Annotated in this window: 91 protein-coding genes, 2 tRNA genes and 1 pseudogene; 38 read left to right on the top strand and 56 right to left on the bottom strand. The window is 43.8% G+C overall.

What is annotated here, in order from left to right; translation table 11 throughout:
* Positions 1–435: 435 nt before the first annotated feature.
* The 3 genes from AB6F11_RS06190 to AB6F11_RS06180 all read left to right on the top strand — a co-directional run bounded on the left by AB6F11_RS06190 (position 436) and on the right by AB6F11_RS06180 (position 2,374).
* Positions 436–526: transfer RNA gene (locus AB6F11_RS06190), tRNA-Ser, on the top strand.
* 88 nt (positions 527–614) lie between these two features.
* On the top strand, positions 615–1,892 hold the full coding sequence (locus AB6F11_RS06185; RefSeq protein WP_102319790.1) for a site-specific integrase: 1,278 nt from the start codon (positions 615–617) through the stop codon (positions 1,890–1,892).
* A 362-nt stretch (positions 1,893–2,254) separates the two neighbouring features.
* Positions 2,255–2,374: a transposase family protein gene (locus AB6F11_RS06180; protein WP_102319791.1), complete on the top strand. Its 120-nt coding sequence runs from the start codon at positions 2,255–2,257 to the stop codon at positions 2,372–2,374.
* 5 nt (positions 2,375–2,379) lie between these two features.
* On the opposite strand, the gene AB6F11_RS06175 is transcribed toward AB6F11_RS06180, so the two are convergent.
* The 6 genes from AB6F11_RS06175 to AB6F11_RS06150 form a co-directional block, all read right to left on the bottom strand.
* Positions 2,380–2,820, bottom strand: coding sequence for a YiiD C-terminal domain-containing protein (locus AB6F11_RS06175; RefSeq protein ID WP_102319792.1), 441 nt, complete (start codon positions 2,818–2,820; stop codon positions 2,380–2,382).
* A 65-nt stretch (positions 2,821–2,885) separates the two neighbouring features.
* A complete protein-coding gene (locus tag AB6F11_RS06170; protein WP_102319793.1) occupies positions 2,886–3,530 on the bottom strand; it encodes a DsbA family oxidoreductase in 645 nt (214 codons plus the stop codon).
* Positions 3,531–3,648: 118 nt separating this feature from the next.
* Positions 3,649–3,960 carry an EthD family reductase gene (locus AB6F11_RS06165; protein ID WP_102319794.1) on the bottom strand — a complete coding sequence of 104 codons (312 nt, stop codon included), beginning with the start codon at positions 3,958–3,960 and terminating at the stop codon, positions 3,649–3,651.
* A gap of 45 nt (positions 3,961–4,005) precedes the next feature.
* Positions 4,006–4,806 (bottom strand): SDR family oxidoreductase, encoded by an 801-nt coding sequence (locus AB6F11_RS06160; RefSeq protein WP_102319795.1) that lies wholly within the window; start codon positions 4,804–4,806, stop codon positions 4,006–4,008.
* A gap of 141 nt (positions 4,807–4,947) precedes the next feature.
* The gene (locus AB6F11_RS06155; protein ID WP_198589006.1) at positions 4,948–5,769 is read right to left on the bottom strand and encodes an AraC family transcriptional regulator; all 822 of its coding nucleotides are present in this window, start codon (positions 5,767–5,769) and stop codon (positions 4,948–4,950) included.
* A 165-nt stretch (positions 5,770–5,934) separates the two neighbouring features.
* Positions 5,935–6,528 carry a TetR/AcrR family transcriptional regulator gene (locus AB6F11_RS06150; protein WP_102319796.1) on the bottom strand — a complete coding sequence of 198 codons (594 nt, stop codon included), beginning with the start codon at positions 6,526–6,528 and terminating at the stop codon, positions 5,935–5,937.
* A gap of 122 nt (positions 6,529–6,650) precedes the next feature.
* Between AB6F11_RS06150 and AB6F11_RS06145 the strand changes: the two genes are divergently transcribed.
* The 3 genes from AB6F11_RS06145 to AB6F11_RS06135 all read left to right on the top strand — a co-directional run bounded on the left by AB6F11_RS06145 (position 6,651) and on the right by AB6F11_RS06135 (position 9,769).
* The gene (locus tag AB6F11_RS06145) at positions 6,651–7,469 is read left to right on the top strand and encodes a peroxiredoxin family protein (protein ID WP_102319797.1); all 819 of its coding nucleotides are present in this window, start codon (positions 6,651–6,653) and stop codon (positions 7,467–7,469) included.
* Between the two features lie 18 nt (positions 7,470–7,487).
* The gene (locus AB6F11_RS06140; protein ID WP_055024802.1) at positions 7,488–8,045 is read left to right on the top strand and encodes a carboxymuconolactone decarboxylase family protein; all 558 of its coding nucleotides are present in this window, start codon (positions 7,488–7,490) and stop codon (positions 8,043–8,045) included.
* A 626-nt stretch (positions 8,046–8,671) separates the two neighbouring features.
* Positions 8,672–9,769, top strand: a complete 1,098-nt coding sequence (locus tag AB6F11_RS06135; protein ID WP_102319798.1) for a site-specific integrase — start codon at positions 8,672–8,674, stop codon at positions 9,767–9,769.
* A gap of 2 nt (positions 9,770–9,771) precedes the next feature.
* Here AB6F11_RS06135 and AB6F11_RS06130 read toward each other — a convergent pair whose 3' ends face one another.
* Positions 9,772–9,924: a hypothetical protein gene (locus tag AB6F11_RS06130; RefSeq protein WP_157936679.1), complete on the bottom strand. Its 153-nt coding sequence runs from the start codon at positions 9,922–9,924 to the stop codon at positions 9,772–9,774.
* A gap of 107 nt (positions 9,925–10,031) precedes the next feature.
* Here AB6F11_RS06130 and AB6F11_RS06125 point away from each other — a divergent pair, with 107 nt between their 5' ends.
* The 3 genes from AB6F11_RS06125 (at position 10,032) to AB6F11_RS06115 (ending at position 13,377) form a co-directional block, all read left to right on the top strand.
* Positions 10,032–11,537 carry a hypothetical protein gene (locus AB6F11_RS06125; protein ID WP_102319800.1) on the top strand — a complete coding sequence of 502 codons (1,506 nt, stop codon included), beginning with the start codon at positions 10,032–10,034 and terminating at the stop codon, positions 11,535–11,537.
* 64 nt (positions 11,538–11,601) lie between these two features.
* Positions 11,602–12,579, top strand: coding sequence for a hypothetical protein (locus tag AB6F11_RS06120; protein ID WP_102319801.1), 978 nt, complete (start codon positions 11,602–11,604; stop codon positions 12,577–12,579).
* Between the two features lie 309 nt (positions 12,580–12,888).
* Positions 12,889–13,377 (top strand): hypothetical protein, encoded by a 489-nt coding sequence (locus AB6F11_RS06115; RefSeq protein WP_102319802.1) that lies wholly within the window; start codon positions 12,889–12,891, stop codon positions 13,375–13,377.
* A 30-nt stretch (positions 13,378–13,407) separates the two neighbouring features.
* On the opposite strand, the gene AB6F11_RS06110 is transcribed toward AB6F11_RS06115, so the two are convergent.
* A complete protein-coding gene (locus AB6F11_RS06110) occupies positions 13,408–13,953 on the bottom strand; it encodes a hypothetical protein (protein ID WP_102319803.1) in 546 nt (181 codons plus the stop codon).
* Between the two features lie 325 nt (positions 13,954–14,278).
* Here AB6F11_RS06110 and AB6F11_RS06105 point away from each other — a divergent pair, with 325 nt between their 5' ends.
* Positions 14,279–14,956, top strand: coding sequence for a hypothetical protein (locus AB6F11_RS06105; RefSeq protein ID WP_102319804.1), 678 nt, complete (start codon positions 14,279–14,281; stop codon positions 14,954–14,956).
* Positions 14,957–15,183: 227 nt separating this feature from the next.
* Here AB6F11_RS06105 and AB6F11_RS06100 read toward each other — a convergent pair whose 3' ends face one another.
* Positions 15,184–17,310 (bottom strand): methyl-accepting chemotaxis protein, encoded by a 2,127-nt coding sequence (locus AB6F11_RS06100; protein WP_102393285.1) that lies wholly within the window; start codon positions 17,308–17,310, stop codon positions 15,184–15,186.
* A gap of 193 nt (positions 17,311–17,503) precedes the next feature.
* Complete coding sequence (locus tag AB6F11_RS06095) at positions 17,504–18,424, bottom strand: histone deacetylase (protein ID WP_017063448.1); 921 nt, start codon at positions 18,422–18,424, stop codon at positions 17,504–17,506.
* Between the two features lie 110 nt (positions 18,425–18,534).
* On the opposite strand from AB6F11_RS06095, the gene AB6F11_RS06090 reads away from it, so the two are divergent.
* The 3 genes from AB6F11_RS06090 to AB6F11_RS06080 are packed head-to-tail and all read left to right on the top strand — an operon-like array spanning position 18,535 to position 20,381.
* Positions 18,535–18,660: a hypothetical protein gene (locus tag AB6F11_RS06090; protein WP_017063447.1), complete on the top strand. Its 126-nt coding sequence runs from the start codon at positions 18,535–18,537 to the stop codon at positions 18,658–18,660.
* A gap of 25 nt (positions 18,661–18,685) precedes the next feature.
* Positions 18,686–19,372 carry an SDR family oxidoreductase gene (locus AB6F11_RS06085; protein WP_102420206.1) on the top strand — a complete coding sequence of 229 codons (687 nt, stop codon included), beginning with the start codon at positions 18,686–18,688 and terminating at the stop codon, positions 19,370–19,372.
* Positions 19,373–19,379: 7 nt separating this feature from the next.
* Complete coding sequence (locus AB6F11_RS06080; protein WP_102393283.1) at positions 19,380–20,381, top strand: DUF3080 domain-containing protein; 1,002 nt, start codon at positions 19,380–19,382, stop codon at positions 20,379–20,381.
* Between the two features lie 18 nt (positions 20,382–20,399).
* Here the strand turns inward: AB6F11_RS06080 and AB6F11_RS06075 are convergent, their stop codons facing one another.
* The 3 genes from AB6F11_RS06075 to AB6F11_RS06065 form a co-directional block, all read right to left on the bottom strand.
* Positions 20,400–22,394 (bottom strand): DNA topoisomerase III, encoded by a 1,995-nt coding sequence (locus AB6F11_RS06075; RefSeq protein ID WP_102393282.1) that lies wholly within the window; start codon positions 22,392–22,394, stop codon positions 20,400–20,402.
* Positions 22,395–23,322: 928 nt separating this feature from the next.
* Complete coding sequence (locus AB6F11_RS06070; protein ID WP_017059376.1) at positions 23,323–23,871, bottom strand: NAD(P)H nitroreductase; 549 nt, start codon at positions 23,869–23,871, stop codon at positions 23,323–23,325.
* Between the two features lie 207 nt (positions 23,872–24,078).
* Positions 24,079–26,088, bottom strand: coding sequence for an NADPH-dependent 2,4-dienoyl-CoA reductase (locus tag AB6F11_RS06065; RefSeq protein ID WP_017070327.1), 2,010 nt, complete (start codon positions 26,086–26,088; stop codon positions 24,079–24,081).
* Positions 26,089–26,367: 279 nt separating this feature from the next.
* Here AB6F11_RS06065 and sppA point away from each other — a divergent pair, with 279 nt between their 5' ends.
* Positions 26,368–28,218 (top strand): signal peptide peptidase SppA, encoded by a 1,851-nt coding sequence (gene sppA, locus AB6F11_RS06060; RefSeq protein WP_102320043.1) that lies wholly within the window; start codon positions 26,368–26,370, stop codon positions 28,216–28,218.
* A gap of 118 nt (positions 28,219–28,336) precedes the next feature.
* On the top strand, positions 28,337–29,353 hold the full coding sequence (gene ansA, locus AB6F11_RS06055) for an asparaginase (protein ID WP_019823767.1): 1,017 nt from the start codon (positions 28,337–28,339) through the stop codon (positions 29,351–29,353).
* Positions 29,354–29,496: 143 nt separating this feature from the next.
* On the opposite strand, the gene AB6F11_RS06050 is transcribed toward ansA, so the two are convergent.
* Positions 29,497–29,778 (bottom strand): YeaC family protein, encoded by a 282-nt coding sequence (locus tag AB6F11_RS06050; RefSeq protein WP_010437067.1) that lies wholly within the window; start codon positions 29,776–29,778, stop codon positions 29,497–29,499.
* Between the two features lie 113 nt (positions 29,779–29,891).
* On the opposite strand from AB6F11_RS06050, the gene AB6F11_RS06045 reads away from it, so the two are divergent.
* Positions 29,892–30,698 carry a DUF2989 domain-containing protein gene (locus AB6F11_RS06045; RefSeq protein WP_102393281.1) on the top strand — a complete coding sequence of 269 codons (807 nt, stop codon included), beginning with the start codon at positions 29,892–29,894 and terminating at the stop codon, positions 30,696–30,698.
* Between the two features lie 175 nt (positions 30,699–30,873).
* Here the strand turns inward: AB6F11_RS06045 and msrB are convergent, their stop codons facing one another.
* A complete protein-coding gene (gene msrB / locus AB6F11_RS06040) occupies positions 30,874–31,311 on the bottom strand; it encodes a peptide-methionine (R)-S-oxide reductase MsrB (RefSeq protein WP_080582205.1) in 438 nt (145 codons plus the stop codon).
* Positions 31,312–31,630: 319 nt separating this feature from the next.
* Here msrB and gap point away from each other — a divergent pair, with 319 nt between their 5' ends.
* The 6 genes from gap (at position 31,631) to AB6F11_RS06010 (ending at position 38,353) form a co-directional block, all read left to right on the top strand.
* Positions 31,631–32,626, top strand: coding sequence for a type I glyceraldehyde-3-phosphate dehydrogenase (gene gap, locus AB6F11_RS06035; protein WP_017059382.1), 996 nt, complete (start codon positions 31,631–31,633; stop codon positions 32,624–32,626).
* 242 nt (positions 32,627–32,868) lie between these two features.
* Positions 32,869–33,753 (top strand): D-hexose-6-phosphate mutarotase, encoded by an 885-nt coding sequence (locus tag AB6F11_RS06030; RefSeq protein ID WP_102393280.1) that lies wholly within the window; start codon positions 32,869–32,871, stop codon positions 33,751–33,753.
* 111 nt (positions 33,754–33,864) lie between these two features.
* Positions 33,865–34,680 carry a 23S rRNA (guanine(745)-N(1))-methyltransferase gene (gene rlmA / locus AB6F11_RS06025; RefSeq protein WP_048660809.1) on the top strand — a complete coding sequence of 272 codons (816 nt, stop codon included), beginning with the start codon at positions 33,865–33,867 and terminating at the stop codon, positions 34,678–34,680.
* Between the two features lie 75 nt (positions 34,681–34,755).
* Complete coding sequence (locus AB6F11_RS06020) at positions 34,756–35,709, top strand: ChaN family lipoprotein (protein WP_102393279.1); 954 nt, start codon at positions 34,756–34,758, stop codon at positions 35,707–35,709.
* 275 nt (positions 35,710–35,984) lie between these two features.
* Positions 35,985–36,338, top strand: a complete 354-nt coding sequence (locus AB6F11_RS06015) for a hypothetical protein (RefSeq protein ID WP_017070749.1) — start codon at positions 35,985–35,987, stop codon at positions 36,336–36,338.
* 128 nt (positions 36,339–36,466) lie between these two features.
* Complete coding sequence (locus AB6F11_RS06010) at positions 36,467–38,353, top strand: BCCT family transporter (protein ID WP_102393278.1); 1,887 nt, start codon at positions 36,467–36,469, stop codon at positions 38,351–38,353.
* 105 nt (positions 38,354–38,458) lie between these two features.
* On the opposite strand, the gene AB6F11_RS06005 is transcribed toward AB6F11_RS06010, so the two are convergent.
* Positions 38,459–38,896, bottom strand: coding sequence for a YcgN family cysteine cluster protein (locus tag AB6F11_RS06005; RefSeq protein ID WP_017059388.1), 438 nt, complete (start codon positions 38,894–38,896; stop codon positions 38,459–38,461).
* 159 nt (positions 38,897–39,055) lie between these two features.
* Between AB6F11_RS06005 and AB6F11_RS06000 the strand changes: the two genes are divergently transcribed.
* On the top strand, positions 39,056–39,304 hold the full coding sequence (locus AB6F11_RS06000) for a YkgJ family cysteine cluster protein (RefSeq protein WP_017059389.1): 249 nt from the start codon (positions 39,056–39,058) through the stop codon (positions 39,302–39,304).
* A 20-nt stretch (positions 39,305–39,324) separates the two neighbouring features.
* On the opposite strand, the pseudogene AB6F11_RS05995 reads toward AB6F11_RS06000, so the two are convergent.
* Positions 39,325–39,666, bottom strand: a pseudogene (locus AB6F11_RS05995) (DDE-type integrase/transposase/recombinase); the annotation flags it as partial.
* Between the two features lie 140 nt (positions 39,667–39,806).
* Here AB6F11_RS05995 and AB6F11_RS05990 point away from each other — a divergent pair.
* From AB6F11_RS05990 to aqpZ, 5 genes are all read left to right on the top strand, one after another.
* Entirely contained in the window at positions 39,807–40,772 is a 966-nt protein-coding gene (locus AB6F11_RS05990; RefSeq protein WP_017070321.1) for a LacI family DNA-binding transcriptional regulator, read from the top strand.
* A 68-nt stretch (positions 40,773–40,840) separates the two neighbouring features.
* Positions 40,841–42,574: an alpha-glucosidase gene (locus AB6F11_RS05985; RefSeq protein ID WP_102320046.1), complete on the top strand. Its 1,734-nt coding sequence runs from the start codon at positions 40,841–40,843 to the stop codon at positions 42,572–42,574.
* A 59-nt stretch (positions 42,575–42,633) separates the two neighbouring features.
* The gene (locus AB6F11_RS05980; protein WP_102393277.1) at positions 42,634–44,262 is read left to right on the top strand and encodes a PTS transporter subunit IIBC; all 1,629 of its coding nucleotides are present in this window, start codon (positions 42,634–42,636) and stop codon (positions 44,260–44,262) included.
* 79 nt (positions 44,263–44,341) lie between these two features.
* Positions 44,342–45,148 carry an endonuclease/exonuclease/phosphatase family protein gene (locus tag AB6F11_RS05975; protein ID WP_019823193.1) on the top strand — a complete coding sequence of 269 codons (807 nt, stop codon included), beginning with the start codon at positions 44,342–44,344 and terminating at the stop codon, positions 45,146–45,148.
* 242 nt (positions 45,149–45,390) lie between these two features.
* A complete protein-coding gene (gene aqpZ, locus AB6F11_RS05970) occupies positions 45,391–46,080 on the top strand; it encodes an aquaporin Z (RefSeq protein WP_017070317.1) in 690 nt (229 codons plus the stop codon).
* A 66-nt stretch (positions 46,081–46,146) separates the two neighbouring features.
* Here aqpZ and recR read toward each other — a convergent pair whose 3' ends face one another.
* The 7 genes from recR to AB6F11_RS05935 form a co-directional block, all read right to left on the bottom strand.
* Positions 46,147–46,746 (bottom strand): recombination mediator RecR, encoded by a 600-nt coding sequence (recR, locus tag AB6F11_RS05965; RefSeq protein ID WP_019823189.1) that lies wholly within the window; start codon positions 46,744–46,746, stop codon positions 46,147–46,149.
* 77 nt (positions 46,747–46,823) lie between these two features.
* Positions 46,824–47,153 carry a YbaB/EbfC family nucleoid-associated protein gene (locus AB6F11_RS05960; RefSeq protein ID WP_017062338.1) on the bottom strand — a complete coding sequence of 110 codons (330 nt, stop codon included), beginning with the start codon at positions 47,151–47,153 and terminating at the stop codon, positions 46,824–46,826.
* A gap of 153 nt (positions 47,154–47,306) precedes the next feature.
* Positions 47,307–49,523: a DNA polymerase III subunit gamma/tau gene (gene dnaX / locus AB6F11_RS05955; RefSeq protein ID WP_102393276.1), complete on the bottom strand. Its 2,217-nt coding sequence runs from the start codon at positions 49,521–49,523 to the stop codon at positions 47,307–47,309.
* 18 nt (positions 49,524–49,541) lie between these two features.
* A complete protein-coding gene (apt, locus tag AB6F11_RS05950; protein WP_102393275.1) occupies positions 49,542–50,087 on the bottom strand; it encodes an adenine phosphoribosyltransferase in 546 nt (181 codons plus the stop codon).
* Between the two features lie 161 nt (positions 50,088–50,248).
* The gene (locus tag AB6F11_RS05945) at positions 50,249–50,620 is read right to left on the bottom strand and encodes a YbaN family protein (protein ID WP_029225617.1); all 372 of its coding nucleotides are present in this window, start codon (positions 50,618–50,620) and stop codon (positions 50,249–50,251) included.
* A gap of 74 nt (positions 50,621–50,694) precedes the next feature.
* Positions 50,695–50,832, bottom strand: coding sequence for a hypothetical protein (locus AB6F11_RS05940; protein ID WP_017067606.1), 138 nt, complete (start codon positions 50,830–50,832; stop codon positions 50,695–50,697).
* A 148-nt stretch (positions 50,833–50,980) separates the two neighbouring features.
* A complete protein-coding gene (locus AB6F11_RS05935) occupies positions 50,981–52,084 on the bottom strand; it encodes a response regulator (RefSeq protein ID WP_102332530.1) in 1,104 nt (367 codons plus the stop codon).
* A 228-nt stretch (positions 52,085–52,312) separates the two neighbouring features.
* On the opposite strand from AB6F11_RS05935, the gene AB6F11_RS05930 reads away from it, so the two are divergent.
* Positions 52,313–53,188 carry a LysR family transcriptional regulator gene (locus tag AB6F11_RS05930; protein WP_048660822.1) on the top strand — a complete coding sequence of 292 codons (876 nt, stop codon included), beginning with the start codon at positions 52,313–52,315 and terminating at the stop codon, positions 53,186–53,188.
* A gap of 76 nt (positions 53,189–53,264) precedes the next feature.
* Here the strand turns inward: AB6F11_RS05930 and purF are convergent, their stop codons facing one another.
* The 10 genes from purF to fabB all read right to left on the bottom strand — a co-directional run bounded on the left by purF (position 53,265) and on the right by fabB (position 68,238).
* Complete coding sequence (purF, locus tag AB6F11_RS05925) at positions 53,265–54,779, bottom strand: amidophosphoribosyltransferase (RefSeq protein WP_048660823.1); 1,515 nt, start codon at positions 54,777–54,779, stop codon at positions 53,265–53,267.
* Between the two features lie 34 nt (positions 54,780–54,813).
* A complete protein-coding gene (locus tag AB6F11_RS05920; RefSeq protein WP_009848678.1) occupies positions 54,814–55,305 on the bottom strand; it encodes a CvpA family protein in 492 nt (163 codons plus the stop codon).
* A 61-nt stretch (positions 55,306–55,366) separates the two neighbouring features.
* Positions 55,367–55,942 carry an SPOR domain-containing protein gene (locus AB6F11_RS05915; RefSeq protein WP_048662025.1) on the bottom strand — a complete coding sequence of 192 codons (576 nt, stop codon included), beginning with the start codon at positions 55,940–55,942 and terminating at the stop codon, positions 55,367–55,369.
* A complete protein-coding gene (gene folC, locus AB6F11_RS05910; protein WP_102393274.1) occupies positions 55,943–57,205 on the bottom strand; it encodes a bifunctional tetrahydrofolate synthase/dihydrofolate synthase in 1,263 nt (420 codons plus the stop codon).
* 42 nt (positions 57,206–57,247) lie between these two features.
* Positions 57,248–58,174 carry an acetyl-CoA carboxylase, carboxyltransferase subunit beta gene (gene accD, locus AB6F11_RS05905; protein ID WP_010436898.1) on the bottom strand — a complete coding sequence of 309 codons (927 nt, stop codon included), beginning with the start codon at positions 58,172–58,174 and terminating at the stop codon, positions 57,248–57,250.
* A 176-nt stretch (positions 58,175–58,350) separates the two neighbouring features.
* Positions 58,351–59,145 carry a tRNA pseudouridine(38-40) synthase TruA gene (gene truA, locus AB6F11_RS05900; protein WP_004734161.1) on the bottom strand — a complete coding sequence of 265 codons (795 nt, stop codon included), beginning with the start codon at positions 59,143–59,145 and terminating at the stop codon, positions 58,351–58,353.
* 193 nt (positions 59,146–59,338) lie between these two features.
* Positions 59,339–64,174 carry a FimV/HubP family polar landmark protein gene (locus AB6F11_RS05895; protein ID WP_102420207.1) on the bottom strand — a complete coding sequence of 1,612 codons (4,836 nt, stop codon included), beginning with the start codon at positions 64,172–64,174 and terminating at the stop codon, positions 59,339–59,341.
* Positions 64,175–64,381: 207 nt separating this feature from the next.
* On the bottom strand, positions 64,382–65,395 hold the full coding sequence (locus AB6F11_RS05890; RefSeq protein WP_017062350.1) for an aspartate-semialdehyde dehydrogenase: 1,014 nt from the start codon (positions 65,393–65,395) through the stop codon (positions 64,382–64,384).
* Positions 65,396–65,407: 12 nt separating this feature from the next.
* Positions 65,408–66,541 carry a 4-phosphoerythronate dehydrogenase gene (locus AB6F11_RS05885; protein ID WP_017062351.1) on the bottom strand — a complete coding sequence of 378 codons (1,134 nt, stop codon included), beginning with the start codon at positions 66,539–66,541 and terminating at the stop codon, positions 65,408–65,410.
* 485 nt (positions 66,542–67,026) lie between these two features.
* Positions 67,027–68,238: a beta-ketoacyl-ACP synthase I gene (gene fabB / locus AB6F11_RS05880; protein ID WP_017062353.1), complete on the bottom strand. Its 1,212-nt coding sequence runs from the start codon at positions 68,236–68,238 to the stop codon at positions 67,027–67,029.
* Between the two features lie 56 nt (positions 68,239–68,294).
* Between fabB and mnmC the strand changes: the two genes are divergently transcribed.
* Complete coding sequence (mnmC, locus tag AB6F11_RS05875) at positions 68,295–70,445, top strand: bifunctional tRNA (5-methylaminomethyl-2-thiouridine)(34)-methyltransferase MnmD/FAD-dependent 5-carboxymethylaminomethyl-2-thiouridine(34) oxidoreductase MnmC (RefSeq protein WP_102393272.1); 2,151 nt, start codon at positions 68,295–68,297, stop codon at positions 70,443–70,445.
* A 145-nt stretch (positions 70,446–70,590) separates the two neighbouring features.
* On the opposite strand, the gene AB6F11_RS05870 is transcribed toward mnmC, so the two are convergent.
* From AB6F11_RS05870 to AB6F11_RS05860, 3 genes are all read right to left on the bottom strand, one after another.
* On the bottom strand, positions 70,591–71,112 hold the full coding sequence (locus tag AB6F11_RS05870) for an NADPH-dependent FMN reductase (protein ID WP_017062355.1): 522 nt from the start codon (positions 71,110–71,112) through the stop codon (positions 70,591–70,593).
* A 176-nt stretch (positions 71,113–71,288) separates the two neighbouring features.
* Positions 71,289–71,552: a YfcL family protein gene (locus AB6F11_RS05865; protein WP_004734185.1), complete on the bottom strand. Its 264-nt coding sequence runs from the start codon at positions 71,550–71,552 to the stop codon at positions 71,289–71,291.
* A gap of 9 nt (positions 71,553–71,561) precedes the next feature.
* Positions 71,562–72,092 (bottom strand): elongation factor P hydroxylase, encoded by a 531-nt coding sequence (locus AB6F11_RS05860; protein ID WP_102393271.1) that lies wholly within the window; start codon positions 72,090–72,092, stop codon positions 71,562–71,564.
* A 299-nt stretch (positions 72,093–72,391) separates the two neighbouring features.
* On the opposite strand from AB6F11_RS05860, the gene AB6F11_RS05855 reads away from it, so the two are divergent.
* Entirely contained in the window at positions 72,392–73,015 is a 624-nt protein-coding gene (locus AB6F11_RS05855) for a trimeric intracellular cation channel family protein (RefSeq protein WP_004734183.1), read from the top strand.
* A gap of 150 nt (positions 73,016–73,165) precedes the next feature.
* On the opposite strand, the gene aroC is transcribed toward AB6F11_RS05855, so the two are convergent.
* Complete coding sequence (gene aroC / locus AB6F11_RS05850; RefSeq protein ID WP_004734182.1) at positions 73,166–74,251, bottom strand: chorismate synthase; 1,086 nt, start codon at positions 74,249–74,251, stop codon at positions 73,166–73,168.
* 269 nt (positions 74,252–74,520) lie between these two features.
* A tRNA-Arg gene (locus AB6F11_RS05845) sits at positions 74,521–74,597 on the bottom strand.
* Between the two features lie 211 nt (positions 74,598–74,808).
* Here AB6F11_RS05845 and folD point away from each other — a divergent pair.
* Positions 74,809–75,666 carry a bifunctional methylenetetrahydrofolate dehydrogenase/methenyltetrahydrofolate cyclohydrolase FolD gene (gene folD, locus AB6F11_RS05840; RefSeq protein ID WP_102393270.1) on the top strand — a complete coding sequence of 286 codons (858 nt, stop codon included), beginning with the start codon at positions 74,809–74,811 and terminating at the stop codon, positions 75,664–75,666.
* 125 nt (positions 75,667–75,791) lie between these two features.
* Here folD and AB6F11_RS05835 read toward each other — a convergent pair whose 3' ends face one another.
* The 5 genes from AB6F11_RS05835 to AB6F11_RS05815 all read right to left on the bottom strand — a co-directional run bounded on the left by AB6F11_RS05835 (position 75,792) and on the right by AB6F11_RS05815 (position 81,551).
* The gene (locus AB6F11_RS05835; RefSeq protein WP_102393269.1) at positions 75,792–77,606 is read right to left on the bottom strand and encodes a sodium:proton antiporter; all 1,815 of its coding nucleotides are present in this window, start codon (positions 77,604–77,606) and stop codon (positions 75,792–75,794) included.
* Positions 77,607–77,770: 164 nt separating this feature from the next.
* Positions 77,771–78,970 carry a NupC/NupG family nucleoside CNT transporter gene (locus AB6F11_RS05830; RefSeq protein ID WP_017070302.1) on the bottom strand — a complete coding sequence of 400 codons (1,200 nt, stop codon included), beginning with the start codon at positions 78,968–78,970 and terminating at the stop codon, positions 77,771–77,773.
* Positions 78,971–79,175: 205 nt separating this feature from the next.
* On the bottom strand, positions 79,176–80,096 hold the full coding sequence (locus tag AB6F11_RS05825) for a LysR family transcriptional regulator (protein ID WP_017063421.1): 921 nt from the start codon (positions 80,094–80,096) through the stop codon (positions 79,176–79,178).
* 135 nt (positions 80,097–80,231) lie between these two features.
* Positions 80,232–81,230 carry a lytic transglycosylase domain-containing protein gene (locus AB6F11_RS05820; protein WP_102393268.1) on the bottom strand — a complete coding sequence of 333 codons (999 nt, stop codon included), beginning with the start codon at positions 81,228–81,230 and terminating at the stop codon, positions 80,232–80,234.
* A gap of 30 nt (positions 81,231–81,260) precedes the next feature.
* Positions 81,261–81,551: a YcgL domain-containing protein gene (locus AB6F11_RS05815; RefSeq protein ID WP_017062372.1), complete on the bottom strand. Its 291-nt coding sequence runs from the start codon at positions 81,549–81,551 to the stop codon at positions 81,261–81,263.
* Positions 81,552–81,770: 219 nt separating this feature from the next.
* Between AB6F11_RS05815 and minC the strand changes: the two genes are divergently transcribed.
* From minC to minE, 3 genes are read left to right on the top strand one after another with little or no spacing between them, the layout of a single operon-like run.
* Complete coding sequence (gene minC, locus AB6F11_RS05810; protein ID WP_017063419.1) at positions 81,771–82,433, top strand: septum site-determining protein MinC; 663 nt, start codon at positions 81,771–81,773, stop codon at positions 82,431–82,433.
* Positions 82,434–82,454: 21 nt separating this feature from the next.
* Positions 82,455–83,267 (top strand): septum site-determining protein MinD, encoded by an 813-nt coding sequence (gene minD, locus AB6F11_RS05805; RefSeq protein ID WP_009848498.1) that lies wholly within the window; start codon positions 82,455–82,457, stop codon positions 83,265–83,267.
* Positions 83,268–83,273: 6 nt separating this feature from the next.
* Entirely contained in the window at positions 83,274–83,537 is a 264-nt protein-coding gene (gene minE, locus AB6F11_RS05800) for a cell division topological specificity factor MinE (protein ID WP_010436847.1), read from the top strand.
* Positions 83,538–83,650: 113 nt separating this feature from the next.
* Here minE and rnd read toward each other — a convergent pair whose 3' ends face one another.
* The 8 genes from rnd to AB6F11_RS05760 all read right to left on the bottom strand — a co-directional run bounded on the left by rnd (position 83,651) and on the right by AB6F11_RS05760 (position 91,762).
* The gene (gene rnd, locus AB6F11_RS05795; protein ID WP_102393286.1) at positions 83,651–84,769 is read right to left on the bottom strand and encodes a ribonuclease D; all 1,119 of its coding nucleotides are present in this window, start codon (positions 84,767–84,769) and stop codon (positions 83,651–83,653) included.
* Positions 84,770–84,909: 140 nt separating this feature from the next.
* Positions 84,910–86,604 (bottom strand): long-chain-fatty-acid--CoA ligase FadD, encoded by a 1,695-nt coding sequence (fadD, locus tag AB6F11_RS05790; RefSeq protein ID WP_102420208.1) that lies wholly within the window; start codon positions 86,602–86,604, stop codon positions 84,910–84,912.
* A gap of 106 nt (positions 86,605–86,710) precedes the next feature.
* Entirely contained in the window at positions 86,711–87,667 is a 957-nt protein-coding gene (locus AB6F11_RS05785; protein ID WP_102393266.1) for an alpha/beta fold hydrolase, read from the bottom strand.
* A gap of 47 nt (positions 87,668–87,714) precedes the next feature.
* Entirely contained in the window at positions 87,715–88,275 is a 561-nt protein-coding gene (locus AB6F11_RS05780) for a Slp family lipoprotein (protein ID WP_017079484.1), read from the bottom strand.
* Between the two features lie 39 nt (positions 88,276–88,314).
* Positions 88,315–88,620 (bottom strand): chromosome partitioning protein ParA, encoded by a 306-nt coding sequence (locus tag AB6F11_RS05775; RefSeq protein WP_102393265.1) that lies wholly within the window; start codon positions 88,618–88,620, stop codon positions 88,315–88,317.
* A 91-nt stretch (positions 88,621–88,711) separates the two neighbouring features.
* A complete protein-coding gene (tsaB, locus tag AB6F11_RS05770; protein ID WP_102393264.1) occupies positions 88,712–89,413 on the bottom strand; it encodes a tRNA (adenosine(37)-N6)-threonylcarbamoyltransferase complex dimerization subunit type 1 TsaB in 702 nt (233 codons plus the stop codon).
* A 59-nt stretch (positions 89,414–89,472) separates the two neighbouring features.
* Entirely contained in the window at positions 89,473–91,401 is a 1,929-nt protein-coding gene (locus tag AB6F11_RS05765; RefSeq protein ID WP_102393263.1) for an ATP-dependent DNA helicase, read from the bottom strand.
* Between the two features lie 160 nt (positions 91,402–91,561).
* A complete protein-coding gene (locus AB6F11_RS05760) occupies positions 91,562–91,762 on the bottom strand; it encodes a hypothetical protein (protein ID WP_017062381.1) in 201 nt (66 codons plus the stop codon).
* 301 nt (positions 91,763–92,063) lie between these two features.
* Between AB6F11_RS05760 and purU the strand changes: the two genes are divergently transcribed.
* Positions 92,064–92,897 (top strand): formyltetrahydrofolate deformylase, encoded by an 834-nt coding sequence (gene purU / locus AB6F11_RS05755; RefSeq protein ID WP_029235131.1) that lies wholly within the window; start codon positions 92,064–92,066, stop codon positions 92,895–92,897.
* Positions 92,898–93,210: 313 nt separating this feature from the next.
* Here purU and AB6F11_RS05750 read toward each other — a convergent pair whose 3' ends face one another.
* Positions 93,211–93,807, bottom strand: a complete 597-nt coding sequence (locus AB6F11_RS05750) for a VOC family protein (RefSeq protein WP_017070298.1) — start codon at positions 93,805–93,807, stop codon at positions 93,211–93,213.
* A 347-nt stretch (positions 93,808–94,154) separates the two neighbouring features.
* Between AB6F11_RS05750 and argS the strand changes: the two genes are divergently transcribed.
* Together argS and AB6F11_RS05740 are read left to right on the top strand one after the other, a co-directional pair.
* Positions 94,155–95,888 carry an arginine--tRNA ligase gene (argS, locus tag AB6F11_RS05745; protein WP_017063415.1) on the top strand — a complete coding sequence of 578 codons (1,734 nt, stop codon included), beginning with the start codon at positions 94,155–94,157 and terminating at the stop codon, positions 95,886–95,888.
* Between the two features lie 390 nt (positions 95,889–96,278).
* The gene (locus AB6F11_RS05740) at positions 96,279–96,707 is read left to right on the top strand and encodes an HIT domain-containing protein (RefSeq protein WP_004734200.1); all 429 of its coding nucleotides are present in this window, start codon (positions 96,279–96,281) and stop codon (positions 96,705–96,707) included.
* A 137-nt stretch (positions 96,708–96,844) separates the two neighbouring features.
* On the opposite strand, the gene AB6F11_RS05735 is transcribed toward AB6F11_RS05740, so the two are convergent.
* Genes AB6F11_RS05735 through AB6F11_RS05725 form a run of 3 tightly spaced genes read right to left on the bottom strand, consistent with a single transcriptional unit; the run spans position 96,845 to position 99,567 of the window.
* The gene (locus AB6F11_RS05735; RefSeq protein ID WP_004734201.1) at positions 96,845–97,075 is read right to left on the bottom strand and encodes a FeoC-like transcriptional regulator; all 231 of its coding nucleotides are present in this window, start codon (positions 97,073–97,075) and stop codon (positions 96,845–96,847) included.
* Positions 97,072–99,345 carry a Fe(2+) transporter permease subunit FeoB gene (gene feoB / locus AB6F11_RS05730; RefSeq protein ID WP_102393262.1) on the bottom strand — a complete coding sequence of 758 codons (2,274 nt, stop codon included), beginning with the start codon at positions 99,343–99,345 and terminating at the stop codon, positions 97,072–97,074. The genes AB6F11_RS05735 and feoB overlap by 4 nt, the downstream gene beginning before the upstream one ends.
* On the bottom strand, positions 99,346–99,567 hold the full coding sequence (locus AB6F11_RS05725) for a FeoA family protein (RefSeq protein WP_004734203.1): 222 nt from the start codon (positions 99,565–99,567) through the stop codon (positions 99,346–99,348). It abuts the gene before it with no gap.
* Positions 99,568–100,101: the final 534 nt, after the last annotated feature.

Raw genomic sequence — 100,101 nt, 5'->3', positions numbered from 1 at the left:
TCCCTATCCCTCCACCACATTAAAGAAAGCCGCTGAGAAATCAGCGGCTTTTTTGCATCTGAAGCTTTTTAAAATATAAAGCTCATCTAACAAGACTCTCTACAGTCCCAGTTTCAAACCCATTCACTTTATACCTAGTTTTAAATTCCGATCTCACCGTTCTAAACTAAAAGTTCATGCGCCTAAGCCACTCCCCTCATAACTTTACCTGCAAGCCAATTAGATACTTTCTTTTTTAATAGCACAGAAACACTGCGCGTATAACGGAAGTTGGGAATACTTGGCTTATTGTGTATTAGATTTTGTCTGCTTCTTAATAAACCGAACAATAAATAATCATTCAGAACAAAAACACCAAAAAGCGTTCATAAAAAAAGCAGTCAGTTAATAAGGGTATTTACAAGCGAAAGACACCCTTATATTATACGCGCCATTGGAGGGATGGCTGAGTGGTCGAAAGCACCGGTCTTGAAAACCGGCAACCGTTAATAGCGGTTCTAGGGTTCAAATCCCTATCCCTCCACCACATTAAAAATGAGATAAGCCGTTGTATTACAACGGCTTTTTTCATATCTGCAAGGTGCCAAGTCAAACCATAAGGATTGACTCAGACAATGTACCTTTTCCGCGCCCCAAATTGCACCTACTACACACGTGTTTGTCTGCCGAAAAAACTTCGAGATAATGGCTTTCCGTTCGATCTGAAAGTATCTTTACTAACCAAGAACCGTCAACTTGCTTCTGAACGCAATCTAACCGTTGCTGCTAGTCTAAAAGAGTTAATAACTAAAACTCATGGGCAAAGTTGTGTAGAAGGCTTTAAAGCGGATTGTGATGCGATTATCGATGAGGTTCGTAGTAAGTTTGAATCGAATCAACCTGATATTGAGGTATCTGCCGCTCCAGTTCGTAAAGCAGAACATCGGGACTTAACTTCTACAGTTCACCGAAAGAATCACCCTGTCGTTTCATTAAAAGCGGCGCTAGACGCTTTTGTCGCTAGTAAGAAGTTGCAAAATATCAGACCTTTAACAGTGCATCAGTTAAATGCTCGTGCCAGTCACTGTATTAACCTGTTACCCGTTGAATCCGTGGATCCTGTTACTTCGGCTCATGCGTTGGTGTACCGTGACCAACTCCTCAAGGAAGGGCGTAGCTATAAGACAAACAAAGAGTACCTTGCTGCTGCTTTTCAGTTTTTTAAGTTTGCTAAGATGATGAATTACATCGCACTGAACCCCTTTGACGGCATTAAGGTAGATAACAAGCCACTCAAGCCTACTAGTGAAGAACGTGAACGCTGGTCACTCAAGGATCTTAAGCTATTCTTCAAGTCTCAAAAATTTGTTGAACAGGATGTAGAGTTCCGCTGGATCTCGTGGATATTGCTTTACTCAGGAATGCGTCCATCTGAAGTGTGTCAACTAAGAGTGAATGACATAAAAGAGGCTGATGGGAGCTACTATTTCGCTGTCAATGTTGACGATGAAGGTAAGTACGTCAAAAATAGCAACAGCATCCGCAAAATCCCTGTCCATGGTCAACTAATTAATTTTGGATTGCTGCAGTACATTGCAACTAGGAAGTCCAGCGGTACCAATAATCTATTCAGCTATGAGCCAAAAAACATCTTTGCCGATTGGTCTAAGGCCTACCTTAATAAAATGACCAAGTACCAGACATCTATTGGTATGCTGCCACGCCACCGCCCAACGAGTTATGGATTCAGACATACTTTTATTGATGAGTTGAAGCAAAAGGGTGTTTCTGAGTTGATTACAGCTGAAATCGTAGGCCATAAGCAGCAAGGGGTAACGTATGATCGCTACGGCAAACAGTTGAATTTGAAGGAGCTTGCGAAGGCATTAAACAAGGTTACTTTTAAGCTGTAGTGCCGTGTGCTATTTCAATGTTAAGAAAAGCCGAGCTAGCTATTTACCGAGCTAGCTCATATTTGGACAGGAATCATTTAGAGTACTCTGTCTAAGTCGACTAATATTGATTAGAAAAAATATCCAAAATTATCAAAGATCTATAATTAGTTTCGCCCTCTTTATCTACAAAACGAGCGGTGAACGTTAGCCGTAGAGTACAGGGCAAGATCACGAAGCTTTACCTTAAGCTAAGTTTTTTATCTTATACTTCTTTTTGATAACAAACCAAGTCAACCATGTCTGAGCTCAATTTATTCAAATACTTTGTAGCCATTGAAGATACACGCCAATCAGGATAAGTTGTAAATAAACTCTTAGATATTCTGTTCCTTACCATTAGCGTTGTGATTGCAGGGAGTCAAGGTTGGGAAGAAATTGAAGAGTTCGGGCGTGACAAACTGGATTGGTTGCGTAAGTTTTTAGTTTTCATTGCATTTTGACCTTATTACTCTTTATTAAAAACGACGTATATTCCCTCAAAAGTAGCAACCAACTCATCCGCACAAAATAGATTGCAGGCTATTTGAACACGACCTTTTCCCTTGCGTTGAAACGCACGATGAAACCGAGACCACGCCGTAAGGTTGTCATATTTACATACTGCTGTTACATCTTTGCTGGCGGGTTTCAGGTATCGAATGCTATTTTCTTGAATAACAATTTGATGTTTTTTACCCTCCAACTGGGCATAAACTAAAGACCAACCTGCCAAAATACCAACAACAGATAAGCTGCCGCCAAACACCGTATTCATGTGGTTGGTATTCATTCTCAATGGTGCAGTAATCTCGATATTTTTGCTGCTACAAGTATTCACACAGATACCGAGAGACTTTGATACTGGTATATGATGATGAAGGTAGACTTCAAGCTCTCTATGTTTCATATAGACCGTTGCCTTTTTCAGACCGCCAAAATATTGCAAAAGTCCGTTTTAGAGGGATGCAGGAATTACACTTTAGCTAATTCAGTTAATACTTGCTTATACGTATCCACTGATTGGGCTCCAGAAATAGCGCTCTCGCGATTGAATACAACTGTTGGAACACCTGATATACCCGCTTGCTTCCATTTCTGTTCCAGCGACTGGACATGACTTCGCATATTATCGTCATCTAGGCATTGCATTGCTTCGTCAACATTAATACCAAGACTTTGCAACTCTTGCTCGAGGGTACTCTTGCTGGATATATCTTTTTGCTCGCTATAAAACGAAGCAAATAACCGATTTTTAAGCTCGGTTTGCTTGCCTACACTTTTTGCATGCTCCAGAAGAATATGAGCATCAAGGGTATTTACAGCTTTTAGTCCGTCAAAGTAGTCGAATTTAAACCCAACGTCTTCTCCAAGCTCTGTCATCTCTTTTCTGAAACGAATGCTATCTTCTAATGTAGTACCGTACTTCCTTTTAAGGTGGGCACGTAGGTCTTCACCTTCAAGCGGCATATCTGGATTTAACTGAAAAGGTTGCCACTCAATCTCAATGCGATCTTCTATACCAAGCTCTTTTATCGCGGTATTTAAACGCTTATAACCGATAATACACCAAGGACAAATCACATCTGACACAATATCCAATTTGATTTTCATATTCATATTTAACTCTTTTTATCAAGCGTTTAGCTTCAATTTTTTTCATTAAATAACACTAAGCAGAACCCAAATTGTTTATTATTCGGTATCCTGCTCATTTTCACCGTAGAGAGTTGCGGTTCTATATTTTTTGCTCACAAAGCTGAATTGATGGAACGGTATTAGTGAAGTTCGGTACATCAGCTTTTATCTTGTCTGCATTTGGGCCAAATGCCGTTTGAAATGACTCTATAGATTCAAATGAAATTGTACTAATCGCCACATATGCCGCTGCTTCACTAGGAACAACACTTGCTAACCCTGCATCTACTGTCGCCCCTTTTAGTGCGTCTCCCAGAAGCTCTCCTATCATAGGAACATGTTTGTTGCAGTAATAATCAAAATCAAAAATCACATCATCGTTATTTGGGTATATTACGTATACTTTAATCATTGCTTTTTTCCTTTTTCTTTCACTAAAGTTTTAAACTGTTGGGGGTTACATTTTGTTATTGGGCATTGCTTTTCCAATCATTGATTCACCCATTATTGCCTGCTTTTGGTGGGGGATGATCCCAGAAAGAATAGCGGTCATTCGATTACGTTTACCTGGAACCACAACTGCTTTTCTACCCAAACCATTGATAGCTATTTCTGCTACTTCCGCTGGATCTTTTGCAACCATTGGTAATTTTGACCAGTCAACACCATTATCAGCTGTCATCGGTGTAGTTGTTAACCCAGGAGAAAGAACCGTTACATCAATACCTTTGGGTTTAAGTTCGCCATGAAGAGATGCACCTAGCTGAAGAACGTAGGCTTTGGTACCTGCATAATTTGAAAAATATGGGGAAACCATATGACCAGAAAGACTTGATACCATTAAAATACCGCCTCTTTTTCTTTCGATCATTGTTGGTGTAAAGTGGTGAGTCAGTTGCAACACAGAGCTAACATTAAGCTGTATCATCTTCAACTCTTGCTCTAGAGATGATTTAGCAAACGAACCATTAACTTCAATACCAGCGGCTAGTACAAGTAGCCCAATACTTTTGTCAATTTGCTTAACTTTTTCGACGCCTTCTGACGTACTTAAGTCAGCAGAAACGGTCGTTGCTTTAATTCCGTAGCGTTCCGTAAGCAACGTAGCTTGCTCTTCAAGCTCTTTTTCTCGACGAGCGACCAAAACAACGTTCAATCCTTTTGCTGCAATCTGGCTTGCCATTTCTGCGCCAATGCCTGATGTTGCCCCTGTGATAAGTGCCCAATCACCATATTTTTCTTTAAAGCTGATACCCATAATTCGTTACCTTTCTCTGTGTTTAGTTGATGGGGTAACTATATGGAATTTGGAGGTACAGGGCTCTCCATAAAAGTTCAAAAATTGCTCACATTAGTTCAAACGAGCCAACCTGAATGGAAAGGTTAAAATGCGTTGGTGTCAGGTTAAACGAAATTGAGAAGGGGATAGGCCTGTTTGTCCTTTAAAGGCACGGTTAAACGTGGAAATCGACTCGAAACCCGTTTCAAAAACGATGTCGGAGATACGTAAGCTATTATCTTTCAGTAACACTTTAGCTTTGTTGATTTTTAATTTGGTAATGTATTTTATTGGGGGTTCTGAATACACCTCTTTAAACTTACGTTTAAAAGTAGAAACACTCATATGACACAATGCTGCCAACTCATCCACACTCAGATCCGCATACAGATTACTTTGGATAATATCTTCAAATTTGGCAAAGTTAGGTTTAAACATAGAAGCAAGAAAATCGAGTTCAGAAGGTGCGCTGGTTCTTTTCGCCATAAGAATGACAAATTCACGTAGTTTGCTCTCGATAAGCAAATCATCCGCCAACTCTGGAGAATCCAGCAATATACTGATGCTATCACGATAGTGCTCTAGCAATTTGTCCACTTCAACCTGCAAAATATTATAATCGACCCTGTATTTTGACTGGCTAATATCAAAGTTAAACAGTGACTGAAATATTTCAGGATAGAGAAGGATACCAATCGCTTCACCTGCACCTTCATCATTATGATAGCTAGTGTTTTCATAAAAGTAGTTGGTGCATTTTGCCAGTATTCCGCAGTTTTTGTTCAATGAAGCAGATTCTGTCTGTTCCCTGACGTTAAAATCGCCATTTGTGACAAACGCAAAACACGCTTCACTGTCTACAAATACGCGCGGCATACGTTTGAAACTGGGTATATCTTGTTTTTGAAAAACAATACGTCCATTATATTTTATTGTTTTCATTTAAAGGCACCATTCAATAGTATTGCGATAAGGATAAAGCAGTCTACCTGCTCGATTAAATAATTGGCTCAACTAGAATCGTGTTGCTACGGTGCTGCACTCATAATCATTAGACATCTAAAACTCGACAACAAAGCTAAAGCTCGAGAATAGTCTACGCATAATCTATTTTTCAAATGTACTCAATACAAGCATGAATGCATGTATAGATCGAGCGAGAGATTCATGTGGTCTTTGCCCTCTTGATTGAACTTTGAGTCCTTGACGAAACGTAAGGAAATAGTCGGTCAAATGCTCTGCATCTATACCATCAATAAGTCGTTCTGTTTTCTCATATTGAGTAAAAAATGCCAGTGTTGCAATACGACCTTGTTCAAACTTCTTAATAACATACTCATAGAGGGCTGGTTCGTTTGATTTTAATTCAACAATACTGTTTGTAATTAAGCAGCCGTAAGTGAGTAGATCATTCTCTGGATTTAAGAACTCACTATCAAATAAATATTGAAGATTCTCTGATATTGATTTATTTGAGTCGAGTTTCCTGAGTACCACAGACATGTGATGCTCAACATAGAAATCTACTATACATTTAAACACGGTTTCTTTGTTGCCAAACGCGTTGTAAATACTGGTTTTCGTTAATCCTGTAACGGTCGATAATTGATCCACCTTAGTCGACGCATAACCATGCTGCCAAAAATATTTGGCCATAACTCCAAGCACTTCTATCTCGTCAAACTGTCTTTTCTTTGCCATTTATCTATACAACTACATAAAATTCTTATTGACACCTATTGTACTAGTTAGTACATTAATTGCAAATGTACTAACTAGTACAATTAGGCAAAACAATTAGGCAAAACAATGAGGAACAAACGATGTATTCAGCTATAGCACTATCACTACTTGGATTTTCCACAACGGTGATTGGAAGTTTGCATTACTTTCTAAAAGTAAAAAAGAACAAGCCGCCCAAAAATCCTATCATCCTTATGCTAGCACTTGCCGCAGGTGTCCTTTTGGGGCTAGGTGCAATTATCAGTGGGATTATAAATATGCATTGGAGCTTTGTTTTCGTTGTCTTAATGTCCAGCTTTTCCATATTTCTTGGTGGTAAATTCATTTGGGTATTCAGTCAAAAAGATACTCCTCTAGGTGATATTGAGGTTGCAATTGGAGATAAGTTCCCACAATTCGAATCAACCACATATGACAACGAGATTTATTCGACTGATGACCTAAAAAATCAACGTGTTCTACTTAAGTTTTACCGAGGTGCTTGGTGTCCATACTGTAGTGCTGAATTAAAAATGTTTAACGATATGAAACCGACTCTGGATCGATATGGAGTTAAGGTCGTTGCGTTGTCGGGAGATACGGCAGAACAAGCAAAAATGCACATCGAACGAGATAGTTTAGATCTTCTTCTTTTGTCAGACCCAGAACTCAAAGTAGTTAAACAATACGGCGTTGAACACCACAAGGCTTTAGGGGCTGACTCGTCTAAAACAAAAACAGTATTAGGGCTGCCATTTCCTACTTCATTTGAATACAAATCAATGTCTATCCCAACATCGATCTTAATTGATGAACATGGTGTCATCCAATGGATAGATCAATCTGAAGACTATCGACTAAGAGCAAGCGAAGAACGATTAACTCAAGCCTTACGCAACGTTTTCACCATTAATAAATAATAAACCGAGAGAATTATTATGTTTAACTACCACAATATTGAAACAGCACCAGAAGCATCAAAGCAAATGATGGAGCAATCTAAAAAATCACTTGGTTTAATTCCAAATTTACATAAAGTGCTAGCAGATGCTCCTGCAACTTATCAAGCTTATTTGAAGACTTATGAGTTATTCACGCAAAGTACACTATTCAGTCCACTCGAAGCTCAAGTGGTTCTGATGACATCAAACTTTGAAAACAACTGTCACTATTGCGTTCCTGGTCATACGTGGATCATGAAATCAGCTAATATGCCAGAAAGCATTATTGAAGCACTACGGGAAGGAAATGAGTTACCTGATGTCAAACTACAAGCGTTGCATGTCTTTACTAAAGAGCTACTAGATAATCGTGGTCATATAGGTGATGAAAAGTTGCAGAACTTTCTAACGGTAGGATACACAGAGCGGCATGCGCTTGAAGTGTTGACAGGCCTAGCTTGCAAACTTATTTCAAATTTCACCAATGCATTATCTCATACACCAGTTGATGCCCCATTAAAGGCTTTTGACTGGACTCACCCTTCAGAGAGGTAAGATCAATCTGAAGAGAGTATCTACTGATACTCTCTTTTAATGGCCGTGTATTTTCATAAGTATATGTGTTGTGGATTAGTAAATTTGGCCACATAGTCAGAACTCTAGGCATAAAGAAAAGTAAGTCAAATTACAAACCTTTAATATAGCCTCATTCCTGCTCTAGCTTGTTATGGGGCACTTCTGAGTTATGAGGTGCGGTAATTGTCGTAGGATGATCTGGTTTCTTTATAGTTATGCCATCGACACAAGGTGAACAATAGTGATGAACCCCAATCAGTTTTCTTGCGTTCTACCCACATACAGCAATATGAGACACAAGCCTTGATTATCACTAGATAGTTACAGCCGCACCAATGAGATGCATCATGTGAAGTGAATATCACACCTATTCGAATCAATATGCCAACGTAAGATGTTTGGGTGGGGAAAGTTTAGTGTGTGAGTTTCATATGGAAATTTTTCAAAAAAATTTAACTTTCTAACCTGTTGATAATCATTGTAATCGTGATTTTTCATAATAAGTAACTAATATTATTGGCTTTTTCATATTTGATCATGCTAAAGAACTCTTGTAGTTTGTTCACAAGACAGCAGAGCAGCCAAAGCTGCCATAAGATTGAGACGTGAATCAACAAGAGAAAAAAGTAAAAAACTATATAGAGCAATACATTGCAAGTCGCGTAAACCGCGTTGCCCCATCGACTCTTCGATCAGAGAAGAGTAAAGCCTTAAAGCTATCAAAGCGCATTGGTCATAGAAAGATTGCGAGTGTTACACACAGCGACATCCTTGCCGTTATTGATGGTTTGCATAAGCATTATAAAAACAAAAGCATCAATGAGTTCCTGATCATCCTAAGAGCGGTTTTTCGTTTTGCGGAGCTGGACGGTGCGCTCGAACGAAACCCTATGACGGGTATTCAAAATCTGAAAGTTACAACATCCGAACCTGCACCGTTTACAAAAGCAGAGCTGAAAAAGCTCCATGATACTGATGTATCGTGTCAAAGTGGGAAAAATGCGTGCTTATTTAATGCTCTCACAGGTTTGAGGATCAGTGAATTACTTGCGCTCAGCTGGGATGATATCATTTGGCAACGTAAGGAAATGTACGTTCGTAGAGCCAAAGTTCTTCAAGAATACAAAGTGCCCAAGACTGAGGGGTCAATGCGAACCGTTGAGCTTAACCAACTTGCTATTGACCTCTTGAAACAGCAGTTGCAACTTACTGGCAAGAAGAAGCTAAGGAAAATATCGGTTAGGCAAGAAGATAACAAAACGCTCAAAAAAGAGTCTGTGCAGTTCGTTTTTTATAACAGTAAGACCAGTAAGCCATTTTTACATGCAGCACAGTTTGCCAAAGATTTCTTCGATGCTTTTCTGCTGCAAGCAGAGGTTAATCACCGTGGAGTTGGTCAATTACGGCATACCTTTGCTTCACAAAATTTAACTGCGGGTATATCGAAAGAGTGGATTGCTGCTCAGATGGGGCATTCAGGTACTCATATGGTTGATAAGCATTATGGGCGTTGGATTGCCTCTGATGCTCCAGATTGTGCTCGTTTGGCAGCCGATAACTTAGCCGAAGCCTTTGGACAAGCACCTGTAACGGCTCCATCTTCTTCTGCGATATCGGTTGAAACAGCGGATCTGGTTGCTAAATTAGAGTCTAATCCTGAGTTGCTAGCGGTTCTTAAGGCTACACTTGGTGGTGCGAAATGATTCTAAGCACTGCCACCAATGGCATTATCGATGCCACCAATGGCATTATCGATGCCACCGTTGCCATTTTCGCTGTCAACAATGGCTGTTGTACTGCCATTAATGGCACTAACAGTGCCAAAGTCGTTCACTTCAAAAGTGATACGACAAGGCAACCCGCTGCGCTCCCGTCACACTTTTACTTCGCAAAAGATGCACGTGAGCTGCGGGCAAGAGAAGTGCCTCTTGACTCTCTACCATGCGCACCTCTTAGGAGGATTGCATGAAAGAGATTCGATTGTTTCACCGTCGGTTCAACTTTAGTTCGAAGCCCGCTGAACGTGTAAAGTGCGAACATTCTTTAGCTCATTCATTACGCATATCACCACCCACTGCGGCAAAGAAATCGAAGCAATTAGAGTGGAATCATGAGCTGCTTGAAAAAAACGTGATCTGGACGAATGGTCAACAATCGTCTCTTAAAGAATGGTCTGAAGAGCAACGGCTAGAGTTGTTGTATGAGATTGCGCCGTCGCCTAAAAAGGCAAATCAAGCGAAGCTGCAAACACAACTTCGTCAGTATCGCAAAAAGGTAAAGACAGCAGTTGATAGTGAGCTTAAAAAAGGAAATCAGGCTGCCGCTCAATTTTTACAGGCTGTACTGGATATGGATAAGTACGTTCCTTACTCACGTATCGATGCGTTTGCAAAGCTAACAATGCAACGCAAAAAGCAGCGAATTAAGATGTTAGAAACATATCTGAATGCTCACAATCAGTTATGCCAGAAGCCGCCAGCCAACAATCTGTATGTTCAAGAAGGTCTTTTTAAAATCCCCCACCAATGGGGGGTTGGAACGGATGTAATTAGCTTAGAAGAGTACGTTTCGTTTACTAGTCAGTTCTTAATGGAATATTTTCCCGATTACGAGGTTAAAGCGGTTATCGGGCATGACGACGAACGAAGTGTGGATGTCAAAACGGGAGCACATGCGCACTACTATTTATCTGGTCGAAACAACCAGACAGGTAAATATGACTTGAGAAAGACTCAGATTAAGGTCGTCAATGAGTATATTAAGCGAACGGCACCTGACACCAAATTATTACCTGATGATGGGAAACTGACGAGGAAGTTGAGTCAAAAATTTGGTCGTTACTTTCAAAAAATGTTATTTGACTATGCTAATCAGCACCTATTTGTTGATAAAGGCTTGGTAGCAAAGCTTGCTCCAGAGTCAGAGCGAAGATCTGAAAAAAGAAGAGATATGAATCGAGAGGCTTCATTACCTAAATTGGAGCGCAGCCATAATTATCACACACACCAATTAGATCTAACTCAGGGAAAAATAAAGTTGGCAGAAAAGAAACGTGTTTATTTGTTAGATGAGAATGAAAAAACCGAGCAACAACTATCACAGTTGATAGATGATACTGCACTGGTAGAAGTACAGCTAAACCAATTACAGGTTGAGCGAGATACGATGCAACTTGAGTTGTCAGATCTCAAAGCTGAATCATCAAGGCTGACTATTCTCACTCAATCGCTAACACAAACCGTAGTGCCAAAACTGGTTGATATCTTTAAGAAAGTGGTACTTGCGATCAATGCTAAAGACAGAGGCGTATTAAAAAAACAAAGCGAGTACCTGAGTTCTGTCTTGAACTCAGTGCTAGACCTACCACCAGGTCTATCAGATAAAATCGTAAATGAGGTGGCTTTGCTGAAAGCGCCTGAAGCAGTGGCACCGAACAATGACCATACCGTTACAGATCATCCTAATAAGTAAGTTAGTCACGCAGCTTACTTTACTAACTAACCATCATAATAATTAAAACAAAGGTATAAACCATATGGCTAGACCAAAATCTTATGCGGATGAAGATGTTATACGCATTGCAACTCAATTGTCCGATGAAGGTCGACAACCTTCGGGGTGGCTCATTAAAGAAGCTCTTGGACGTGGAAAAATTGCTTCTATACAGACTGACCTTGAGCGCCTCATCGGAGAAGGCAGGCTTCCCGAAATAAAACAATCGACAGTAGATACTAATCCTGACCAGAGAGCAGTGGCATCGACTTTTGAGTTGCCTGTTGAGCTTCAAGATATGCTGTCACTCAATGAACAAGAGCTTGGGAAAATACTTCGTGATATGACTATCAGAATTAATGACAAAGCACACATTCATTATGAATCCTTGATGGAAGTGCGAATCAGAGAGCTAGATGCTAAATCTGATATATTGGTAAAAGCTCAAGCGATGGCTGAGCAAGATACTCTTGATATTGAAGTGCGACTACAGAAACAAGTTGAGCGTAATGAGCTACTAGAAGATCAAATCGATAACTTAGAGGTCAGATTAACAAGTTCAAAAAGCGAAAGATCAGATTTGATACAAACCATTAGTCAACTAACTGACTCTTTCAATAAGACAACGGAAAAGGCCGCTCAACAGCAGATTTCGTTGGATGAATTAAGACGAACAGTATCGGATATAGATAAGGCTCACACGGCCACTCAGGTAAAACTGGAATATTCCATGAATGAAGCCAATCAACTTCAATCTCAGTTATCAGGCTTATCTGAGCTGCATGAAACGACCAGAGCGCAGTTAACAGAAACTTCAACCCTTTTTAAATCAACTCAGAAGTTACTGAATGAATCAGACAATCAAATAAGTATTCTACGAGAAGAAAACCGCGAACTGGCTACGAGTCATCGCCTATTGGAGAAGGGCCTAGAAGAAGCTGAAAACGAAATTGCCTTGCTGCATGAACAAAAACAACGCCTAGAAAACGATCTCGTAGAACATGGAAAATCAACAATTTGAAATCCTTGAACTTTATTTCAGTAGGTGAAGGAGACCAATGAAATTAAGAATTCTTAAATCGCCTAAGAATCGCTAAGAAACGAGAGGGGAACTGGGAACGCTTTTCAAAGAGTTGGTGCCACCCAAAAGAAAATTCTATGATGGTTAATCCCTCGAATGTATGGTGTGATATATTTTAATATTAATCAGTCACTTAAAATCTAAAAGTCCACTTTAATGGACTTTTAGCCATGCTTTCAATCGAGATGACCTATAAGTGCATTATGGTGTACTTATAGATAGAGCATAAAATCACTTTCGGTAGAACCAATGAACATTTTATATTTTGACCCGCGCTCTCTTCTTTACTCTTCGAACTATTTAAATCAAAACGATGACGTTCGTCGTATTTATGAGTTACAGCCATTTTTAAGCAATACTGATTTGCTAATGAAAAATGTGACACCCGATAGAAAAGGTGCACAGCGTTTGGCTGATGCAGCAAACAGTGTAGGCTTTCTTTTGTACCCGACTGGAGAACGATTCACGCGTGAATTGTTAATTAAGCATACTGTATTTACTGAAAATCAATTAGCAGCGTTTGTTGATTTGACCTATAAAGTTAGGCTTGATGATAGAGATCCCGTGCGTCTAATGTTAGCTCACGCCAATGCTTTAAATGCGACTTGGTTTATCTGCGGAGACGTTGCGACAGACGATAGACTTAAAGCATTTACAGGGAAAGCGCTTTTAAGTGCAATAAATGAAGGTGTAAGCGACAGTTTGATATCTCAAATTAACAAACTGTCTCACATCTAACAGAGAGAAAATGGAATAATAGTCATAACATTACACATCAATATCAACGGTCGTGGTCTTGACTGAGCGCTGTCTTCCAGTTAGTACATCTTGTATGAAAGCTTCAACCGCTGCTTCATTATTTTGTGACACCGCATCCACCAAACTTCCATGGAATCGTACACTTAAACGATCTAATTCTAATCCAATTTTAATAAGGTCTTCTGGTGTTTTACAACGCTGAATAGATAAATCACTCACTAAAAAATGATGTAATACTAAACCGTCACTTTTTTTATCGGTTATAAAGTCAAGCGCATCAATAGCATCAAACTTTGATGCTATACGCTTAATTGACGACATCATTAACTCATTTAGTGTGCCATCAATAACCTGACAGGTCGGGAGCCATATCCCTCCCGCCTCATCTTTAATAAAAAGTAATTCGCATTTCTTACAATGATGTATGACATGCTTTTCTAACAGCCCAACTGAAGAGCTAAACTCTGATAAAGTTAAGAAATGGTTTTCATTAACAATGCTTTCTCGCTGTTTTTGGCGTTCTCGATTGAACCATCCGTTAAAATATTCGTCCATAACAATACTCAGTTGGGTTGGCTATCATAAATCGGAATACAACATGAGGTATAAACACGAGAAGTGCAAGTGATTTATGAGCAAGAGAAATAGAATTATTATAACTTAAATAATTGTTTTAAAAGAGAAAGGTAACATTATAGCTTGACGTATTTAAGTGCGTCGTATAGCCTAATCAAGGCTCTGGGAGAGCCTACTTTTGTCGCTAAAGTGAAACAATACGTGTCCCTTTAAAAATCTGTTTAGTATTTTCATTGTTCTGTAACTTTTGATTTTGTGAGCGACACACATTCAAAATGTTGTGGGACATAATGGAAAATAAACAATGACTACATCATACATACAACCCATTTCTCCTTTTGCATCGACAGTTGTAACCAGTAAAGATTTAAACAAAGCGGTTGATAGCTTTCTACAACGACGTTCGCTAACTAGTTTAAGTACTTCAGTAGTTTTTCGAGAACAATTACATACGATAGTTCATCGAAAATTCGGAAAATTCAGTGAAAATCAGCTTCGCATGTTTTACTCAGTCCTATCGAACACTGAACCACACTTCTGTCCTTTAATTTTGCAAACTGACTTTGTAAGTCAAATCAAAGAGTTAATATCGACACATCGTCATATTTACCAAATTCATGCATTTGACCTTAACCTTTCGATACTTTTCTTTTTCCGAGATGAGAAAATGTATATTCTCGATGTGGTTGATTTATCCACTCTAGGACTAGAAAAACTAGGAAAAGTCTACAATATTAAAGCATTAGATGACCCAAAGTTAAGACGAGATTTGGAGTGTGCGAGATATATTCAGTCTGACAAGATAAGTAAACGGCTTGAGAAGCTAATCAAGTTGATTTGGAAGAGTGGGACTCAAATGGTTTGCTTTGCTTTATCAAAGTCAAGCTGCAAAAACTTAGAGTGCGTATTGGCTAATATTCCAGGGTATGAAGATCATGATTTTGTGGGAGCATGGTTTTCTAAGGTTCACTATAGCGATTAACTAATTGACATTCTTACAATAAACGATATAGTCAATTGCATTATACAATTGTTTTAAGTGACTATAACACCTTGCTTTAAGGTATTGTTATAAAACGGTTTTATTTAATTTCTTGTGTTGGATATGGGGTTCAAATCCCTATCCCTCCACCACATTAAAGAAAGCCGCTGAGAAATCAGCGGCTTTTTTGTATCTGGCGTTTGCGTAAAGAACTTACGCAGTTTCTACTACGCCACCTTTCGGCTCACTTCAAAACGCCCGATCAATTGGTCTAAGCGGCTCAATGCATTGCCCATCAAAGAAACTCGACGTGCGAGTTGCTTAGTAGACAGTTGTAAGTCAGACATTGAACGTTGCGCTTTATCTGCCGTTTGCCCATTTTTCTGACTATTCTCATCTAGGTTAGACATCGTGGTAAAGAGATCGCTCACCGCTGCTTGAATTTGCTCACTGCGAGCATTTGAGTCGACTGTTAAGTTTCCTTTACTCACATTCTCAACGCCTCGCTCCATAGACTCAACAGCACTGCGAGACTTACTATGCAGCTCTTTCATTAGGTCACTAATATGGTTAGCAGCTTGTGAAGTGCGGTCAGCCAGAGTTCTTACTTCAGAAGCGACGACAGAGAACCCTCTCCCGTGTTCACCTGCTCTTGCCGACTCAATGGCCGCATTCAAGGCCAAAAGGTTAGTCTGCGCGGTAATGTCAGTAATGATATCTATAATGTCAGACACCTTGGTCATTTCATTATTCACCTCATTCACGCTATGCGCCGAGCTTTCTACGATATTGCGAACAATCTCCATGCCTTCGACGGACTGATTGTACTCCTTCTCCGCACTCAGAACGGCTTGCTTCATCACCGTGTCCATTTGCGTAGCTGAGACACTCGCATGAGTAATTTCACTCTGTTGATACTGACTCAACTGAAGCATATTGCTTAACGCTTGTGATGCATCATCACTGGTTTGTTTCATTACGACGCTGCGACGAAACATCGATTCCGAAACCTCTCTAACTTCGTGACTCGCATGGATCAACTCACTCACCGTGTTATCTAAATTGTCGATAAAACTGTTAGTCCAGCGCCCTAAGTTGCCAAGTTCATTATGACTGAATGTGGTGGGATCAAGTCTCCGACTTAAGTTGCCATCACCTTCAGCTAAGGTCTGCATTACCCCGGTCATTTCATGAATCTTCTTCGCTAGTGGTTTGGCGCTAACTAAACGGAATAAGCCCAATGAAAGCAACGCGCAAGCGAACATAATGCCACTCTGCATAAAAGGTGTGAGTGTATAAAGGTTGGCAAACAGTAATGGAACAAATAGAGGCAGTAGCATGCAGCTGATAAAGTGCTTAGATAAGGTATAACTTAGACTTCGGTCTCTGTAGACCTCTTCTAAATCGGACTCACACATCATGCCAAAGGTATCTGGTGAACCATCCAATTGAAAAGTGATACCTTTGCCAATAACGGGTATGTGGCGATAGTCAGAATACCCCGGATAACCAATAAACAAGTTATTGCCATTTTTAATGGTTTCTCTTACGCCTGGGTGAAGCTGATTAGTGGCTGGGTCTGTAAAGCGAATCTCAAATTCGGTGTGGTGCTGGATCTTAACCGTTCCCCAATCAGTATGAACCCCTTGCTTTAAGTTTTCGCCGTGTGAAAAGGTATTATCTTCAAAGCGAGAACGAGAGAGCGCAACACCCGGCTGAGTATGAGGATCATGAATGGAGTCGACCATAAAGATATAGTTATCACCCGACTCGCTATAAATATGCCCCGCTTCTCTCTGAATAATGTCACCAATAACATCATTTGGAACACGACCACATAGGAATTGCTGCACCCCTTCATCCCGAGAAAAGGGAACATAAAACATCAGCGTCACTTGGTCATGAAACGATGAACTCGACGCTCCCACGTTCAACGTGCGTTGATCCATATACGGCCCATGAAGATAACGCTTTGAAGCCCCTTCAACTAAAGCCTTCTTATCTCCAAGAGTAACCCCGACATGCTCATGATAACTCGATGCTTGTGCTATCCCCTTAGCATCGACGATCGCCAACTCAGATAAATCCGTACTGCGTTTAAGAAGGCTAGCTAACGTCCCCTGAGCTTGTTCTTCCGTGCGACTAGCTAAATAAACCGCAGAGTCTTCTAAAAAATCCCATTGATTCTTGACCCAATTATGAAGAAGTTGAACTCGCGTGTGAGCAATACTTTCAAAAGCTTGTTCAAGCTCTTCCGTCCTACTTCTATTGAGGAAACAAGCTCTGCGCATAGCCAGTTTTCCTGTTGCGCCAAACCAATTAAGCCAACTACGTTCCTTGTCCGTCAGGTTCATTTTTATCCCTTGTGTTTTTATAGACACATGGGTAAAGCAATTTACAGACCACAATTAATCACACAAATACGTAACTAATTAATAAAAAAGCACTTTATATGAATCACAATGGTGCAACCGTGTCTTTTATGGTGCAGGATGCGCTTATTTCACACCATCATTTCAATGAGCTATCAGGCGCTAATTTGAGAGGTTAACCGTAAACATGATAAGCCGCTTTTAACAGCTGCATGTGAATCGGCACCAGATCTTGGTGTTTAGTGCGGTACCCGCCACCGACTACGCATGCCATCGAAATAGACTCTGATTTCGCTAATTCAATCATCAAACAGTCGCGCTCGAATATCCCTTGTGTCGAGACATTCAAGTAACCCAGTTCATCGTCTTGATGGATATCGATCCCCGCATCATAAATAATCAGATCAGGTTGATGGTGAGCAATCGCTAACTTAGTGACTTGTTCAAAACAACGTAAGAACTCTTCATCTTCTGTTTCACGACTTAACGGTACATCTAAATCAGACAGCGGTTTTCGTGCAGGAAAGTTTTTGTCGCAGTGGAATGACAGAGTAATGATGTCGTCATTCTCTTGGCAAAGAGTCGCTGTGCCATCACCATGATGAACATCGCTGTCGACGATAAGCACTTTATCGATGTGTTCAAAGGTCAACGCATGTTTTGCCGCTAACACCAGATCGTTCAACAAACAAAAGCCGCTACCAAAATCATGGTGTGCGTGATGATAACCACCACTCAAATGAATCGCTAAACCACTCTCTATTGCCATTTCAGCGGCCAAGCAGGTTCCACCACTTGAGTAGAGTGTTCTCTCAATAAGTTGTTCACTCCAGGGGAAACCGATACGTCTCATCTTTGCTGCGGGCAAATTACCAGAAACAAGCAAATCCACATACTCACTATCGTGAACCTGTTTTACCTGTTCAACCGAAACCGGCGTTGGTTGGAAGATTTCAAACTGACGCTTCCATAGAGGATCACGATCCATTAACGCCTCAACAGCACTGTGTAACAACTGATATTTGTTAATCGGGTAACGGTGACCTTCTGGTAAAGGTAACTGCGAATAGATTGGGTGGTAAATTAAAGGAATCATAATCAGGTTAATTGCGTATCTTTCTCAAAATCATAACAGTCTCAGCCTAGGCGACAACCTTAATTAATGATAATAGTTATCATTAACTTGATTTTCAAAAAGAGACAACAATGAAAAACGTAATACTCATCTTTGGGGTGATCTGTGGCTCAGCGGCAGCAGTAATGATTTTTGTAGGAATGCTAATGGCCAGTTGGTGGAGCGTTGATTTTCTAGTGTTAAGCCATCAAACTTAACTAATTGAACTGAAAAGGAATCACCATGAGCGTTATTTTTATTACTGGAGCGAACCGCGGCATTGGCTTAAGCCTGACTCGACAATACTTGGAAAGTAATCACAAGGTGTACGCGACTTATCGTGATGACAATTCAGCAAAAGAACTGCTCTCACTCGCAGACCACAACACCAACCTTACCTGTATTCAATTAGAGATAACCGATTACCAAGCAGTAAGCCAACTCCCTTCGCAAATAAAGTCGATTGATATCTTGATCAACAACGCTGGCTACTATGGCCCTAAAGGCTACGGGCTGGGTAATACCGATGTCGAAGAGTGGCGTCGTGTATTCGAAGTTAACACTATTGCCCCACTCAAGCTTGTCGAAACGCTATTGCCTCTACTAGAAGGCAGCCATATCAAAAAGGTCGCTTGTTTATCCTCTAGAGTCGGCAGCATGACCGAGAACACCTCAGGCGGAGGTTATATCTATCGCTCCTCTAAAGCCGCTCTAAACTCCGTGGTTAAGAGCTTAAGCAACGACTTAACCGATAATGGCTTTACGGTGTTAGCACTGCATCCAGGCTGGGTACAGACCGAAATGGGTGGCCCTAATGCTCTGATCGATACCAACACTTCAGCTTCCGGCCTTATTAAAGTCATCGAGTCCGCGAATACCGGAGTAAGTGGTCACTTCTTCAATTTCGATGGTAACGAAATAGACTGGTAATCCACAGATGAATGCAGGCTCTCTCTCAAACCTAGTTAAGCACTCAACGCTGTTTTGTCTAACAGTGATGCTAACTGGCTGTTTCAGTAATGGCCCCGGCGACTTATTCGACGACTATCAAACTAAGGTCGCTAGAGTACAAGATGCTGAAGAACTCAAAGAGGATTGGGAGTTTGAAAGCCTACCGAGAAAACGAGAACTGCTGCTTGACGTGCCCTCACTCTCTATCGGTCTCATCGACAGCTATCAGCTTCGTCAGTGTAGACTGTTCAATCTGATTGCAGAAAGAAATTCGGTTCTGGGCAAGGTCGCGGATGAGTTTCGTAATTACGATTATCAAGTCGCGCTACTTGAAGGCGTGGGCAAATGTTTATCCAGTAATGAATTAGACCCAGAGATCGTAGAATTACTAAGAGAAATTGAGCAACAGAAACTCGCACAGTTTCCACTGCATCAATGGAATCTCATCTATGCCAGCGATGCTATGCAGTCACAAATGCGGAGTAGTCAGTGGTTACGCGCTGATATAGGCGATCAGGTACGACAAACCAGTGATGCGTTAGAACACATCAATCAAGCGTTAAACACATCGCTCGTTTCCGGCAAAACCACTGAGGTTCAAGAAGTATTAGAGAAGAGTTCGACCCTTGGGGATTTATACTACTCGCTCGCTCGGGCGTCAGTTGAGCTTGATACCATCACCAAACAGCTGACAACTTTTGATGACAAGATCATCTGTGGTAAACAACGAGACACCACTAAGTTCCGCTATCTCAACAATGTGTTCGAGCAACAATACATAGGTAAGGTTCAGCCTTACATGGCGCAACTGGATGGCTACTATCAGCACATAGCCCCGCAACTAGGAATGTTTGACGCGCAACCTGAACTGCACAGTTATTACTTTCCCATCCAAGATGCACATCAAGCTTTTCGATCATCCACTCGTCGCCATGTTGACTATTGGCAGCAACTGTTTAAACGTTGTGGGCGTAAAGTCGGTCGTTAATCCTAACCTCAATAAGTCTTAGCTTTTGGTGCTCTTTTTAGCGGAAGTACCTTTCTTAGCATACGAACCTGTCTTGGCATAAGACTTCTTTGCACCACCGCCTTTACGACGTTTAAACGCTGGTCTTTCGACTTTAGGAAGGTGGCGAAGTGATTCAGGAACTACTCCCGTTTTTACCTTGCCCATCAAACCATCAATTTTTCTTTCCAGCGCTTGCATAAAAGGTTGATACGCTTGATTGCGTTCTGCCATGCCTTGCAACTGGTGCTCCCAGTGCGCTGTCATGTCTGGAAAGGTAGAATCCTCAGGTAAGGCATGAATCAAGCCTCTGCCCGCAGGGCTACTGTGAATACTCTTACCTTGGCGCGTTAGCAGCTGCCTTTTGAATAAAGTATCGAGAATACCCGCACGGGTGGCTTCTGTGCCAAGGCCATCGGTCTCTTTCAAAATGGCTTTAAGGTCTTTGTTCGCAACAAAACGCGCGATACCTGTCATCGCTTGAAGCAATGTAGCTTCCGTGAAGTGCTTTGGTGGTTCGGTTTTCTTATCGCCAATCACGCCTTCACGACACGTCAACACGGTACCTTTATCCAATGGAGGAACCGTATCCGTGCCATCACCTTTCTCTTCGGTATCTGTTTTGCCCATCAACACCTTCCAACCCGGGTTGATAAGCTGACGCCCTTTTGCGATGAACACACCACCAGCAATATCAAAGACCAGCTTAGCATCAGCAAAAACCGCAGGTGGGTAAAACTGCATTAGATACTGGCGAGCGATTTGCTGATAGATCTTCATCTCATTAGCAGACAAACCATTCACCGATGATTTCTTCGGAGTAGGAATAATCGCGTGGTGAGCATCAACCTTGCTGTCGTTCCATGCTTTTGATTTAAGTGAAAGATCCGCGCCTTGAGCACCACTTTGCAGCTCTTTGGCATTGTTAGCGATAGCATCCACGACCGACTCTCTTTGTGAGTAGTGATCTTTAGGTAGATAGCGACTGTCAGAACGTGGGTAAGTGATGAGTTTATGTTTCTCGTACAATGACTGACACGTATCTAACACCTGTTGAGCACTCATACCAAAACGCTTAGACGCATCAATCTGCAAAGCTGACAGCGAGTAAGGCAGTGGCGCAGCTTGTTTACTTTGCTTTTGCTCTGATTCCGTCACCGTCGCGGGTTGATTCGCAATTCGGTTAGCCACATTCTCAACCAGCTTTCGATTGAGCACGCGCCCTTCTTCATCTTGCCATGGTTTACATGCTTCGCTTGGCTTCCAACGCGCACGAATATCAAAGCTCTGGCCGTGATTTTGATAAGGGATCAAAGCGTGCAAAGTGAAGTAATCTTTCGGAATAAAGTTTTCGATCTCTTCATCGCGCCTTACCACCAAACCAAGTACAGGCGTTTGTACTCGCCCGACCGACAACACACCTTGGTAGCCAGCCTTTTGACCGAGTAAGGTATAAGCACGAGTCATGTTCATGCCATACAGCCAATCGGCTCTAGAGCGCGCTAATGCGGAAATAGAAAGCGGAATAAAGTCACGGTTGCTGCGCATTTGAGAAAGTGCACGTTTTACGGCAGGTAAGTTCAAGTCGCTGATCAGTAGCCTGTCCATCGACTCTTTCTTAGCCTTAGAGACTTTGCAGTAATCAATCACTTCATCAACCAGCAACTGCCCTTCTCTATCCGGGTCTCCGGCGTGAACAATTTGAGTGGCGTCCTTCAATAGCTTTCGGATCACCGTGAGCTGTTTGCTTGAAGTCTTACGCGGTCTTAGTTGCCATTGCTCTGGCACGATAGGAAGATCGGCTAAATTCCACTTCTTATAACGGTCGTCATAAGCATCCGGCTCAACCTGCTCCAATAAGTGTCCAATACACCAAGTCACCACATCCCCATTGCCACATTTGATAAACCCTTGGTCTTTCTTTTGTGGATTAGGTAGTGCAGCGGCGATCGCGCGGCCGAGGCTTGGTTTTTCAGCAATAATAAGGCGAGACATGTTTTTCCAGATGCTACAAACAATTAGGGCCACATTATCTAATGTGGCCCTAATAAATCAAGAAAAACTGGTTGTTTATACAGTTAACATTCAAAAAACTACTGACTACCAAATATGCACTACTTAAAACATGCCTTATACAAACTTTCGTAACTAGCTGCCTTGTTTTGAATCTACCAATGACTATACGGCCACAACCTATAATGGCTCTAGAAAAAGCAACGATTTTCACACTATATTATTGGTTTTATTTATTTTTTCCTAAAGAGAGAACTAGCGTAATAATATTGAATTGATCTTATTCAGCGTTCTCTTTTTATTGATCTGAATCAAAACTAAAAGTTGGTGGTTCTCGTTAAATACGACACAATAAAGCAGATAAGTAACACAAAATAAAGGACAAATAAAACAAACGAACACAACATGTTGTACTAAGGACAAATCGAATTACGGGAGGTAAGATGCAAGAATCTAAGCAATAAAAAAGCCCACACAAAGGCGGGCTGATTTATCAGTCACATACACGTTTTTAGCAAGAAGATTGCAGTCTTCTGAACTGAGAGTACGATGACGTATTACATTAATAATCATATCAAAGTTCACGCTAAAGACAACATTCGACAATCGCATAACAAAGGCGGTGTTTATGAAGTTGATTGAGTTAACAACTGTTTTACTCAACGTGGCAAGAACAATCTACTATCTTGTGCTTATACCACTCATCATGTTGGACTTAACAAGTACGCTAACAGTCTAGTGATCGAATCAGCCCCTAGTGGGCTGTATCACTGCTTGCTTTCATGAAGTCCTGTCTAGCAAGGTTCTTTCTAAAAATGATGTGCTGCACTGAATATTCAACTCAATAGAATTCATAACCAACAAGTTCACAATTCCCCACAGACCTAAGTCATTTTCAACGTAGTGCTCCTTATAAGAACTCAACGAACTTAGAGAAGTCGCGTTCTGGCACTTTCATTGGTGTACAGCCAGGAGTACCTAGGTATAGGAAACCAACAATTTCGTCGTCGCCTTCTAGGCCAAATGCTTGATGTACTTCTGGGTGGAACATCCATTTACCTGAGCGCCAAAAGCCTTGGAAACCTTGTGCGACTGCGGCCATTTGCATCGCCTGTGCAGCACAACCCGCAGACAGATGTTGTTCGATAGCAGGCACTTTCTCGTGCTCAGTTACTTTGGCAATCACAGTAATCACCATCGGAGCTCGGAACGGCGCTTTCTTTACTTTCTCGATAACCGCTTCTTCGCTGTCATCCGCTTCAGCGGCGCGCACCAAGATGTCAGAAAGCTTTTGTAGGCCTGAACCTTGCGCGATAACAAAGCGCCAAGGTGTTAGTGCCCCGTGGTCTGGAGCACGCAGTCCTGCTTTGATGATGTTTTCTAACGCCACACCTTCTGGTGCCGGATCAGAGAGTTTTGCGATTGAGCGTCTGTTGAGCAATAGATCCAAAGCATCCATTTGAAGTCCTTACTATTTCTTTATTATTTGTATACTTGAACTTTAGCACAGAATACAAACGATAATAAATCTCAACCACTGTCCATCTGGCCTAGATTAGAAACAATAAAAGCTCCTAAATCTATGACTTAGGAGCCTTGTTCAAAATCTAACTCAGCAAATTAAGTAACAATATCTACCGATAAGATTACAGTTTGATAGCTGATTCTATAACTTAATCGCTAGCTCAACACCTTGACGAATTGCGCGCACTGCATCCAGTTCACCCGCGTAATCAGCACCGCCTATCACATGCAGTTTGCCACCAAACTCTTGCCACATATCTTCGAATGGACGAACTGACACCTGACCTGCACATACGATAACCGAATCAGCATCCAGCACCTGCTCTTTCTTACCAACGCTGATATGCAGACCTTGGTCATCAATCTTGTTGTAGCTCACGCCACCCAGTAGATTAACACCGCGTTTTTCTAGTGTGCGTTTGTGAATCCAGCCTGTAGTTTTGCCCGGACCTTTACCAACACGACCCGCTTTACGCTGCATCACCCACACCGTTTTATCGCTGAATGAATCAGGGTAAGGGTAAAGTCCGCCTGGGTGTTCCATATTCTTATCGATGCCCCACTCATGCAGCCAATCGTCTAGGCTGTGTGAAGTCGGTTCTGTCAGCATGGTTGCCACATCGACACCAATACCACCAGCACCAACAATCGCGACCTTTTCGCCTACTGGTGTCTTTTCACGAATCAAGGTTTGGTAATCGACCACGTTTTCTTGGTCAATGCCCTCAATATCGAGCTTTCTTGGCTCTACGCCAGCCGCCATCACGACTTCATCGTACTTCAACAACATCTCAAACGTTGCCTCAGTATCCAGTTTCAGGTTCACGCCTGATGCGTCGATTTGGTTAGCAAAGTAGCGAATCGTTTCTCTGAATTCTTCTTTACCCGGAATCTGCATTGCCAATCTAAACTGACCGCCGATACGGTCATTTTTCTCAATCAAGTCAACCTTATGCCCACGCTGAGCTAAAGTCGTTGCACAGGCTAAACCGGCTGGGCCTGCGCCGACAACCGCAATGGTCTTAGTCGCTTGCGCTGGCTGAACAACAATTTCAGTCTCGTAACAAGCGCGTGGGTTCACCAAACAGCTCGCACGTTTACCTTTAAACACGTTATCAAGGCAAGCTTGGTTACAACCGATACAGGTATTGATGAACTGAGCTTGGTCTTGAGCTGCTTTATTAACAAAATCCGGGTCTGCCAAGAATGGACGCGCCATAGACACCATATCAGCCTGCCCAGAGCTAAGAATACGTTCGGCCTCTTCTGGCGTATTAATTCGGTTACATGTCACCACTGGGATCGACACGTATGGTTTCACTTTTTCCGTCACCCAAGAGAATGCGCCTCGTGGTACTTGCGTCGCGATAGTCGGAACACGTGCTTCATGCCAACCGATACCGGTATTGATAATAGTCACGCCTGCTTCTTCCAGCTTTTGAGCCAATAGAACAACATCTTCAAAGGTGCTGCCTTGCTCAACCAAATCCAGCATCGACAGTCGGAAAATAATAATGAAGTCGTCACCCACTGCTTCGCGAATCGATTTAACAATCTCCAGCGGGAATCGCATGCGCTTCTCATAAGAACCGCCCCATTCGTCGTAACGCATATTGGTACGTTTACAGATGAATTGGTTAATCAAGTAACCTTCAGATCCCATAATCTCAATGCCGTCGTAACCCGCGACTTGGGCGAGTTCGGCACTGTTGGCAAAGGCACCAATGGTCTTTTTAATCTGACGAGGGCTCATCTCACTTGGAGCGAACTTAGCGATAGGCGCTTTAATGCCAGACGCACTTTGCGCAAATGGGTGCATCGCATAACGACCTGCATGCAACAATTGAAGCGCAATTTTACCGCCGTGCTTGTGGACGGCTTCGGTAACAACTTGGTGCGCTTTAGCGTGCTTTACTTTACTGAATTCAGCACTAAATGGGGTTAATCTGCCACGTAAATTAGGAGAGAAACCACCGGTAACAATAAGGCCAACGCCTCCTTTTGCTCGCTCTTCATAAAACGCGGCGAGTTTGTGGAGACCTTCTTTATTTTCTTCTAAACCTGTATGCATTGATCCCATCAATACACGGTTACGTAACTGGGTAAATCCAAGATCGAGTGGTTCAAGTAAATGTGGGTACATGGCAGACATCACTTCTATTATTTTATCCTTGTGGTCTGACCACAGTATAGTTCAATTACCAAAAGTTCAAACAACCGTTTACATTTTTGTAACACCGATCATAATGCTGCACGTATTAATCGTTCAGAAGCCCTTAATTTGACTACACTTAATGAGAATATATATCGATTAACAATTCTTGGTGTAGTTTGAGCTTGGGAATTATCGTAGGATACTAAGCAGTTCATATTATTGAGATTAATGGTACTACGGCTTGTTAAAGCGACGTAATCTCACTGCGGAGACAGAATGAAAAAAATATTCAAATTTATAGGCATGTTCTTTAAAGGGATTTGGAAGCTCATTACGTTTGTACGTCTTGCGCTGGTTAACCTAGTCTTTTTACTCAGTATCGCCATCATCTACTTTGTGTACTTCCATTCAGATACGGCTCAACCGACGGTTCCTCAGGATTCGGCTTTAGTGCTTAATCTGTCTGGCCCTATTGTGGAACAAAGCCGCTATATCAATCCGATGGATTCGGTCACAGGTTCACTACTTGGCAAAGACCTTCCAAAAGAGAACATCCTGTTTGATATCGTTGAAACGATTCGCTACGCAAAAGACGATGACAAGGTTACTGGTATCGTTTTAGCTCTCAAAGAGCTGCCAGAAACCAACCTGACCAAGCTACGCTACATTGCTAAAGCATTGAATGAGTTCAAAGCAACAGGCAAACCGATTTATGCGGTGGGTGACTTTTACAACCAAAGCCAATACTACCTAGCCAGCTACGCAACTAAGGTCTTCCTATCACCAGATGGTGGGGTTCTTCTTAAAGGCTATAGCGCTTACTCGCTTTACTACAAAACGTTGTTAGAGAAACTAGACGTAAACACGCACGTGTTCCGTGTGGGCACTTATAAGTCAGCTATTGAGCCTTTCATTCGTGATGACATGTCAGACGCAGCGAAAGAGTCCGCTTCTCGTTGGTTAAGCCAACTATGGGGTGCGTACGTTGATGACGTCAGCAACAACCGTCAAATAGACGCTAAGACACTGAACCCAAGCATGGACACCTTCTTGAAAGAACTTGAGTCTGTGGACGGTGACATTGCAAAACTGGCCGAGAAACTTGGCTTAGTGGATGAGCTAGCGACACGCCAGCAAGTTCGACTAGAGCTTGCCGATGTTTTCGGCAGTGACGGCCAAGACAGCTACAACGCGTTTGGTTACTACGAATACCGTACAACCATGCTTCCAAACATGACTAGTGAATCACACGACGTTGCCGTGATTGTAGCGAGCGGCGCAATTATGGATGGCAAGCAACCACGTGGCACCGTTGGCGGCGATACCACAGCAGCCCTACTGCGCCAAGCACGTAACGACGATAAAGTGAAAGCGGTTGTACTTCGTGTCGATAGCCCAGGTGGCAGTGCCTTTGCTTCTGAAGTTATCCGTAATGAAATAGAAGCGATCAAGCAAGCGGGTAAACCGGTTGTTGTGTCGATGTCGAGCCTTGCTGCTTCGGGTGGTTACTGGATCTCGATGGGTGCGGATAAGATCCTAGCTCAGCCAACCACACTAACGGGTTCAATTGGTATCTTCAGTGTTATCACCACCTTCGAAAAAGGGTTGAACGATATTGGTGTTTACACTGATGGCGTTGGCACCTCACCTTTCTCAGGTCTTGGTATTACAACTGGACTTAGCGATGGCGCGAAAGACGCGTTCCAAATGGGCATTGAAAACGGATACCGCCGATTCATCAGCCTAGTTGGAGAAAATCGCGGTCTGGAAGTCGATGCTGTCGACAAGATTGCTCAAGGTCGAGTTTGGACAGGTCAAGATGCGATTCAGAAAGGCTTAGTCGATGAGATTGGTGATTTCGATGATGCGGTTGCAGCTGCGGCTTCACTTGCAGAGCTTGAAAGCTACAACATCTACTGGGTTGAAGAGCCACTTTCGGCCACTGAACAATTTATTCAAGAATTTATGAACCAAGTTCAGATGTCGATAGGCCTAGATATTCAATCGATGATACCAAGCAGTTTACAGCCTGTTACTCAGCAGTTAGCTCAAGATAGCCAGCTGTTAGGCAACTTTAACGACCCACAAGGCCGATACGCTTTCTGCTTAAATTGCCAAGTTCAATAAGTTGAGCCAATAACTCAATAACTAAGGGGGGCCTCTGTGTGAGGTGCCTCTTTTTATTGCATGATAATTCGCTATAATCGCCCCCCTGTTCCCTACATCACACTAAGTATTAATCGCCATGGAAAGAAAACACATCTATATCGCGTACACCGGCGGCACAATTGGCATGCAGAAGTCTATTGACCACGGCTATGTTCCTGTCGCAGGTTTCATGGATAAGCAGCTAGCTGGCATGCCTGAATTCCATCGCCCAGAGATGCCTGAGTACACCATTCACGAATACTCTCCATTAATGGACTCTTCAGATATGACGCCACTTGATTGGCAGACTATCGCTGATGACATTCGCGCGAACTACGATAAGTACGATGGTTTCGTTATCCTGCATGGCACAGACACTATGGCTTACACTGCCTCTGCACTGTCTTTCATGCTTGAAAACCTCGGCAAACCTGTGATTGTTACGGGCTCTCAAATCCCACTAGCAGAGCTTCGTTCAGACGGACAAGCAAACCTGCTGAATGCGCTACACATTGCAGCAAACTACCCAATCAACGAAGTGACACTGTTCTTCAACAACAAGTTGATGCGTGGTAATCGCAGCACAAAATCACACGCAGATGGCTTCAATGCGTTTACGTCTCCAAACCTGAATCCTTTGCTAGAAGCGGGTATCAATATCCAACTTAGCAATAATGTAAAAGTAAACGAACAACCTGAAGGTGCTTTCAAGGTTCATAACATTACTCCGCAACCTATCGGCGTAATCACAATGTACCCAGGCATCTCACACGAAGTTATCCGTAACACGCTATTACAACCTGTTAACGCGATGATTCTGCTTACTTTCGGTGTGGGTAACGCACCACAAAACCCAGAACTGCTTCAGCACCTGAAAGATGCCTCAGAGCGCGGTGTTATTGTGGTGAACCTAACTCAATGTTTGGCTGGTAAAGTCAACATGGGTGGTTACGCGACAGGTTGTGCACTAGCAGAAGCGGGCGTGGTGAGTGGTTACGATATGACACCAGAAGCGGCACTGGCGAAATTGCATTATCTATTAAGCCAAAACCTAGGCTACGAAGAAGTGAAGGCTCAGATGCAACAAGTATTGCGCGGTGAGATGAGCTTATAACCTGTTCAAGGATTCACGTTAAAGCCAGTTATTCTATGAAAGTAACGGCGGCTTAACGTGAACTAAATCGTTTTATTGCTTATAAATAAACGAGTTAAACTAAAAGGGGTGGCACATTGCCACCCCTTTGTTGTAATTTAAGCTTAATGATTCGGGTTAACCCTAACAATGTCTTCTTGATCTGACTTAAACTGTTTCTTTAGTTCAGACTTAGATTTAAAGCTAATCTCACCACCAGCTGCAATTGTCATATGTTGAGCTTCAGAGTTATGTTTAGATTGGTATAACATAACCGCTTGCATACACGAGTCGCGCTGTTCTTTTGAGAGCGCCGTACCTTCTGGCCATTTACCCGTTTCAACTGCGTAGGTTAAACGTTCGTAGACCTCGGGTGTCATTGCGCTAAGAAGTTGTTCTGCATCCATGGTAAAGCCTTAGTTTTAACAATTTTCACCAGAAAATAACCCGTAACAGAATTGAGTCAAGAACCTGACCAATAATAAGTGCATCTGATCACAAGTGAAGGAATATGAAAATTATGAAATGGTTGGCGATTAGCCTATTGCCTTTCACTCTGGTTGGGTGTCTTGAAGGGAACAAAAATACCGATCAACTGTGCCAAAGCAATCCGGGTCTTCAGTGTGAACAATTGAACATGAACGATGGGCAATGTCGTGTCGCACGTACCGACCTCATCTGGCATCGATTTGAAGTTCAGAAGCAACCCACCGAAATCAACAAAATTAAAGAATTCGAATTAGTCACTGCCTACAAAAAGTGCCTAGAGCTCGCGGCACAGATCGAAACGATCGATCAATCTAAGCTGCAAGAGCGTCGCTTTACGGCATTAATGCACAGTATTGAAGAGTCAGAACGAATCGTTAGTGAGCTATCGAAATCTGATACACCGGAAACGCTTTACTTCTTGTGGTCGCAAACTGGGGACACCAATGCCAGACGCAGTTTCCTACAACTAGAAGGCTCTGAAGCGTTAAACACAGCTGAGATGCAATATGCCTTGGCAACCTTCTATACCACCCGCAATCATATAAAGACACTTAAGCTACTCAATAATGCGCTAACGCTTTCTAATGGCTCGGTAGCCAACACTGAAATCTTCAAGTCGATGGCCAGTATCAACCACAGCCTGGGACATATGGAAAAAGCGTACGTTTGGGCAATGGTTGCCAAAGACTTTGACGTGCCGATTGCTTCTGAAGCCGAGCTCACGGTGTTGTACCATTTCGACAAGGCAACCTATAAGAAGCTAAATAAAGACGTAGATAACATCGTCGAAGCGATTGAGGATGGAATTTACAGCCCTTCAATCGTCCCGAGTTACTGATCGCTTCATTTATAGTGTTCTTACTTAAGCTTGTTATTCACCTGCTTTCAAATAAAAACAGCTACCTTTTTAGTAGCTGTTTTTATTTGTACTAGAGTTAAATCTGAAACCTTGGGCGTTTCAGCCTTCCTAAATCGACAAATGCGACCTGTAAGGATTAGACAATAGTTACAAGTTATTTCGTACTTTCGTCATTTTTGTTGAAAATTAACGACACTGAATTAACACAGAACCGTTCACCTGTGGTCTTCGGGCCATCTGGAAAAACGTGACCTAAATGGCTATCACAGGCGGTACAACGGATCTCTACACGCTTCATTCCGTGACTTAGATCTTCTATATAGCGTACTGCTTCATCATTCACTGGGGCATCAAAGCTTGGCCAACCACACCCAGAGTCATATTTGTTATCCGACAGAAACAAAGGGCTTTCACAGCATGTGCAGCTATAGACGCCAGTCTTATGGTTGTGCAGTAACTTGCCGCTATATGGGGCTTCAGTACCACGCTCACGACACACTGAAAATTCGTCGTCCGTTAGGCGCTCACGCCAGTATTCATCAGGCTTTATCATATTTCCTCCCTTTTGAATCACGTTAATATCTCTCCACATTCTCAGTTATTATATTTACTTTTTTCTATAAAGGCTTGCATATGAGTCGTTTTGTAGCACATACTTTCTCACCAGGAAACATTGTACATATACACTCATAAGTGAATCATCATTTAGGGGTATTTTACCCAACTGGAAGGGTACAGAGCCACTTGCAATGGTCAATTTTCAAGCACTTACACCCAATTGTTAAGAAAAGCGTCGCTTTTTTTTGACATTAAACAAGTTAAGTCGGATTATCTATTGCAGATGTATACTGGATTCTGTAATTTTACTACCAGTTATCTTTAATCAGAAATTAAGTTGTGGAGCAACTACAATGACTATCAAAGTAGGTATTAACGGTTTTGGCCGTATCGGCCGTTTCGTATTCCGCGCAGCTCAAGAGCGTGCAGACATCGAAGTAGTAGGTATTAACGATCTAATCGACGTAGAGTACATGGCATACATGCTTAAGTACGACTCAACTCACGGCCGTTTCAACGGTACTGTTGAAGTTGAAGGCGGTAACCTAATCGTTAACGGTAAAACTGTACGTGTTACAGCTGAGCGTAACCCAGAAGACCTTAAGTGGGATGCTATCGACGTAGACGTAGTTGCTGAAGCAACTGGTCTTTTCCTAACTGACGAGACTGCACGTAAGCACATCACTGCTGGCGCTAAGAAAGTAGTTCTTACTGGTCCTTCTAAAGATGCAACTCCAATGTTCGTAATGGGCGTTAACCAAGCATCTTACGCTGGTCAAGACATCGTTTCTAACGCTTCTTGTACTACTAACTGTCTTGCACCTATCGCTAAAGTACTTAACGATAAGTGGGGCATTGAGTCTGGTCTTATGACTACAGTTCACGCTACTACAGCAACTCAAAAAACTGTAGATGGCCCTTCTGCTAAAGACTGGCGCGGTGGCCGTGGTGCTTCTCAAAACATCATCCCATCTTCAACTGGTGCTGCTAAAGCTGTAGGCGTTGTTCTTCCAGAACTAAACGGCCTTCTAACTGGTATGGCTTTCCGTGTACCAACTGCTAACGTATCTGTAGTTGACCTAACAGTTAACCTAAAAGAAGCTGCATCTTACGAAGAAATTTGTGCTGCAATGAAAGAAGCTTCTGAAGGCGAAATGGCTGGCGTTCTTGGTTACACTGAAGACCAAGTAGTATCACAAGATTTCATCGGTGAAGTTCAAACTTCAGTATTCGATGCTAAAGCTGGTGTTGCTCTAACTGACAAATTCGTTAAAGTTGTATCTTGGTACGACAACGAAATCGGTTACTCAAACAAAGTTCTAGACCTAATCGCTCACATCTCTAAGTAATTTCTTTTTAGAAATCGCTTTAGATAAGCATTAGCGAAGACTGTTTTGAGCAGACTTTGAAAAAGGCGACCTTAGTGTCGCCTTTTTAATACCTGCTATCTTTTAAACCGCGTCTGTCTAAGCTCATCAAGATAGCCCAAACGCAAAATTCAATTCTAATACTGACTCTGTTTATCACTCATGAAAACACAAGCATCACTCTAGTCAGCATTTGAATTCAATTTCCTTAGAAGGATCATGTAATGGATTTATCTACTCTACCTGCACTAGCGGTACTTTCTGACAACGTCACTATCGTTGAACACGAAGGTGTAAAACTGGTTTGCGTTATCCACGATAAAGCAAACGCAGCGATTTCACTGTTTGGCGGCCATGTGGTGTCATTCCAACCGCAAGGTCAAGAAGACCTAATTTGGATGAGCCAACAAGCTAAGTTCGATGGTAAAACGGCGCTGCGTGGTGGTATTCCAGTATGTTGGCCTTGGTTTGGTCGCATTGCAGCACCAGCACATGGTTTTGCCCGTTCAAGTGAATGGCAATTGGTTGAACACCGTGAAAGCGAAGCTGGCGTGATTGTTAGTTTAGGTCTAAAGCCAAGCGAAGAGACGCTAGCAGTATGGCCTCATCAGTTTGATGCACGTTTGAATGTTGAGATCGGCGAACAACTAAAAGTAACGCTGGACGTGAAGAACACGGATTCTCAGCCATGGACTTTCTCTGGCGCGCTGCACACTTACCTAAACGTTGGCGATATCCACAACACAACCACCACTGGTATGGGTGCTGAGTACATTGATAGCCTGCAAGGTGGCAAGATCTGCCAAGGTGGATCTGAACTGGTACTGACCGACACTATTGATCGCGTTTACACTCAGCCAGAATCACAAATCTGTGTTGCTGACAAAAAATTTGATCGCACACTGACCGTTGAAAACCACGGTCATAACTCTGCAGTACTTTGGAACCCTTGGGCTGAAGGGGCTGCGGGTATGGGTGACATGCAAGACGACGGTTACCTAACCATGTTGTGTGTTGAATCAACACTGCACGCACCAAGCCTAGAAGCCGGTAAAACACTCCGGCCGGGTGAAAACCACCAACTGATCACTGTGATTAGTGCCCAATAACCGTATAAATACAGTTATAAAAAACGATTTTTGAGCGGCTTTATGTCGCTCTTTTACTTTTTGGTTTTAGCTCGTTACACTTGCGCTGTCTATTCTCCTTTAGAGGTCTCCATGACTTACCAATGCCCTTTGTGTCACCAACCTTTATCTCAAAACGATCGTACGTTTAAGTGTGAAAAGAACCATCAGTTCGACCTAGCGAAAGAAGGCTATGTCAATTTGATGCCTGCGCACCACAAACGCTCAAAAGATCCAGGTGACAACAAAGAGATGATGCAGGCACGTCGTCGCTTCCTTGAAGGTAACCACTATGACCCAATGCGCCAAGCGGTGGTGACGTTGTGTTCTCGCTACCTACCAGAAGAGGCGCCTAGCCTATTGGATATTGGTTGTGGCGAAGGGTATTACACCAACGAAATTGCTGTGAATCTTCAAGAAAAGAATGGTGCTACTTTTGGCCTAGACATTTCTAAGATTGCTATCAAATACGCCGCTAAGCGCTACCCTGCTGTCGACTTCTCAGTTGCATCAAGCCATCGTCTTCCCTTTGCGGAAAATAGCTTAGACGGCATTCTACGCATTTACGCACCTTGCAAGGCTGAAGAGTTACAACGCACCATCAAAGATAATGGTGTGGTGATCACCGTAACACCCGCTAGCCGACACCTTTATCAGCTGCGTGATGCGATTTATGATGGCGTTCGTTTGCACGATGAAGATCCAGAGATGATCGAAGGTTTTATGCTTGAGCATCAAGAGCAACTAAACTATATGATGGAACTATCGGGGTCAGATGCATTCGACCTGCTACAGATGACGCCGTTTGCTTGGAAGGCGAGTGAAGAGTTTAAACAACAACTCACCGAAGCCGAGCAATTCAACTGTGAAGCTGACTTTATGCTGCGGGTGTATCGCAAACAAAATTAATTGATATTGATTATCGTTTGCATTGAATTCTTATCTTGCCTCCTTTAGTATGCGTGTTCTTCAAGGAGGCATTTCATGCAACGTATTATTCTTATCGGATTAGCGACTCTTCTCACGGCTTGTGCTAGTCAACCTGCAAAAGACACTTCTCAAAAAGTGACTCAAAAGGAATCTGTTTCCACATTCTATGACTACCAGTTCGCTTCTCCACAAGGCGAAACGCTTCCTCTCGATGCATTACCTAAACAGCTAATTGACGCTGATGTAATTCTTATTGGCGAATGGCACACGCATTCTGCTATTCACCGCTTCCAAACCGATTTTTTAAAAGCGCGCTTTAACGCGACGTCAAACATTGCGCTTTCAATGGAACAGTTCACTCGAGAGCACCAAGCCACACTTGACCAATACTTAAACGGCGAAATCGGCGAACAAATTCTCATGTCTCAAGCGGCAGCTTGGCCGAACTATGAAAGTGATTACCGCGCATTAGTTGAGTTCGCAAAAACCAACGACGTCGATGTTATTGCAGCAAACGCACCAAAACCATTTGTTCAGTGTATTGGCCGTAAAGGATTACCTTACCTAGACCAATTATCGACCGAGCAACGCCAATGGATTGCCGCCGAAGTGGATACTGGCGATAGCCCTTACAAAGAAAAGTTCATGGCTTCTATGCACCACGGTACGCCAGAGCAAACAGAAAAGCAGTTTGCCGCTCAGGTTACCTGGGACGAAACCATGGCTGAGTCGATTGTGGATTACCTAGCATCAAACCCTGATAAACAAGTGATTCACGTGGCTGGCAAGTTCCACACCGAGGGTGGTTTAGGGACGGCGGCATCAATTCTACGTCGTAACCCTGATTTGAGAATCGCCATCATCAGCCCAGTTGAAGAGGTTTCATCAGATAGCAATGACTACCAGCTAAAAGTACTTTCGCCGCCGGCTCGCTTTGTTAAGAAAGAGAACCGAATGAAGGCATACAAGCACCTGTCAAAACGCAGCGCTAGCCTAGAGTGTGAGTAAGGTCTGTTGTTCCACTCTTCTAAGCTAAAGAGTCGATGGGCTAATCCTAGATAATTAGCCCATCGTCAAAACTTGATCACGTTCCCGTCATTCATCCTAACTCTATCTAAATCAAACATTCTTATCGGCACAAGACTTGCTTAGTAAATAGACGATTTAACCAAGCAGACGAAAATGTAATGTGCGAATAAAAAAACATCACTATCGATGATTAATTGCACAAGTTTTTCACACCTCTGCCGATACTATATTTAAGGATAGGTAAGGAGAGCTATATGACGCCAGTAGGAACGAGTAATACTCAGCTGTATTCGCCTTCGCAGATGAACGCTAAGAGTTCAGCTAACGAAGCTGAAAAGCCTACACCGCTTAAGGTTGAGCAAAATACGGTTAAGCTTTCTGATGAAGGCAAAGCACTCTTATCTGCCCTAAAAGAAATTGATAAAGAAGCGAAGAAAGTCGAAGCAGAAAACGCGACAGTTACCGATAAAGTTGAGTCATTCGCTCATGGTGCCTTGGGTATGGATCACCCAGATAAGATTGAAGAAGAAGATGATGGTTCTTATTCAGCGGGGCAATACTTATCCGCAGCGGCAACCGTGGGTGGCATTCTACTTGCCTTAATCTAACTTTCCCCTCAGTTACTGTACCTTCCTCTCTGCATTAAAGAGATTTGTCGTCACGACAACAGACCAGATTTGGTCTAAAAAACGAGTTCATTCCATAATTCCGCTCTCATTTTAATGGAATAATACTCGTGAAAAACACTTTTGAGCTTATTGATAAGCCTACCTTCTTTGGTGCGATTGCACTCCTACTCACGATAGTTTTCCCGCTCATTTTGTTCCCAGCTCAGGGCGCAGACTGGATTGCGGTTGCGAAAACATTCATGACGGATCAACTAGGATTTCTATATCTTGCGCTAGGCCTCGCTGCCTGTGCATTTATGGTGTACGTAGTATTCAGTGATATGGGACAAATTAAACTGGGCGAAGCTGATGAAGAGCCTGAGTTTAAAACTGCATCATGGGCTGCCATGCTATTTTGTGGCGGTATCGGTGCAAGTATCTTGTATTGGGGCTGTATTGAGTGGGCTTACTACTACCAATCACCGCCTTTCCAACTAGAACCTGGCAGTGAAGAAGCTGTACGCTGGGCTGCGACCTACGGCCTATTCCACTGGGGACCAATCGCATGGTCTATCTACCTAATCCCGGCAATTCCTATCGCTTACTTCTTCTACGTACGTAAACAACCTGTTCTAAAGATTTCAAGCGCATTAATGCCTGTTCTTGGTGAACACCGTAGTAAAGGCGTACCAGGAAAGATCGTTGATATCCTATTCATTTTCGGTCTATTAGGCGGCGCTGCAACAACATTAGGTTTAGCCGCTCCTCTGATCACTGAAGGTCTAAATCACCTATTTGGTCTACCTAAAAATAACCTAACGCAAGTGATGGTGCTTTTAGTGTGTACTGCGATTTTTGCTTACTCATCTTATGCTGGATTGGAAAAAGGCATCAAGATCCTAAGTAACATCAACTTCTGGGGTGCGATGGGTCTACTGGCTTTCGTTCTGATCGCGGGTCCAACAATCTTCATGTTAGAAACAGGCTTAGACTCAATTGGTCGTCTACTGTCTAACTTCTTCGTGATGGCAACGTGGGCTGAACCATTTGGTGGTTACGGTACATTCGAAAACACTCACTTCCCACAAGACTGGACGATTTTCTACTGGGCATGGTGGCTAGTATTTGCACCGAGTATGGGTCTGTTTGTTGCGCGTATCTCTCGCGGCAGAACCATCAAACAAATGGTGTCAGGGTCGATCTTCTTTGGTTCTCTAGGTTGTTTCCTGTTCTTCATGATCTTAGGTAACTACGGCCTATCACTGCAGCTTTCTGGTGAGCTAGATGTCGTTGCCATTTTGAATGCGGAAGGCGCAACCAAAGCTATCTTCTCGATGCTTGCACAATTGCCAATGAACACGCTGGTTATCGCTGTATTTACAATGCTGTGTATCATTTTCACGGCAACAACATTTGACTCTATCTCATACATCCTAGCGTCTGTTGTACAAAACAACGTGACCGAAGAGCCAATGCGCTGGAACCGTATGTTCTGGGCATTTACTCTGTCGTTCTTACCAACGATTCTAATGTTCTTAGGCGGTCTAAGTACGCTACAAACGGCGGCGATTGTTGGTGGCTTACCACTGCTTGCTATCTCTGTGATGCTGATGATTTCAGCGGTTCGTGCGACTAACCTCGACCTACGCCATCAAGATGCGTATATCGAGCCAACGATCAACATCGAAGAACTGCCAGACATGGACCCTTGGTCTGCTGAAGGTATGGCGTTGGCTCAGTTTGAGAAAGAAAGAGATGCAGCACAAGAAGCCGCAGAACTTGAGCGTGTTGCTTACACAGAACTTGCCGCAGTGAAGAAAGAAATTCGCGCTTATGTGTTAGAACAAGGTTCACAAATGGAAACTCACGAGTTACCAGAGAACCTACAACAAGCACTTGAGCAGGCCGAGAGTAATCTTAGTGCCGCACAAGCGAAAAAGATCGAGTTATCTGAGCAAGCTCAGAATGCTCGTATCACGTTCAATCAGGTGGTTGCAGACTTACCGCTTGCTTGACATTAGCCATGACACAGTCCATTGATTTGGACCCTCCTAAATACGACAAAGGCTCACAGAAATGTGAGCCTTTTTTTATTCGGGTGATTGACTAGTCTTCGTTAACTAGCGGTTCGGGTGGTTCAAGATGTGATCTTCCCAATCGACAACATCGATTTCGTATACCACTTTGTTACGAACGCTTTCACCTGCTGCATGCATCTCTGTTTTTGATCCGGTGATCAATGGGTGCCACTCAGGGATCGGCTTAGATTCTGATAGAAGACGGTAAGCACAAGTGTCTGGTAGCCAGTGAAACTCATCGATCTTGTCACGAGTCAGCTTCAAACACTCTTCACCTGAAGTGAAGCGGTTCGGGTAATCTTTACACGAACATGTTTTGTCGTTTAACCAGCTACACGCCACATTGGTGTAGTAAACTTCATCGCTATCTTCATCCATTAGTTTATGTAGGCAGCACTTACCACAACCGTCGCAAAGTGATTCCCACTCATTCTCGGTCATCTGTTCTAGTGTCTTTTCTTGCCAAAATGGATTCGTCATAGGATTACTTCTTACTCTTTTACTGGGGTGCGTGTTATACCGCTAGCCCATAAAAAGTTCAAGGATAATAATTGTTCATTCTTTGATTCAATCAACAGCTGTCACTCTCATCATTTTTTGCTACTATCGCGCACCCTGTTATTTAGTGAGTTTAATTTGATGGAATGTCGCCTAGGTTGTGGAGCATGCTGTATCGCTCCAAGTATTACATCTGCTATTCCTGGAATGCCTAATGGTAAGCCTGCTGGGGTACGCTGCATCCAATTAAATGAGCAAGATCTCTGCAAATTATTTGGTCAACCTTCACGCCCGAAGGTATGTCACCAATTCAAAGCTTGCCCTGTCATTTGTGGTAAAACCGACCAAGAAGCCCTTGATAACCTGATCGAGTTAGAAGCTATTACCTAAGCGTATTAGCCCTTTTCTATATCCCAGCAATTTCTTTTCCTACTCATACTTTGCTTTAGGTTATAGGTGCTTATGAGGCCTCAATAGTCTTTCAAACAATACTGACTACCTCGCTATGAGTAATAACCGTTTCAGGAAACTCTCGGCGAAATAAAGCCATCGATAAGACATCACAGATCAATGAGGCCTTTATTCTCGTACCCATAAACCAACCAATAACTTGCCTTGAATAAAGGTCAATAATGGCAACTAATTATAGCCAATATTTGTTTGTAGCTACGTCGGTGATATCTCCTGCCCATTTTTAAATTAGCAGTCGTTGCACTGAAGACCTGAGCGAGCAAGGCCGTAACTACGGGTATTCAGTTCAGGTCAAGAAGTGGACAATATCTTATAAACTTGAAGTACTATGTGTATATCATCAGGTAGCGTTTTTATTTACTTTGTTGTCAGCCAATATATTGGATAATATGGCAATAATACATTATGGAAGGAAAATGTGATGAGTAAAAAAATGACCATGGCGGAGATTTCAAGACAGCTTGGAATTTCAACAATGACCGTGTCACGTTACTTTAATGACGGTTATGTCTCGGCTGAAAATCGCCTTAAAATTGATGCTATCGTCAAAGAAAATCATTATACCCCTAATATATTTGCTCGTTCCATTCGTAGCCAATCTAATATTATTGGTTTCGTTGCTCCTCGCATTGAGTCATATACAACCAGTTTAGTAATCAAAGGGGCACTGGCGGCTGCCAATGAATCACAAGTACGAATGCTTTTTCATGCCTCAGGGTTTAACCATGAGTCAGAATGCCAAGCTGTGAGAGAGTTTAATGGCTTAAATGCATTGGGCACTATTATTATTGCTTCAAAGCACAGTGTCGAAGAGACGTTTTATCAAACCTTAGACAATGTGTTATTTATTGGTAAAAACACCCCCCACCATTGCTGTTTATATTACCCCGACCATGCTGCAATTAAAGCACTCGTTTCCCAAACCATCACTCAGTTAAAACAACAGCAGGCACCGCTGGCAGCCGTACATTATATTTATGATGAGCGTATGCTTTCTAGCCGTACTAAGTTGATGCAAGCCACCATTACTGACACCGTCCCTGAGTTGAATTTTTCACTACAAGCTCTAGCCAACTCGGAGGACAAAGCCGGCTACCAAGCAATTCAATTACAGCCTAATCATGTCTACTTTTGTGCCACCGATAATATTGCTATTCGTTTATATCGTCGCGCCAAAGAACAGCAACTCAAGATTGGTCATAACTTATGGATTGTAGGCATGGGTGACTATGACTACAGCGATTTGTTAGTCCCAAGCCTGACTACTGTCGCTTTTAACTACTATCAAGTGGGCTACCAAGCTGTCAAAAAATTGCTCAAGCGCGATTTCAGTTCCGTTGAAGGCACATTCGACATAAGAATGAGAGAAAGTTCACAGTTTCTCTGAAATTGTATTGAGTCCAAATAGGTTCCATTTAACACTATGTGTTAACGATAACACACATAGTATAACCGATGACACTCGCTAATAATCTACACTCAAAACCACTCGCGTGGTGGAAGAAAGCAACTGCCTACCAAATTTATCCCCGTAGTTTTTATGATACAAACCAGGACGGTATTGGTGACATCAATGGGATCATTGCTAAGCTAGATTATCTTGCTGATTTGGGCATTGATTTAATATGGATCTGCCCATTCTACGCATCACCGAATGATGATAACGGTTACGATATCAGTGACTATCAAGCGATTCATCCTGACTTTGGAACCCTTGAGGATGTGGATAAATTAATCACTGCTGCTCATGAACGTGGCATTCGCATTATTATGGATTTAGTGATAAACCACACTAGCGATGAGCATCCATGGTTCATCGAATCGCGAGATAACAAAGATAGCCCTAAGCGTGATTGGTATATTTGGCGTGATGGTTGTGAGCCTACAGCTGAAAAGCCGACTTGCGAACCAAATAACTGGGAAAGTATTTTTCATGGTAGTGCATGGGAATATGATGACAAAACTGCACAATATTATTTGCACCTATTTTCTAAAAAACAGCCAGATCTTAATTGGGAAAACCCTGAAGTTAAACAAGCACTATTTAAAATGATTCATTGGTGGTTGGAACGAGGTATTGATGGTTTCCGTGTCGATGCAATTAGCCATATTCAAAAACAAGCTGGTTTACCCTCTTTACCCAATCCAAAGGGTGAAAACTATGTCTCTTCATTCGATTATCATATGAATGTGGCAGGGATTGAAAAACATCTGTATGAGTTAAAAGAGCAGGCGTTTTCGCCTTTTGATATCGTGACCGTTGGTGAGGCCAATGGGGTGACGGCCGACAACGCATTGCCTTGGGTTGCTGAAGCGACCGAGCACGATCAAGGTGGTGTTTTTAACATGATTTTTCAGTTTGAACACATGAAGCTATGGTCGGAAGAACAAAGCAACGAGAATTTCGATCTCGTGGCATTCAAACGCATTTTATCGCGTTGGCAAGATGCCTTAGAAGGTAAAGGCTGGAATGCGCTTTATTTAGAAAACCACGATCAAGCTCGTAGTATTGATACTTTTGCCGATCCTAACTCTAGGTATGCCAGTGCTACCGCGTTAGCGAGTTGTTATTTCTTGATGAAAGGAACTCCATTTATTTATCAGGGCCAAGAGATTGGTATGGTAAATCATCAGTTTACTTCTCTTGACGAATTTAACGATGTGTCTGCGAGAAATTTAATTCAAAAGCTATCGCAACAAGGTCAGAGCGATGCCGATATCTTAGCCTTGTTAAATCAAGTATCCCGCGACCACAGTCGCTTGCCAATGCAATGGAATGACCAGGATTTTGCCGGTTTTTCTGAGGTGCAACCTTGGTTCTCGGTGAATCAACAGTATGCAGATATCAATGTTGAGCAACAACAGCAAGATCCAAATTCGATCTTAGGTTTCTATAAGCAGTTGATTGCTTTGCGTAAGTCACATGAAAGCTTAGTGGTTGGCCGTTATCAATTACTGCTAGCTAACGATCCTAATATCTATGTTTATCAACGTGTTGCTCAAGATATGACATGGACCATTATTACCAATTTAAGTCCACAAGAGAGCGTTGTTGATATCGACTGCACCCAATTAGGCGAGTTAATGCTTGATAATCAGAATATTAACAATGAACACGTTCGCTCAGATTTTATAACAACGCAAATAGCCCCCGCTTATGCCGCGTATATATTTGCAAGAAAGCACTAAATTATATTTATGGCTAGGCGCTGATAACGTTAGCCTGTATTTAAATCAAGGAACTATTTATGAGTAAGTTACTATCGTTTGATTTTTGGCAACGATTTGGGAAGTCCCTTATCGTTGTTATCGCGGTGATGCCTGCCGCTGGTATCATGATATCACTAGGTAAAGTGGTCGCAATGTATGCGGGTGGGTTTGGTGCCATTGAAACACTAGGCGCTATAATGGAAAACATAGGTTGGGGGATCATTGTTAACCTTCACCTATTATTTGCGGTCGCGATTGGTGGCTCGTGGGCAAAAGAGCGTGCAGGTGGCGCATTTGCCGCGCTAATTGCCTTCATCTTAATCAACCGTATCACTGGGGTTATATTGGGCGTGGATAACGCTATGCTCAGTGACCCAGAAGCGGTTGTGATGAGCCTATTTGGTTCTGAGTTACCTGTCTCTCAATTCTTCACGAATATTTTGGGTGCTCCTGCCCTAAATATGGGTGTGTTTATCGGTATTATGTCTGGCTATTTAGGTGCCAACTTATTTAACCGCTATCATGACTTCGCTCGCTTACCTCAGGCATTAGCATTTTTCAACGGTAAGCGTTTTGTACCTTTTGTTGTTATTTTCTATTCGCTGATTATTGCGTTTGGTTTATCTGTAATATGGCCTTTAATTCAAGGTACGCTTAATGATTTTGGTCAATGGATTGCTACCTCTAAAGACACTGCGCCGATCACTGCTCCTTTCTTGTATGGTACGTTAGAGCGTTTATTACTGCCATTTGGTTTACACCACACTTTAACTATTCCAATGAATTACACCGAGTTGGGTGGTACTTATGAGCTTTTGACTGGGATGAATGCGGGCTCAAGTGTTTATGGTCAAGATCCATTATGGCTTGCTTGGGTCAGCGATTTAAATAATCTTAAATTAAGCGATCCGACAACTTACCAACACCTGTTAGATACGGTGCACCCAGCACGCTTTAAAGCAGGCCAAGTTATTATCGCAGCCTCTTCATTGATTGGTATTGGACTTGCGATGTATCACTGTGTTGATAGTGATAAGCGCGCACAATATAAGCCAATGTTCTTATCTGCCTGTCTTGCTGTGTTATTAACCGGTGTGACTGAGCCTATTGAATTCATGTTTATGTTTATCGCTCCCGTTTTGTATGTTGCACATGCTGTGTTAACAGGAGTTGCATTTGCGTTGGTCGATGTGATGGACCTACGTGTACATGCCTTTGGTTTGATTGAGTTACTCACTCGTATACCTATGATGGTTTCAGCGGGCATCGGTGGTGATCTGGTTCGCTTTGCATTAGTTTCTATTGTTTTCTTTGTGGTTAACTATGGATTGTTCCGCTTCCTAATCGTGAAATTGAAGTTACCAACACCGGGTCGTATGGGTAACTACCTGGATGAAAGCTCAGAATCGATGTCAGAAGATGAGAAGATGAACATTATTATTCAGAATTTAGGTGGCCGTGCCAATATTGCTGAGATTGATGCTTGTATGACTCGCTTGCGTATTACAGTTAATGATCCAAAGTTGGTTGCTGAATATGCGTCATGGAAGCCGACAGGGGCTCTTGGTGCTGTGATTAAAGAACAGGGTGTACAAGTTATTTATGGCCCTGGGGTGGATGTTATTAAATCTAAGTTAATAGAGAAATATTCAGCACAACCTGCGTAATTCTTTTTAGATCAAATAACCTCGAGAAACGCAGCCGTGCGCTGCGTTTTATCTCACTAGAATAAATAAGTGAATAATAATGAAGTTAATGACACTAAATACCCACAGTTGGCAAGAAGAAAAACAGCTAGAAAAGTTAGATGTGGTCGCGCAAGCCATTATCGAGCAAGGGTGCGATGTGGTTGCATTACAGGAAGTGAATCAACATCAAGATAGCCCGGCCGTTGATGCCAATATATTAACCAATCACACTGTGTTGGCGAATAACTATGGTTATTTATTACAGAAAAAACTCATGGAATACGGTCATCACTACCAACTTACGTGGGATTTCGTTCATCAAAGTTATGAAGTATATCAAGAGGGGCTCTCATTTTTAACGCGACTACCGATTGTCGAACATGAGGTCATTGATTTAAGTGATAACTATGATGTGAGCTTTTGGAAACATCGGCGAGCAGTGCGTATTAAAGTGACCTCTCAACAGGGTGATTTTAATCTTTATAATTGTCATTGTGGCTGGTGGAATGACTCAGAGAACTCATTTGAGGATCAGTTCGACCGAATCAAGGCAACTTTACCAACAGAGTTGAGCTTTCTATTAGGCGATTTCAACAACCCAAGCCATATACGTAATGAAGGCTATGATTACGTATTACAACGCGGTTTGATGGATTGTTATGAAGTTGCTGAAATCAAAGATGATGGAACCACTGTCATTAAAAACATTGATGGTTGGGAGCAAAATAGCCAAGCGTTACGCATTGATTTAGTACTTAGTAATCAGCCTGTAGTGGTAAAGCAGCATAAGGTGATTTTTAATCACGATTTTTATCCGGTTGTATCAGATCACTTTGGGGTGTTGGTAGAAGTAGAACTTACTTAATTTTTATCAACTCATCGTAGTTTAAATAAAAAGAATACTGACACAAATACGGCTAATTATCAGGTCACTCTTACTTGCTAAAATAGCGATAGAATACGACTGACCTTAACGATCTTTAGTGCGAGTTCGAAGTGATTACATAAGATTCTCTGTTCTTTCTTTCAACTATATACACAAGATTTCACACTTCTGCGAAATCTAAACTATCTTATTGATACTGGTAAAGATTAATAAGGATAGTTATGAATAAGTATATCGCAGAAATGTTCGGTACGTTTTGGTTGGTGTTAGGCGGTTGTGGTAGTGCCGTCTTAGCCGCGGCTTTCCCTGATGTGGGAATTGGTCTACTCGGAGTTTCCCTTGCCTTTGGTTTAACCGTACTCACTATGGCTTTCGCTATTGGTCATATATCCGGTTGCCACCTCAACCCTGCTGTCACCATCGGTCTATGGAGTGGTGGTCGCTTTGATGGCAAGGATGTTGCGCCTTATATTATTGCCCAAGTGATTGGCGGTATTATCGCGGGCGGCGTGCTATTTGTGATTGCTTCAGGCCAAGCTGGCTTTGATGCAGCTGCCTCTGGCTTTGCTTCCAATGGTTATGGTGAACACTCACCGGGCGGTTACTCGCTCACTGCGGCTCTCGTTTGTGAAGTAGTCATGACCATGGTTTTCCTATTCGTGATTATGGGCGCGACTGATTCGAAAGCACCGGCTGGATTTGCACCTATCGCGATTGGTCTCTGTTTGACCTTGATTCACCTTATCAGTATTCCTGTAACCAACACCTCTGTGAACCCTGCTCGAAGTACCGGCGTGGCTGTATTTGTCGGTGATTGGGCCGTTTCGCAATTGTGGCTATTCTGGGTTGCACCGATTATTGGTGCCGTGATTGGCGCGATGATATACAAAGCGGTAAGAGGTTCAGATTAAGCGCTGAAAAACGTCTAAAGCAATAAAAGAAAAAGCCGCTTAGTGATGCTTCACCAAGCGGCTTTTTTAGATCTTATGACGACCGAGTAAGGAGTGCGAAAGCGTGGTGCCATCCACCAGCTCTAGCTCACCACCAACGGGAACACCATGAGCGATACGGCTAGCGTTCACTTCATGGGCATTACATAGCTCAGCAATGTAGTGCGCTGTCGCTTCCCCTTCAACTGTTGGGTTAGTCGCTAGGATTACTTCAGAGATATCACCACGACGCAGGCGGTAGTCCAAAACATCGAGACCGATGTCACTTGGACCAATACCATCAAGTGGTGAAAGGTGGCCCATCAATACAAAGTAACGGCCTGAATATTGTCCTGTCGCTTCTATTGCTGCAATGTCTGCTGGGCTCTCTACTACACAGATTTGACCATTTTCCTGACGTTTAGGATTGGTACAAATGTGGCAAGTATCTTCTTCAGTAAAAGTACGGCACTCATTACAGTGACCAATTTCGGTCATTGCTTGGCTAAGAGCTTCAGCCAACTGTAGGCCGCCTTTTCTATCGCGCTGTAACAAATGAAAGGCCATACGCTGCGCCGACTTGGGACCAACCCCAGGTAGACAACGTAAGGCCTCCATCAAATGCTCCAGCATATGACTGGTACGCATATTTAACCGTTCTAATTTTCAAGTAACGATTTACTCAAGATAAACCGCAGCCTGAATAAACCTTTAGAAATAGTTTCTTAGAAAGGCATCTTCATACCTGGTGGAAGTTGCATTCCGCCAGTTACGCTAGCCATTTTCTCTTTTTGAGTTTCTTCAACGCGACGAGCCGCATCGTTGAAAGCAGCAGCGATAAGATCTTCAAGCATCTCTTTATCGTCTTCCATTAGGCTTTCATCGATATCAACACGGCGAACGCTGTGGCTACCAGTGATCGTTACTTTTACAAGGCCAGCACCTGACTCACCTGTAACTTCCATATTTGCGATTTCTTCTTGAAGCTTTTGCATGCGCTCTTGCATTTGCTGGGCTTGCTTCATCATGTTGCCCATACCGCCTTTACCAAACATGTTAATACTCTCTGGTCTAATTGGTTTATTAAAAATTAATTAAGCTATACGAGCTTAAATGGGGGTTAAAACAGTGTGATTCAACCCCTCGATGTTCAGTTCTCAGATTTGCTTATCTGGGATGATATGCCGGTCACTAAACAAGAAAACGTTCTAGATAGGACGAACGCTGTCTCTGTCGAGTTCAGCGGCAAAACGTCTTTCAATGAACTGTACGTTGGCATCGTTTTCTAAAGCGGTAAACGCGTCTTTCAACTTACCTTGATACAGTCGTTCTCGTAATTCTAGCGGCGTTTCTCCACCATCACCGATTTCAACACTCAAATGACACTCTTCTCCAAGCACAGTATTGAGAGACTGCAATAGCTCACTCTGCGCACGGTCGGTATTCAAATGAGCTTGGCTCGCTCTTAACGTTAAAGTGATTGATGTGTCGTTTTTAGCAAACACTGAGTTCAATGCTAACTGTTCAACAAGCTTGGCTGTCTCTAGCTTTTGAATCGTGGCTGACCATTCATCTTGAGCAATCGACTCTTGAAGCAATTTATCGACCATTTCTGGTGTCTTAATATGCTCCAACGCACGCTTGATCTGAGTAGGTGTAAGCTCTTTGCTCACCTCTTTCACTACAGGTTTAGACGGTTTCCAGCGATAAGGTTCATTATCGTTGGTCACATTTTCTGTCGAAGAGGATGATAAAGAAGCTGGCGACACCCGCTCAGAACCACCGTGTTGCTGAGCAACTCGATCAAGAACTGAAGTTTTAGCTGGTGTCGCTTTAGCCTTTTTTGGCGCCGAGCCTTTGTTTTCTGTTGCCGCGCTGCCTCTACGTTGAGAACGTAATTGGTGGCGTAAACCACTCACAGGCGAAGTTGCACGCGCCGGCTGCTCTTGCGGAGCAGAAGGTGCAACGCTTGGCTGTTGAACCGGGCTCTGGTTTTGATAATTCGTTTGTTGCTGCTGAGGCTGCTCTGCACCGTAGCTTGGACGCTCATCATAAGCAGGAGGCGCGTCATACTGGCTATGCGGGTAATCCTGCTCAGGATAACCTTGGTTGCCTGAATGTTCAGCGTAACCTTGCGAATCTGAATACTGTGCTGGATTCTGCTGCACGGGTGGCTGCTGCATAGCTTGCTGTTGAGGCGCCTGTTGTTGCATCTTAGGCTGTCTCGGAGCTGCCATTGGCGCAGGTTGACTCACTGACTGAGCAACGTTCTGAGCTTGAGCTGCTGGAACTGGCGCTGGGCTTGCCGACTGAGTCGAGATTGCCGTAGCAACCGCTTGTTCAGCTGGTCTAAATGCCAACATGCGTAAAACCACCATCTCAATACCAACGCGAGCGGTTGGCGACAATGGTAAGTCTTCACGACCTTTCAACACGATCTGGTAGTAGAGTTGAATGTCTTGTGGGCTAAGCGCTTTGCTCAGTAGTTCAAGCTTCTCAGCGTCAGGCTGTGCCTTATCTAGTGTAGATGGCAAAGCTTGGAACATCGCAAGACGATGCAGTTGAGTCGCAAGCTGATTCAGCAAACCATCCCACTCGACACCGTTCTCAGCAAGGCTTTGGATACACGCCGTCGCTTGCTGTGGCTGCTTACTGCTAATCGCTTCAAGCAAGTGGATAGCTTGGTCGGTATCCAGTGTTCCTAGCATGTGAGCAACAGTATCTGTTACGACATTGCCGTTACCTAATGCGATAGCTTGGTCTGTAAGGCTTAGTGCATCACGCATACTGCCATCAGCAGCATGAGCAATCATTCCAAGCGCACGAGACTCAGACGTCACATCTTCTTGTTCAAGAATATGATCGAGCTGCTCGTGAATATTATCAACGCTGATCGGCTTAAGGTGGAACTGCAAACAACGCGACAAGATAGTCACTGGAAGCTTCTGTGGATCCGTTGTTGCGAGCAAGAATTTCACATACTCAGGCGGCTCTTCTAAGGTCTTTAGAAGCGCATTAAAGCTGTGCCTAGAAAGCATGTGGACTTCATCGATTAGGTAAACCTTGAAGCGACCACGTGCAGGCTTGTACTGAACATTGTCCAGAAGCTCGCGGGTATCTTCTACCTTAGTTCGTGATGCCGCATCGATCTCGAGCAGGTCAACAAAGCGACCTTCATCGATTTCTTTACAGGTTGCACATTCACCACAAGGTGTTGAGGTAATGCCTGTTTCACAGTTGAGTCCCTTAGCAAACAAACGACCGATGGTTGTTTTACCAACACCTCGTGTACCGCTGAACAGGTATGCGTGGTGCAACCTATTCTGGCTAAGGGCATTCTCTAATGCTGTTAAAACATGGGCTTGACCAACCACTTCTTTGAATTTGGTTGGTCGCCATTTTCGCGCTAACGCAAGATAGCTCATGAATAATTCCGAAAAGGATTAATGACCGTCGAATTCGCAGATGCTAAACACTTCTAGACCTAAGCCTTGTAAGCGCTTGTCACCACCGATTTCTGGAAGGTTAATAACAAATGCAGCGTGTTCTACCACACCACCAAGCTGACGAATCAACTTTGTTGTTGCTTCAATCGTACCGCCCGTTGCTAGCAAATCATCAACCATCAACACTTTATCGCCTTCAACGATAGCATCAGTATGGATTTCTAGAGTGTCGGTGCCGTACTCAAGCTCATAAGATTGTGCCACAGTTTGACGAGGCAGCTTGCCCGGCTTACGAACAGGAATGAAGCCAACACCTAGCTCAAGTGCCAAAGGCGCACCAAATAGGAAACCACGAGCTTCAGTACCAACGATCTTAGTAAAGCCCATGTCCTTGTATGTTGCCGCTAGCAGGTCGATAGTCGCTTTGTAAGCTACTGGATCTTCCATCAAGCTTGTTACGTCACGGAACAAAATACCCGCTTTAGGGTAATCAGGAATGCTTTTGATGCTTGCTTTGATCAGAGAGATTTTTTCTGTGTTCATAATCTTATGCACTTCATTAGGCCGCTTTCCAAACTCTCGTTAACGAATCAAACATCAACGCTCGGAATTAAGGAAAGGTACGATTGGTATTCATTGCAACGAGAGTCATAACTCTGATTGCTGAAATAATAAACGCCCGCTATACAAGCAGGCACACTGGCTTAATGGTAGTGATTTTCTTTGCTGTCAGCAACCAACTCATGGGTTGGAAGTCGCATAAACCATGTGAGAAGAATAACAAGTACACAAATTAGGAAAGCCTTGACCCAAATGATAGGGGCAAAGTAGATGGATAACGCAAAACTCAACAAGATAAAGAATACGCCACGCGTTTTAACTTGTTTGGTGACGGCACCGTGTTGATACCAATTGTTCAGCAAAGGACCCAGCGTTTTGTGCTCATGCATCCATTTATGAACTTTCGGATTGCTTCGCATGAAGCATGCGCTGGCAAGAAGGAGAAAAGGAGTGGTTGGCAGAACGGGCAAAACTATCCCTAGAACTGCGAGAAATATACAAAGGCCACCAGCAATATTGAGGCTTAAAACTCGAACGCTAATTGTGGCCTCCTTGAGTTAGCTATCACCAATCGGCGACGACAGCTTAACTAGAATGTTGCGTAACCATTGAATACACGGATCAACGTAAGTGTTGCTGGTAGCAATGGAATCATTAAAAATGCGGCTAAAAATCCTAAAAAGTAGAATACATTAAACGGGTCTTGAAAGTCTTTGTTATCTGCCATGATTGCTTCTTGTTTTTGTTAGTGAAGGTAAGTATCCGGCGAACCAAACCCGCTTTGCTAAATCGACATTTAACAAAAAAGGCATAGCCACACCATTTGCGCAACTATACCTTAATCAATTATTCACAAAAACCGAGGAAATATAGGGTTAATCAGTAGACCCTTGGTGTATGTCTAAACTAAAACTTGCCGCTCCAAGTAGGCTCAACGACAGTTGGCAGCCCTGTTCGATCGGAAGGTCCCGCGTAATAAAGTTCTTCTTGCAGTTCTCACCCAAGCGCTCACCTGCTGCAATATATTGATTCAATTCACCATTCGACCATTGCCCGTCTAGACCCGCAGGCAAAATGGAGATGGTTCCCTCGGCAAGGTCAGCAACACCAAACAAGGCATTCACTGGGGTGGAGCATTTAGAGCAACGAATCCCCTTCTCTAAGATTTCAGCAATATCTTTGAGATCAACATTAAAATCTTTTCTGTTTCTTATGTAATCGTGGAACAGCGCTCTCACTAACAATGTTGTCGCGGAGCCGCCATTATCAGACGACGATGAATCAACGAGGTAAAAAGCAAACTGCCCGTTCATCATCCACGCATAGTCAAACACAAGTGGCATCATCTCTGTTGATTGCAGTAACCGGTAACTGCAACGCCATGAGCCTTGTCGCGTATCTTTCTCTGGAAGCAGCGCATGCAGTAAGTCTTTTGCTGCGCTTGGGTTATCTTGAAGGTAATTCAGGTGCCAATGCAGTTCTTGGTCTTCAGGGATCTCTCCCCCATCATCCACACAGAACCATTGGCTCGAAAAATCTCGTTGGTCTGAAATGTTATCGAACGAATCTGTCAATGTATTCGCAATCGCACTTCCTAGGTGACGGTGATCCTCTAACGGCTTCGCCAAGAAGTCTTTAATACCAAATCGCAAGGCTTTCGCCACGTCAGACATATCATCAGTGCCAGACACAACGATCATAGGCAGTGACGGGTACTCTAAACTGAGCTCTTCCACAAGCTCTATGCCATCAAGTATTGGCATTGATAAGTCACACACAATTAAATCTGGCGCTGAGTCTCTAAGTTTCTGCAAAGCGTCCAGTCCATTTTCAGCCTCAACCACTTTATAACCGACCTTGTCTAGGTACGCGCTGGTTATACGGCGAAAAATAGGATCATCATCAACCAACATCACGCATTTTTGGTTAATTACTTCCTGAGCCGAGGTCATTACTGGCTGACTGTGAGTTTTGTACATAATCTATAACCTCACAAAACTAAGTCGAATTATTATTGTTATCTGTTCTAAGAACTAATATAAAACTTAGTAATAAAATGCTAAATACACAAATTTGCACTCTTTACTGGTAATTCGTGACGAGGGTTGGAATACTTGTAAATAGTGCAACGAGTTGACGTAACGCAAACATTGATCTCACTGTTACGTATAAATTAGATGAGATTGTAAACAAATGTGTCTGGATTTATGAAATTAGATGATTTAAACCTCTTTCGACTCGTCGTTGAAAATGGGAGCTACACCGCAACATCGCGCAAGACTATGATTCCGGTTGCGACCATCACACGACGCATCCAAGCCTTAGAAGATTCTTTGAACCTTAGGCTTCTCAATAGACACGCGCGTAAACTTTCTTTAACAGAGGCAGGCGAACGTTTCTACAATGAATGCTCTCCGTTATTGCAGCGTCTCTCTTCTACTGCTGAAGAGTTAACTGACGTGTGCAAAGGAGCTTCCGGTAAGATTCGTATTACGGCACCTTCCAACCTGACCAAGCGCATGATGATGCCAATGTTCAGCGATTTCATGACTCAATACCCTGATATCAATATTGAGCTGATGATGAACAACCAAGCGGATCAGCTGGACCCAACTGAGTGGGACGTGATTTTCCGTGTCGGCCCACAACGTGATTCAAGCCTAATCGCTCGAAAAATCAGTGAAGTAAAAGATATTCTTATCGCGAGCCCTGAGTATTTAGCGAAGAACCCAGCACCAAGCCATGCTGAAGAGCTAGCGAACCATTCGCTACTCAAAGGCTACCCGCTGATTAAGTGGCAGCTGAGTAATTCGAATGAAGAGACGGTGGTGAATAGCGAGAAAGGCCGTTTCAATGCGAATGCGCTTAATGTCGTGAGACAAGCCTGTTCAGAAGGCCTAGGTATCACCCTAATGCCTGACGTGATGATCCGTGAATACATTGAAGATGGCAGCTTAGTCCAAGTCTTAGAAGACTGGAGCGCTAACCCTCGTGATATTTACATGCTTTATAACCACAAAGACCATCTACCAGAGAAAGTTAGATTGTTTATTGATTTTGTGATCGCGTACCACATTCATTAAGGTAAATCCCCTTCTCCGTAAACAAAAAAACCAGAGCCGATGCTCTGGTTTTTTATATTCTTGCCACTAACGAAAACTAAGCACCTTCGTTGTGTAACTCTAGGTTCGCTAGATCTTGTTGAATCTCACGCTGAACCTTTGAGTCGTCATTACGCAAAGAGTCTAGGAAATCTAGGTACGCTTGGTCGATATCACCCGTTACATACTCGCCGTTAAATACAGAAGTATCGAAACGAGAAATGTCTTGATTGCCCATGCCCACTGCCGAAATCAGATCTGGTAGTGTTTGGAAAATCAAGGCATCTGCGCCAATCTGCTTACAAATCGTTTCGTTATCACGACCATGAGCAATCAGCTCTGTCGCGCTCGGCATATCAATACCGTACACGTTAGGGAAGCGAACCTCTGGAGCTGCTGAAACCATGAACACTTTGTTTGCGCCAGAATCACGGGCCATTTCAATGATCTGCTCTGATGTTGTGCCGCGAACGATAGAGTCATCAACCAATAGAACGTTCTTACCTTTAAACTCAGAACGGATTGCGTTCAGCTTACGGCGAACCGACTTCTTACGCTGTTGCTGACCAGGCATAATGAACGTGCGGCCAACATAACGGTTTTTTACGAAACCTTGACGGTATGGCTTATTGATCGCTTGAGCGATTCGCAGCGCAATATCGTTTGATGTTTCAGGGATTGGGATAACCACATCAATATCTAAGTCTGCGTACTCTTCTTTAATACGCTTACCAAGCATCTCACCCATCTCAACGCGTGCGCTGTAAACCGAGATTTTATCGATGAATGAATCTGGGCGTGCAAAGTATACAAACTCAAAGATACATGGGTTTAGTTGTGGGTTGTCTGCACATTGCTTAGTGAAAAGCTCACCGTCGAATGTTGCGTAGATAGCTTCACCTGGCGCTACGTCGCGCATGAAGTCGAAGCCAACAGCATCGAGTGCTACCGATTCAGACGCAACCATGTACTCTGTTTTACCATTAACTTCACGCTTACCAAGACACAGTGGACGAATACCATGTGGGTCACGGAATGCGATCATACCGTGGCCGATGATCATCGCAGTTACGGCGTAAGCACCGCGAATTGTGCGGTGCACATTTGCCACAGCGCGGAAAACATCATCCGAAGTCACGTTACCTTTAACAGTATCGATCTCATGAGCCAATACGTTCAGTAGAACTTCAGAGTCAGAGGTTGTGTTTACATGGCGACGGTCTTTTTCGAACAACTTCTCACGAACTTCGTTTGCGTTCGTCAGGTTACCGTTGTGCGCCAACGTAATGCCAAAAGGAGAGTTTACGTAGAAAGGCTGAGCTTCAGACGCACTTGAACTACCCGCTGTAGGATAACGAACATGGCCAATACCAACTTCACCTTGTAGGCGCTGCATGTGTTTTGCTTCAAAAACATCTTTTACTAAACCGTTCGCCTTACGCAGACGGAAACGATTGCTTTCTATGGTACAAATACCAGCGGCATCTTGGCCACGATGCTGCAATACCGTTAAAGCGTCATAAATAGACTGGTTTACAGGTGTTGAACCCACGATTCCAACAATACCACACATGTCCTAATCCTCGATTTTTCGACATTAACTGGCGCTAGAGCGCGCCAGATAAGAAACTAGATGTTGCTTGTAAATGCTCGAAGAACGGCGCAATGATTCGACTAAATTCCGGAACCAATTGCGAATTCTTCCACCACTCAGAACTTGGGAATGCAGTAAACGCATCCATGAAAAACAACACTGCAGAAACAATCAAAACACCACGTAAGCCACCAAAGACGACACCGAGGATTCTGTCTGTACCTGACAGGCCTGTTTTCTGAACTAGCTGACCGATGACATAGTTAACTAAGGCACCAACAACTAACGTTGCAACAAACAATGCTGCTATCGCAGTTCCGTTTCGAAACATCTCATCTTCGATATTGGTGAAGTACATCGCTAATTTAGCGTAGTACTGGCTAGCAATAAAAAATGCTCCAAACCAAATTACGAGTGACAAGGCTTCTTTAGCGAAACCACGAACTAAACTGATCACGGCAGAGAAGCCGATCACGCCTAAAATGACAAAATCTAACCAATTCATGAATTCTTCATCTTAAGTTGGCGCGCATTTTAACAGAAAAAATGCTGACGCAAACGTTTTCTTATGGATTTAACGGTTTAAATTTGAGCAATTGGCCTTTTGAACCCGTAATTTTTTCTAATTCCTTAATTTGTCGCTCAAGTTTTGATTTAGAGACATCCGGGCCAATAATTACTCGCGTAAAAGTTTTTTCTTGCTTGGTGTGAGCCTGATAACCACGCTTTTGCAGATCCTCAACAACGTTTTTTGCGTTGTCAGCATTCTTCAAAGCCATCAATTGAATAATCCAAGCACTGTCTTGGTATTCATTTTTTTCCGGTACTGGCTTAACTACTACTGCCACTTTGTCAGCTTCTTTATTATTGGAAGAAGACGCGGTTTGCGTGTTTGAACTATCAGTACGACCACTTTCAACCACTTGCTCAACTGGAGAATCCGGTAGCGCTATCTGATCTTCAACGGGATCGAGTACTTCAAACACTTCAACATTACTATCAAGCTCTGGCTTAATCGGAATGCTTGCAAACTCTTCTTTATAGTGGAGCTTCTTACCATCTAGCACATCGGGCAATACAATCACGCCAATGGCCACTAAAATGATGGTGCCGACTAATCGGCTTTGGAATTTACTTGCCATTTAGTTTCCTTTTTTCTGCCAATGCTCCAAGACTTCGCCTACGGTATGGAAAGAACCGACCACCAACACAACATCATCACCTTTAACAGAAGCTAAAGCCGCTTCAAACGCTGCTACAGGGTTTAGATACTGCTCTACACCTTCAGGCAGGCTTTGACACAATTCAGCTGCTGTCGCTGCACGTGGCCCTTGCAATGAAGCTGGATACCAATGAGTTGCGATTGGCGCTAATACTTCCAATGTCGCGGGAATATCTTTGTCATGAAGCATGGCGACTACAACGTGTAAATTTTTACCCGCATACTTTTTCGTAACTTGCTGCGCAAAGTATTCAGCGGAATGCGGGTTGTGCGCCACATCAAGCACAATCACGGGTTGATCACTAATTTGCTGCATACGCCCAGGAAGCTTCGCATTCTTCATGCCGTTAACAACGTTCACGTCGCTAATATTAAGCTCTGATGTGCCCAATGCCATCAGCGCTGTTGCAGCGTTAGGTAACGGCAAGCTCGGAATAGGTAGCGATTCCAGCTGGAATGCACCACTGCGCCAGTTCCACGTATCACCGTCAACATCATAAGTGTATTGAATACCAACTTGATAGAACTCAGCCTTAATGTCATCAGCGTGCGCTGCAACCGTTGCCGGTGGTTTAGGTTGACCACAAATAGCGGGTTTACCACTACGATAAATGCCCGCTTTCTCAAAACCAATCACATTGATGTCATCACCTAGCCAGTCAACATGGTCGACAGCCAAACTAGTAATCACGGAAACATCATGCTCAACGATATTGGTCGCGTCTAGACGTCCGCCTAAACCAACTTCTAATAGCACAACATCAACCGCTTCAGTTTGAAATGCACGTAACGCCGCTAAAGTGCCATATTCGAAAAAGCTCAGGCTGATTTCGCCACGCTCTTTCTCAATAAAATCGAAAGACTGAACCATCTTTTCATCAGATAGATCTTGGCCGTTGATACGAACACGTTCGTTATAGCGAATTAAGTGAGGAGAGCTGTAGACACCAACTGAGTAACCAGCGTCCAATAGAATCGCTTCCATCAGTGCACATGTTGAGCCTTTGCCATTGGTTCCGGCAACAGTAATAACATGTTGAGCAGGTTTGGTGAGGTTTGCCTTAGAGGCGACGGCCTGAACTCGGTCTAATCCAAGATCAATAGCGCTTGTGTGGATGTTTGATAAATAATCAAGCCACATCTCCGAAGAGGATGTGGCTTGAGGAATAGGTTGTTGACTCATCTAACTCATAACCATAATTAAGTTGGTTTGTTAGAAGGTACTTTACCCTTTTTCTGGCGCTTCTGGTACTTCATAAGTAGCTTCATTCGGTGAATCGTTCACAGAAACTACTAATGGTGAAGGCTGGTTGGTCATTTTAGCAACAAGGCTTGCAACGCGCTGACGCATCTCACGACGGTCAACAATCATGTCGATAGCACCGTGGTCTAGTAGGAACTCACTGCGTTGGAAACCTTCAGGAAGGTCTTCACGTACCGTTTGCTCGATTACTCGACGTCCAGCAAAGCCGATAAGTGCTTTTGGCTCACCAATGTTGATATCGCCAAGCATCGCCAAACTTGCAGAAACACCACCCATTGTTGGATCAGTCATGACTGAAACAAACGGTAGGCCTTTCGCAGATAAACGCTCTAGAGCAGCACTGGTTTTCGCCATTTGCATTAGAGACATCAATGCCTCTTGCATACGCGCACCACCACTTGCAGAGAAACAAACTAAACCACAGTTGTTTTCAATTGCAGCATCAACCGCTTTAACAAAACGAGCACCTACAACAGAACCCATTGAGCCGCCCATGAATGAGAATTCAAAAGCACACGCTACGATAGGTAAACCAAGCAGTTCGCCTTTCATTGCTACTAGTGCGTCTGTCTCACCACTGTTTTTCTGTGCAGCAGAGATACGTTCTTTGTAACGCTTAGAATCTTTAAATTTCAGCTTATCTTGTGGCTCAAGATCAGTACCTAGTTCAACACGTTCACCTTTGTCTAGGAATGTATCCAGACGACGACGTGCTTTCATGCGCATGTGATGGTCACATTTTGGACATACTTCTAGGTTACGCTCTAGTTCAGCATGGTACAGAACCTGCTCACAAGAAGTACATTTAGTCCAAACACCCTCAGGGATAGACGCTTTACGAGATGTTACGATGTTGCTTTTTTCTAAAATCTTTTCAAGCCAACTCATGGAAGACCTTTTTGTTTCGATTCTTCCGCTTGATTGCGAAAGAAATAAATTTGGGAATTATGCGTGGGAATTAAAGCACATAAAACAGCGACTGTAGATAAAAAACTGGTTGTACCTATTTTCTGGGACTATCTTACGCACTAAACCGTAATAATTTTTGAACCTAAGTCTCACATTTAGTTCAAATTATCCGGCAAAAATAGAGGACCAATTGGCTCTCGTGGTAGTTCAAAATGTTCGGGATAATCAACATCCACCAGATACAAACCTTCCGCTTTTGCAGTTGCGCCGGCTACTTTTCGATCTTTAGCTTCTAAAAGCCACTGGATCCACTCTGGTTTCTGCTCACCCTTACCGACGGCAATAAGGCTACCAGTAATATTCCTCACCATGTGGTGAACAAACGCATTCGCTTTAATATCGATCACAATGTAGTGTCCATGGCGAGTCACATTCAAATGAATCATGTTTCTCCATGGGCTGCGAGATTGACAATGTGTTGCCCTGAACGAAGTGAAATCATTCTCACCAAGTAAGTACTGACCCGCTTCGTGCATTTTTTTCTCATCAAGATGACCATGATAATGGCTCACGCCTGAATTCAAAATGCCTGGGCGAAGTGCATGGTTAAAGATAATGTAGCGATAACGGCGGGCAGTTGCTGAGAAACGAGCATGGAAATCCTCATTCACTTCTGTCGCCCAACGAACCGCAATATCTTTTGGCATGTTGGCATTCGCGCCCATTGTCCATGCCACCATTTTACGATCGACATTAGTTTCAAAGTGAACGACTTGTCCCGTACCGTGAACACCGGCATCTGTACGACCTGCGCACATAACTTCTACAGGGTGATTCGCGACAACTGAAAGAGCCTTTTCCAATTCTTCTTGGACACTTTTCACGTCTCGTTGGCGCTGCCAACCAAAGTAGTGGGTACCGTTATATTCAATACCTAAAGCAATTTTCATGTTCTTGTTCTCTTTGAAAATGGGCGAGAAGTATATACGGAAATCAGTGCTAGCCCAAATAGGATGGGGCTAAAACTTCAATAAACAATCAGCATCGACCGAGACGATACTTTTAAGAAACCAAATAATACAATGGCGCGCTGTATCGCCTTAAAACAAAGGGTAGCCAACGCTACCCTTTATGATTTTTAATTTATCGACCGTTTAACGAATCGATCAGGTTTTTTGCCTCTCGACGAATATCATCGCTACCGTCAACGATTGCCTCTTCTAGAAGCTTAATTGCACCTTGCGAGTCACTCATCTCGATGTAAATTTTAGCCAAATCAAGCTTACCTGCAGCCTCTGCGTTGCTATCAACATCATAGTTGCCAATGTCGCCGATAACGTCTGGGAATTCATTTAGGCCAACATCCAGTTTAAGCTCTTCATCATCTGGATTAATGACCTCTTCACCTTCTTGCTCGACTTGAGCCATCAGTTCATCAATGGTCATGTATTGCTTATCACGGCTGCTGCCTGATTCGGTTAGGTTGTCTTGTTGAGCCCAGTTCTCTTCTTTGATCTTCGGTTCAGCTTGCTGTTCAGCCGACGCCCAAATCTCTTGTTGGTCATCAGGCACATCATTATGCATGCTCGATTGTTGCTCTGGCGCTAGGTTAAAGCCTTTCCAGTCTTCGCCGCCAACTTCTAGCATGGCATCAATATCTAGCCCTGCACTATCAATCGATGTTGCATCCAATGGCTTATCGAACATGTTGTCGACAGAGTCTTGAACATCTTCAGAAAGCAACTCAGCTAATGCTGTCTCATCAAAGTCATCAAAGCCTTCTAGTGGCTCGTCTTGAACCGCTGCAGGCGTTGAGTTTAGCTCTGACGCAGCGCTCAGTGATTCTTCTGGCTGTGCAAAACCAGCCAACTCAGAATCTTGTGCATTCGAGAAATCTTCAGCGTGACTGAAGCTCTGCGGGTTTGAGAACAAATCATGCAACGCATCCTGCTCTTCGCCTTGTGGACTGAAAGACGTTAGCGGTGTTGGCTTCTCAGCAAAAGCATCAGAGATGGCTTCATCTTCACCGTATTCTGGTAAATCAAGTTCATTGAACTCTACGCCTTCATCTTCTGCTACTGGCTCAGCACTGCTTTGCTCAATATCATCTAAGACAGAATCGGCTTTCGCACTCTCTTCATCGTATTCAGGCAGATCAAGGTCATCGAATTCGAACTTCTCAGTGCCATCAGATAGATCTTGTTCTAATTGAGCTTCGTCTGGTTCGCTAACAACTTCAGCTAATGCATCTTCTTCACCGAATTCTGGCAGCTCAAAATCATCAAACGAGAACTCTTCTTCGCTTTCTGGTTTCGCAGTTTCAGCCTGTGGTGCAGCCTCTAGCTGAGGCTCAGCGGTTGGTTGCGATTCAACACTTGGTTGAGAGTCGATATCAGGCGTTGCTGGCTCTGATGTTGATTCAGCATCAGCTTCCGCCAGTGCGTCTTCTTCACTAAACTCTGGCAACTCAAAGTCATCAAACGAAAACTCTTCGTCGTCTTGACTCTTAGCTTCAGCTTGAGTCTCAACAGCAGGTACTACTGATTCTGGTGTTGCTTCAGCATCAGCTTCCGCCAGTGCGTCTTCTTCACCAAACTCAGGTAATTCGAAGTCATCAAACGAGAATTCGTCTTCGCTTTCTTGTTCTGGAACTTCCGCTTGTGGAGTAGCTTCAACTTGCGATTCAGCGTCTAATTTAGGTTCAACAACAGGTGCTACAGGTTCTGGTGCTACCTCAGTTTCTGCTAATGCTTCTGGTGCAGACGTCTCATCTTCAATCAGCCAATCGTCGTCTTGTGGTACGCCAAATTCATTTGGAATAATTTCTGGCATATTGGCAGCACGAACTGGCTCTGGCTCTGGCTCTGGCTCTGGCTCTGGCTCTGGCTCTGGCTCTGGCAAGGATTCAACGACATCTTCAAATTCATCGCTACCTTGAATTTTAGGCTCAAAGTCGAAATCAGAGTCGATGTTCGCTGGAGACTCTACATCGTCGATCGCTTCAGCTAACCAATCTTCAACCGTCTCTTCATCATCTTCAGAGATATCATTTAAAGAGGATGGCGAAGCTTGATCTTCAAAACTAACAGCAATGTCTTCACGCTGCTCTTGTACGTCGGCTTCTTTCGACTCTGGTTCTTGTTGTGCGGTTTCTTCTTGAACTCGCTCTTCAAAAGCTGGTTTATCAAAATCAGAATTCTCAGATAACAGCGAGTCGATATCCAGTTCATCATCTTCAACCGATGATGCGGTTTCTTGCGCTGATACTTCGTCGCTGTCTAAAAGAGACGCTTGCTCTGGTTCAACCGTATTGTCAATTGATGGTTCAACAGGCTCTTCTATTGCTGGCAACAAATCATTGTCATCAGAAGTCATTAACTCATCAATCAACGCTTCGTCTGTTGTTTCTAGCGAGTCATCAAGCAAAGCATCCGTTGCCGGTGCGACACCGAACAAATCATCGATAAAACCATCACGATTAAAGGCTTCATCATTTTCTGGCTTAATGTCAGAACTTTCTTGAGTCATTTCAGAATCTAACGATTCATCAGTAACGACTTCAGGTTGTGGTGTTTCACTAATGTCCGGATCTTGCTCAGGCTCACCTTCAGAGGTTAACGGAGTAAGCTCAACGTCTGAGTCCTTTTCAGGCTCCTCATTGGCGTTGTCCAAACCAAAGGCTGCGTCTAACTCTTTATCAAACGTCTTATCTTCAGATTCAAGCTCGTCTTCAATGCCACTTGTCAGTAAGTCATCAAATGGGTCTAGAGATTCTGATTTTGATGCATCCGCTAAAAGCTCATCATCTGACAATTCACTATCAAGGAAATCATCCAATAAGTCGGTACTTTCGGCGTCGAGTTCGAAATCATCGTCGTCAGAGTCACCTATTAATTCATCCAAGGTTTCCGTGCTGTCTTCTGCGATGTTGAGGTCATCATCGGTCGATAAACCAGAAAGCTCTTCAAGCTCAGACAGAGAATCAAAGCCAAGAGGTTCGCTTTCAGACTCATCATCCGAATCGTCCCCTAGCATCTCATCAAGAAGGTCTGTCGAGTTACTTAGGTCTACGTCATCGCCTGCCAGTTGCTCATCAAGCAGATCAACGCTGTCTTGAGGTTCTTCATTTACGATGGGCTTATCGAACTGAGACAGAATGTTTTCGATATCATCATCAAACGCCAAACCACTGTTTAGGTTAGTGGCAATCTCATCGTCGCTATCGAGGTTGAAAGGGTCATTCGCTTGATCGTTCTGAGCAGCAACTTGGGCAAAGATGTCATCAATATCATCATTCGCTGTCGGTGAAGCTGGCTCAGGGGACTGTTGTTCAGAGATTAGAGCATCAATATCAAAATCGTCATTGCTCAAATCAACAGGCTTAGTCTCACTTTGTTGCTCAGAGATAAGCGCATCGATGTCAAAATCATCGCTTGCTGGTGTTTCAGTGCTAGAAGGCGAATCACTTTGCTCTTCCGAAATCAGAGCATCAATATCGAAGCTGTCGTCATCTTCGTCATCAAGAGCAAACAGATCATCTAATAAAGATTGGTCTAGCTCGTTGGAACCGAGATCTTCAGTTTCAGACTCTTGAGATAGTAAAGCTTCAATGTCATCAGCAGACATTGCGTTATCATCAGAAAGATCAAAGTCGACATCATCAGTATCGACGGCGCTTTCCGCTGTTTTGTCTAGCGCACGTTCCATCTCTTCAAGGCCAAGCGCTTTCTCTTCGCCATTAACACTAATGCCGTTGCTGCTGTCTAAATCTAGATCGTCGAAGTTGGTGTCTAAATCACCGTTTTCGCCAATGCTAGCAAATGGGTCATCGTCTTCACCATCTAGATTGAAATCGAGATCAGATTCATCTAAACCAGCAAAGACATCATCCTCTTCGGCTAGCGCTTGATCGTCAAACAGCTTGTTGGCGTCATCTTCCGTACCAAACAAGTCATCATCTAAAGACAGCTCGTTAAGGTCGTCCATCTCGTCGCCCAATGTAATAGGTGCAACGGTACTTGGTTCTGGCTGGAGCGGTTGTTCTTGAGTCGTCTGCTGTTGCTCATCATTTTTAGAACGACGGCCTAACAGCATCACAACGATCAAACCAATGAGCAGACCTGGAATAATCGCAAGAGCCGCCACTAACCAACCATTCGATAACAGTTCGTCCATGACACTTGGTGCCATCTTTTCAATTTCGGCGTTCTTTCTGCGCTCTTCATCAAGCAGCTTTTCCACTTCGCTACGAATGCGGTCTTCATCACTGAGCTCTGTTTTTAGCTCATCCACTTCCGATTGAACATTCGATAACATCAAACGAAGTTGGTGATTTTTCTCTTCAAGTGACAGCAGTTCAGTTTCTGAAAGCTCTAGCTGCTTCTCTAACTTGTTCATCTCTTGGGTTGGTGCAGATTGAGCTAGAGATGATTGAGTTGGAGACAATGGCTTTTTAGCAGTTTCAGTAGTGCTTACTTGCTTAGCAGGAGTAACATTTTTTGCATCAGAACTCGGCGCTTTGGGTTTTGAAGCGACAGGCTTACTTGCAGGAGCATCAAGCTTAGCAAGATGTGAGTTCATGATGTTGATAGCTTGCTGCGTCGAGCTTGCACGTGCTTGCTCTAAAGAAGGCACGCGTAGATTGCTCGCAGGCAGCAGGCTATGGATATTCTGGTTTTCAAACGCTTGTGGGTTTAAGCGATAAAGAGCCAACAGAGTTTGTTGGACTGAAACGGAGTTATCAGGGCGTAACTTTGAGGCAATAGACCACAATGTTTCTGAGCCGCGAGTTGGACCATAGAAACGTGAAGGCTCAGCGCTATTTGATTGCGCTCTTTGAAGTGGTTCTGAAAACGTAGGCGCTGATTGTATCTGGCCATTAGGCCCTACAACTCGAATGGAATCTGCACGAACAACGGAAATCTGAGTCGCAATGATAAAGGCAAAAGGCATTAACCACGGCTTGAAAATTTGAAACATAAAAGGCTCAGCTAGGTGCTTAAATTCGGAAAAGTGATGATCTATTAAATATATCGGATAAATGACGTAAAACTATAGAGATGAAAACAAAAAATGTGTTGCAGCAACAATATTCGCAGCAATTTCACACAATTTGACTAACAATATTTTTAATCGATTAAAAAAGCCCCACTAAAGAGTGAGGCTTTTTTATCAAAGCAATAAAGCTTAGAAGTAATCGCGAATCAGAACTTCAGCGATTTGAACTGCGTTTGTTGCTGCGCCTTTACGAACGTTATCAGCGACAACCCACATGTTTACGCCACTGTGATGGCTGATGTCGTTACGAATACGACCAACCATTACGTGGTCTTTACCACCTGCATCACGAACTTGAGTTGGGAAGTCTAGCGCTTGGAATACTTCAACACCTTCTGTGTTCTCTAGAAGCTGAACCACTTGCTCTGCACCGATTGGTGCGCGAGTTTCAATGTGTAGAGATTCTGCGTGACCGTAAAATACTGGTACGCGGACACAAGTCGGGTTCACTGTGATTGAAGAGTCAGCAAAGATTTTTTGAGTTTCCCAAACCATCTTCATCTCTTCACGCGTGTAGCCGTTCTCTGTAAATTCATCGATTTGAGGAATACAGTTGAAAGCGATTTGTTGTGAGAACGCTGAGTTTTCAGCTGGCATACCGTTAAGAAGCTTAGCCGTTTGACCCGCTAGCTCATCGATACCTGGCTTACCTGCACCAGACACAGATTGGTAAGTTGAAACGTTAATACGCTCAAGGCCCACTTCATCGTGAATTGGTTTTAGCGCTACTACCATTTGGATAGTCGAGCAGTTAGGGTTCGCGATGATGTTACGGTTACGGAACTCAGCAATCGCTTCAGGGTTCACTTCAGGCACAACCAGAGGAACATCGTATTCGTAACGGAAGCGTGATGTGTTATCGATGACAACCACACCTTCATCAGCCGCAATTGGAGCCCAACGCTCTGAAAGCTCGCTACCTGCAGAGAAAAACGCAATATGTACTTGAGACCAATCGAAGTCTTCTACGTTTTGTACTTGTATTGTTTTGCCGTTAAAACGGGAAGTTTTGCCTTCACTACGTTCACTTGCTAGTAAGTGCATTTCACCGACAGGGAATTTACGCTCTTTAAGTACTTCAAGAATGGTTTCACCAACCGCACCAGTCGCACCTAAAATAGCAATATTAAATTCTTGGCTCATTGTTTCTCTCTTTTATAAAGTTGGCTTTACCATAAAACCGAGTTTAGATAACGGCGTTAAATTACAAGATTCGTCGCCCGTTAACTCGACTGCACTGTACTCTCTGCGGTCCCAATATTCTTTACGCATCTTGTCAAAAGAACCCGGCGTAACGATATTGCGACGGAATAAGGCGTCGTCTTTGCGCACATCATAGATCAACTGAGTCAAATTGTGCAGTGTTGCTTCATCCCAAGCTCTATCTAATTTCATTTGAGGTACAGGCGCTGTCGGCAATAAGTCGCTTGCATACGCACGCTGTTCAGTACCTAAAAATTCACAATAACTGTTGAAGATCATCGTGGTACCACGCGCTTTACCTTCTAAACCGTAGCCCGCTACGTGAGGCGTTGCAAAAGCGAGTAACGGAAGAAGCTCAAAGTCGACTTCAGGTTCAAACTCAAACACATCAAGCACTGCAGTGAAACCATCGGCTTTTTGCAGGCGAGCTTTTAGCGCTTGGTTATCAACCACAGGACCGCGAGCTGCATTAATCAGGATTTGATCAGCACGTAAGTTGTTCAGCACTTGCTCACTGATCAAGTGATGCGTTGGATACTCACCCGTCTTAGTGATTGGCGTGTGTAACGTAATAACGTCTGATTGTTCAAGCAAAGTCTCTAACTCAGTAAATTCGCGAGTATCACCCTCTTGCTGTTTTAGAGGGTCGTTCAGCAGAACTTTGATACCAATACCTTCAAGGCACTTCGCTAAGTAACTGCCCACTTGACCACAGCCGATAATACCAACCGTTTTATCAAAAACAGAAAAGCCTTGCTGTTGCGCAAGCACCATCATCGCACTGAATGCGTACTCAGCAACACCCACCTTGTTACAGCCAGGCGCCGCAGTAAAGAAAATGCCACGCTCTTTCATCAATTCTTGGTCAACGTGATCCATGCCAGCCGTCGCAGTACCAACAAACTTCAGCTTATTGGCTTTGCTGATCAATGACTCGTTTACCTTGGTAACAGAGCGAATCATCAATGCGTCTACGTCAACTAGGTCGTCAGCTGTTAATGTGCGACCAGACTTCATTGTCACTTCCCCTAGCTGGCTAAAAAGCGCTTCAGCGTAAGGCATATTTTCGTCGATTAAGATTTTCATTTGGCGAGTACTTTTGTTGGGGTCTATCGACCTAAATGTGAATTGAAATGATTGTGCAAAATTCCACACACGGTGTCGAGTAGCAATTGGAATACATTATAAATAAAGGGCTGAATCACCTAACCTTGGCAGACAAGAACCGAAACCAGAGTGAACACCCAAGATCAAACGGCTAAAACGAAAAATGCCCGATTGAATAAACAATCGGGCAAACATCCAGAACAAAAGGATCCTATCTCGCTCTCCAGGAGACAGAGTCTTGCGTCTGTTCAACCAGTACTAACCAAAGTCAGTACTGGTCAAGCTCTGGAAACCTTTCAATCTCTAAACCCAGATTTAAAAACTATGTTCAAAAAACACGTTTACCAACCTGCGTCTAAAAACTTTGTTCTGATGGTCATTATTACTGGGTGACCTGTGCGTGTTGAATCGGCACTAGCGCAACCCTTTAACGATTAACCTTGTCTCTGTAACTCAAGCTTAAGTTAAGCTTGGTACTTTTTGATTACTAGCGTTGCGTTCGTACCGCCGAAACCAAAACTGTTAGACATAACTGTAGTTAGCTCTTGATCACGAGCTTCAGTTACGATGTCTAGGCCAGCAGCAGCTTCGTCTAGGTTCGAAACGTTAATGCTTGGAGCGATAAAGCCGTTATCTAGCATTAGCGTTGAGTAAATAGCTTCGTGTACGCCAGCAGCACCTAGAGCGTGACCTGTCATCGCTTTAGTTGCAGAAATTGCTGGGCTGTTGCCACCAAATACTTCTTGGATAGCGCCTAGCTCTTTAACGTCGCCAACTGGAGTTGAAGTACCGTGAGTGTTCACGTAATCAACGCCATCAACGTTTTGCATCGCCATCTTCATACAACGAACCGCACCTTCACCAGAAGGAGCAACCATGTCGTAGCCATCTGAAGTTGCGCCGTAGCCTACGATTTCACCGTAGATTTTTGCGCCACGAGCAACAGCGTGCTCAAGCTCTTCGATAACTAACATGCCGCCGCCACCAGAGATAACGAAACCATCACGGTCTGCATCGTAGGTACGAGAAGCCAGCTCTGGCGTGTCGTTGTACTTAGTAGAAAGTGCGCCCATTGCGTCGAACATCATAGTCAGAGACCAATCCAGTTCTTCACCGCCACCAGCGAATACAACGTCTTGCTTACCAAGTTGGATAAGCTCCATTGCGTGACCAATACAGTGTGCAGATGTCGCACATGCAGAGCTCATAGAGTAGTTCACACCACGGATTTTGAAAGGAGTTGCTAGACAAGCAGAAACCGTAGAAGCCATTGTACGTGGAACCATGTATGGACCAACGCGCTTCACGCCTTTCTCACGGATGATGTCTACCGCGTTTACTTGGTTTAGAGATGAAGCACCACCTGAACCCGCAACGATACCCGTGCGGTCATTAGATACTTGATCTTCAGTTAAGCCAGAATCAGCAATTGCTTGCTCCATTGAAAGATAAGCGAATGCCGCTGCATCACCCATAAAGCGCATTTTTTTGCGATCGATATGGTCAGCAGGGTTCATTTTTAGGTTACCCCATACTTGAGAGCGCAAGCCATTTTCCTTGAACTGCTCTGAAGCGGTAATACCAGATTTACCCTCTTTCAGTGATGCTAAAACTTCTTCGACGTTGTTACCGATACTTGAAACAATACCCATACCGGTGATTACGACTCGTTTCATGTGACATTCCTATAATTCTAAATTCAGCTAGATGATAACTAAGAAGCCTAACAAAAGTGGTCAGCTTTCCTAGAAATTCGTACAATCCCTACCAACATATCGCTTCAAATCACAAAATGATAGATTTTATGACTTCAATTACTAATGCAGAACTGGAATGGAATGAGTCTGGCACGCCAGTTTCAGACCAATTTGACGACGTTTACTTCTCCAATGTTAACGGTTTAGAAGAAACTCGCTACGTCTTTTTAAAGCAAAACCACCTTCCAGAGCGTTGGCTTGAACATGAACAACGCCGCTTTGTGATTGCTGAAACCGGCTTTGGCACAGGTTTGAACTTTCTTGCAGTTTGGCAATGGTTCGATGCTTTTCTTAAAGATAACCCACAAGCGATGACCAAAGAGTTACATTTCATCAGTTTTGAAAAATATCCTTTAAATAAAGAGGATCTCATCAAAGCACACCAATCGTGGCCAGAATTAGCCGAGTATGCGACGCAACTCCAAGAACACTACCCTATTGCTCTACCTGAATGTCACCGCATTGTGCTGGGCGACGGTGCAATCACGCTTGATTTGTGGTTTGGCGATATTAAAGATTGCATGCCCAACGTACCAACCCCGCGTGAAGGTTTGGTTGATGCTTGGTTCTTAGACGGTTTTGCTCCGAGCAAGAACCCAGAGATGTGGAATCAAAACCTATTCAACGGCATGGCTAAGCTCGCTAAGCAAGATTGTAGCTGCGCCACCTTCACCGCTGCTGGCTTTGTTCGCCGTGGCTTAATTGAAGCTGGCTTTGAAATGAAAAAGGTCAAAGGCTTTGGTACTAAGCGAGAAATGATCGCCGGCCGACTTGGCGAAAAGCACGCTCACACCAACATCAAACCTTGGTATGGCCTCGCTCAACACACTGAATCCCAAGACATTGCGATCATTGGTGGTGGTGTCGCCAGTGCTGCATTAGCCAAAACGCTAAGCCGTCGTGGTAAAAACATCACCCTTTATTGTGAACATCCACAAGCTGCGGGCAATGCCTCAGGTAACAACCAAGGTGCGATTTACCCGCTATTAAGCGAAGCGACCTCGAACGTGTCTCGCGTGTTTGGCCCGGGATTACTGTTTGCTCGTCAATTTATTAATCAAGCGGCTCAGTCTATTCAATTTGATCACAACTGGTGTGGCGTGAACATCTTGATGTGGGATCAAGGCTCCACTAAAAAGCTCAACCGCATGTTGGAAGGCAACTTCCACACCGACCTGATTCAGCGTTTATCGCCAGAGCAAGCCAACGAAAAGATTGGCTTACCCGTCGATAAAGAGAGTGTTTACTTTCCGCTGGGTGGTTGGTTAAGCCCTCTTCAACTGACTCAAGGCTTGATTGGCAAGCTAGAAGAGAGCAACCAAGTGAGCGCACACTATCAACATCAAGTAACGCAACTTGAGTGGCTCGAAGCTGAAAAACAATGGTTACTGACGATTGAGGCACCTCAAGGTGAGATTCAAACTAAGCACGACCAAGTAGTTGTCGCAAACGGACACAAGTTCACTCAGTTTGAACAAACTCAGCCAGTACCACTGACTCCGGTTAAAGGCCAAGTGAGCCATATTCCGACCACGGAAAATCTCAGCCAGCTAAAAACCGTGTTGTGCTTTGATGGCTATTTGACGCCACAGAACCCCAACAATGGTCATCACTGTATAGGCGCGAACTACGACAAAACCAATATCGACCAAGAATTTGATATTGAGGTTCAGCAGCACAATGGCGAGCGCCTACATGGGTCACTACCAGACCAAGCATGGACAAAAGATGTCGATACCAGTGACAACTTAGCGCGCCAAGGTATCCGAAGCGTAAGCCGTGACCACCTTCCGTTTGTCGGAAACGTTGGTGACTTTGAAGCCATTAAGGAGCAGTACCAAGATCTCCACAACTTCAACCCGCAGCGTGACTCGGTTGAGGATGTAGAAACGGTAACAAGCTTCCCTAACCTTTATTGCTTTATCGGACTGGGTTCACGTGGTTTGAGCTCTGCACCATTATTGGCTGAAGTATTAGCATCACAGATCTGTGGCGATCCGCTGCCCTTGCCTGTTGATGTGCTTGAGGCGATTCACCCAAGTCGAATGTGGGTACGCAGACTGCGTAAAGGTAAGGCATTAACGGCTGGATGGGTTGCTGACAAGCATTCTAAATCAAAGCCGTAGTTTCTAGTTCAGCTATTTTGAACATCTGAAATTTCTGAATATCTGAAACTAATAAGTTAAAAGCTAAAAAGCCCGAGTTCATTGTGTCGCTCGGGCTTTTTGTTATTCGTGTTGCTCTAAACTGATGTTCTAAACGAAGCTGTATTTACAGCTTAGCAACCGCGTCTTTAATCTGTAGAACGATCTCTTCGTTGCTGATAGAACCAGATTCAAAATCAAAGTTATCGTAGAAGCTTGGTACTGAAACTGACGCTTGCACGTTGCCACCGAAGTAAGGTGCAGAACCTGTCGCTGCACCAAGTACCGTTTGTGCGCCACCAGGGCCCGGTGAAGTCGCTAGGTAAACCGCCGGCTTCTCGCCAAACACTGAACGCTCAATACGTGTCGCCCAGTCAAATAGGTTTTTATACGCTGCTGGGTAGTGACCATTGTGTTCTGCGAACGAGATAACAAACGCATCAGCTTCAGCTAGGTCGCGTAGGAATGCTTGAGCACCTTCCGCTTGGCCAATCTCTTTTTCAGTGTCTTCACTGAACATAGGAACATTGTAATCGTTGATGTCTAGGACTTTTACTTCAGCACCTTCAATCAAGTTTGCTGCGTAAGTTGCTAGTGTTTTGTTGATTGAGGTAGAACTTGTGCTTGCGCCAAATGCGATAACTTTCATGATGTGACCTTTCTGTAATTCCGTTAAGTGGGATTAGAATAACGTAGTAAGAAAATGTAACCATCACAAGAAATGAACGGACTCATTCAAAAATTTCGAACGAGTCTCAAATAAACCAGTTCGCTCAGCAAAATGGGAAAGGAAGGGACTGAGCGGATAGTATTAATACATCGAGATTAAGCTTGGTTTTGCAGCTCAACCCAAAGGTCATTAACGATCGTGCGATCGGCTGGCGTCAATTCAGAACGCGCGTCTTCTAGGCTCTTCTCAATACGTAATTTAACTTCTGCTACGTCTTCAATGCCGTCTTCTTCACATGAAGCCACTGAAAGAGAAATATGACCACGTAAGTAACCACCAGCAAACAGTTCATCGTCTGATGCGTTTTCAATGCGAGCATCAATTACTTCAAGTAGTTTTTCTTCAAATTCGATAATCATAATATTCTCTTATTTCACAATAAATTGGCTAGTACATAAAGGTGCAACATCATAGAAGCTGCGTAATGCTTCAGAGAGCATTTTCACGCGAGGCGGAAAGCCTACTTCAAAGATACCCATGACTTCGCTGTGTACTTTATTCATAAAGGCCAAACGATCTGGCTCAAAATCGCCGTGTAGATTGTCACAGCTGACATTAAAAGGAAAGCCTGCACTGGTCGCAATGATCCATTCATACGCTTGTGGGCGAATTTCTACTTTTTCAAACTCAGCTTGAACCGACTCAGTTCGGCCATCAGGCTCATACCAGTAACCAAAATCTTCCAATAAACGACGCTCAGGACCAGCCACACACCAGTGTGCTATCTCGTGAAGTGCTGACGCGTAAAAGCCGCGAGCAAATACGATACGGTGATGAGAAACCTCCCCATCGGCTGGCAGGTAAATAGGCTCGTCCGCTCCCAGTTCTAGCTTGGTATTAAAGCTCTCGAAAAAGGTTTGATTGAAAATGTCGATGATATCTGGGTATTGGTGCGTCATAAGATCAAATTTAAATAAAAAGAACTGGGGCATTTTGCGTTTTTTTAAGCGCTCGGTAAAGCCCTATCACTGGCAATGACATTAGGTTCATCATAATACTTTACGATGACAATCGATTGCTGATCCCAGATTACACCATTTTGAGGTGAATGATTAGTTTAGCTAATCTGAAATGCCTATTCACGGTACAAATATTCATTCGTCAATCAGCGTTTTTACTACTACACTCGCGCTTCATTTTTATATCCCTATGGCCTATAAGACTCCAATTTATAGACCTATATTATAGAGCTACAGCAATGCTACTAAGTGTTTTGTATATCATTGGCATCACGGCAGAAGCCATGACCGGCGCTCTCAGTGCTGGCAAACAAAAAATGGATTGGTTTGGTGTAATGTTGGTTGCGAGTGCAACGGCAATTGGCGGCGGTACAGTACGAGATATCTTACTTGGCCATTACCCTTTAGGTTGGGTTGAAAACCCGCAGTATCTGGCAATCACCTGTATCGCAGGTGTTATTACAACCGGACTGGCTAAATGGGTTATCAAGCTCAAAGGGCTATTCATTCGTTTGGATGCACTAGGGCTTATCGTGTTCAGTATCATTGGTACTAAGGTAGCGATGACCATGGGTCTTCACCCAATGATCTGTATGGTGTCTGCGCTAGTCACCGGTGTCTTTGGTGGTTTGCTGCGCGACCTTATCTGTCGTCAAACACCATTAGTGTTGCATGAAGAGCTATACGCGTCTGTCGCACTTGTCGCTTCAGGTTTGTACCTAGGTTTGCTTGAGCTTGGCATCAACGACGTAACGGCGACAATTGTGACGCTTGTAGTTGGTTACTTGCTGCGCATGGCGGCTGTAAGATTCAAATGGCGTTTGCCTTCGTTCCAGCTTGATCCTGAAAGCTCAGTGCATTAATAGATTAAGAGCCTTTAGCTGCTAGCTGTCTTTAATGACGATAGTCGCTAACCGGACGAATAATCCTGCTAATGTGAAAAAGGGTTGCTTCATTACGAAGCAACCCTTTTTTGTTTCTATCAATTCTATTCTAAATAAAAAGAAGCAGAATTAGATTTTTGGCGTTTCAGTTGTCACACCAAAGTTTTGACCACGGTGACGTAGCAAGTGATCAAGCAATACAATCGCTAACATTGCTTCTGCGATCGGCACCGCACGGATACCAACACATGGATCATGACGACCTTTCGTGATTAGCTGCGTTGCTTCGCCGTCTTTAGTGATCGTGTCACCAGGAACGGTAATGCTTGAGGTTGGTTTAAGCGCGATGCTTGCCACAATATCTTGGCCAGTAGAAATACCACCTAAGATACCGCCAGCATGGTTGCTGCTGAAACCTTCTGGAGTTAATGGATCACGGTGTTCACTACCGCGTTGATTAACCACATCAAAACCATCACCAATCTCAACACCTTTCACCGCATTGATGCTCATTAGAGCGTGCGCGATGTCTGCATCTAGACGGTCAAAGATTGGCTCACCAAGGCCTACAGGCACTTTAGTCGCAACCACTTGAATCTTCGCACCGATCGAGTTGCCTTCTTTTAGCAAGTCACGAATCAGTTGGTCAAATTCCGGTACTTTGTCGGCATCAGGGCAGAAGAAAGCGTTGTTTTCAATCTCGTTCCAATCCACTTTATCAATTGAGATATCACCCATTTGAGAAAGGTAAGCTTGGATTTCAACACCAAATTCTTGTTTTAGGTATTTCTTCGCAATTGCACCTGCCGCTACACGCATTGCAGTTTCACGAGCTGAAGAACGACCACCGCCACGGTAATCACGCACACCGTACTTTTGATGGTACGTATAGTCAGCGTGTCCAGGGCGGAACTTGTCTTTAATTTCGGAATAGTCTTTAGAGCGTTGGTCTGTATTTTCAATTAATAGACCAATAGAAGTGCCCGTAGTTTGGCCTTCAAACACACCTGATAAGATTTTCACTTCATCCGCTTCACGGCGAGCCGTTGTATAACGAGAAGTACCAGGGCGACGACGATCCAAATCTCTTTGAAGGTCTGCTTCGGTAATTTCTAATCCTGGTGGGCACCCATCTACGATACATCCTAGTGCGATACCGTGACTTTCTCCGAACGTGGTCACGCGGAAATGTTGTCCGATACTGTTTCCTGCCATTACTTCCTCTAAATCAGCTATTGAGCAGAAGGTTTGATTCCTAAACCGACTGGCTAATAGCTTTACTTGTCTATTCTTCGTGAATTCATAGTGGCTTTATTAACAAATGATGTAAACCCCAAAAAACGAACAATTTTAACTTTCTATTACATAAGCCGAATGAAACGAATAACAGAAGAAAATGAGTCGCGCTTGAAAAGAAGTGTTTTATGATGTGTAAAATGCAAAAAACCCGACAACTCGGAGAGTTATCGGGTTTCTTTAAATAATGGCACGCCCTGAAGGATTCGAACCTTCGACCACCTCCTTAGAAGGGAGGTGCTCTATCCAGCTGAGCTAAGGGCGCGCTACAGGAACGAATTATACGAATTCGAATCAGTAAAGCAACGGCTTTATGTAACATTCTGATCTAAGTGGGTAAAAAAAGGCCAACAAACATATAAGTGTTGGAAAATAGACCAAAGCAAACGTTTGCTTGATGGTAATCAAAAAGATTTTCTGGAATAATGCGCCAAAAACATCAGCCACTAACTTGAATATCAATACTAAGGAAATTCATGACTGCTCAAAATATTGATGGAAAGCTAATTTCTCAAACGGTTCGCTCCGAAGTTGCTGCACGTGTAAAAGCTCGTACTGAAGCTGGATTACGCGCTCCGGGCCTAGCGGTTGTTTTAGTGGGTGAAGACCCTGCTTCTCAGGTTTACGTTGGAAGTAAGCGTAAAGCGTGTGAAGAAGTTGGCTTCGTATCTAAATCTTACGACTTGCCAGCCACTGCGACAGAAGACGAATTGTTAACATTGGTAGACCAACTGAACGACGATCCAGAGATCGACGGTATTCTTGTTCAACTGCCTCTACCAGCAGGCATTGATAGCACTCACGTTCTTGAGCGTATCACGCCAGAAAAAGACGTTGATGGCTTCCACCCCTACAATGTCGGCCGTTTGGCTCAGCGCATGCCTAAGCTTCGCTCTTGCACGCCAAAAGGCATCATCACGCTGCTTGACCGTTACAACATCGACTTACGTGGTAAGCACGCGGTTGTGGTTGGCGCATCAAACATCGTAGGTCGCCCAATGACGCTAGAGCTTCTTCTAGCAGGTTGTACGACGACAACATGTCACCGCTTCACCAAAGACCTTGAAGGTCACGTGCGTCAAGCAGACATTGTTGTAGTTGCCGTTGGTAAACCTAACTTCATTCCTGGCGCTTGGATTAAGAAAGGCGCTGTTGTGGTCGATGTGGGTATCAACCGTTTGGAATCTGGCAAACTAGTGGGTGACGTTGAATACGACGTAGCGAAAGAAAGCGCAAGCTTCATCACACCTGTGCCGGGTGGTGTTGGCCCAATGACGGTGGCGAGCCTAATCGAGAACACCATGATCGCTTGTGAGCAATTTCACTCGAAGTAGTCCGCAGCGCATATAAATAAAATTAGAAAGCCGCAACGTGATGAACGTTGCGGCTTTTTGATGCTTTGGTACTTAGCTATTCGTTTTTACAACGGGGTGACTCGCTTTTGATGAAGTGCTCGTTGCTACTTATCTGGAGTCTCGACTTTTTCCGTCTGTTCAGAAGGCGGTAATAAACTAATAAGCTCACACTCCGTTGATATGAGTTTTTCCAACTCAGATCCTTGTGTAATTAAACGGAAATCACCGCCATTAATCACCCCAAGAGGAATGGCTTTAGGATACAAAGCGTTAAACTCTTTTAAATCAAATGCCTCGGTCAAACCTGTACTTTTAATTTGGCTACCCTGAGCCATCAACGAGTTAAGCTTAGAATAGGTGATCCCTTCCGAAAACAGACTTCTATTGCCATCGCGGCTCACTTGGTGCCTTTCATGTTTATTCTCTGAGGATTCAAGCTCAAACACCTTATTCTCACCAAACTCGTCTTGATAGTGCATGCTAACTAACGGGTTGGTTTGACGATAAGGCGACACGATCATCGCACGCCCTATTCCATCCAATTCCAGATTATTTTCAGCGTGGCTCGAAGCTGGGTTACCAAAATAAACATTCAAGTTTTCCATGCGCGCTAAGCGAATGCTTTCCCAGTTGGTATCGGCAAGCACACTGTTGATGTTGTGTGTCGCCAACACTTTGGCAAACTGGCGTGAAAACTGAGTCGCACCAAAGAAGATAACGCCTTGTGCCTTCTCTTGAGTGACCCCTAGCCTTCTCGCCCACCAACTCGCGGTAAGGCTCTGAATCACAACCGTACCGATGATGACCAAGAACACCATTGGCACCAGTAAATCTGCGCCTTCAATTAATTGCTTCTCTTGAAGTTTGATTGCAAACAGAGAAGAAACCGCGGCTGCAACGATCCCGCGAGGTGCCATCCAACTCAAAAACCATTTATCCGCCGAATTAAGATCCGTACCGATCCCGCTGATCCACACGCTTAACGGGCGAGCCACCAACATAACCACCGCTAGCAACCCAATACCGCCCCAACCTATCGAAAGGAAAGCCCCCGAATCGAGTCGACTGGCTAACAGAATAAACAACGCAGAAATAAGTAACACGGTCAGGGTTTCTTTGAATTCGATGATGTCTTCGATGTCCAAGCCCTTCACGTTGGCAAGCCAGATCCCCATGATGGTCACGGTTAATAAACCCGATTCTTCACTCAGATCATTAGAAAACGAGAACGCCGCCAACATTAGCGTCAGCACAGCCACATTACGTAAATAGTGCGGTACCCAATGCCCTTGCAGCATCTTGGCAATCAAATGGCCACCGATGATCCCTAAGCCTAAACCTATGACTAACGTCAGGCCCAGAGCTGACAGAACGTGTCCGGTAGGGTCGGCAGAAGAAACAATGTACTCGTAGACGAGAACCGCAAACAGAGCGCCAATCGGATCAATTACTATCCCTTCCCATCGCAAGATACTGCCTAACGAAGATTTAGGCTGAATACTGCGAAGCATGGGCACGATTACCGTAGGGCCAGTTACCACAACTAATGCACCAAACAGTGCGGCTAACGGCCAACTGAAGTCCACAAAGTAGTATGCCCCCACCACGATACACGCCCATGTAATCAACATGCCGAAACTCACGAGGTGAGTCACCATCCGGCCATGGCCTCTGATTTCTTTGAAATTTAGGGTCAATGCTCCTTCAAACAAGATGATGGCAACCCCTAAGGAGATCATAGGAAACAGCACATCACCGAAAATGGCATCGGGATTTAGAATATTCAGGCCGGGACCTAACAATAGGCCAACGATAAGGAGAGGGAGAATGGCGGGAAGACGTAAACGCCAGCCGAGCTGCTGACAAGCTAAAGACAAGAGTCCAATTAACGCCAAAGAAGAAGTAATCGACAAATCCATTTGTGCCCCTAAAAGGTTTGCACCACACCCTGTGGTACAAACTATTCAATGAAATAAGAAAGCCTACGTTCTTACACTATAGGCTCTCTTTTTCACGCTAACCGAATATTATTGTGATTAATCAGTCACTTTACTATAGGGGGAGTAAAGTCATGATCAGTTAACTATAGAGAAAGTACAACACCAGCAATAGCAGCACTCATTAGGTTAGCAAACACACCTGCACAAATTGCTTTGAAGCCATATTGTGAGATGAAAGAGCGACGCTCTGGAACTAAGCTACCCAAACCACCGATCAAAATTGCCATGGTAGAGATGTTAGCAAAGCCACATAGAGCAAAAGTTACGATCGCTTGAGAGTGCTCACTCAGTGCCTCTTTAGCATCCATTAGTTGGATGAAAGCCACGAACTCGTTCACGACAATCTTGTTACCGATCAATGAACCTGCAACCACAGCCTCAGACCACGGTACACCGATTAGCCATGCAACGGGTGCAAACACATAACCTAGGATAAGTTCGAAGCTTAGGTTTACGCCAAACCAGCCACCAACAATACCTAACAAGCCATTCAGCATTGCTATCACACTGATAAAGGCCAAAAGTGTCGCACCCACTGCAACGGCAATACGAAGTCCAGACATAGCCCCATCTGCCATTGCCTCAACTACGTTTGTTGCTCGTGGAATTTCAACGTCAGACTCAATATTTTCTTGAGCGTCATCTGCGCTACCTGGTACTAAGATCTTAGCCATCAATAGGCCAGCAGGTGCAGACATAAATGCAGCTGCGATCAGGTAATTTAGATCAACGCCAAGCGATGCGTAACCCACTAGCGTACCACCAGCGACAGAAGCCAAACCACACACCATCACAGCAAACAGTTGTGAATCCGTCATGTGCTTCAAGTAAGGCTTAACCACCAATGGAGCTTCAATCATGCCAACGAAAATGTTTGCAGTCGCAGACAGTGACTCCGCACGACCTGTGCCCAAGAACTTTTGTAGTGCGCCACCGATAAGGTTGATCACCTTTGGCATAAAGCCGATGTGGTACAAGCCTGAAATCAGTGCAGAGAAAAAGATAATGATGCCTAGAACGTTAATCGCGAAAACAAATCCGTTATTCGTTAGGCCACCAAATAGGAAGTTAATCCCCTCTTGACCGTAGTTGATCAAGCTAGATACCGCACCTGTGGCTGCATTCAACGCTTCTTTACCCATTGGTACATACAGAACCAACAGCGCGAATGAGATTTGTAATAAGAAAGCCAAAGAGACTGTTCTTAGTGGAATATTTTTTCTGTCCGTAGATAGTAACCAAGCGGCAACTAAAATAGTGATAATTCCAAGTAGGGAAGCCATGTGCGTCAACCTAAAAGTTGTAGGTAGGAAAGGCGACGCATTCTATAGAGGAAATCGTTTGCGGCAAGCTGAGGTTGTTAATGTGATGTTGGGGTAATCACGATTTAACTATGAGTATAATTAAGTTATTGAATTTTAATAATTAACTTTGATTAAAAAGCGTACTTTTTCCATATGGAAATTATATTTATAGATTAGGAAACAGTTAGCGATGCAGTTCAACGCAAGTTTTGAGGTTTTTGTCCCAATACGTCGGCGACCCGATATGATCTTTAATGAACTCAATCACTGCCGAAAGCTTCTTCGGCATATTCTTTCGGCTCGGGTAAACGGCATAGAATGGCATCAGCTGACTGGCTCTCCACTCTGGCAATACTTGAATGAGCTTGCCCGTTCTAAACTCTTCTTTCACTAAGTAAGTCGCCAAATAAGCAACGCCCCACCCTGATACTGCCGCGTCTCGTACTGCCTCAGCCAAATCGACTGAGTAATCGCCCGCGACTTTGACGCTGAGGTTTTCTTGCCCGTTGTCAAACGCCCACGATGTGTAATCTCGTTCACGGCTGCGATAGATAAGACAGTTATGGTCAATCAAATCGGAAGGTACATGTGGCGTCCCAGCCTTAATCAGATAATCCGGTGACGCAGCCACCACAAACTGACTGTCGGCTAATCGCTGCGCAATGTAACCTTCAGGCAAATCTTCATTGTTGGTGATCCAGAGATCCAAGCGCTCTTCAATCATGTCCACCTTATAGTCGAACAAGTGGACCTCGATTCTCAACTGAGGATAAAGCTGTCTGAGTTGATCAATCGCCGGAATGATATGGAGTGTGCCAAATGACTGCGACAAACCGACGCGTAGTATTCCAGAGATATCATCGCGCTGGCTGTCCATATCCATCTGAGCTGCTTTCACCGTGTTAAACAGCTGCTCACAATGTTGATAGAACACGTCTCCCGCTTCAGTGAGCGTTAAGCTTCGTGTTGTCCTTTGCACCAGCTTGATGCCTATAGAGTCTTCAAGCAAAGCGACTTGCTTACTGATATGGGACACCGAAACGTTCAAGCTTTTTGCAGCACTGGTAAAGCCTTCGTGCTTGATCAGCGCATGGAATATCACCATCTGTGCAGCTCTATCTGTTAGCACAAGATCACCTTATTAAATCTCTGAAATATAAAATCAAAAAGGACTCCGAAGAGTCCTTTAGTTCGTTCTGCCTATGGTAGGCCAAATGCTATTCAAAGCGACTTAGGTCTGTTAATCAAACTTAATTCTGTCGGCTAGATGGCTTACTGCCAAAGCAAAGTAGTAAGAACGATTCCACTTCATTAACACATTGTAGTTGTTGTAAATGAGGTACGAACGTCCGGTTTCATCATCCGGCATTATCAACCACGCTTGGATGTCTTCATCAAGCGTTGGTAGTGGGCGGTCGTCATAACGCTTAATACCGAGTTCAGACCACTCTTTTAGATATTTCGCTTTGTCTTCGTCTCGGCCTTGCATATCAATAGACACAGTTGATGGAACGTGTACCTGACGACCCCAAGTATATTTGTCCTCCCAGCCTGATTGGCTGAGATAGTTAGCCGCCGAAGCAAATACGTCTTCTTCTGTGCCCCAAATGTCTTTCTTACCGTCGCCGTTACCATCAGCGGCATACGCTAAGAATGAGCTTGGCATAAACTGAGGTTGACCCATCGCACCAGCCCAAGAGCCTTTCATCTCTTTTGGTGCAATATGGCCTTGATCAAGAATCTTCAATGCCGCCATCGCTTCGCTACGGAAGAAAGCTTCTCGGCGTCCTTCATAAGCCATGGTCGTTAGGGCGTCGATAACGCTGTAATTGCCCGTGAACTTACCAAAATTACTCTCAACGCCCCATAGCGCGACAATGAATCTTGGTTGAACACCATATTCATCACCAATACGCTTTAACGCGGTGTAATGCTCCTTGTAGAGTGACCTTGCTTGCTTCACTTTCCAATCTGGAACCGCTCGTGGAATGTATTCATCCAGAGTCAGTTTTTTCTCAGGTTGGTTTTTGTCGGCTTTTACCGCTCTTGGCTTAAACGTTACACCATCAAAGGCTTCATCAATGATCGCTTCAGAGATGCCTTCTTCACGGCCTTGTTGTTTTAGTTTTTCTACATATTGCTCGAAGCTCAGTTCTTCAGCTTGTACTGAACTTATGGTCAGGCTATTACCCAATAGTAATGCCGACACAGCCAATATGGTTTTCGAAAATTTACTCAACGATCACTCCTCCTTGAATTGAGGTGGCTATCACTCTTCGTCTTGAGATTTCTGTTGAGCTTTACGCTCTTTATGAAGCTCAAGTTCGTTAACTGGTGGTGGCGGAACCTGTAAAAAGAAACCATCGGTATTCAGTGATTCTTTCACTTTTTCGATGTTTACTTGAGCCAGTTTACGGCCATCCATTTTAATTACCATTACAAAACTAGGTTTACCAAACATTTGCATCAATGCGTCAGGAACTTGTGAAAAATCATCCTTCTTAGGGATATAAAGGTATGTTCCTTCTTTCTTTGAGCTTTTATATATAGAACACAGCATGACAAACCTTTTAATTGATTATGACTACAAAACTCTCACTTGCGAGATCAATAGTTTATGTTAGGGAAATATTAAGAACAAAACGTCCATTTGACAACAAGATTACTTGCTGTGCTTGGTTTGGGAATATAACATGATAAACCTAGTTTCAGGCAATGCCCTTTATTTTATTGATAAAGAAATTGTACTAATCCGCTATTGAGGTCCTGTAGTTTTTCGATGTCTAGTAACCCAGATCTAAAAGGTAGCAGCTTTACGCTATCTGTTTTGCACTTATCCGATGATCAAGTCGAAAATGCAGTCTCTTTTCTTCAAGAGAAAGTAGACCAAGCACCTACGTTTTTCGCTGCCGCACCTGTTGTTATCAACATCAGTAAAGTCGCGGGCGATATCGATTTTGTGCAACTTAAAAATGGTATATCTCAAGCGGGCATGATCCCGGTTGGTGTGGCAGGCTGTTCTGATAAGCGAATGCAAAACCTCGCTAAAGAAGCCGGTTTTGCAGTGATGACGGCAAGCAAGTCGCCATCTCAAGCTCCAGCGAAAATGGCACCAATCAAAGTGATTAGAACCCCTATTCGTTCTGGTCAGCAGGTTTATGCGAAAGATGGCGATCTATTGATACTCAGCCATGTGAGTGCAGGCGCGGAAGTGATTGCCGATGGCAGCATCCATATTCATGGCACTTTACGCGGCCGTGCGATTGCAGGTGCAAGTGGTCAAACTGAAGCAAAAATAATTTGTAATGACTTACAAGCCGAGCTGGTTTCCATTGCTGGAAATTACTGGCTCAGCGATCAAATTGAAAGCGAGTACTGGCAGAAGAAAACCATGTTCAGTATGGCAAACGATGTATTACACGTTGATGTCCTCGCAATATAAGAGAAATAAAAGGAAAACAGAATGGCACGCATTATCGTTGTAACGTCAGGTAAAGGCGGGGTAGGCAAAACGACCTCCAGTGCAGCTATTGCCTCGGGTCTGGCTTTAAAAGGAAAGAAAACCGCAGTTATCGACTTTGATATCGGTCTGCGTAACCTAGATTTAATCATGGGTTGTGAGCGTCGTGTTGTGTACGACTTCGTTAATGTTATCAATGGTGAAGCGACGCTGAACCAAGCTATGATCAAAGACAAGCGTACAGAAAACCTGTTCATTCTTCCTGCTTCTCAAACTCGTGATAAAGACGCACTAACAAAAGATGGCGTTCGTCGTGTGTTTGATGAATTGGATGAAATGGGCTTTGATTTCATCATCTGTGATTCTCCTGCGGGTATCGAGCAAGGCGCTCTGATGGCGTTGTACTTCGCTGATGAAGCGATTGTAACCACGAACCCAGAAGTCTCTTCAGTACGTGATTCAGACCGTATTCTAGGTATTCTTGACTCTAAATCTCGTCGTTCAGAAGACGGCTTGGAGCCAGTGAAAACACACCTTCTACTCACTCGCTACAATCCAGCACGCGTAACTCAAGGTGAGATGCTCAGTGTTGAAGACGTTGAAGAAATCCTGCACATCTCTCTACTGGGTGTAATTCCAGAGAGCCAGGCAGTACTGAACGCATCGAACAAGGGTGTGCCAGTTATCTTTGACGAAGCAACCGACGCAGGTATGGCTTACAATGATACTGTAGAGCGACTACTGGGTAGCCAAGTGGACTTCCGTTTCTTAACGGAACAGAAGAAAGGCATCTTCAAAAGACTGTTCGGGGGCTAATACGCAATGTCATTATTAGAGTTTTTTAGACCACAGAAAAAGACAACCGCAAACCTAGCCAAAGAACGTTTGCAGATCATTGTTGCTGAGCGACGCAGCCATGACGACCCTGCTCCATCATACTTACCGCAACTGAAAGAAGACATCTTGAAGTGTATTGCGAAGTACGTTGAAGTCGATCCATCAATGGTTGATCTGACGTTCGAACATAAAGATGACGACATCTCAGTATTAGAGTTGAACGTTAAGCTTCCAGAAGAAGATCGGTAATTAGAGCCTGAGCTGTGCTTATCAATATTCAATAAAAAAGAGAGCCTAGGCTCTCTTTTTTGTGTCTGAAACTTTTATCTCTAAAGCATTCGTTGTTTACTGCAGATATACAGTTACTTGATTGCTTTGTTTAACTTCTCGCCAACTACGTCTAGACGCCAACCTTGCATGACATCAGGTAGCTTCTCTGGGTTACGATCGTACTTCCAAATCCAGCTTAACACTTGGTTAAGTTGCTTCTTCGATGCCAAAAACTCGGTCGCTAAACCACTGTGTTGCGATGCTGTTTTCACTTCATCTTTCAGCACTTTGAAGAGTTGCTTGTAGCCAGGGAAGTCCATTAGACGTTCTACTGGTGCTGGGTACTCTTCTTCTGGTGTATGTTCCGCTAACTTTACGATTGAGCTGATCTTCGCACCATGGCGACGTACAGAGCGGTAATCAAAACCTTCCTGCTCCATATGCTTAGGATCTTTCATCGCGAAACGAGCCACTGCCCATAGGTCTTGTTCTTTAAAGACAAAGTTCAACGCTAAGTCACGCTTAATCGCTTCTTTTAAACGCCAAGTTGCTAGCGGTCTTAAAATCGCTAGCTGTTGAGGTTTTAGCTGCCACGCGCCTTTAATATCAAGGTAAGCGTTGTCTGGGTTTGCTTTACGGATGCGCTTAGCTACTTGTAAATCAGACTCTTGTTGCGCCGCTTCCCACCAGCCTGCTTCCATCACTTTTTCGAGAAGCTTGTTGTACATTGGCATCAAGTAGTGAACGTCTGCCGCTGCATAGTCGAGTTGCTTTTGAGAAAGCGGACGCGCTAGCCAGTCAGTACGAGATTCACTCTTATCTAGGTCAACACCTACAAACTCAGAAACTAGAGCCGCAAAGCCAGTTGAAAGACCATGACCTAAGAAGGCTGCCATGATCTGCGTATCAACCATTGGTGTTGGCGTACAGCCAAATGCGTTCTGGAATACTTCTAGATCTTCGCCACACGCATGTAACACTTTCAGTACTGACGTGTCTTTCAACAGCCCAACAAACGGGGTCATTTCATCAAGAGCAATAGGATCAATCAGTGACAGCGTTTCACCATCAAATAACTGAATTAAGCCTAATTGAGGGTAATAGGTTCTTGTACGAACGAACTCTGTATCAAGCATAACAACATCGGCTTCACGTGCTTGTTGGCAAACTCGCTCAAGGTCTTTAACTTGGGTAATGATTTGATAATCCACAAAACTCTCACTGATTTTACTTTGATCGCCGGATACAAAAATGCCGACATTAACTGTCGGCATTCTAACACCATTTTTCAGCGCTCGCTTAGATTAAGCGCCTGAATGGTTTCGGGGGCTAATTTCTCGCAAACCCGTGATTACTCGCTTGCGCGTTTGGCAAGCTCTGCGTCATTTTCTTCACGAAGCACTCTGCGCAAGATTTTGCCTACATTGGTTTTTGGTAGTTCTTCACGGAACTCAATCAATTTAGGGATCTTGTAGCCAGTTAGGTGTTCACGACAGTGCGCGATAATGTCTTCTTTGGTTAGGCTAGGGTCACGTTTCACAACGTAAATCTTAACCAGCTCACCAGACACCTCATGAGGTTGGCCGATAGCCGCAACTTCTAACACTTTGCCATGCAGAGCCACAACATCTTCAATCTCGTTCGGGTAAACGTTGAAGCCTGACACTAGAATCATGTCTTTCTTACGGTCTACGATGTACAACAAGCCTTCGTCATCAAACTTAACGATATCACCAGTCGATAACCAACCATCTTGGTCGATCACTTCTTTGGTCGCTTCTGGACGTTGCCAGTAGCCTTGCATCACTTGAGGACCACGAACCTGCAATTCACCCACTTGGTCATTACCAACCACTTTACCTTCATCATCAACAATACGAACTTCAGTTGATGGTACTGGTAGGCCGATTGCACCTGTGTAGTCTTTCAGATCGTATGGATTACCTGTGACCAAAGGAGCACATTCGGTTAAACCATAGCCTTCAAGTAGGTGGACACCTGTCGCTTTCTTCCATTGCTCAGCAACAGCGCGTTGAACCGCCATACCACCGCCAACAGATAAACGCATGTTACTGAAGTCCAATTCGTGGAAATCTTCGTTATTCACGAGCGCATTGAACAAGGTGTTTACGCCAGTAATCGCGGTAAACGGAACCTTTTGCAGCTCTTTAATAAAGCCAGGAATGTCACGAGGGTTAGTAATTAGAAGGTTACGACCACCCATCTCAACAAACAGTAAGCAGTTCACCGTCAGTGCAAATACGTGGTAAAGCGGTAATGCCGTTACAACCAACTCGCGGCCTTCTTGCAGAACAGGACCGTAAGCCCCTTTCGCTTGAAGTACGTTCGCAATCATATTGCGGTGCGTTAGGATTGCGCCCTTCGCTACACCTGTTGTACCACCAGTGTACTGTAGGAACGCGATGTCATCACCCGCCATGAACGGTTTCACATATTGAAGACGACGACCTTTGTGCAGCGCTTTTCTGAATGAGATAGCACCCGGCAGATCATACTTAGGCACCATGCCTTTTACGTATTTCACTACGAAGTCGACAATCGTACCTTTCGCTCGTGGCAGCATTTGCCCCAAGCTGGTTAGCACAACGTGTTTAACCGGAGTTTTATCAACGACTTTTTCTAGCGTGCTCGCAAAGTTAGAAACGATAACAATCGCCTTTGCGCCAGAGTCATTCAATTGATGTTCAAGTTCACGAGGCGTGTACAGTGGGTTGACGTTCACTGCAATCATACCTGCACGCAGTACACCAAAGAGTGCAATTGGGTATTGCAGCAGGTTTGGCATCATCAGCGCGACACGATCGCCTTTCTTCAGTTTTAGATCATTCTGCAGGTAAGCAGCAAAAGCACGACTGCGCTCTTCAAGCTTACGGAATGTCATGATAGACCCCATGTTCTCGAATGCTGGTTGGTCTGCGTACTTCTGTACTGACTGTTCGAACATTTCAATAAGAGATGGGTACTGATCTGGGTTGATCGTCTCTGGTACGTCACTTGGATAACGTGAAAGCCAAGGTTTGTCCACTATGTTACTCCTCGTTTATCAGCTGACGACTGCTTCGCCGCTTTTTATCATTGCGGTATTACAGCACAGCTTTAGTGCATGAGCACTAAAAGGCTCAAACACTTGTTTAAATTTTGTTAACTACACCAAGAATTAGCTCTGAAACTAGCTCTGGGCTCTCTAAATGGCAATGATGTCCGCCAGGAACAGTCTCTATATGCAGAGGACTATGCACTGATTTGTAGCGATTATGCTGCAAATGTCGGAATCCATCATTTCCTAAAACTATTAATTGAGGGCATTCAATAGCCGCCATGATCGCTTCAGCATGCGCTTGTGACATTCGATATAACGAGTCACATTTTAGGTTAGGGTCGCATCGCCATTGCCAAGAGTTATCAAACTCGGCACTACCTTGAGCTACAGTTGCTTGACTAAGAGCAACTTGATCTACAATTGCTTGTTCAAAAGCAGCTTGAGTAACAACAGTCCGATCAACATTACTTAGCTCAACGATTCCTCGTTCAACAATAGGAGCAATGAGTTCTGCTTTGATTTGATTGGCGTGAGCTCTCAGCTTAATAGCATCCTCAAGACTTGCCAGAGGACGTGAAGGCTTTCTTCGCTGTCGAAGACGACTGAGTACCCCATCTCTCAAACGAGAGACTGTTTCGTGGGGAGCTTCTGAAAGAGGTCCATGACCTTCAATTTGAATTAATCCTGACACCTTTTCAGGAAAGGCGGCACTATAGCAACTTGCGATCAATGCACCAAGTGAATGTCCTACCAGTACCAGTCTGTTTGGCGATAATTTAGTCACCAACTGATGCAAATCATCAATATAGTCGTGAAATGGGTAATAACTTCCCGGTTTATGCGACGAGAAACCGTGTCCGAAGAGATCGATAGCAACGAGGTGAGTATCTGGAGAAAGCTTGGCTATTTGCGGCATAACCTGAGTGAAACTTGCAGAATTATCTAGCCAACCATGAATAAAAACGACCGTCGTTGCGGTCGTTTTTGAGTTGCCAATCTGTTGTGTTGCAAGCGTCCCGCTCGCAAGGGAATATGACTTTTCAATCATTGATTGTATGGTGTCCCTATCGTTTAGTGTGTCGATTTCAGGTTCAACTATTCCACATCTTGAATCACACGGCCTGACTTAGGCATGGTTTGAAAGCTGCGACAATGCAAACTGCGGCAAGAGTAATAGGTTGGCGCAAAGTCGTTGATGACCACTCGCTCAGTAATCTGCCATAAACGTTGGTTGTAGACATTCATTACTGGGAAGGTATAAGGGTAATCACCAACGGTGCCATCTTCAGTACCACTTGATGTTCCAACCAAGGTGACTAAACGGCCTTCAGCAAAGCTCAAAGGTTCTACATAACCATCAATGTAACCAACAAAACGCCCTTTTGGCTCGGCATCAATATCTGGCTTACCGTTGCTTGAGATCGGCAAGTTAACCACTTCAACACGAGTCTTATCTTGTAAGTTAGTGACTTTAGCTATCACACCACCTAAGCGAACATCACCAGCGTCTGGCACCGTGTTTACCCACTCTTGGTAGTCAGTTACCACCTGTTCAGAGTTTGCATTAAGTTCTTCTGGTAGAGATGAGCAACCCATCACCATCGAAGAGAAGGCGACAAGGAAAAATAAGCGAGATTTAGAAATGAGAGAAAACATAATGCTGGTCCTTAGAAAAGGATAAATGAAAGCACAAAGCTAGATATAAATATCGACCCCAATAAGCTTCGCAAGTTCCTCTTTTTTAGCTTGATTCATCACGTCCATATACTCCTCCATCGCACGTCGTCCACGCCCTTTTGGAAGATCATATTGAACCTGAGCTTTGTGGATCTCAGATTCTTTGACTTGGCGAATCGAATGCGAGACAGCATTCGCGACCTTAGTTGGCTGACCAACTGAGGTTTTTGCATCGCCTTTTTTTACCTCGTTCTTTTTGTTGGTTCGATTGGTTTTGGATGTATTGCCTATCGAAGAAGGAGGTAAGCCGTTTAGTGAAACCATGCTTAAAGAGTTTATTACCTGATGTTAATGATTGTGTATCTGTTTTTATTTTGGCTCTGCAAAGTGAATGCAAAGCCAAAATAATACGTACTTACTCTCGACCTGGCAGTTTTTTCCACGTCACTTTATCACGAAGATAAACAGGCTCAGACTCTTCTGCTGCAACCGCTTTACCTTCTGCGTAAGCAAATTGAGCAAGGAACGCCATATCTTGAGCTTCTGGAAACAGGACTTCACACGCTTTGGTGTTAATCGCTAGTGTGTCCATGTGCTCTGCATACGCTTCCCAACCGGTGCCGACTTTTGCCCATGTCTCAGAATCCGCTTTAAGCTGCGCAGCTAATTCGCTTGGAGGCGTAACACATTCCGCATCAACCGCAGTCCAACGACCATCATCTTCACGGCTGTAACGAGCCCAGTATACTTCACTCATGCGAGCATCAATCGCTGTAGCTACGTGAGTTTCACCAAATTTACGGTAGCTGCCTTGCGCCATCGCTGCCAGTGTAGATACACCGATCATCGGTAAATCAGCACCAAAAGCTAAGCCTTGAGCAATACCAATACCAATACGTACACCCGTGAAGCTGCCTGGGCCTTGGCCAAACGCGATTGCGTCGATATCGGTTAAAGCGATGTTCGCTTCTTTCAGTACTTCATCAACCATAGGTAGAATTTTTTTCGTATGGTCTCGAGGAGCCTCTTCGCTACGTGCGAACACCTGGTCACCCATTACTAGTGCAACTGAACAGTTTTCAGTTGCGGTATCTACTGCAAGAATTTTCGCGCTCATTCGTGTCTCAAATATTCGTTATCTAATCTAAAAATAATGGCTAAGCTCAACAATGCCAATTACTCAGCAGCGGTTGAATGGTCTTTAGCTAAGAATTCTTTAATGATCCCTAAGTCACGGGTACGTGGGATAGGCGGTAAACTCGCCAAAAACACACCACCGTAATCGCGGGTCACCAAGCGGTTATCGCAAATAATTAAAGCGCCATTATCACGTTTATCACGTATCAATCGGCCGACACCTTGTTTCAAGGTAATCACAGCGTCTGGCAACTGTACTTGTGCAAAAGGATCACCCCCTTTTAGCTTACAGTCCTCGATTCGAGCCTTAAGTAAAGGGTCATCAGGGGCTGTAAAGGGCAATTTATCGATGATAACACAGCTTAATGCGTCGCCCCTAACATCTATCCCCTCCCAGAAAGCACCTGTAGCCACCAGCAATGCGTTACCTAATTCCATGAATTCGGCTAAGGTTTTTTGCTTACTTGTCTCACCTTGCAATAGAACGGGAACCGAGAGGGTTTCACGGAATCGCTCCCCCAACTCTTTCATCATGCTGTGTGAAGTACACAAGAAGAAACAGCGGCCTTGGTTTTGCTCAATCACAGGAGTCAGCATTCTTACTAGCTTATCCGCGAGACCGGGGCTATTCGGTTCTGGAAGATAACGAGGCACACACAAGCGCGCTTGATTCGGATAATCAAACGGGCTCGGCAGTGAAAACTGTGCCGACGGTTTTAACCCTAATCGAGAAGTAAAGTGTTCGAAATCATCCGACACCGCCAAGGTTGCTGAGGTAAACACCCATGCGCCCGGCTTCAGCTCAATCTGTTCGTGGAATTTATCGGCGACAGAAAGCGGTGTGATATGCAGAGCAAAGTGGCGCGGTGTAGTGTCATACCAATACGAATAGCCAGTGATCGACACATCGCACACACGTTCGATACGCGACTTAATCATATTTGCGCGTTCGAAAGCGGTATCTAACAGCTGGCTTCGCCCAAGTGCTAACTTCAATACATCAACAGCAAGTTGCAGAGCATCTTGCAAACGAACTAACTCGCGTGCAATCGACTCGGATTTCAAAGCTTCGCGCCAGTTACCACGAAAGCCGGTATCACCAAGCACAATACGCAGATCGGCTGACGATTGAACGAGCCTATCCCCTACTTTCTGTAGCTGACGCATGTCTTTGGCTTCAGTTCGGTAAGCAATTTCAATGTCTTTGGCTAACTCTTGGATCTGTCGACTGGAAACCGATTGTCCGAAGTACTGGCTGGCGATGTCAGGAAGTTGATGTGCTTCATCGAAAATAAACACGTCAGCTTCAGGTATCAATTCGCCAAATCCGGTTTCTTTGATCGCCAAATCAGCTAGGAAAAGGTGGTGGTTTACGACCACCACATCGGAATCCATCGCTTTTTTACGCGCTTTAAGCACAAAGCAATCGGTATAGCTTGGGCACTCTTTACCCAAGCAATTATCATTGGTCGAGGTAATGGTTGGAATAACCGGGCTGTCTTCAGCGATATCATCACAATCGCCTAAATCACCCGTTTGAGTGGATGACGACCAACTACGAACTTTGACTAACTGAGCCAGCAGCGTTGGATCGGTATGAGCACCATGACTCTCGATCATTTGGCGGCTGAGTCTGTCCAAACACAAATAGTTTGAACGTCCTTTGAGCAACGCAACTTGACCATAAAAGCCAAGCGCATCGACCATCAAGGGTAAATCTCGGTGAAACAGCTGTTCTTGAAGGTTTTTAGACCCCGTACTAATGATGGTTTTCTTGCCACTAAGCAGCGCAGGCACTAGGTAAGCAAACGTCTTACCAGTACCTGTTCCAGCCTCAACAACCAACTGGCTTTGATTTTCAATAGCTTGTGAAACCGCTTCAGCCATGTCTAACTGAGCTTGTCTTGGTTGAAACCCAGGGATAGCTTTGCCCAGAGCGCCATCAACAGAAAACGTTTTAGATATCATAGAGTACGAAGTTTAGAAAAAGAGAAGGAGAATTATGGCAGGTTTAGTGAGCCGGCGCGAATCAAGAATGACTTCGCACCGGAGGTGTTTGGTTTGGCTTGACGTGGCTTAAGTTACCTTGAAGGTAAGAATTGAAGAAGTAGGAATTAGAGAATCGTTTTTATTTTCGACTGAGATAACGTGATAGCCAAGGAGCACCTTCAAAATGGTTATCACCAGGCTGTATGGCTTTCGCTGCATCGGTTGGTGAGGTCTTACTTTCCCACATTTCATCTAGAACATGACCATCTAATTCGGTACCTCTCGCCAATGAATTCACTCGCTTGCAGTACAGTTTTTTGGCTAGTAACTCTTTATCCATAAGTATCACCTCTATTTTTGGCCAAGGCGTAAATGCCTCGGTTGAAGTTCAAATGCGTACTACGGTCAAAACTTTTAAAAATGAAGCTTCTGCCTGTTTTTCTATCTAAAAACTGATATTTCTATATCAAACAATTTATCAAAGCGATAAATGAGCAGCAGAATTTGTTGAAACCAACTTGATAATAGATTAATTATAACGGTGATATTGCGGCTCAGTTCACCGTTCGACGGCCTGCATTAAATTTGAAGAATCCCGATTTCATATAATAAGTGCAACATTTCATGGAAGTAAGATGCAAATGGAAAGAAAAACTTTACTAACACATTGTACTGATGCCCCCGGCCTCATCTCTAAGATCACCAATATTTGTTATAAGCACCAACTCAATATTATTCACAACAATGAGTTCGTAGATAACACAAGTGGCCACTTCTTTATGCGCACCGAGCTTGAAGGGTATTTCAATGACGAAACCTTACTTGCCGATTTAGATCAAGCCCTGCCACCAAATACGAAACGTAAGCTTGTTGATTCGTCTCGCAAGCGTGTTGTGATACTCGTGACCAAGGAAGCACACTGCCTTGGCGACATTCTAATGAAGAACTTCGATGGCAGCTTAGACGTTGAAATTGCGGCCGTTGTCGGTAACTACGACATTCTACAAAGCCTAACCGAGCGTTTTGACATCCCTTACCACCATGTTTCTCACGAAGGGCTAAACCGTGAAGAACATGAGAAGAAGATGCTAGAAGTGATTGACCAGTACGAGGCGGATTACCTTGTTTTGGCTAAGTACATGCGAGTGCTGACACCAGGTTTTGTTGAAAAATACCACCACAAGATCATCAATATCCACCACAGCTTCTTGCCAGCATTTATTGGCGCGAAGCCATACCAACAAGCGTATGAGCGCGGCGTGAAGATCATTGGCGCAACGGCACACTTTGTGACGAATGATTTGGATGAAGGTCCAATCATCAAGCAAGATGTTATCCCTGTGGATCACAACTTCAGCGCGAAAGACATGGCACAAGCCGGTCGTGACGTAGAGAAGAATGTATTAAGTAAGGCGTTAAACAAGGTGATCAATGATCATGTGTTTGTTTACGGCAACAAGACTGTAATTCTGTAAATCGGATATTCGATTTCCGGTAAGACTTCCAGTTAGAACCCAATAAAAAACGCGCAATAGGGAAAGCCCATCGCGCGTTTTTTGTATCTGATGATCAGACTCGCTTTGAGAGATTCCCGACTACGCTCCTTCGTCGCTATCGGGAATGACGAACTCGGTGATGAACCTTCGAGCTATAGGCTCTAACATACGCTCTCGAACGCTCAGTCTGTCACTATCCAGATAGACTCTGGAAAATTTCATCAAACACCCCGTCATTCCGACGAGCCAAGGCGAGATCAGGAATCTCTTTCCTAGCAACTCTCTATTCAAATTAAGCCTGTTCTGATTCCACAATCTTCTTCAAAGAGTGTGGATGCAGCTTGATGCAAATCCCTTGATGTTTAAAAGCCACTGTTGGGTTATTCAAGCGTTCACCCTCGCCTTTCGGGCTAGAGAGTTTGATCTTAACGCCTTGCTCACCCAGCGTTTCAAAGTTAGCAGCGAACTGCGGGTAAGTTTCTTTAAGATCCGCTAGATACTCATCAGCTGTTTGGGCATGAGAAGGAATCACAAACTCTACATGTTCCCAATCTTGGCTTGGGTAAATCTTACCTTCTGCTGGATATGGCAGCTCCAAACATTCAATTTTCCAGCCAAGGCTTTGCAAGGGTTCATCGAAAGCCAACACCACAATTGGACGACCATTAATCATCGCCTCAGAAATCATAGAGCCGTACTCAGACCACGCTTGATGGGCAGATTTCGCTAGCTCAGTGTCATTGATTCGCAGCGCAATATGATCCGCTTGAGCAAAGCTTAAATCCAAACCTAATGTATTTCCTAGGCTCTCGATTTTTGCCATAAAAGTATCAAGGCGGGCGATCATTTGTTGTGGTTCTAGTTCAGCTTGCTTCAGGCTCATCATCATTGTCTGTGTTCTCCAAATAATGGCTGCATGTTATCAGTTTTGCCTTTTGCAACAAGCGTTGCTTTTACAAAAAACACTCAATAACTATGTTCTTTTCGCTCCTTAAACATGCAAACGCGTCTTGCTAAAAGTCGATTGTCAAAAACCACTCAGGAAATGTTAATTTTCTATCAATTCGACCTATAAGAACCCCCACAAAATTGGTATGATTAACGCCATTTTTGTGAACTTAAACAGTGTCTGTTGTTCATTTCGGCATTAAATCGTTAACTAGATGCATAATTAACCAATTTAATGACCTCGAAATAACGGCCACTCTTATCATCCTTGAATTGAAGGAAACGCGTGTGAATATCCAAGCACTTATTAATGACAAAGTATCTCAGGCTCTAGAAGCCGCAGGCGCACCTGCAGGCTCTCCTGCGGCTGTTCGCCAATCTGCAAAACCACAATTTGGTGACTACCAAGCAAACGGCGTTATGGGCGTTGCTAAGCGACTAGGCACTAATCCTCGAGAGTTTGCTCAAAAAGTATTGGACGTTCTAAACCTAGACGGTATCGCTTCTAAAGTAGAAATCGCAGGCCCAGGTTTCCTTAACATCTTCCTAGATGAAGCTTTCCTAGCACAACAAGCAGACGCAGCATTGGCTGATTCTCGCCTTGGTGTTGCAGTAGCAGAAACACAAACAATTGTTGCGGATTACTCTGCACCAAACGTTGCGAAAGAGATGCACGTTGGTCACCTACGTTCAACCATCATCGGTGATGCGGTCGTTCGTACTCTTGAGTTCCTAGGCCACAACGTTATCCGTGCTAACCACATCGGTGACTGGGGTACTCAATTTGGTATGCTTATCGCAAACCTTGAGCGCGTTCAGGCTGAGTCTGGCGAAGTTTCAATGGAACTTGCTGACCTTGAAGGCTTCTACCGTGAATCTAAAAAGCTTTACGATGAAGACGAAGAGTTCGCAGTTAAAGCTCGTGGCTACGTTGTTAAACTACAAAGCGGCGACGAGTTCTGCGCAGAGATGTGGAAGAAGCTTGTTGACGTAACAATGATTCAAAACCAACGCAACTACGATCGCCTAAACGTGTCTCTAACGCGTGATGACGTAATGGGCGAAAGCATGTACAACCACATGCTTCCAACTATCGTTGCTGACCTAAAAGAGCAAGGTCTTGCAAAAGAAGATGACGGCGCACAGGTTGTATTCCTAGACGAATACAAAAACAAAGATGGCGACCCAATGGGCGTTATCATCCAGAAACGTGACGGCGGCTTCCTTTACACAACCACTGATATCGCTTGTGCAAAATACCGTTTTGAAGAACTAGGCGCAGACCGCGTACTTTACTTCATCGACTCACGTCAGCACCAACACCTAATGCAAGCTTGGACTATCGTTCGTAAAGCAGGTTACATCCCAGAATCTGTTTCTCTTGAGCACCACGCATTCGGCATGATGCTAGGTAAAGACGGTAAACCATTCAAGACTCGTGCAGGCGGTACTGTTCGTCTTGCTGATCTTCTTGATGAAGCCGAAGTTCGTGCAGCGCAGCTAATCGAATCTAAGAACCCAGAACTAGCAGAAGACGAGAAGAAAGCGATCGCGAACACTGTTGCTATGGCAGCGGTTAAGTACGCAGACCTTTCTAAGCACCGCACTACTGACTACGTGTTCGATTGGGACAACATGCTTGCATTCGAAGGCAACACAGCACCATACATGCAGTACGCATACACTCGTGTTGCTTCTGTATTTGCTAAAGCTGGCATTTCTATGGACTCGCTTGAAGGTGAAATCAAAATCACTGAAGAGAAAGAGAAAGCGCTTATCGCGAAACTTCTACAGTTTGAAGAAGCAGTACAGTCTGTTGCTCGTGAAGGTCAACCACACATCATGTGTAGCTACCTGTTCGAACTAGCTGGTCAATTCTCTAGCTTCTACGAAGCGTGCCCTATCCTAGTTGCTGAAGACGAAGCTGTTAAGCAGAGCCGTCTGAAGCTTGCTGCACTAACAGCGAAGACGATCAAGCAAGGTCTATCGCTTCTAGGTATCGACACTCTAGAGCGCATGTAAGCGATTCGAGATTCGAGATTCGAGATTCGAGATTCGAGATTCGAGATTCGAGATTCGAGAAAATTAGAAAGGTTGACGTGAAAGCGTCAACCTTTTTTTGTCTGGAGGTTTGTTTACTCGATTATTTAAGCGATTAGCTAACCTACACAGCAAGAGATCTCCTATTACGCTCATTCGTCGCTCTAGGAGATGACGAGAATAGGTGTAGTGAATCCAAGACAACATCAATGATGCGCCATCAAACCACACCAAATCGTTATCCCTCTTCTCGCCGTCATTCCCTACAGTGAGGAACGAACGTGATAGGGAATCTGCTTATTGAGAACGTAAGCGCTAGCCACATCCCAACTCCAACCTTATACTCAAGTAAAACAATTAATTGGAAAGATCATGAGCTTTGAACTTCACCCACAATTAGCAAAAGACACCACGCTTATCGGCGAATTTCCACTAAGCTTGGCGCTGCTAAGCAAAGACAGTGCTGTGCCTTGGGTTATCTTGGTACCCAAACGCGCCAACCTAAAAGAGTTGCACCATCTGCCAATGAAAGAACAACAGCAGTTCTTACTTGAGTCTCAAGCGGTAAGCCAAGCATTAGAAGCGACATTCCAACCAGACAAGTTAAACCTAGGCGCGCTGGGTAACATGGTGCCACAACTGCACATTCACCATATTGCACGTTTCAAAGACGACATCGCGTGGCCAGGTCCAGTATGGGGCAACACCAAAGGCGAGCAACGCAGTGAAGAAGAACAAGCCGCAATCCATACTCGCATTCAAAACGTTTTATCACTGAGCTCTATCTTTAAGAAAGCGTAATTCGAGTTCATCTCATTACGCTTTAAAGCAAGGCTGTTCAGAATAGACACATGACAAAAAGCCGCTCATCTTAAATAGGTGAGCGGCTTTTCTATTGTCTAATCTCACCGTTTTCAACGAGAGTATGAAGCTCTGAACTACATCATCACATTCAGTGACAGACCATCTTGTTTGCTGATGGTGTAACGAATACGTGTTGTATGGCCATGCTTGTTGGTATCGACCAAGCGGGAAACTTTCCCTTTCTTGACCCAAACACTCAGCATCGCATCGACACCGTCTTCGCTCATTCCAAACTTAGACGCGAGTTCACTACGAGCAGCAACACCCTCATTATCAATGTATTGATGAAGTTCAGTTAAAATCATACTACTTGCACCTCTAGCGCTTTTTGCTTACTGCCGATTTTCTTGAAGACGCGATACGTCACCACAAAGCCACCAGCAATTGCCACCATCCACACAGCACTACTTACTGGGTGTACAGCGAAGTTTGCTGCTTGGTAGTAGAAGGTTGCACCGAAGTAACCAAGAGCCATTGTCCATACCGCAATGAAGCGGGCAAACGTCTGACCAAACTCACGAACATAAGCGCCCATCGCAGCCACACAAGGTGTGTAAAGCAGGATAAGAATCAAGTAAGCAAACGCAGCGTGCCCTGATACAAACTTGTCTTTCAAGTTACCAAAGATCGAAGTATCAACCTCTTGATCCGCAGCCACAGAGCTTGAGTCAGATAAGTCGCCCACTTCAATGCCTAATGGATCTGAATAGCTCAAACCAGCTAGGTTTTCAGGGATGGTCATGACGGCTTCTTGCAAGCTTGCTGCTAAATCGAATTCAGCCGCTTCTTCATCTGATGGCGTGGTGTACAAGCTGTTTAATGTACCAACAACGGCTTCTTTCGCAAAAATACCCGTAATAATACCAACCGTTGCAGGCCAGTTCTCTTCAGTAATACCAATAGGTTGGAACACTGGAGTCACAACTTGAGCCGCTTTAGATAGCACTGAGCTTTCGCTGTCTTCGTTACCAAAACTGCCGTCCATACCTAATGAATTCAGGAAGCTAAGAATAGCCACAACCATTACGATGGTTTTACCTGCGCCAAGCACGAAACGCTTCAGCTTCTGCCAAGTTTTCAGCATCACGTTTTGCACGGTCGGCAACTCGTAATCCGGCATCTCCATAACCAAGCTATCACTGCTACCAGGATAGATAGTATTTTTAAGGAATAAGCCCGTAAATACAGAAGCAACAATACCCATGATGTACAGAGCGAATACGACATTTTGTCCCGCACCAGGGAAAAACGCAGCTGCGAATAGTGCGTATACTGGCAAACGAGCACCACATGACATAAACGGAGCCATTGATGCTGCCAGTTTACGTTCACGCTCTTGGTCAAGAGTACGAGTTGCCATGATTGAAGGCACGTTACAACCAAAGCCCAGTACAAGTGGGACAAATGCTTTACCCGGTAAACCAATCTTCTGCATCACTTTATCAAGTACAAATGCAGCACGAGCCATGTAGCCTGAGCTTTCTAGTACCGCTAAGAATAGGTAAAGCGCTGCGATAACAGGAATAAAGGTCGCAACCGTTTGGATACCGCCGCCAATACCATCAGCAAGTACAGTGACTAACCAAACTGGTAAATGGCCATCTAATAAGTGGTGTCCACCATCAACTAATATTGCTCCAACACCAATATCGAAGAAGTCGATAAACGCACTACCGATATTGATAGAGAACATGAACATTAGGTACATGATAACGAAGAAGAAAGGAATACCGACCCATTTGTTCAAAATGAATTGGTCTGCTTTCTCTGTAAAGTTACGGCTTAGTTTGCCTTCGCTGCGACGAACACGTTTACAAAGGTCATGTAAGAAAGTGTATTTAGCGTCAGCAACAGCAAGGTCAATATCGAAATCGGCACCAAGACGCACGCTATCAATTTGAGTGCGAGTTTGTGGGGCTAAACCATTCAATACCAAGTAATCATTTTCTAAAGCACGAATCGCTAGCGCTCGGTGAGATACGTCAGCATCATCAAATAGTGACTCAACAGAAGGGATAAGAGCTTCTAACGCGGCATCGTAATCAATAGAGATAGGGTCAAGGCTCACACCTTGCACAAGCAGTTTATGCAGACGCTCTTTAAAGCGAACCACTTGACCTTTATCGTTTGCAGACAAGCTTAGAACTGGGCAACCTAGCTCTTTCTCTAGTGCTTTAAGGTTAATCACCTGACGTTCGCGCTTTAATACATCCATTTTGTTCAACACAACGATCATTGGGCGACCCAACTCACGCAGCTGTAATGTCATATATAAGCTTCGTTCTAGACAGCTAGCGTCGACAACATTGATGATCACATCTGCTGGGTGAGTTAAAACAGCGCGAGACGCGATAGACTCATCGATGCTGTTCGCATCATTACCACTGTCTAGTGCGTAGATACCCGGTAAATCCGTTAGTTGAAACTGATCACCAGCGTGCGAGTATAAACCCGTCTTCTTTTCAACAGTGACACCAACCCAGTTACCAACGTGCTGCTTAGCACCAGTCAGTGCGTTGAACAGTGTTGTTTTACCACTATTCGGGTTACCAACGGTAAGAACTTGATAATCCATTTAGATAACCTCGATTTGTTCTGCAATGCTTTCACGAATGGCGATAGAAACACCTCTCACTTCAACTTGAAGCGGATCACCCATAGGTGCACGGCGGATAAGCGTCACCTCGGTTTTTGGCAACATACCCATGACCATAAGTTTCTTCCTTACGTCTGGTGTTAAACCTGTTAGTGCAACAATAGAAGCCGCCTTTCCTTGCTCTAGTTGTGAGAGTTTCATAAGTACCCAATTCGTGACTGATAATGAGAAAGATTGTTATTAACGCCATGATACACATACATGCCCACAATTCTATTGTGTGAAATCAATGTTTTCGAAAATACATACTCGTAAGTTTCGTTAAAAACGTTTACGTCAAAAACGTTACTTTCAACAACTAGCGAGAACTACCTCACTAGTACAAACCCTCCCAAACAAAAACAAATCATTAATTATCAATCACTTGAGGCAATGTCGGTTTTCTCATAGGTATCTGTCGTTAATTTTATAAGTAAAATAAGTAGCTGGACGTATAGTTACTCCATCGAAGAGAAACTACTTCTCTTTAATTTTATTCCAGAGGTGATATGGCTTTGCTATATCACTCCGGCAGCAAGCGAAGGTGTCGTTGGCACCCGTGGTATAGTCCCCCCGGCTATGCCACGATATTTTTTTTCTTCCCTTTGTTTTATCCCAACAACCTTTTTAAACTCCCCATTTATCTCGTATCTCGTATCTCGTATCTCGTATCTCGTATCTCGTATCTCGTATCTC

It is taken from the genome of Vibrio sp. 10N.247.311.14, assembly GCF_041467715.1.
In the GTDB taxonomy this organism is placed as follows: Bacteria; Pseudomonadota; Gammaproteobacteria; order Enterobacterales; family Vibrionaceae; genus Vibrio; species Vibrio crassostreae_C.
The sequence above is the reverse complement of the archived record's forward strand: the minus strand, read 5'-3'. Positions and strand labels throughout refer to the sequence as shown.

Excerpts from the sequence above, each read along its gene's own strand:
- AB6F11_RS06185 (WP_102319790.1), top strand. The coding sequence starts at position 615 with ATGTACCTTTTCCGCGCCCCAAATTGCACCTACTACACACGTGTTTGT.
- AB6F11_RS06175 (WP_102319792.1), bottom strand. The coding sequence starts at position 2,820 with ATGAAACATAGAGAGCTTGAAGTCTACCTTCATCATCATATACCAGTA.
- AB6F11_RS06170 (WP_102319793.1), bottom strand. The coding sequence starts at position 3,530 with ATGAATATGAAAATCAAATTGGATATTGTGTCAGATGTGATTTGTCCT.
- AB6F11_RS06165 (WP_102319794.1), bottom strand. The coding sequence starts at position 3,960 with ATGATTAAAGTATACGTAATATACCCAAATAACGATGATGTGATTTTT.
- AB6F11_RS06160 (WP_102319795.1), bottom strand. The coding sequence starts at position 4,806 with ATGGGTATCAGCTTTAAAGAAAAATATGGTGATTGGGCACTTATCACA.
- AB6F11_RS06155 (WP_198589006.1), bottom strand. The coding sequence starts at position 5,769 with ATGAAAACAATAAAATATAATGGACGTATTGTTTTTCAAAAACAAGAT.
- AB6F11_RS06150 (WP_102319796.1), bottom strand. The coding sequence starts at position 6,528 with ATGGCAAAGAAAAGACAGTTTGACGAGATAGAAGTGCTTGGAGTTATG.
- AB6F11_RS06145 (WP_102319797.1), top strand. The coding sequence starts at position 6,651 with ATGTATTCAGCTATAGCACTATCACTACTTGGATTTTCCACAACGGTG.
- AB6F11_RS06140 (WP_055024802.1), top strand. The coding sequence starts at position 7,488 with ATGTTTAACTACCACAATATTGAAACAGCACCAGAAGCATCAAAGCAA.
- AB6F11_RS06125 (WP_102319800.1), top strand. The coding sequence starts at position 10,032 with ATGAAAGAGATTCGATTGTTTCACCGTCGGTTCAACTTTAGTTCGAAG.
- AB6F11_RS06120 (WP_102319801.1), top strand. The coding sequence starts at position 11,602 with ATGGCTAGACCAAAATCTTATGCGGATGAAGATGTTATACGCATTGCA.
- AB6F11_RS06115 (WP_102319802.1), top strand. The coding sequence starts at position 12,889 with ATGAACATTTTATATTTTGACCCGCGCTCTCTTCTTTACTCTTCGAAC.
- AB6F11_RS06110 (WP_102319803.1), bottom strand. The coding sequence starts at position 13,953 with ATGGACGAATATTTTAACGGATGGTTCAATCGAGAACGCCAAAAACAG.
- AB6F11_RS06105 (WP_102319804.1), top strand. The coding sequence starts at position 14,279 with ATGACTACATCATACATACAACCCATTTCTCCTTTTGCATCGACAGTT.
- AB6F11_RS06100 (WP_102393285.1), bottom strand. The coding sequence starts at position 17,310 with ATGAACCTGACGGACAAGGAACGTAGTTGGCTTAATTGGTTTGGCGCA.
- AB6F11_RS06095 (WP_017063448.1), bottom strand. The coding sequence starts at position 18,424 with ATGATTCCTTTAATTTACCACCCAATCTATTCGCAGTTACCTTTACCA.
- AB6F11_RS06090 (WP_017063447.1), top strand. The coding sequence starts at position 18,535 with ATGAAAAACGTAATACTCATCTTTGGGGTGATCTGTGGCTCAGCGGCA.
- AB6F11_RS06085 (WP_102420206.1), top strand. The coding sequence starts at position 18,686 with ATGAGCGTTATTTTTATTACTGGAGCGAACCGCGGCATTGGCTTAAGC.
- AB6F11_RS06080 (WP_102393283.1), top strand. The coding sequence starts at position 19,380 with ATGAATGCAGGCTCTCTCTCAAACCTAGTTAAGCACTCAACGCTGTTT.
- AB6F11_RS06075 (WP_102393282.1), bottom strand. The coding sequence starts at position 22,394 with ATGTCTCGCCTTATTATTGCTGAAAAACCAAGCCTCGGCCGCGCGATC.
- AB6F11_RS06070 (WP_017059376.1), bottom strand. The coding sequence starts at position 23,871 with ATGGATGCTTTGGATCTATTGCTCAACAGACGCTCAATCGCAAAACTC.
- AB6F11_RS06065 (WP_017070327.1), bottom strand. The coding sequence starts at position 26,088 with ATGTCTGCCATGTACCCACATTTACTTGAACCACTCGATCTTGGATTT.
- sppA (WP_102320043.1), top strand. The coding sequence starts at position 26,368 with ATGAAAAAAATATTCAAATTTATAGGCATGTTCTTTAAAGGGATTTGG.
- ansA (WP_019823767.1), top strand. The coding sequence starts at position 28,337 with ATGGAAAGAAAACACATCTATATCGCGTACACCGGCGGCACAATTGGC.
- AB6F11_RS06050 (WP_010437067.1), bottom strand. The coding sequence starts at position 29,778 with ATGGATGCAGAACAACTTCTTAGCGCAATGACACCCGAGGTCTACGAA.
- AB6F11_RS06045 (WP_102393281.1), top strand. The coding sequence starts at position 29,892 with ATGAAATGGTTGGCGATTAGCCTATTGCCTTTCACTCTGGTTGGGTGT.
- msrB (WP_080582205.1), bottom strand. The coding sequence starts at position 31,311 with ATGTGGAGAGATATTAACGTGATTCAAAAGGGAGGAAATATGATAAAG.
- gap (WP_017059382.1), top strand. The coding sequence starts at position 31,631 with ATGACTATCAAAGTAGGTATTAACGGTTTTGGCCGTATCGGCCGTTTC.
- AB6F11_RS06030 (WP_102393280.1), top strand. The coding sequence starts at position 32,869 with ATGGATTTATCTACTCTACCTGCACTAGCGGTACTTTCTGACAACGTC.
- rlmA (WP_048660809.1), top strand. The coding sequence starts at position 33,865 with ATGACTTACCAATGCCCTTTGTGTCACCAACCTTTATCTCAAAACGAT.
- AB6F11_RS06020 (WP_102393279.1), top strand. The coding sequence starts at position 34,756 with ATGCAACGTATTATTCTTATCGGATTAGCGACTCTTCTCACGGCTTGT.
- AB6F11_RS06015 (WP_017070749.1), top strand. The coding sequence starts at position 35,985 with ATGACGCCAGTAGGAACGAGTAATACTCAGCTGTATTCGCCTTCGCAG.
- AB6F11_RS06005 (WP_017059388.1), bottom strand. The coding sequence starts at position 38,896 with ATGACGAATCCATTTTGGCAAGAAAAGACACTAGAACAGATGACCGAG.
- AB6F11_RS06000 (WP_017059389.1), top strand. The coding sequence starts at position 39,056 with ATGGAATGTCGCCTAGGTTGTGGAGCATGCTGTATCGCTCCAAGTATT.
- AB6F11_RS05990 (WP_017070321.1), top strand. The coding sequence starts at position 39,807 with ATGAGTAAAAAAATGACCATGGCGGAGATTTCAAGACAGCTTGGAATT.
- AB6F11_RS05985 (WP_102320046.1), top strand. The coding sequence starts at position 40,841 with ATGACACTCGCTAATAATCTACACTCAAAACCACTCGCGTGGTGGAAG.
- AB6F11_RS05980 (WP_102393277.1), top strand. The coding sequence starts at position 42,634 with ATGAGTAAGTTACTATCGTTTGATTTTTGGCAACGATTTGGGAAGTCC.
- AB6F11_RS05975 (WP_019823193.1), top strand. The coding sequence starts at position 44,342 with ATGAAGTTAATGACACTAAATACCCACAGTTGGCAAGAAGAAAAACAG.
- aqpZ (WP_017070317.1), top strand. The coding sequence starts at position 45,391 with ATGAATAAGTATATCGCAGAAATGTTCGGTACGTTTTGGTTGGTGTTA.
- recR (WP_019823189.1), bottom strand. The coding sequence starts at position 46,746 with ATGCGTACCAGTCATATGCTGGAGCATTTGATGGAGGCCTTACGTTGT.
- AB6F11_RS05960 (WP_017062338.1), bottom strand. The coding sequence starts at position 47,153 with ATGTTTGGTAAAGGCGGTATGGGCAACATGATGAAGCAAGCCCAGCAA.
- dnaX (WP_102393276.1), bottom strand. The coding sequence starts at position 49,523 with ATGAGCTATCTTGCGTTAGCGCGAAAATGGCGACCAACCAAATTCAAA.
- apt (WP_102393275.1), bottom strand. The coding sequence starts at position 50,087 with ATGAACACAGAAAAAATCTCTCTGATCAAAGCAAGCATCAAAAGCATT.
- AB6F11_RS05940 (WP_017067606.1), bottom strand. The coding sequence starts at position 50,832 with ATGGCAGATAACAAAGACTTTCAAGACCCGTTTAATGTATTCTACTTT.
- AB6F11_RS05935 (WP_102332530.1), bottom strand. The coding sequence starts at position 52,084 with ATGTACAAAACTCACAGTCAGCCAGTAATGACCTCGGCTCAGGAAGTA.
- AB6F11_RS05930 (WP_048660822.1), top strand. The coding sequence starts at position 52,313 with ATGAAATTAGATGATTTAAACCTCTTTCGACTCGTCGTTGAAAATGGG.
- purF (WP_048660823.1), bottom strand. The coding sequence starts at position 54,779 with ATGTGTGGTATTGTTGGAATCGTGGGTTCAACACCTGTAAACCAGTCT.
- AB6F11_RS05920 (WP_009848678.1), bottom strand. The coding sequence starts at position 55,305 with ATGAATTGGTTAGATTTTGTCATTTTAGGCGTGATCGGCTTCTCTGCC.
- AB6F11_RS05915 (WP_048662025.1), bottom strand. The coding sequence starts at position 55,942 with ATGGCAAGTAAATTCCAAAGCCGATTAGTCGGCACCATCATTTTAGTG.
- folC (WP_102393274.1), bottom strand. The coding sequence starts at position 57,205 with ATGAGTCAACAACCTATTCCTCAAGCCACATCCTCTTCGGAGATGTGG.
- accD (WP_010436898.1), bottom strand. The coding sequence starts at position 58,174 with ATGAGTTGGCTTGAAAAGATTTTAGAAAAAAGCAACATCGTAACATCT.
- truA (WP_004734161.1), bottom strand. The coding sequence starts at position 59,145 with ATGAAAATTGCTTTAGGTATTGAATATAACGGTACCCACTACTTTGGT.
- AB6F11_RS05895 (WP_102420207.1), bottom strand. The coding sequence starts at position 64,174 with ATGTTTCAAATTTTCAAGCCGTGGTTAATGCCTTTTGCCTTTATCATT.
- AB6F11_RS05890 (WP_017062350.1), bottom strand. The coding sequence starts at position 65,395 with ATGAGCCAAGAATTTAATATTGCTATTTTAGGTGCGACTGGTGCGGTT.
- AB6F11_RS05885 (WP_017062351.1), bottom strand. The coding sequence starts at position 66,541 with ATGAAAATCTTAATCGACGAAAATATGCCTTACGCTGAAGCGCTTTTT.
- fabB (WP_017062353.1), bottom strand. The coding sequence starts at position 68,238 with ATGAAACGAGTCGTAATCACCGGTATGGGTATTGTTTCAAGTATCGGT.
- AB6F11_RS05870 (WP_017062355.1), bottom strand. The coding sequence starts at position 71,112 with ATGAAAGTTATCGCATTTGGCGCAAGCACAAGTTCTACCTCAATCAAC.
- AB6F11_RS05865 (WP_004734185.1), bottom strand. The coding sequence starts at position 71,552 with ATGATTATCGAATTTGAAGAAAAACTACTTGAAGTAATTGATGCTCGC.
- AB6F11_RS05860 (WP_102393271.1), bottom strand. The coding sequence starts at position 72,092 with ATGACGCACCAATACCCAGATATCATCGACATTTTCAATCAAACCTTT.
- AB6F11_RS05855 (WP_004734183.1), top strand. The coding sequence starts at position 72,392 with ATGCTACTAAGTGTTTTGTATATCATTGGCATCACGGCAGAAGCCATG.
- aroC (WP_004734182.1), bottom strand. The coding sequence starts at position 74,251 with ATGGCAGGAAACAGTATCGGACAACATTTCCGCGTGACCACGTTCGGA.
- folD (WP_102393270.1), top strand. The coding sequence starts at position 74,809 with ATGACTGCTCAAAATATTGATGGAAAGCTAATTTCTCAAACGGTTCGC.
- AB6F11_RS05835 (WP_102393269.1), bottom strand. The coding sequence starts at position 77,606 with ATGGATTTGTCGATTACTTCTTCTTTGGCGTTAATTGGACTCTTGTCT.
- AB6F11_RS05830 (WP_017070302.1), bottom strand. The coding sequence starts at position 78,970 with ATGGCTTCCCTACTTGGAATTATCACTATTTTAGTTGCCGCTTGGTTA.
- AB6F11_RS05825 (WP_017063421.1), bottom strand. The coding sequence starts at position 80,096 with ATGGTGATATTCCATGCGCTGATCAAGCACGAAGGCTTTACCAGTGCT.
- AB6F11_RS05815 (WP_017062372.1), bottom strand. The coding sequence starts at position 81,551 with ATGCTGTGTTCTATATATAAAAGCTCAAAGAAAGAAGGAACATACCTT.
- minC (WP_017063419.1), top strand. The coding sequence starts at position 81,771 with ATGTCTAGTAACCCAGATCTAAAAGGTAGCAGCTTTACGCTATCTGTT.
- minD (WP_009848498.1), top strand. The coding sequence starts at position 82,455 with ATGGCACGCATTATCGTTGTAACGTCAGGTAAAGGCGGGGTAGGCAAA.
- minE (WP_010436847.1), top strand. The coding sequence starts at position 83,274 with ATGTCATTATTAGAGTTTTTTAGACCACAGAAAAAGACAACCGCAAAC.
- AB6F11_RS05785 (WP_102393266.1), bottom strand. The coding sequence starts at position 87,667 with ATGATTGAAAAGTCATATTCCCTTGCGAGCGGGACGCTTGCAACACAA.
- AB6F11_RS05780 (WP_017079484.1), bottom strand. The coding sequence starts at position 88,275 with ATGTTTTCTCTCATTTCTAAATCTCGCTTATTTTTCCTTGTCGCCTTC.
- AB6F11_RS05775 (WP_102393265.1), bottom strand. The coding sequence starts at position 88,620 with ATGGTTTCACTAAACGGCTTACCTCCTTCTTCGATAGGCAATACATCC.
- tsaB (WP_102393264.1), bottom strand. The coding sequence starts at position 89,413 with ATGAGCGCGAAAATTCTTGCAGTAGATACCGCAACTGAAAACTGTTCA.
- AB6F11_RS05765 (WP_102393263.1), bottom strand. The coding sequence starts at position 91,401 with ATGATATCTAAAACGTTTTCTGTTGATGGCGCTCTGGGCAAAGCTATC.
- AB6F11_RS05760 (WP_017062381.1), bottom strand. The coding sequence starts at position 91,762 with ATGGATAAAGAGTTACTAGCCAAAAAACTGTACTGCAAGCGAGTGAAT.
- purU (WP_029235131.1), top strand. The coding sequence starts at position 92,064 with ATGGAAAGAAAAACTTTACTAACACATTGTACTGATGCCCCCGGCCTC.
- AB6F11_RS05750 (WP_017070298.1), bottom strand. The coding sequence starts at position 93,807 with ATGATGATGAGCCTGAAGCAAGCTGAACTAGAACCACAACAAATGATC.
- AB6F11_RS05740 (WP_004734200.1), top strand. The coding sequence starts at position 96,279 with ATGAGCTTTGAACTTCACCCACAATTAGCAAAAGACACCACGCTTATC.
- AB6F11_RS05735 (WP_004734201.1), bottom strand. The coding sequence starts at position 97,075 with ATGATTTTAACTGAACTTCATCAATACATTGATAATGAGGGTGTTGCT.
- feoB (WP_102393262.1), bottom strand. The coding sequence starts at position 99,345 with ATGGATTATCAAGTTCTTACCGTTGGTAACCCGAATAGTGGTAAAACA.
- AB6F11_RS05725 (WP_004734203.1), bottom strand. The coding sequence starts at position 99,567 with ATGAAACTCTCACAACTAGAGCAAGGAAAGGCGGCTTCTATTGTTGCA.